Consider the following 115,343-nt stretch of genomic DNA (forward strand, 5'->3'; position numbering starts at 1 on the left):
GTGTAAAGGCAGTAGCGAGGGTAGCATGCCCACAAAGATCAACTTCTATTTCTGGTGTAAACCACCTAAGCTCATAATGGTCTTTGTTTTTAACTGCAAAAGCAGTTTCCGCTAAATTATTTTCAGCGGCTATTTTTTGCATTACTTCAGTTTCTAGCCAATTTTCTAGAATACAAACCGCTGCAGGATTTCCGCTAAATAGCTTTTCTGTAAACGCGTCTATTTGATAAATTTTCTGTTTCATAATCAATTACTCTATTCCTAATTTACGACTTAATTCATCAGCTTTCTGAAGCCATTTTTTAGGTGCATCAAATCTGTAGCCCACGTAAAATTCTAAAAAACTTATAGAGTCGTCTAAAATGAAATTTTCATCGGAGGTATGACTTAATAATTGTGTGTTTATGTTGACTCCACCAAAAAAGTTTTCTGAATTATAACCACCGGTCATTCTAAAAATCAGTTGTGCGAGTCCGTTAAACGAAGTTTTTCCTTCTGTTTTTGATAGATTAAATCCTAATCCGCCTGTTGCACCCGCGGAGACAAGATAGTTTTCGTCAAAAATCCAATTGTAATAATACCCAGGACCAATGGCTAGTTTAAATGATTTCTCCAATTGATTGTCTATAATAGGATCTTCTAACCTAAATTTGGTGTAGTAATAGGATATGCTGGGTATAAAACTGCCAACACTCTGTTTTTGCCACTCGTTCTGAAATCCGATGGCACGAAACGAAAAGTCTTCATTAAATATGTAACTAGATGTTCCGCCAATTTTAAAGGTTCTTAAATCATCTACGGGTAAGGTTAGCTCTGATGTTCTAATGAAGAACCCCTTCTGTTTGTAGATGTCTAAGGTCTGCATATACTGACCAAAAAATGTTCGTATGTTGAAAGTAATTAATTTAGAATCTCCGTTGTCTTTATTTTCCGATAAAAAATTGGGAGCATAGCCAAAATCAACTTCCAGAAACCGAAATAGAACAGATACGCCTAAATAACTTTTATCGTTGGGTATAAATTCCGTCTTGTTGCGTGTTATCTTGTCCCTAACGGTAAAACTATTAGATGTGGTCTGTAATGATAGCCTAACGGTTACCTTATCAGGAAAAGCTTCTTTGTAACGTGAATTTTGAGCAGAACATATACAAATTGAGCAAAGTAAACTCAATGTTAGTAGTGTTCTTAAACCCATGCTTTTGGTTCTTTTAGAACTTGTAACAAACGTTCTTCTTCACTACCATTTTCCGGTTGATGGTCATAGCGCCATTGTACATGTGGTGGTAGGCTCATTAAAATACTCTCTATTCTACCATTGGTCTTTAACCCGAATAAAGTTCCCTTGTCATGAACTAGGTTAAATTCTACGTATCTACCTCTTCTAATTTCTTGCCAATCTCGTTGCTCTTTACTGTATTCAAGGTCTTTTCTTTTTGTAACGATTGGTACATAACAGTCTAAGAAACTGTTGCCCACTTCAGTAACGAAGTTGTACCAGGCTTGCATATCCATTTCTGGTGTTGCTTTGCAATAGTCGAAAAATAGACCGCCAAGACCACGTGCTTCGTTTCTATGCGTGTTCCAGAAATATTCGTCGCAACGTTTTTTATAGGTATCGTAAAAGTTAGGATTGTGTTTGTCGCAAGCATCTTTACATACTTGATGAAAATGAACGGCATCTTCGTCAAATAGGTAATAGGGAGTCAAATCTTGCCCGCCGCCAAACCACTGGTCTACAATTTCACCATCTTTCCCGTACATTTCAAAATAGCGCCAGTTGGCGTGAACCGTTGGCACCATTGGGTTCTTTGGATGTAATACTAAACTTAGTCCGCAGGCGAAAAAATTAGCATCTTCTACTCCAAAATAAGCTTTCATACTATCCGGAAGCTCACCATGTACACCAGATATATTTACGCCACCTTTTTCAAAAACACTACCATTTTCAATTACTCTTGTTCTACCGCCGCCACCTTCTGGACGTACCCAAATGTCTTCTTGAAAAGTAGCAGTACCGTCTACTTCCTCTAACTTAGAAGTAATTGTATCTTGAAGTTTTTCTATGTAAGCGTAAAATTTATCTTTCATTCTCTAAGATATAAAGTTCCATATCTAACGGGTCTTCGTTAGGCGGAGTGTGTTCTTTTAATAGTGTCTCTTTCCAAATATAGCCACAATTTTCTGCTACCTTAATACTGCCGAGATTTGTTTTGTGTACAAGTATTCTAAGTCGTTTTAGCTGTTGTTCGTTCAGTCCCCATTCTGATATGGTTTTAACGGCTTTGGTAGCTAAACCTTTATTTTTATGGGTATATGCCGTGCAATATGCAACTTCAGCTTCTTTTGTAGCTCGTCTCAATTCTTTCAAATAAACCAAGCCTACAATGTTTCTATTTTCAGATTCTTTAAGTGTGAACAAATACTCTTTGCCCGATAGAAAATCCGATACTTTTTCAAGAACAAAAATGTTGGACAATGTCGGATTCAAATTTGCAGCGACTGTCTTAGGAAAGTACCTTTTTATATAATCTGCATTTGCACAAATAAAATCGCATAAACGCCATCCATCTCTTTCTGAAATCGGATTTATTTCGAAATCTTGAAGTTGAAATGAATTCATAGTACAATGATAATATCGGCTGTAATTTGTCTAATTCATTAAACTGCAACTAGTCTTGCTTATATTCTTTAACGGCGTCAATAAAAGCTTTGGCATTTTCTACAGGTACATTTGGTAAAATACCGTGACCTAAGTTGACCACGTAACTATCCTTACCAAATTCATTGATCATTTGGTGTACCATCTTCTTAATTTCAGAAGGCGGGGATAATAAACGTGATGGGTCAAAGTTACCTTGTAAGGTAATTTTGCCGCCACTTAAATAACGTGCGTTTCTAGCGGAGCAAGTCCAGTCCACACCCAATGCGGAAGCACCTGATTTTGCCATATCGCTTAAAGCGAACCAGCATCCTTTTCCAAATACGATAACCGGAGCTTCGTCTTTTAAAGCATCTATTATTTGCTGTATATATTTCCAAGAGAACTCTTGATAATCTGTTGGGGACAACATGCCACCCCAAGAATCGAATACTTGTACTGCATTTACACCTGCAGCAACTTTTGCTTTTAGATATGCAATAGTAGTATCGGTAATTTTTTGAAGCAGTTCATGCGCAACTACAGGCTGCGTAAAGCATAGTTCTTTAGCTTTATCAAATGTTTTACTGCCTTGACCTTGCACACAGTAACATAGAATTGTCCATGGTGAACCGGCAAAACCTATTAACGGAACTTCGTCGTTCAGTTTTTCTTTAGTGGCTTTTATGGCTTCCATCACATAACCTAAGGTTTCGTGAACATCTGGTACAATTACGCTATCCAAATCTTTTTGATTACGAATAGGATTCGGTAAATAAGGACCAAAATTTGGTTTCATTTCCACATGAATGTTCATTGCTTGTGGAATCACCAAAATATCACTGAATAGTATAGCGGCATCCATACCGTATCTACGGATGGGTTGTACCGTAATTTCAGATGCCAACTCAGGAGTCTGACATCTGGTAAAGAAGTCATACTTTTCTTTGATGGCCATAAATTCAGGTAAATATCTACCTGCCTGGCGCATCATCCATACTGGTGGTCTTTCTACAGTTTCACCTTTTAATGCTTTTAGAAATAAGTCGTTTTTTAAGCTCATATTTTGTGATAGCTTTTAGCTGCTAGCTCTTGGCTTTTAGCTATTTTTTATTTTACTAATTAGACTATTGATCATTTTAGATTCTATTGAGATCAAGTTGAAAATTGACTTCAATTCTTCACTATCTAAAAATTTCAATTCTTCTGATATTATCAATTGAGTTTCTACTTCAAAAAGAGAACCTAGTGCAATCTCTAAAAATCGTTTAAATTCAACTTCACTATTTCTGCTGCATCCTTCTGCGATATTTGAAGGAACTGAAACAGCAGCTCTTGAAAGTTGACTTTTAAGTCCGAATTTTTCTTCGTTTGGCAACTTTTGAATTAAACTATAAACATGCTTGACGATGGTGATTCCATTTTTCCATATTTCAAGCTTTTTAAAGTCCCTCATAATTTATTAAAAATAGCCAAAGGCTAGCAGCCAACAGCTAAAGGCGATTTATTAATCTTGATAATCCGCATTCACCAATTCAATAACACTTTCTACAGTAGGTATTTTGGCAACTTTAACTTCTTTGAAATGTTCTCTAGCTGCTTTTGCCGTAGTTTCACCAATACAGTAGGCAATCCTATCAGTTGAATTTTCTTTAAGGTAACTTTCAACGTTAGACGGGCTGAAGAACATAATGCCTTTTGCGCTTGCCGGTATTGCTTTACCAGAAAGTTTAGTTCTATATGCTTCTATAGCGTTGACTTCAATATTGTTTTCTTCTAAAATGTTGGGTAGCTCTTCTAAACTTAGATTACCATGAAAATAGGTAACCTCCGTACCATCAATAAACTCAACTAAATGGTTGGCTAAATCTTTTGCATTGTTTTCATAATGCGTGATTTTACCGAATGCATTTTTTAATAGTCTTCGAGTTTTTCTACCTACACAGTAAATATTTTCAAAATCTAATTCTGCTGCGCTTCTACTGGCTAAAACTGCTTCAACCGCATTTCTACTGGTAAAGACAACATTTTTATGTGTCTTTTTCAATACGATCGGCGAAATACGATTCGGATTAATTTTTATAAAATCGTCTGAATCTGCATTTACAGATATGTTTAATAATAACTGTTGCTGTGGAGTCAGTTTCTTGGTAGAAAATACATTTACCTCTAAACCGGCATTTGCCAATTCCGTCATTAATCTTTTTCCTCCTCTAGCTAAAATACTTTTGGCACAGTCAATACCTAAATTTTGGTGTTTGCCTAGTGGTGCAGTTAATTCAGCTTCCAGCTTTTTACTTCCGTCAACATTTAACAACACCCCTTTGAGCGTAACAATATTTTCTTTGTTGATATATGATAATGCACCGATCGGTGCACTGCAACCACCTTCTAATTCTCTTAGGAACTCTCTTTCTAAGGTAACGCAGGTATCCGTTTCTTTATGGTTCAATGCTGCACAAGCTTCACGAATTTCTTCATCTTCTTCCATGGCAACTACCATGATGGCCCCTTGTGCAGGTGCAGGTAACATCCAAGTTAGTCCTATAGTATTTTCTGGTTCTAAACCAATACGTTCCAGACCAGCTGCAGCGAAAATAGCGCCGTTCCATTCGTTGTTGTACAATTTTTCTAAACGGCTATTCACATTTCCCCTTAAATCAACAATAGTATGTGTGGGGTATCTGTTAAGCCATTGCGCCTGTCTACGTAAACTACCGGTTGCAATAACGGCATCTCTAGAACCTAAAAATTCTTCATTGTCCTTGAACGCCATAATGTCCATGTAATTGCCACGCTTTAAAACAGCAGCTTTTACAATTCCTTGTGGCAAGGCAGTTGGTACATCTTTCATGGAATGTACCGCAATATCAATATCACCATTGATCATGGCAACGTCTAACGTTTTGGTAAAAACGCCGGTAATTCCTAATTCATATAAAGGCTTATCTAGTATAAGGTCTCCTGTGGATTTTACAGGAACCAGTTTTACGGTATGACCTAATTTTTGAAGTTGATCTTTTACGGTATTCGCCTGCCATAGCGCTAATTCGCTATCGCGTGTGCCTAATCGTATTACTTTACTCATTGTTCGTCCAATTCTAATTGAAATACTTTTTGGATAAATTCTAAACTTGAATTGGAATCTACCGTGTCATCCTTTAGATGATTTGCAAATTGTTTGGTTATTTTTTGAATGATGCGGTTGGTCACTACATCTGCTTGGTGCGAATTAAAATCGACCGTTTTTTTAGATTGGTAGTCCAGCTCTTCATCTTTAATCGTCTTCAATTTCTGTTTTAAAGCTTTAATTACCGGGGCAAATTTTCTAGTCTCTAACCATTGGTTGAAATCGTTCTTCACCTCTTCATTAATAGCTTCTGCCTCTGGAATAAATTGCTTTCTACGCTCTAATGTTTCATCTGTCATTTGAGATAAATGATCTAAATGGATTACAGTAACGTTATCCATTTCTGAAACGCTGGCGTCTACATTTTTTGGCACCGATAAATCTAGAATCAATAAAGGTTTATTGGTGTATATCAATTCTTTGGTAATCGTTGGTTTTTGGGCACCCGTGGCAACTACCAAGATATCTGAAGTTCTTATTTCTGAATGTAAATCTCCATAATCCTTTACCTTAAGATTGAACTTACCAGCAATTTGCTCTGCTTTACCTTTTGTTCTATTGATTAAGGTGATATGCGGATTTTTGGTGTGCTTTATTAAATTTTCACACGTATTACGACCAATTTTTCCTGTTCCGAATAAGAGAATGTTCTTTTCCGATACATTTTCTACATTACGCATTATATATTGTACAGATGCAAATGCTACGGATGTTGCGCCAGATGAAATTTCTGTTTCATTCTTAATACGCTTGCTAGCTTGTATAATGCTATTACAAAGACGTTCTATAAATGGATTGGCAATACCCAATTCTTTGGAACGTTTAAAACTTTGCTTTAATTGACTGATGATTTCAAAATCGCCAAGTATTTGGCTATCCAATCCTGTTCCTACGCGAAAAAGGTGGTTGATAGCTTCTTTATTTTTATAAACATATGCCACTTCTTGAAACGCTTCAACGGTTCCGTTAGAGTGGTCACATAATAATTTTATAAGTTGAAAAGGATGTTGCGCAAAACCATGTAACTCCGTACGGTTGCAAGTTGATGTTGCCAATAACCCATCTATGCCCTGATTTTTAGCTTCTTCTAAAAGTGACTTTACAGCCACTTCGTCTAAACTAAATTTACCACGAGCCTCAGCATCAGCCTTTTTGTAGTTAAGACCAATGGTGTAAAAGGAGTTATGTTTAGATATGTGATAGTCCTTCATAAAGCGGATACAAAAATATGAGCATCCATTCAATAAAAACAACGCTAGAGGTACAATTAATGTCGTCTGCCGAATTTTTGATCAAAATATGACATTTATCAGTTTATTAGCCATAATTTTATGGTGGTTTCGATGATTAGGATAATTTTATTTAGATGCTTTCTAAATAGATATAAAATAAATTAAAGAAAATGAATATAAAAAATAACGCTCAAGGGTCATATGATGAAGTATTGATAGAGGACGGGTTTTATGTATTAAAATTTCAGAATGAGGAAGATACGGTAATGCAATACAACCGTGATATCAACAAACGCTTTATTCAATTTCACTTCTGTTTAAAGGGTAGTGGGTCTTATAATTTTAATCAAGGGAATTACAGTTTAGATGTAAAAGAGGAAAACTCTTTGTTATTGTATAACACACAGTTAGACCTACCATTGAATTTAAATCTTAACCCGAAATCATCTTTGGTTTCTGTGGTAATGACCTTGCGAAAATTTCATTCTTTATTTACGGCAGAGGCAGATTATATACCATTTTTAAGTGCTGATAACAAAGAGAAGAAATACTATTCTCAAGAGCCTTTTTCACCTTCTATAGCAGTAATTTTAAGTCAGATCGTGAATTACAATTTACACCCTTCTATAAAATCGCTTTATGTTAAAGGAAAGATATACGAATTAATAGCCTTGTATTTTAATAGAAGCCCCAATGCAGATATTGAGCAATGCCCATATTTAGCAGACGAGGAAAATGTAAAGAAAATAAAAAGGGCTAAAGAGATTATTCTGGCGAATATGGCAGAACCACCAACATTGGCAGAATTATCAAGTGAGGTAGGCTTAAGTTTAAAACGTTTAAAAGAAGGTTTTAAACAAATTTATGGTGATTCGGTTTATAGCTTTTTATTCGATCATAAGATGGATTATGCGAAGCGACTATTAGAAACCGGTCAGTATAATGTTAACGAGATAGGGCTTAAAGTAGGGTATAGTACCTCTAGTCACTTTATAGCTGCTTTCAAGAAAAAGTATAATACCACACCAAAGAAATATTTATTGGCACTTGCAGGAAGCTAGGTTTTTACAGAGGTCTAGCAACCATGATACCTGTGTTGCTTTTTATTCCTTTTAGATAATCGGCTAATGGTAATTTGGATACTTCGACTTCCATTGATCCCGTTGATGCATGTAGTAAGTGAATTCTACCATCCTTTTCGCGGGTAGCGATGCCTGTATGGGTAACATCTAATCCGTTTATAGAAGTAGCAAGGGCAATGATGTCCCCAGATTGAATTAGATGTTCGTTTTTAGCAATTTCATCTTGTGCCAAAACACAAATGGCTTGATTGTTTAAATAGTTTTCAGAAGCTTTAATTTTTGAATAATTGACGTCATCAGCCAAAAACGGATACAGATCTCTATGGGTGCTCATGAAATTAATATCCTTTGTGATTGCTGCACCACCAATTTCACCAGTTATATCTTTTAAAAGTCCTTTTTCGACATTGTTGGCAATCCACTCAGAAAAGTAATGTAGGCGAGAAGCGTAACCGTCTAGTTCGCCGTCTTTATATCTAATCACTTCTAAGTTTTTTACGAATGCATCAAAAGACAGGTCTTTTTGTCTTAATAGCTTAGAAAGGTCCAAAACATTCTCAACAAATGTGGTACAATCTAACCCGTGTAGATTAACGACCAATGTTTCTGTATCACCAATTTCAAGGGTCTTAGCTACATATGGGGTCTTCATAAACGACTTGCCAACGCTCACCATTGTTTCACCGAAATTACCATCGTACATTCCGTCTATTTCTACAAGTTTGTTTTCAACAGCAGCTTTGTCTTTAGGCGAGCAGGTGATTTGTTGGGCTTTAACTGCAAGGCATGTAGTTAGAAAAATAAAAAGAAATTTATACTTCATAAGGCTAAATTATGAATTGTTATTCTCATCCGTTGACTTTTCCAACAAAACCCTATTCCTAGCAATACTTTCTGGGTAGTTTTGTTGCAAGAAAGTGATTAATTTTTCACGGACAAGAACACGTAAATCCCAAGCGGTAGGAGAGTCTTTAGCACTCATTAAAGCTCTAATCTCTACACTATCTTGTTTGCTTTCTGTCACTTGAAGTACATTTACCTCTTTATCCCAAAGGTCTGTACTTTCTAAAATCTTGGTCAATTCTTCACGTAGCGCATCAAATGAGACATTGTAGTCGGTATAAAGAAAAACGGTGCCCAAAATATCAGATGAGGTTTTGGTCCAGTTTTGAAATGGCTTTTCAATAAAATAAGGGGTAGGTACAATCAATCTTCTTTTGTCCCATATTTTTACAACTACATAGGTCAGGGTAATTTCCTCAATTCGACCCCATTCTCCTTCCACTATGACAACATCATCTATTTTAATAGGTTGCGCAATAGCAATTTGAATACCTGCTAAGACAGTACCGATCATCTTTTGTGCAGAGAAACCAATGATAATACCGGCAACACCCGCAGAAGCAAAAATACTTACACCTAATTCACGTATACTTTCAAAGCTCATAAGTGCGGCACCCATGGCCAAAATGACTATGGTGAAAATTAATATACGTTCAAGAATATTGAATTGGGTATATATCTTACGTGCCTTTAAATTATTTTCTACGTGAACGTCATAATTACTAATGACTATTTTTTTAATAATTTTTAAAAGGTTTAATAAAAGCCAGGTAAGGGAAAATATGAATAAAATGGTACTGGTCTTTTTAAAGAAGTATTCATGCTCAGTTAAATTTAATAGGGTTCTTAAAGATCCTGAACGAACCAGTATAGAAATGAAAATGAAAAAAATGGGCCAGCTAAGTTTTCTAAAAGTGCCTTCAGGGAGTAAATACTTTGGGTCTTTTCCAAATTTTCTAAGGAAATAGGAAATTAACCAGTAGGAGAAAAGTATAGCTATAATAGATATTAAAAATAGATATAGCTCATTTTTAGGTACGGTATCAAAAAAAGTATTCATTGAAAAATGTGTTATAGTTTTTGACGAATTACAACTTACTAAAATTAAACAGCACTAAAAATTTATTGGGTAGTTATTAGATTGCTTTATGAGAGTATAGAAAAACTATTGCCGAAAATTAAAATATCATCGATTTGCAAGTGTTATTTTTGCAATCGAAAAACAAACACATACGCTATGAAAGGAGTATTATTGGTTAATTTAGGTTCGCCCGATAGCCCAACACCAAAAGATGTTAAGCCGTATTTAGATGAATTTTTAATGGACGAGCGTGTTATTGACGCGCCTAAATGGTTAAGAACAATTCTTGTAAGAGGAATTATTTTACAGACCAGACCTAAGAAATCTGCAGCGGCATACGCTAAAATATGGTGGGAAGAAGGTTCTCCGCTAGTAGTTATTTCTGAACGTTTCTCAAATAAATTAAAAACACAGACAGAATTGCCTGTTGCCTTGGGTATGCGTTATGGTACCATGAGCATAAAAAATGCCATGCAAGAGTTAAAAGACAAAGGTGTTGATGATGTGCTGTTGGTTCCTTTATATCCGCATTATGCCATGTCTAGTTTTGAGACGGTAGTCGTAAAAGTGTTAGAAGAGCAAGAGGCTTCTTTTCCAAAAATGAAAATTACTACGCTACCTGCTTTTTATAAACATCCAGAGTTTATTAAAGCGCTATCAGAAAGTATTAAAGACGGATTAGAAGGGTTTGATTATGATCATATTTTGTTTTCATATCACGGTATTCCAGAACGTCATATTCGTAAAAGCGATCCTACCAGTTTTCATTGTAAAATAGATGGTACTTGTTGTAACGTAAATTCTGTTGCTCATAATACCTGTTACAGACATCAGGTTTATGATACTACAGAAATGGTAAAGGCGTATTTAGGCTTAAAGGAAGAGCAAGTTAGTTCTTCGTTTCAATCTCGTTTGGCAGGTGATCCATGGTTAAAACCGTATACTGATTATGAGTTTGAAAGATTGGCAAAAGAAGGCAAGAAAAAGTTGGCGGTTATAACTCCCGCTTTCGTTAGTGATTGTTTGGAAACCCTAGAAGAAATTGCAATGGAAGGTAAAGAGCAGTTTATGGAAGCTGGTGGTGAAGATTATAAACATATTCCTTGTATGAACGATAATGATGCTTGGGTAAGTGTAATGGCGAAATGGGTAAACGATTGGCAAGTTACCGATAAATTAGACGTTGTGCCAAGTACATAACACTATTAAAATTCTTAGAAAATCACTGCTATGAGAATCGAAGAAATTGAACATTTATTAGAACCATTAAGAGATGAATTAAGAAACCATCAGCTTTATAATGAGCTGAATTCGGTATCTGATATTCGTATATTTATGGAGAGCCATGTATATGCGGTATGGGATTTTATGTCTTTGCTAAAAGCACTCCAAATTAACCTTACGTGTACAACATTACCATGGAGACCGGTTTCTAACACAAATACTGCTAGGTTTATTAATGAGATTGTTCTTGAGGAAGAAACTGATGTTAATGAGTTGGGAGTTTTAAAAAGTCATTATGAAATGTATTTGGATGCCATGGTCGAGGTTGGTGCAGATACTACTGAAATAACAGATTTTCTAACCAGTATTGAAAACTTGGATAGTGTTCTTGAAACAATTGAAAGTATTGAATTAAACGCTGCAGTAAAATCATTTTTAAATTTCACTTTTGAAACGATCAAAACACAGCAACCTCATAAAATTGCCGCTGCCTTTACATTTGGTAGAGAAGATTTAATACCAGATATGTTCTTGAAAATTGTTGATCAAGCAGGGGAAGATGCATACCCCAAACTGGAATACTATTTAAGAAGGCATATTGAGTTAGATGGAGATGACCACGGTCCGCTTTCGTTAAAAATGATTCAAGAATTATGTGGAGAAGATGAGGCTAAATGGCATGACGTTTTAGAATGTTCTGAAAAAGCGTTACAACAGCGCATTCACTTATGGGACCATATTGCAGAGGCGATTCAAAAAAATAAAGAGATTACGGTTTAGCAATTTATCTAGGCATATAATTAACTAAAAACTAAATTAATGGCAAACGTTTCCGCAGAACAATTAGGTACGGAATCTATATCAAGTTTGCTCATTAAACAGGCGTTACCTGCTAGTATCGGTATTCTTGTAATGTCGCTAAACGTTCTGGTCGATTCCATTTTTGTAGGTAATTGGATTGGCTCTATCGCCATTGCCGCAATCAACGTAGTGCTGCCAATTTCGTTTTTTATAGGGGCTTTGGGTATGGCTATCGGTATTGGTGGTGCCAGTATTATTTCTAGGGCATTAGGTGCTAATAATAAGGAGAAAGCGATACGAACATTTGGTAACCAAATTTCGTTTACCATATTGATTATCACTACAATGGTAGCCGTTGGACTCACCTTTGTAGATACACTAATACCTGCATTTGGCGGCAAAGGCTCTATTTTTGAGTTGGCTAAAATCTACTATGTTATTGTTTTATATGGTGTGCCGTTCTTGGGTCTTAATATGATGGGCAATAACGTTATAAGATCAGAAGGAAAGCCAAAATTTGCCATGATCGCTATGATCATTCCCTCCATTGGCAATCTGGTTTTAGATTATTTGTTAATTAATGTGATGGATTACGGAATGGAGGGCGCCGCTTGGGCTACGACTATCAGTTACTTTCTTTGCTTTCTGTATATTGTTTACTTTTTCTTGTCCGATAAGTCAGAATTAAAATTAAGTCCGAAGTATTTACGTATCAAATTTTCGATAATCAAAGAAATCAGTTCACTTGGGGTAGTAACGCTCTCTCGACAAGCTGTTGTGAGTGTAATTTATCTATTGATGAACAACATTCTTTTTGATTTGGGTGGCGAAGCAATGGTAGCCGTATATGCCATTATCGGTAGAATGTTGATGTTTGCCCTTTTTCCTGTATTTGGAGTCACACAAGGCTTTTTACCAATTGCAGGGTTTAACTATGGTGCCCAAAAATATGATAGGGTGAAAGAAGCTATTTATACCGCCATTAAATATGCAGCGCTATTGGCTACTTTAGTTTTTGCGGGACTCATGATTTTTCCCGCAGAAATAGCCGGACTCTTTTTAAGCCATAAGCCAGACATGAGCGAGCAGGAACTTGCTACCAATGCCTTTGTTTTAGAAAATACACCTTCTGCCATGCGTTGGGTGTTTGCTGCTACGCCTATTATTGCTCTTCAGCTTATTGGTGCGGCATATTTTCAAGCTATAGGAAAACCAGTGCCGGCATTGTTATTGACCTTATGCAGACAAGGTTTTTTCTTTATTCCCTTAATCTTGATACTGCCAAATTATCTAGGAGAACTTGGCGTATGGATTTCTTTCCCCATTGCAGATTTTCTTGCAACTATTGTTACCGGGTATTACTTGCGAAAAGAGATTAATAGAACCCTGGTGGGTTAATTCTTTTTTTGAAACCAAACCTATTCCAGATTACTCCGTAAGTAGCGTTAGAAACGCTAAAGAACATTCTATGAATTTTATTTTATCGCAATTGATTGCCGGTGCAATATTTCTATTGGCATGGAAACTGAAAGAGTTGATTTCAAATCAAAATACATACATAAAGCTGCTAGAGGAGGAAAGGCCTAAAGCAGCTAAATTTAAAAATTAAGTTAGTTAACGGGTTGCGCATGTAACAATTCCATCCCCGTAGAAGATCTAGGTTTAAAGCCTGTCCAATCTTTTTCATTGGAATCTTCTTGAACGTTTAAAAACTTGGCGTTGTCTTGGTTTTTAAGATGCTTACCTATGAACGCAGTTACAAAATGTTGATTGATGTTATTCATTTTGCGTTGGTCCCATGATGGTTCTGCGTATCTATAGTACTCATCTATATGCAGACCAGGCGCTAAAGCTTCCGCTGATGGAGGGTTAGGTGCTACATTATGTCTTGCATTCATATAGGTCAATAAATACCTGTCTGCATTGATTGCACCTTCATAAATAGCCTTAATTCCTTTTTCGTAACCTGATATGTCATCTTGGCTTCCGGCAATAAAGAATGTAGGTGTTTTTAAACCCTGCAATCCTTCTGCATCCCAAACGCCACGCTGCATTCCCCATGGGGCAAATGCTACAATTGCTTTAATTCTAGGGTCGGTCATTTTTTCGTATGCTGCATTGCCTGCCGTATGTACGGATATTGCGTTGCTACCGCCCGTCATTCCAGTAAAGAATTGACCTAAGCCAGCGCTATACCCGGCTCCGCCAACATTTAAAACTCCGTAACCACCCATAGAATATCCTATAATTGCGGTATTGTTAGCATCTACTAGTCCTTCGATTTTATTTTTGGAACCTTTAGCGCCTAATTTTTCCATTTCATTGATTACGAAACGAATGTCCTTAGGTCTATTTAATAAGGTGCTTTGAAAAGCATTGGCATCTTTAAAAGTTGAATCTGTATGGTCAATAGCTGCAACTACGTATCCTTTAGATGCTAGATTTTCTGTTAAGTAAGTCATTAGAAATCTAGAACCTACATAACCGTGTGATACTACTACCAAAGGAAATTTATTTCCTTTTAATGCTTCTGCATCTCTGTAAGCTCTTCCTTTGAAAGTAAATGGTGTTAATGGTCTAAGTGTATCTCCCCTTGTTCCCATTACTTCATCATACACAACTGTCTTGGCATTATCACTTACTTTTGCAGGAAACCAAATTTCAATAGTTATAGGTCTATCATAGGTAGGGTCTTTGCCATCTTTTGAATTTAAAATATCTACTTGATCTGGGTTGGTTAGGTTTACGGTCTGTACGCCAACTTTAAATTCTCCTCTTGCACTAAGTTCTGGTGCATCGGGCAATTGGTCTCCGTATAAAAAATCATTGGTTTGGGCATTTACGGTATTAATTGTCAATCCGTTAAATAGGAGGGCAATTAACAATGCCGAAAATAAAAGTGTTCTAAATTTCATAATTGTTAGTTTGTTGGCTTAAATATAAGAATACTTTAAATAATTAGTGCTTTCTGTTTAAGATGTTAAATGTGTGTCATTTTAAAAATTCATGATATCGGTCTGTTTTGGTATAGCTATAAATACCCTCGCTAAATGAGAAAAGAATATTGAAATACTGCAAGTATTTTCAATTCAATAATAATGTAGGTTTAGAAATGCTAATAAAATCTTAAAATGAACATTTGCATAACAAAATGTTTAATTTTAGTGAAGACTAATATCAAACTATCAAAATGAAAAAGCACCTTACCAATGCTGGCATACTCATGCTGGCATGTTTTCTATTACCATTATCGTTATTATCTCAAAGAAGAAATAAATCGCAAAGTACTGCACCAACGTATCCAGAAGAGTTATATTCTAGTTTGGATTATAGATTAGTTGGTCCGTTTCGTGGTGGTCGTTCCGCTGCAGTTACCGGTGTACCGGGCGAGCCTAATCTCTTTTACTTTGGCGCTGCAGGTGGCGGAGTTTGGAAAACCTTGGATGGCGGTCGTACCTGGGATAATATTTCAGATGGATATTTTGGTGGAAGTATCGGTGCCGTTGAGGTAGCTAAAAGTGATCCAAACGTTATATATGTAGGTGGTGGTGAAAAGACACTTAGAGGTAACGTTTCTTCAGGATATGGAGTTTGGAAAACAGAAGATGGTGGAAAAACATGGGCTACTGCAGGATTAGAAAAAAGTAGGCACGTACCAAGACTTCGTGTGCATCCTACAGATTATAATACAGTATATGCAGCGGTTCTTGGCGATATCTATAAGCCGACTAAAGACCGTGGAATTTATAAAAGTACAGATGGTGGTAAAAATTGGAAACAGGTGCTGTTTGTTAACGAACAAGCTGGTGCGGTAGATTTGACCTTTGACCCTAACAATCCTAGAATATTATATGCCTCTACGTGGCATGCACAACGAACGCCTTATAGTTTAATTAGTGGTGGAGATGGTTCTGCGCTTTGGAAAAGTATGGACAGTGGTGAAACCTGGACAGAGATTTCTAAAAATGAAGGATTCCCAACAGATACTTTAGGTATTATTGGTGTAGCTGTTTCGCCTAAAAATTCAGAAAAGGTTTGGGCAATTGTAGAAAATAAGGACAAAGGTGGTTTATACCGTTCAGAAGATGGCGGTAAAACATGGTCTGTTGTAAATGAGGAACGTAAAATACGTCAACGTGCATGGTATTACACAAGAGTGTATGCAGATACACAAGATGAAGATGTGGTTTATGTACTAAATGTAAATTACCATAAATCTACCGATGGTGGAAAATCGTTTAATACATTCAATGCTCCCCATGGTGATCATCATGACTTATGGATATCACCTGAAGACTCTCAACGTATGATCATTGGTGATGATGGTGGTGCACAAATTTCTTATGATGGTGGTGAAACGTGGAGTACCTATTACAATCAGCCTACGGCACAGTTTTATCGTGTAACCACAGATAACTCCTTTCCGTATAGAATTTATGTAGCACAACAAGATAATTCAACATTACGTATTGATTATAGAAGTGACGGGCGTACTATTGATGATAGCAATTGGGAGACCACGGCAGGCGGGGAATCTGCTTGGATAGCAGTTGACCCTAAAAATAACGATATAGTTTACGGTGGTAGTTATGACGGATTCCTTACTCGTAAGAATCATGAAACAGGATCTGTTAGAGGTATAAACGTTTGGCCAGACAACCCAATGGGTGCTGGTGCAGAAGCAATGAAATATCGTTTTCAATGGAATTTCCCTATTCTATTCAGTAGACATAACCCAAAGAAGTTATACACCTTTTCTAATTACGTACACGTAACAGAAAATGAAGGTCAGAGCTGGAAGGTTTTAAGTGGCGACCTAACTAGAAACGACCCAACGAAATTAGGTTCTAGTGGAGGACCGATAACACAAGATAATACGAGTGTAGAATACTACTGTACCATTTTCACGGCAAACGAGAGTCCGTTGAAAGAAGGCATTCTTTGGGTAGGTAGTGATGACGGATTAATTCATGTTTCTAAAGATTCTGGTGCTACTTGGGACAATGTTACGCCTTCGAACATGCCAGAGTGGAATATGATAAACAGCATAGAACCATCAAATTTTGATGAGGGTACGTGTTATGTTGCCGCTACAAGATATAAGCTGGGCGACTTTCAACCCTACTTATATAAAACGACCGATTACGGTAAAACGTGGACAAAAATAACGAACGGTATTCCTTCTGAACATTTTACAAGAGTGGTTCGTGAAGACCCTAAAAAGAAAGGATTGTTATATGCAGGTACAGAAACTGGAATGTATATTTCATTTAATGACGGTGCTAGTTGGTCTCCTTTTCAAATGAACTTACCAATTGTTCCTATTACAGATCTAACCATAAAAGATGATAATTTAATTGTAGCGACCCAAGGTCGTAGTCTTTGGATAATAGATGACTTAACGGTTTTACATCAGTTAGATGAAAACAAGAAAAATACGAATACCATTTTATTTAAACCAAAAGATTCATACCGTACAAAAGGCGGGGTGTCTAAAAAACCTTCTAAAACATCTGGGGAGAATTTAGAGAATGGTGTAATCACGCATTTTTTACTAAAGAACTATTCAGAAAAAGATACTGTTCAGTTGACGTATACAAGTATGACTGGTGATACCTTGGCATTGTATAAAAATCATTTGAAGAAAGGCGGGTTGCTGAGCGGAGTTGTAGCGAAGAAGTTAACAGTAAAAAAAGGTGGTAATACTTTTGTTTGGGATACGCGTGGTAAAGGGGCTACGAAATTGAAAGGAATGATTTTCTGGTGGGCTAATTTTGATGGTGCGAAAGCTGTACCTGGAGATTATAAGGTACACTTAAATGTGAACGGAACTAATAGCAGTGAAACGTTTACCATTTTACCAGATCCAAGAGCAGAAAGCTCAGTAGCAGAAATGCAAAAGCAATTCGATTTTATTACCGATATCAATACGACAATCGAGAATGCACATCAATCTATAAAGAAAATTAGAAATGTTACCAAGCAACTGAATTCGTTTACAGAGCAATATAAAGATGATGATCGCACTAAAGATTTGGTAGAGAAAGCCAAGGCAATGAAAGATAAGTTAAGCGAGGTTGAAAAAGCGTTATACCAAACTCAAAATAGAAGTAATCAAGATCCTTTAAATTTCCCTATTAAGTTGACCAATAAATTGGGTCATTTAAATAGCTTGGTCTCTATTGGTGATTTCCCGCCAACGGAGCAAGATATTGCTGTAAAAAATGAACTTACAGCTAAAATTAATAAAGAGCTTCAGATATTTGATAGTGTAATATCATCTGAACTTAAAGAATTCAACAAAGGTTTCAATGAGCTGAATTTGAATTACTTGTTCATTGATGAAAGTAAGTAACACTAAATTTTGTCATTTCGAGTGAATTTTTGAAGTATGAAAAAATTAGTATCGAGAAACTTTTTGTATTCCAAATAGTTCTCGATACAATTTTTCTTTACGTTTTACTCCAAGAAAAACCACTCGAACTGACATTATAAACACTTAAACAACAGCCAAACAACTCAATAATGAAAAAACAATTACTCTTTTTTATGGTGGTATTAGCAACCACCATAACTTTTGCCCAGAATGCCAATGATTATTTTCAACCTTTAAAATTTAGAAATATCGGTCCGTTTAGAGGTGGGCGTTCGGTAACTGCTACGGGGGTTGTCGGTGATCCTATGACCTATTATATGGGTACTACCGGTGGTGGTGTTTGGAAAACGGAATCTGCAGGGCAGCGTTGGGAAAATATTTCTGATGGGTATTTTGAATTAGGGTCTGTTGGTGCGGTTTCCGTATCGGCATCTAACCCTAATATTGTATATGTGGGTATGGGAGAACATGCACCACGTGGTGTAATGACATCTTACGGTGACGGTGTGTATAAATCTACAGATGCCGGTAAAACTTGGAAGAAAATGGGTCTTGAAAAAACCCAACATATTTCACGCATTATCATTCACCCTACAAATCCTGATATAGTTTATGTTGCAGCGCAAGGAGCCCTTTTTGAGGGTAATGTTGAACGTGGTATTTATAAATCTATTGACGGTGGTAAGACGTGGAAGAATACCTTATTTGTAAACAATTTAACGGGAGCTTCTGAACTTTCTATGGATGCTAGCTATCCTGAGATTATGTATGCCGCTATGTGGGAACATCAACGTAAACCCAATATAGTAATTAGTGGTGGTGAGGGTAGTGGATTGTACAAGTCTACCGATGCCGGAGAAACTTGGAAAAAAATACATAAAGGTCTTCCTGAGGAAAAAGGAAAAATGGCAATAGCTGTGAGTCCGTCAAATTCAAAGAAAGTATATGCTTTAATAGAAAGTGATTCAGATGCAGATAAAGGTGGTTTGTTCGTTTCTAATAATGCGGGCGAATCCTGGACTATGGTCAGTGGTGATAACAGGTTGGTACAGCGTGCTTGGTATTATATTGAGGTTTTTGTAGATCCCAATGATGAAGACACGGTGTATGTGTTAAGTGCCCCGGCACTACGTTCTGAAGATGGAGGAAAAACATGGGAAACACTTTCAGGAACTCATGGAGATTATCATAACCTATGGATAAATCCAGATAATTCTAAGAATATGGTAATTGCGAATGATGGTGGGGCTGCCGTTTCTTTTGATTATGCAAAAACTTGGTCTACTCAAGATAATATGCCTACAGCTCAATTTTATCGTATAAGTGTAGATAATTTGTTTCCTTATAATATTTATGGTGGTCAGCAAGATAATAGGTCTGTTAAAATAGCTAGTTTGTCTACTGGTAACAGTGGTATTACTACAAGAGATTGGACTGATTCTGCGGGTGGTGAGAGTGCCTTTTTAGCCTTTGATCCAGACAACCCAAGGTATGTTATGGGTGGTCAATATTTGGGTACTGTCGAGGTAATGGACATGGAGTCTAAAGCGGCAACACAAATTATGCAAGCGCCAATTCAATATTTAGGTCGTGAGGCTAGAGATATGAGGTATTTGTTTAATTGGAACGCACCAATAATAGCTTCTACCCATGAATTAGGTACTTTTTATCATGGGGCGCAATATGTCTTTAGAACGCGCGATATGGGTCTTACTTGGGATAAAATTTCTGATGATCTTACACGTGATATCGATGCTAAACAAGGTAACGGTGGTGGTCCGTATACCAATGAAGCCGTTGGTGCAGAAAACTATGGTACGCTGGCGTATATACTAGAATCTCCACATGAAAAAGGATATATCTGGACAGGTAGTGACGACGGACTGGTACATTTAACCAAAAATGGAGGAGAAACATGGGAAAATGTAACCCCTAAAGGGTTAAAGGAATGTTTAATCAATGCCATAGAGGTTTCTCCGCATGACCCGGCAACAGCTTACATTGCTACAACAAGATATAAATTCAATGATTATACGCCAGGTTTTTATAAGACAACAGATTATGGAAAAACTTGGACTGCTATAAACTCTGGTATTCCATATGGTGCTTTTACGCGTGTACTTCGTGAAGATGGGTTTAAAAAAGATTTGCTTTACGCAGGTACGGAAAAAGGAATCTATGCATCATGGAACGGTGGTAAATCTTGGGAGCCTTTTCAATTGAATTTACCAAATACACCTATTACAGATTTAAAAATGCACAAAGGTGATATGGTAGTGGCTACTTCTGGTCGCTCTTTCTGGATTTTGGATGATGTTGTTGCTCTTGGGCAATATCAGCCTTCTAAAAAAGGACTTCAGATTTTAAAACCTAAAGATGCCTATAATGGTTCTTGGAGAAGTCCGTTAAGTGGTAATTTAGATTCATTTACAGGTAGTGATGTATTTAATGGTGTTAATCCGGCTAATGGGGTGGTATTATATTATGAACTCCCAAAATTGGCAGATAGTACAGCTATTACATTAGAAATTTCAGATGCCAATGGTAAAGTGGTCAGAACAATAAGTTCAGAAAAAGATCCTACATACATACCACATAATGGAGGTGGTGCGCCACCAGCACCTGTTTTAAGTAAAAAAGAAGGCTTGAACCGTTTTGTTTGGGATATGAAACACCCCATTATGCCAGGTATACCAGGGGTGTATATAGAAGCAGGATTTAGTGGTCATAAAGCTTCTCCTGGCACGTATACTTTTAAATTAAAGGTCGATGGGCAAACAGTTTCTACTACAGGTGCTATCAATGAAGTGCCTACCTACGAAACAAAACCTGGTCAGTACAAAGAGTTTGATGATTTTATGACGACTGCAGAAGCAGAGTTGACAGAAATGCATACTATGATCAACGAGTTGTATGCCGCACAAAAAGATTTAAAAGAGATTTTGAAAAAGGTGGAAGACCCTACGGTTAAAACGGCTGGCGAAAAATTATTGGCAGATATGAAAGCATGGGACGCTGACATGGTACAGCGTAAATCTCAAGCATATGATGATGTTGAGAATTTTCCAAATAAATTTTCTGCAGAATATATATTTATGATCAATCAGACGAATAGTAGTATTCCAAGATTGAACAAAGCAAGTAAAGATCGTAAGGCCGAGTTAGATGTACAATGGACCGGTTTAAAAGCTAGAGGTAATCAATTAAAAAACACGGCAATTCCCGCCTATAATAAAACCTTGTGGGAAGCTGGAGTTGGTGCCATAAGATTATAAATTAAGTTCTATCTGCTTTTGCTAACTTTGAACTTGTTTAAAACTAGAGTTGAGGAAAAAGAGAACTGAGAAATAAGTGCTGCACTTGAACTAGTCTCTTTCTCCTAAACTTGAGTTTGAGTTTTGAATTTGCACTTGAACTTGTATTTTGAACTTGTTTTTATAAGCTTTATGACAGAATATTACAACTATATAAAATCCCTGCATCTCATTTTCGTAATTACGTGGTTTGCAGGGCTTTTTTATATTCCTAGGTTATTTATCTATCACATTGAAGCAAATTTAAAACCATCACCGGACAAAGAAATTCTCTCTAAGCAATTAAAGTTGATGACCAAACGCTTGTGGTATATTATTACTTGGCCATCGGCTGTATTGGCTGTGCTTTTTGCTGTCTGGTTACTTATTATTTACCCTGGTTGGTTATCGCAACCTTGGATGCACATAAAACTAGGTTTCGTATTGTTACTGATATTGTATCATCTTAAAAACCATCAAATATTTAAGAAGTTTCAAAAAGATGATATTCAATACACCTCTAAATTTATGCGTATTTGGAATGAAGGTGCAACCTTAATTCTATTTGCTGTAGTGTTTTTGGTGATTTTAAAGAGTGCCTTTAATTGGATATTCGGGGTAGTGGGTATTATTGTTTTAGGAATACTGTTAATGTTGGGAATAAGACTATACAAAAGAATCAGAAATAAGAATCCTGAGGCATAGTTTTTTTATCAGGTTATTAAATTATGGGGTCATAGAAACCTTTACTTTTTTTGCAGCAATTTTAGCCTTTGGTAGCACCAGTTTAAAAGTAGCTCCTTTGCCTTTACCTTCAGATTCTGCTATGATGGTACCACCATGTGATATTGCTATTTTTTTAACCATATATAAGCCTAAACCTGTTCCTTTTGTATTATTGTGAAATCTTTCAAAAGGTGTAAATAGCTTATTTAACGCTCGCTCATCCATACCCAAGCCATTATCTTTTACTAAAAAGATATTCTGATTGCCATCTTCTTCAAAATCAACAACAATTTTAGGGTTAGGTTGATCTCCCATATATTTAATTGCATTATCTAAGAAATTACCAAAAACCTGTATTATTCTATTGCGATCTCCAAATATGTTTGGAAGGTTTTCAGCTATAGAAAGCTCTATGTTTTTATTTTTTAGCTGACCTTTAATAAGGTTTCTAGATAGTTCTAGTATTTCATTTGTACGTAATAGCTCATTCTTATTTTCTATTTTGCCTAACCTAGCAATTTCGGTAATATCAGATATTAATTCGTTCATGTTGTTGCATGAAACGTTAATAAGGTTCAAATACTCGGCTATATCTGGGTGTTCTTTTAAATCCATTTCTAATGGTATTAGACTGGCCAACCCTTTAATGTTGCCTAACGGACTTTTTAAATCATGAGATACTGCAAACGTAAAACGTTGTATTTCTTCATTTTTAGATTGTAAATTATCTGCAGCTTCAATAAGCTTAGTTTTTTGTAATTGTAGTTCTTTTGTACGTTCTGCTACATTTAACTCTAAACTTTTTTGATTCTTTTTTATATTTCTAAGTTTAATGTGATGTGCCAAGTAAAATAAAAGCAGCACTAATAAAATCATTAAACTTTTAAACCACCAAGTTTGCCAATAAGGTGGTGTAACCGTTATATGAAGATCTATTTCATTATCTACCCAAACTCCATCTGAATTGGTAGATTTCATTTTTAATACGTATTCGCCGGGGTTAAGATTGGTATAGGTTGCACTGGGGTTATTACCTACATAGTTCCAATCTTTTTCAAATCCTTCTAAATAGAAAGCATAATTTACACTCTCTTGATGTCTAAATGTAAGTGCTTTAAAATCTATATTAATTACAGATTGATCGTAGTTGAAAGTTAATGATTCTACTTGGCTAATGTCTTTTTTCAGCACTCCAAAATCATCATTAGGTAATACGGGATGATTGAAAATTTTAAGGTCAGATACAAATAATGTTAATTTGTCCGTTCTTTTTTTAACATCGTTAGCAGTAAATATATTAAAACCATTGATGCCTCCAAAAACGTATTCTCCTTTTGAGGTGGTCAAAGATGAACTAGCTATAAACTCTTTGGATTGTAGACCATCGCCAACATCATAATTAATGGTGTTGCCTGTAGTGGTATGGTATCGTATAATACCATTTTCGGTACTAAGCCATAAGTGTTTATTATTATCGCTGATAATGCCTTTAATAGCATCGTTCTTTAGCCCGTCCTCTTTTGTAATAGATAGAAAAGAATCTGTTTCTGGTAGGTATTTATGAAGACCTCCTTGGGTTCCTACCCAAATAGTATTCTCGTTATCTTGTATTATGGAATTAACAAACCTATTGCTTAAGGAGTTTTTTGTATGATAATGTACACTTTCCCAAGAATTGTCTTTTTCCGTAAGTTTAAATAAACCTGAATTTAATGTACCCACCCAAATTTGACCATCTTTATCTTCAAAAATTTGGTACAGTAAATTTATGTTGGTTCCGTCTAAATCTGACGTAAGCGTTATGTCTTGGTGTGTATTTGTAGCTGGGTCATACACTTGTACTCCTGAAAAATAATTGACAACCCATATTCTACCGTTCTGATCTTTTAGTAAGTCAATTACTATATTAGATTTTAAAAATGAGTTTTCAGATGTCAATACCTTGAAGTTTTTGGTATTGGTATTAAAAACAGCTATGCCGTGGGTCCATGTTCCTGCCCAAATTTCATCTTCCTTAGTCTGTAAAATAGTAAGGATTACGTTACTGTTGAAAGTTTTGTCTTTTAAAGAGTAATTTTCAAATACGTCTAATGATCGATCCCAGTAATCTATACCGCCACCGTCTGTACCTATCCATAAGTTTCCTTTTTGGTCTTCAACAAAACAGTTTACTAGTTTGTTACTTAATGATTTAGAATTGAAAGGATTAGAGTTAATATGATTAAACTTATAATACTGCTTGTCATATATATTAAGACCACTTTTATATGGTGCGATCCACATAGTCCCATCACGTGTACATAATATTGCCCAAATTGAATCTCCTGAGAGAGAATTAGGTCTTGTAACACTATATTCTATATGCCTTATAAATTCTAGATCTTTAGAATAGATATGAAGACCATTGTTTTCTGTTCCTATCCATAACTCGCCATCTAAATTTTTCTCTAATGAGCGTATGCCAAAACCAGGACTAACCTCTGTTACTTTTTTCAACGAAGTTGATGTGCCGTCTATTGATAATTTAAAAAGAGCACCTCTACCTGAGCCCAAAATAAAAGAATCTTCTTCAAAATTGATACCTGAAATCATTTCTTCGGTTTCACGAACCGGACTTAAAATTTGAAGATCATGATTTAAAATAAGTGTGTTATATGTAAATACTACTAAAATACGCTCGTCATCTAAAAGTTCAATTTTTAAAACTTTATTTAGACGTGGGTTTTCTAAAGTTACAAGCTCTTTTGGAGGTAAGAAATGTTGAACCTTACCTGTTTTTATATCGTATTTGTAGAAGCCACTAGACTCTGCTCCTAACCAAAGAATGCCATCTTTTTTTACTACTATTTCAAAGACTACATTTTTAATGGCGATACCTTCATTTTTAAAAGGGTATGGGGTAATAACATTTAGACTACGATCATACAGATTTAAGCCTTCATTTGTGCCTATTATTATGTTATCTCCATCTTCATAAAGGGATACAATGTATTCATGGTTTAGCCCTGTTTTGCCATCTGTACTTTTATTATAAATTTCAAAATCTTTGCCATCGTATCTGTTTAAGCCATTACGGGTACCTATCCACAAGAAACCGAAACGATCCTCTAGTAGTTCTGTAGCCGTACTTTGAGACATGCCGTCTTGAATATGTTGAAAAGTCAGTGTTTCGGCGTTTTGCGACTGAACTTCACATAAAGAAAATATTACAACAATTAAAGTAATAAACTTGTAAAAATGTTTAGATGTCATGCAAGACCTTTGAAATTGTACTTAATTTTAACGCTTATAAATGTAAGAAATTACTTTCATTTATCATTTTTTTTGATAATAGTACTTTAATATATGTTGAAGTTCTCAACTATAATATTTTTTGTATCCTCTAAATAGAAAGAAAGTTACTTTAAAATCTTGTTCAAGATATTCCGGAGTCTATTTCAATTTCATTTTTTTTGTTTGATTAGGGTATTTCATATTTTTTGGTTCAATATTTGCTAACTTTAAACGAAATACCAGAAGCTTGTTAACTAGAGTATCCTTACGGTCACGTATTTTCTTATCAATGATATTTTTGGTGCTCATTGCATCGGTATTGATAGCCGGTGTTACGGTATACCAATATCGTGAACAGTCTAAAGATTACCATGAGAACAGAATGGAACGCAAAGAGGAGCAAATACGCCAAAGTATTGACCTTGCCATACAGAAAACAACCTATCCTGTTACTACAGAAAACCTTGATTTAATATTTAAAAATGAAATTTATGAAATTGCCGTGGTGCAAAACATGAATTTCAATATCTACAGTTTAGATGGAGAACTTATTAAAAGTTCACGTCCAAAATTTGCTAACGACTCTATTTCTATGTGTTTAGATCCAGAGGTGTTGAATAAATTGGAAATCAGTCCAGATAAAAGATATATCCGTGAGAATGCCTTAGCAGGAGATAAATATCAAGCTTCATTTACTTACATAGCAGATCAAAAGTTTAAACCTATAGGTATACTTAATTTACCTTACTTTGAAGACAACTCTTTTAATGACTATGAATTGAAAGAGTTTTTATTTCGTTTGTCAGGTGTGTACCTGCTTATGCTGCTTATGGCAATCGCCTTTGCTTTTTTTATCTCCAAATACATTACCCGATCGTTGGAAACCATTTCTACTATGATGGGTAAAACCAATTTAAGCAAACAGAACAAGAAGATTTATATTGACAACCCCGGTGAGGAAATAGAAAAGTTAATTGCCGCTTATAACGGTATGATAGATGAACTAGGACAGAGTGCGGTGAAATTGGCTCGTAGTGAACGTGAACAGGCTTGGAGAGAGATGGCAAAACAGGTGGCGCATGAGATTAAAAACCCACTGACACCAATGCGATTAACGGTACAGAGCTTTGAACGTAAGTTTGATCCCGAAGATCCGCAAATTCATGAAAAACTAAGAGAATACTCAGATACGTTAATTCAGCAAATAGATACCATGAGCAGCATTGCATCTGCTTTTTCTAATTTTGCCGAGATGCCGGCACAACAAAACGAAACACTCAATGTTGTTAAAATTGTTAAACTCGCCTTAGATATTTTTAATGAGGATTATATTCATTTCATTGCAGAAGAAGAGGAAATTATTGCGAAATTAGATCGTACCCAGTTAATACGTGTGGTTACTAATTTGGTTAAAAATGCTATACAAGCAGTGCCAGATGTTGAATCTCCTAGAGTATTGGTAAGTGTTGCGACTGAGGATAATATGGTTAAAATATCTGTGGCAGATAACGGTCATGGTATTGAAAAGGATAATGAAGAAAAAATATTTGAACCTAAATTCACCACCAAAACAAGTGGCATGGGCTTAGGCTTGGGTATGGTTAAAAATATTGTGGAAACCTACAAGGGCACTATTAAGTTCACTTCTCATCTTGGCAAGGGTACGGTATTCTGTGTTAAGTTTCCTAAAGAAAATGTATAATTCAACAAATCAACAACAATGTCATACGAAACTTTACTAATTGAGAAAGAAGATACTACTGCAATTGTAACTATTAATCGACCTAATAAATTAAATGCCTTAAACAAGCAAACTATTGGCGAATTACATGATGCTTTTAAAGATTTAAAAAAAGATAAAGGTGTAAAGGCCATTATCTTAACAGGTAGTGGTGAAAAGGCATTTGTTGCCGGTGCGGATATTTCAGAATTTTCAGATTTTAGCGAGAAAGAAGGAAAAAAATTAGCGGCAAAGGGTCAGAAACAGTTGTTTGATTTTGTTGAAGATTTATCTAAACCTGTAATTGCAGCGGTCAACGGGTTTGCCTTAGGTGGCGGATTGGAATTGGCAATGGCATGTCATTTTAGAGTAGCAAGTGACAATGCTAAAATGGGCTTGCCCGAAGTATCTTTAGGTGTTATACCTGGTTACGGTGGTACACAACGTTTGCCACAGTTAGTAGGTAAAGGCAGAGCTATGGAAATGATCATGACGGCAGGTATGATTACTGCAGAGCAAGCCAACGCTTATGGCTTGGTAAACCATGTTACTACACAAGAAGAACTATTGCCACTGTGCCATAAAATTATTTCTAGAATAACCAATAATTCATCTGTAGCCATTTCACATGCAATAAAAGCAGTAAATGCTGGTTTTAAGAATACTGTAAATGGTTATGAGCAGGAAATTGAAGCTTTTGGTGCCTGTTTTGGAACAGACGATTTTACCGAAGGTACCACTGCATTTTTAGAGAAAAGAAAAGCAGAGTTTCCAGGTTCATGACATAAACCAAACTGGTTATGTTAAAACGTAGCGCTTTCTTATTCTTATTAGTTATCAATGTTCTAAGCACTTTTGCTCAAGAAGAACTGGTTTCTTATACCATTGGTGAAAAATTTCACGATAAATATAGATATTCTAATATGCTTGCCATTGCAGATGATGGTAATGAAGGTACTGTTGTAGTACGTGCCTATTATACAGGAATTGTTTTAAGACCTAAAGGCTATTTTATTGAACATTACAATAAAGATTTAGAGCTTGTTTCAGAATATAATTATAAACTTAAAAATGCCAATTTTATAGATGCTTATGTACGTAACGGGCAAGTTTATTTGTTGTTTTTAGAGTATAACTATAATTCTAGAAGTTATCAGTATGAAGTGCATAGAAGTCCATTTTCTCAATTTCAGTTTACAAAAGAAACACTACTATCTATAGCGTCTGACCCTGTAGAACAGCCTTTAGATAGAAATTTTTACAACAGAAACTTCTCTTCTGGTTTTACTACCTCTATTTTATTTAATGATGATAAGTCGGCATTTGCCATTACTACGCATTATAAGAAGAGAAAAGTAGATCAACATCATATTCATGTGTTCGATGCCGGACTTAATAAACTAATGGAGCATGATTTTTCTGATGAAGTAGAAGAAAAGAATTATGCCTTTGAAAATATCGTTTTTTCTAAAGATTTACAGAATGTTTATTTAGTAGGTAAAGCATATTTTAAAAAGAAACGTTTTAATGCTACAGAGCGAAAGTTTCAGTATGAAATGGTTAGAATTTCTAAAAGTGGTAGAAACGTACAATCATTCTATACGCCTGGTAAATTTCCAGAATCCCTGAAACCTATTTTTAAAGGAAATGAACTTTTATGTATTGGTTTTTACGCAGATCGAAAGGATAATCGATATAACGGTATTTCTTATTTTAATTTAGATTCAAAATCTTTAGAATTGAAAGCGGAAAAATTTAATCCATTCTCTGAGCAGTTTATGATGGATAAGTTTGGACGAGAAGAGGATAAATCTATTAAAAATTTGGTTTTCAAAGGCATGGATATTACCAAAGAGGGAAATATTCTATTTAATGCTGAAGAATATTTTACCAGTAAAAGTGTACAGTCTAATTCTAGTGGTGGTCGTGTAATGGTAACAAGATATCATCATAATGATATTATTAGTGCCAAGTTGAGCGCTACGGGAGATTTAGTTTGGGCACGAAATATCAATAAAACAGAGGTTACACAAGGCGATGGGGCATATGCGTCATACAGTGCTTATACTAAAAACAATACTACATACTTTTTTATTAGTACATCTTCAGAAAATCCGCAACAGTTAAGTGAGGACCGTATTATGTTTAAACAAGGATTAAGCAGAAATAGAAATGTCTTTTTAATTCGTTTGGATGAAAACGGACATATGAAATACAACAAGGTTATTGACGATACCGAAGCGCGACTACCTTTAATGGTATCTGCACCTTACATAGATAGACTGAATGATGAATTAATGTTCTATGCAAAAAGGGGAACAAAAAAGCAATTGGTTCAAGTAGGTGTTAAATAAAATTATTGTTAGGATATATTCCATAATTTTGGATTAAATCCTAATAATGAAATCTAACACTTCTTTAAAAGGTAGAGGTGCCCAACAAAATACCAGCAATAAATTTTCCGCCTATAGCTACGAAACACGAGACGATTTTCTTGAGTTTTGCCGTTTAGAAGGGGAAGTCGCCGATAAGAATAAAACGCAATACCTACCTATTTTTCCGAAAACGATAGTTAATAAAGTAACTAGTCCAGATGTTGGTATGAGTTACTCTATGAACATGTACCAAGGTTGTGAACACGGCTGCATTTATTGCTATGCCAGAAATGCTCATGAATTTTGGGGCTATAGTGCAGGGTTGGACTTTGAACGGAAAATTCTGATAAAACAAGACGCTCCAAAACTACTGGAAGCAAAATTAAAAAGTAAAAGTTGGAAAGCTTGTACCATAGTCATGTCTGGCAATACAGATTGTTATCAGCCTGCAGAAAAAGAATATGAACTAACTAGAAGATGTCTAGAGGTATTCTTAAAATATAAACATCCGGTAGGTATTATAACCAAGAATGCCCTAATATTACGTGATTTAGATATTTTGAAGGAACTCAATGATTATGGATTGATAGGCATTAATATTTCGGTTACTTCCTTATCTGAAGAAACAAGAAGAATATTAGAGCCAAGAACTACTACTATTAAAAAACGACTGCAAGCTATACGTGTTCTGTCTGAAAATGGTATTCCAGTAAATGCTATGTTGGCACCCATTATTCCAGGAATAAACAGTCATGAGATTTTGAATTTAGCTAAAGCGGTTTCAGAAAATGGTGCTGTTTCAATGGCATTTACTGTGGTTCGATTAAATGGAGCAATCGGTGAAATATTTACAGATTGGATTCGTAAAACCTTACCCAACAAAGCAGAAAAAGTATTAAATCAAATACAAGAATGTCACGGTGGCAGCTTAAATGACAGTAGATTTGGGGTACGTAGTAGAGGAGATGGTAAAATAGCAACTCAAATTCATGATATGGTTCGGTTAGCTAAGCGAACCTATTTTAAAGATAAATCTTTTCCAAAGCTAAATACTAGTTTACACGAATCTCATAAGAACGGACAGTTGAAACTATTCTAGGTTCAGTCTATTTTACGTGGGTGTATAGATTGCCCCACTAACTTCCAATCACCATCTATTTTTTCTAGAATACGTATTTCATAAGTGTAATTGGTAATGCCGTCAGCAGTGGTAGATTCTTCATCGTGACTTACCCAAGCATGGTTTTCGGCAATATTCATTTTGTAATTAGAATTTTTAGAAGTTCCGCCCTGACCAATTATATTTTCTGGAGGATTGATCATCATTATTGGTGGTACATCAATACTATTTCCATCTGCAGTAGAAACAAATATTCTACTATATGGCCGTATAGACCAACAAGATGCATGAGCCTCTATATCACCTGCTCGCCAGGTTGCAGATTCTTTCTCTAAAAGAGAAATAATGGCTTCTTCATCGGTTTGTGAGTAACCAATTGTTATGGTTGTAAGCAGTAGTAAGAAAAGTGTTTTCATGAGATATTTGTATTGGTTATTAAAAATAGGATAATTATACGTGTTTGTTAAATCATATACCTAACTGCATGAAAAAGAGGTGAATATTTTAAATAAGTCAAAAATATATGGTTTTAAATTAGCAGATGAAATTTAAAAAGCGTGCAATAGTCATGCGTAAAATTTTTCTTTGAAAAGTTTTGTTAAAATAAAATCCAAATGGTAATTCTAAGCGTAGATAGGGGGAAATAAATATTAGAACTATTTATGAAAACCAAGAACACTACCAAAGAGAATATGAAAACTTTAAAAAATACTACCAAAAAATCAGAGAAAAAGCCTTTTTTCTCAAGAATGAAACATTTAATTGAAAATGCCAATGCATGGGGCGTTTTTGTAATGGGTAGCACTTTTGTGCTAATGTTTGGTTCAGCTTACTTAGCATACATTTTACAAAATGATTTTACTCAATTACATCTAGAGAGAAGAAGCACCATGATTGGGTTTATATTCATGATTGTAGCGGCTGCTTTTTTTGTGTTTAAATTGAGTTTCTTTATTTACACTTTTATAAGATTTTTAAAATATAAAGCAATACCATCTGTTTCTGATGAAGAATTGCCAACCGTTACGGTAATTGTACCTGCATACAATGAAGGCAAACAAGTATGGGCAACTTTAAAGAGTTTGGCTGAAAGTGATTATCCAGAAGATAAAATTCAATTGTTAGCTATAGATGATGGTAGTAAAGATGATACTTGGACCTGGATGCAAGAGGCCAAAAAAGAATTAGGAGATAGAGTTTCTATTTGTCAACAACCTAAGAATATGGGTAAACGTCATGCTTTATATAGAGGTTTCAACGAAGGTACTGGTGAAATTTTTGTTACCGTAGATAGTGATTCTATTGTAGACAAGGATACGCTAAGAAATTTAGTTAGTCCGTTTATCGTTGATGAAAACTGTGGAGCTGTAGCTGGTAATATTCGTGTTCTTAATAATGAGAAAGAGATTTTACCTAAAATGCTTGACGTAAGTTTTGCGCTTAGTTTTGAGTTTGTACGTTCTTCTGAAAGTACATTGAATTCAGTATTGTGTACACCAGGTGCTTTAGCAGCTTATAGAGCAACTGCTGTATTTGGTTGTTTAGATGAGTGGATCAATCAAACGTTCATGGGGCAGGCTTCAGATATAGGTGAGGACAGAGCTATGACGAATATGATTTTAAAGCAAGGTTTCCACGTATTGTTTCAGAGAAATGCATTTGCTTATACTAATGTTCCTGAAAAGTATAAAGGACTTTATAAAATGTTCATTAGATGGGGTAGAAGTAATGTACGTGAGAACATTCAAATGTCTAAATACGTTTTTACAAACTTTAGAAAAGGACCAAAAACCGGTACTAGACTATTGTTCTTTAGCCAATTCTCAAGAATTGTTTTATGCTACCCATTTGTATTGTTCATGTTGGTATTTGTACTTACACACCCGCTACTATTCTTAAGTTCTACTTTTGTAAGTATATTGGTGTTATCTACTTTTCCAGTATTGTTCTATGCTAAAAGATACTCTTTGTCAGAGTCTGTTTGGGCATACTCTTACAGTGTACTTTTTACGTTCGGTCTTTTCTGGATTACACCTTATGCCATAGCTACGGCAAGTAGAAGTGGTTGGTTGACAAGAGAGTTGCCACAGAAATAATATAACTTATTTTATTATATACAAAAAGGGTCTTAACGTAAGTTAAGACCCTTTTTTAAATGGTTTGATGTTGTTGAATTATACCGTAAACTTAACTTAAATTTTTTAAAGGATTCCATTCTTGGTAAAATTGCTCTAAAAAATCAATCATATACTGGTGCCTTTCTTCAGCTAATCGCTTACCAGTTTCGGTGTTCATTTTGTCCTTTAAGAGCAATAATTTCTCGTAAAAATGATTTATAGTTGGTGCTTTTGACTTTTTGTATTCTTCTTTCGTCATTTCTAGATTTGGCGGTATACTAGGGTCATAGAGGGCTCTGTTTTTAAAACCTCCATAATTAAATGCACGGGCTATGCCAATAGCGCCAATAGCATCTAAACGATCGGCATCTTGTACTACCTTAAGTTCTTTAGATGTAAATAGTTTCTTTTTCATCTTGCCATCTGTTAGGCTGGCTTTAAATGAACTGTATTTGATAATATTGGTCACATGGTTGATGGTTCTTTTAGGTACACCAAGACTCAATAAAAAATCTTCTGCCATTTTAGGTCCCAAGGCTTCATCACCATCATTAAATTTGGCATCTGCAATATCATGAAGAAGTGCTCCTAGGCTAACCACTAGAATATTTATATCATCTTCTTCTTTTGCAATTAACATGCTGTTGTTGAATACACGTTGTATATGAAACCAATCATGCCCTCCTTCTGCATTTTTCAATGTTTCTTTGACAAATGTTATAGTTTCTTCTACAATTTCTGAATTGGTCATTTAAAGGAATTTATCCCGCTAACTACGGATGCTTCAATTTGTTGAATAAGGTCATCTAAATTGCCTTTGTTCTCTAAAGGTTGTTGTACTTCTAAACGAACCTTGGCTCCCAATCCCATCGGAAATTGCCCAAAACGAACAAGTTTCCATGAATTATTAATGCTTATGGGAACAATCAGGGCAGAGGGGGCTTTTTTAAGAAGCATTTTAAGTCCCATAGGTTTAAATGGTTTTGGGTGTCCATCTCTACTTCTGGTACCTTCAGGAAAAATTACTGCACTTCTATTATGCTTTTCAATATAAGCACCTAGTTTACCTATTTCCATGATGGCAGATTTACCATCTTTTCTGTCAATAAGAACAGAGCCGCCATGAACAAGATTAAATGATACGCTAGGTATACCTTTACCCAGTTCTTTTTTACTTACAAACTTAGGATGGTATTTGCGCATATACCATATTAGGGGCGGTATATCATACATGCTTTGATGATTGGTAACAATAATCAAAGGTCTATCTGTTGGTAAATCGAAATTATTGGTAAAGTTATAGGTAGTCCCTAAAATATTAGTGCTACGCATTAAACAAAAATTCAATTTGCTAACCGTTGGCTTTAAACCATTATAGCCAAATATTTTAAAACCTAGCCATTGAATAGGGTGAAAGATAAGCAGGCATAGCCCAAATGCCACGAAAAAAAAGGGGGTTATGATATAAGAAAGCAACTTCTGCATCTTACAAAAATAAAAAACCGCTCAATTAGAGCGGTTTTTTAATCCTATTATTTTGTAGGAAAATATTTTATGCTGTAAAATTTAGCAAAACTCGTCATAAGCCTGTGCTAAATTCTGAGCGATCATTTCAGCTGGTCTACCTTCAATGTGGTGACGCTCTATCATATGAACTAGCTCTCCATCTTTGAACAATGCCATAGATGGCGAAGAAGGAGGGAAAGGAACCATAAGGTTTCTTGCCGCATCAACAGCTTCTTTATCTACACCAGCAAATACCGTTACTGCATGGTCAGGTTTTTTATCGTTCTGCAAGCTCATTTTGGCAGCAGGTCTTGCATTTGCCGCTGCGCAACCACAAACAGAATTTACAACTACTAAAGTTGTTCCTTCTTTATTGATGGCATTTGCTACTGCATCTGCTGTATATAATTCTTCAAATCCGGCAGAAGCCAGATCATCTCTCATTGGTTTTACTAATTCCGCAGGGTACATATTCTTAATGTTTTAATTAAACTATTACAAAGATAATCAATTAGTCGCAGCACTGCTTCAGACCTTAACTTTTCATTGGCCTAACTTTCTATTCGTAATATTTTATCTTTGGCAAAATTGAGATTACGAAATGATTAAATGGTTGGGAGCTATAATAGGCTTTTCTTTTAGAGGATTATCTGGAGCGGTGTTAGGTTTCTTTGCAGGTAGTATTATAGATAGCTTTTTTGGGTCTAATAAAGGTAGCGCACGTAGTGTGTTCGAAGATTATACAAGACCAAATGTTACTGCGGCAGATTTTGAATTGAATTTGTTATCACTATGTTCTATTGTGATTAAAGCGGACGGGCAAGCAAGCCAATCTGAAATGGATTATGTTCGCCAGTATTTTGTTAGCACCTATGGTAAAGATAAAGCCAACGCTATATTTAGAAGTTTTAATGAAATTAATAAGAAGGGACAGATATCTGCACAAAAGGTATGTACTTTTTTAGCTCAGCGTACACGGTATGAGGTACGTTTGCAATTGCTTCATTTTTTATTCGGTATTGCTCAAGCAGATGGTAATATCAGTAATCCTGAGGTACAGAAAATTCGTGAAATTGCCGGCTACCTTAGAGTGTCATTGAATGAGTTTGATAGTATAAAGGCTATGTTCGTAAAATCTGCGAATAACTCTTATAAAATTTTGAACATTCAAAAATCGGCTACAGATGCCGAAGTTAAAAAGGCATATAGAGAGATGGCTAAAAAATACCATCCGGATAGAGTGAATACGAAAGATGAAGCCATTAAAAAAGGTGCTGAAGAGAAATTTAAGCAGGTACAGGCGGCTTACGAAACCATACAAAAAGAACGGGGTTTAAATTAGAAGACTAATTAATTACATTTATATAATGCAAGAGTTTTGGTTTTACATAGAACTAGGTTTACAACATGTGCTAGATATTAATGCATATGATCATATATTATTTTTAACTGCTTTGACACTTCCGTTTACGTTCAAGAGTTGGAAGAACGTATTGCTATTAGCTACTGTTTTTACATTTACCCATTGCCTGGCATTGGTCTTTTCGGTTTATGAAATAATGGTCATAGATGCCAGCTGGATCGAGTTTTTGATACCGGTCACCATAGTTGCAACAGCTATTTTTAATTTAGTGGATTATAAGGTTAAAAACGAAAGTAGAACTATTGGTGTACATATATTAGCTACAGGTTTCTTTGGGTTAATACACGGTTTTGGGTTTTCCAATTATTTTAAAATGATGATAATGGGAGAGGAAGATAAGCTGGCACCACTTTTAGGTTTTGCCGGCGGTATTGAGTTGTCTCAAGTGGTTATTGTTTTACTGGTGTTGATTTTAGCCTATATGGTCCAAAGCATATTCAAGGTAAAACAAAGCTTATTTGTGATGGTAGGTAGTATTTTGATCATATTAATAACACTACCGTTGCTTTATGAAACATTTCCTTTTTAGATTGTTAAAGTTTAGCCTAAGATATTGATGGTACTGATCAAAGCAACTACCTTAGGGTTAAGTGCTTGAATAAAGCCTACTGTAAATGAAAAAAGAGAAACAATTAAAATATGACAGAGCCTATTTAAGAATGGCTAAAGAATGGGGAAAATTGTCTTCCTGTAAAAGAAAACAAGTAGGTGCAATCATTGTAAAAGACAGAATGATTATCTCTGACGGATATAATGGTACCCCAACAGGTTTTGAGAATTATTGTGAGGATGAAGAAGGGTATACCAAATGGTATGTTTTACATGCAGAGGCCAATGCGATTCTTAAAGTAGCTAGTTCAACACAGTCTTGTCAAGGGGCAACATTATATATTACTTTATCACCTTGTAGAGAATGCAGTAAGCTTATACACCAGTCTGGCATTAAACGTGTAGTGTACCAAGTGGGCTATAAAGACGACTCTGGTTTAAAATTTTTAGAGAAAGCCGGAGTAGAAATAGAACATATGCCAGAAATAAATGTGACGATATAACGTTAACACTAATGATGAATAAAAAATACAGTGCTCTTTTTCCTTTAATTATCGCTTCTGCGCTTGCATTAGGGTTTTTTATAGGCGGAAAACTGAATTTTAATGACTCTCCAGAACGTCTCTTTTCTACCAATTCAAAAAAAGATAAACTCAACAGACTTATAGATTATATTGACTATGAGTATGTGGACGATGTAAATACCGATAGTATCGTAGATGTTACGGTAAATAGTATTCTTGAAAAATTAGATCCACATTCGGTTTACATTTCAGAAAAGGAAATGTCTGGTGTAACTGAAAATATGAAGGGTGATTTTGTTGGAATCGGTATTAACTTTTATTCCTATAAAGATTCTATTGCCGTTATAAAAACAGTTAAAGACGGTCCAAGTTATTCTAAAGGAATTTTACCAGGAGACCGTATTCTTATGGCAGATAATGACACGTTATATGGAAAAGATTTTCCGAGTGAAATTATTGTGGAGAAACTTAAAGGGAAAGAAGGTACCTCTATAGATCTTACCGTATTTAGAAAATCTGAAAATAGAACGTTTAATGTAAAAGTAAAACGTGGCATTGTTCCGTTAAAAAGTGTTGATGCCTTTTATATGCTTACCAAAGATATTGGGTATATAAAGGTGAACAGATTTGCAGAATCTACGTACAAGGAGTTTAAAGATGCTTTGGTGAAATTACAAAAGCGTGGTGCCGGAAAATTGGTGTTAGACTTACGTGATAATCCTGGCGGTTATTTAGGTATGGCAGAAGAAATGGCAGATGAGTTTCTTGAAGATGGTAAGCTGATTTTATTTACCAAGAACAAGAAAGGAAAGATCAATAAAAGTTTTGCCACCGATCATGGTAGTTTTGAAGATAAACCCATTTATGTATTGATCAATGAGCGTTCTGCCTCTGCTAGTGAAATTGTAGCAGGTGCCTTACAAGATAATGATATAGGTACTATTGTTGGTCGCCGTTCTTTTGGTAAGGGTTTAGTACAGCGAGAAATGGCTTTAGGCGATGGTTCTGCCGTTAGACTTACCGTTTCTAGATATTACACCCCTACAGGAAGAAGTATTCAAAAAACGTACGCTAATGGTACCAAAGATTATTATCAACGTTTTACAGATAGATTCCATAGCGGTGAAATGATTTCTGTAGATAGCATTAAGGTGGCAGATTCTCTAAAGTTCACCACACCTAAAGGAAAAGTAGTTTATGGTGGCGGTGGTATTATACCCGATGTATTCGTACCCATAGGCAGTAATGAGGAAGAAGCCGTTGAGAGTATGGATAATTTAGGTTTCTTGTCCTTTTTTGTATTTGAACATTTAGATGAAGATCGAGAAAGGTATGCTCAATATACTCAAGAAGAATTTGTGAACGATTTTAGGGTTGACGATATACTTTTTGAGAAATTTGTAGCATATTCAGTAGATAGAAACTTGAGAATGAATTTCTATGACTATGAGCAGAGTATTAAACGATTTTTAAAGGCCAATATAGCAGAGCAGTTATTCAACACCAATATACATGCTAAAATTAAGGCAGATGAAGATCTTATGCTACAAAAGATACTGGAATTAGATGGCGGTGTAATTCAGCAAGAAGAGTCTGCGGAAATTAATGCCAGCAACTAATCTTTATTAATTTTATCTTGTATTTTTCTACTGGTAACGAATACCAAAAGCAGCACAATGGCGCATAATGATGCCATTATACCAATTAGTGCTATAGTACTGTTTTTCTCAAATGGATCGGCAAAATTCACTAGAGTAACATTATAGGCAATAAGTGCCACTGCAATTACTATGAAAATTATGGATAACGTCTTGCTCATAAACTTGTTTTTATAAAAATACAATCTTCTAACGGTCTAGAAAAGTTCATTAATATTTGCTGCGAATAATTTAACAGCTATTGCCATAAGAATTACCCCAAATACTTTTCTAATAACATTTACTCCATTTTTGCCCAACATCTTTTCAATATTCACGGAAGATTTTAAGACGACAAATACGAAAATGATATTGATGATAATGGCTATTATAATATTTTCAACATAATATTCTGCACGTAAAGAAAGTAATGAAGTCAAGGTACCTGCCCCAGCAATTAAAGGGAAGGCTATAGGAACTACAGAGGCACTTTCTGGTTCGTCATCTTTGTAAAGGGTAACACCTAAAATCATTTCAATGGCCAAAAAGAAGATAATGAAGGCTCCTGCTACGGCAAATGAATTTACATCAATACCAATTAAGCCTAATATTTCATCTCCAAGGAACAAAAAAGCCACCATAATTACGGCAGCGACAATGGATGCCTTTTCAGACTGAATATGACCTACTTTTTTTCTAAGACCAATAATTATGGGAATACTGCCCAAAATATCAATTACGGCGAATAGCACCATACTAGCGGTGGCAATCTCTCTTAAATCAAAATGAAAATCCATGCTTCATATTTTTTGCAAATTTACGTTTATAACTATCCACTTGGATGTTTATTGTTGAAATTTTCTAAGACCTATACTTTTTAAAAAATGTATCTTGCGCCCTTTAAATTAGGTTATGTTTCAATTAGGGAAAACCATAGTATCTGAAGAGATAATAGAAAACGATTTTGTGTGCAATCTTAGCGCATGTAAAGGCGGTTGTTGCGTAGATGGCGAAGCAGGTGCACCTGTGGAAGATTCTGAAACTGAGATAATGGTTGATATCTATGCTAAAGTAAAACCATTTTTAAGACCAGAAGGCGTTACCGTTATTGAAGAGCAAGGTGCTTTTGTGAAGGGTGAAGATGGTGAGTGGGAAACCCCTTTGGTAAATGGTAGCGAATGTGCCTATGTCATTTTCGATGAAAAGAAAGTAGCTAAATGTGGTATAGAAGAAGCTTATAACCAAGGCGAAATCAACTGGAAAAAACCGGTATCATGCCATTTGTATCCAATTAGAGTGCGTGAATATACAGAGTTGACCGCGGTCAACTACCATAAATGGCAAATTTGTGACCCCGCCTGTGCTTTGGGCGATGAATTGAAAGTGCCTATATATAAATTCGTCAAAGAAGCTTTAATTAGAAAGTTTGGTGAAGATTGGTACAAAGAGTTAGAGGAGGTCGCTAAAGACCATCTTAAATAGTAGGTATATATATAACAATCTGAGTGCCTATTGGGTTGGTGTCATCATCGAACTTATCAATAATATCTACATGGAAAAAATTTTCATAGTCACGCGAGAAGTTTGCTAGTCTTTCTTTGGTGATATCTATACCAACAGACTTTCTTTTTAGCAATTTACTTTCTTTTATCTTCTCTGCTGCCTCTCTACCTACGCCATTGTCGGTAATGACAATTTCAATAAATCCGTTTTTACCTTTTTTGACCTCTAAATCTATATTTTTTATACCATCTTTTGACGATAGACCATGCCATAATGCGTTCTCTAAAAATGGCTGTAATATTAGTGAAGGTATCTTAATAAGATGTGGGTCTATATCGTCTTTAATATCGATTTTAAAGTTTATTTCATTTGAAAATCTAATATTTTCAATATTCATATATAACTCAACCGTTTCAAGTTCTTCGGCCAATGATATTTCTCTTTGTGAAGATGCTTCCAAAATTTTTCGTACTAATTTTGAGAATTTATTTAAATAATGAACAGCATTCTTTTTTTCATTATTTATGATATACAGTTTTATTGAATTCAGTGAGTTGAATAAAAAATGAGGATTCATTTGACTACGCAGCATACTCTGTTCTAATGTCAATAGTTTTTTTTCGGCATTCAATTGACTTTGGCGGTACAATATGTATAAGATTCCAATCAATAAAATCAAAGAAATACCTATGATGATAAGCATGGTCTTGTTCTTCTTAAGTTTTAAACGAACAGACTCGTTTTCTTGGGCAAGGCGTTCTAATTGGTTGGCTCTTATTTGAGATTCATACCTTAAGATCATGTCGTTAACGTATCTAAGGTTGAGTGTATTTGTTATGCGTTCTTCATACTTTTTAGATTCTTTAAAGTACTTCATGCCTTTTTGATAATCATCTAACTTGATCCATAGTTCTGACAAGAATTTATTGGCATCTGCTATTTCAACATTAAATCCGTTTTTCTCTGCAAGTGCCAGACCAGATTCTAAATTGGTTTCCGCAGCATCATAATCTTCTGCTCTAATCAATGCCCAACCTAGATTAATGTAAATAGTGGTAATAATTTTTTGATCGTTAAGTGAAATAGCTTTTAGCAAACTAGATTGTAAAATATTTATAGCTTGTTGTATTTTACCTTCATGTACGTAAATATGGGCTATGTTATAATTACATTTGATTTTGCCGGTACTTGAGTCTATAATTTCATAGTATACAAGAGCTTTTCTGAAATTTTTTAAACCTTGTACTAAGTCTCCTTGAGATTCATGGCATTCTCCTAGGTTGAGGTGGTTAATGGCCAGCCCTAATTTATCGTCTAGTTCCTTTTCTAGTACCATGGCCTTTTCGTATTTCTCAATAGCCAGTTTGTACTGCTCAAGCATTTGGTAAATACCTCCAATACTATTTAAAGACACTATAATGCTCTTTTTTAGACCTGAACTTGGGTTTGCAACAGTCTCGGCTAGTTCTAATGCATCTTGACTGTAATCTAAAGCAGATTTGAAGGCGTCTGTCCGTCTATAGACCGTGCTGATCATATTTAGGCTGTATACTCTAAATTCAAGATTATCGGCTTCTACAGCTACCTTAAGGGCTTCTTGATAAAGTTCAAGAGATTTGGTATATAAAGATAGGTCTCGGTAAATGCTACCAAGATTGTTTAAAGCATATGCTTGTCCAGAATAGTATTTTTTTTGAAAGGATTTTTGTTCAATATAACGTAGGGCGGTACTGTCGTTGGTGAAACTGCCTAGTAACTTATCTATCTCTTGACATGTCTGGGGCGTTGATACCAGTAAACTGTCTAAATTATTTTGTAGATCATTAGAAAAGTCTTGGGAGTAACTATTGTGCGAGACCACAAAAGTATATAGAAGAAAGACTAGAATTTTGTACTTGAATTTATGCACTATATGTTTATGGAAAAGCTTGAGTAATATGTAAAAACCAAATTAATGATTTATAACATGTCTAAAAAATCCGATTTCTTTTGTCTTGATACCGGTATTTTATGATTTGATTTTAAGACGACATAACCATCAGTCTTTAAGAACTCTTTAATTTTGTTTAAGTTGATAATGTATGAATTATGAATCCTAAAAAAAGAATCTGATGGCAATAATTCATTTACTTCTTTTAGTTTTTTTGTCAGTACTATTTTTTGACCATCGGTTAAAAATATAGTGCTGTAGTTTCCGTCAGACTCTGCATATAATATTTCATCGCTTTCTAAAAATAACAATTTCCCATCTGTATTAAGGGTAATACGTTTATGTACGGCTCTGGAATTATAATTGATTAGTGCCATTTCTAAATTTTCTACAGAGAAATTTTTACTATTGAAATTTTTAATTTTAACAATGGTTTCTTCTAAATCATCAGTGTCAATAGGTTTTAAGAGATAGTCTAAAGCTTGACTTTTTATCGCTTTCAAAGCGTATTGGTTATAAGCTGTGGTAATTACTACGGGAAAATTTTTATTGGTAAGCTTTCTAATAAATTGAAAACCATCCATTGTGGGCATTTCTATATCTAAAAATAGACAATCTGGCGTGTGTTTTTCTAAATAGTTCAGGGCTTCGTTAGGGTTGGTGAACGAAGCTATTACATTTATTTCATCACTAAAGTTTGTAAGCTCCCAAGTTAAACTTTGAAGCGCTTTAATTTCATCATCAACGATTACTGCTTGTAACATAAAGATCGGGTATCAAGTAAGGAAGTTATGAAAAATTAAGCGCATGTAAAGGTTTTAGGTGCTATTTTGTATCAATGGAAGAGATAGAAGTGTAATCGGTATACTTTATATTAAAGGTGCTATAGCTTGAAGAAATACTTACAAAAAGAAAGAAAAAAGCTACTTATATATGTATCTTGGACTTTTTGAATTTTTTAATTTCCGATTATACATAAAAAGAGACAGGTTATACAAAATAAGCCTACCAGTTTTAAGCATAAAATTACCTTTAACAAAGAACTTCAGTATGTTATAAGTGAAATTTGCATGAGAAAATGTGGCATAATGTTGACTTTATTTATAGTGGTCTTAGTGATTGCTTCTCAAATTATGTCAGAAGAAGAGGGTTCAAATGAGAATTTAGCTGTTGTAACCGAAGTTCAAAAACAAGATATAACAAAGCCATAATTACGGATCATGCAAAATTTTATAAAATTTGTAAGTAAGGCATTTAAAATATTTTGTTTTGGTTTTGTACCATTAATGTTGCTAGCCGGAGGGTCAAAAAGAAATTTTGAAAATTCAAGGTTAGATAAAGGAACATGTAGTTTTGATATTGAAGGGCAATCTAGTTTTCATTTAGATGGATCGGCAACCTTTCAAAGTAAAAGCGAAGTAGATAGGTTTGGTAATAAGACAGATAAATTGGTCTTAAGTTTTATTACATGTGGAGAAAGACAAAATCAAAATTTAGAATTTGTCATTGCTTCTAAAACTTATCGAAATAGCGGTGTACAACCAGGAAGATATGAAATTAAAAGTATTAACCGACTGATGAATAATTTCAGCGGTGTTTACGGTTTTGCAGATATGGGTAATATAAGTGAATTACCTTTTTTTATAAAATCTGGTAGTTTAATAATTACCGAAAATGTTTCTAACAAAGTCGATGGCAAGTTAGAATTAAGGTTAGTAAATACAGAAGGAGAGTTTTTGAAAATAAAGGGCTCTTTTAATGCAGATATAAAAGCTTAAAGTTAAAATTTAGTACGGTTCTTTATAAGATAGTGTATGTTATCTTATATCTAATGTTTGAGCGCCAAAATAAGTATAACTACGATTAGTCGTATGATTACGTTCTAAGAAAAGGTTTCGGGGGAACTACCTTTATTAGACTTGGTGGGCATTTTTCATAATAGAAGCATTAGTGGGGCCGTACATTTTTTATGCCTAATAATTAGCATAAGTCCAATCTATTCTTTTTAAATTCTAATATAATAAGCGGTGTGCTTACAAAATAGATTGAACAGTGGAATATCATGTAAAATGAAAACTACAGCATGGTTGAATTCTTAAGTAAATTCAAAATAGGAGAATAAAAAAGACCCCGCATTATGGGGTCTTTTTTATATACGGCTAAGCCGAGGTTAAGTAAGGGGATTCTTATTTATCGTTTTTGATATAAGGCTTTAATACTGTTGAAAACAGTAATGCAGCTGCATATATCATTAATATTGTGATGTAATTTTCCATAACTTAAGTGATAGAGTATAAGTTATATACGTAGCAAATTCCATTTTGGATTACGGAAATTTGATGGTATCATTAAATAAACCATGATATGTTAATCTTATGGCACTTTTAATGTTAAACCATTTATAACTTAGTCTCATTTGAAACAAATCAAAAGAGTTGGACTGTACCTTTTTATAAATATAAAAAGATAGTTTTGAGACCAGAAGTAAACTGGCATAGACGAGTATTGCTTGTAGGTATTGGGACATATACAAAAGAACGTATAAGTAGGTAAAATCTTACATATTGAATATGTATTTCATCGAAAAGAAAGCACTTTTTCGATGAAATACAATTATAGCTCTTTTGCGAAGTATTTAACTAATTAGAAATTATAAAAAACTATCCACCTTTTTGTAAGCTTCAATAACGGCTAATTCGCCTTCTTTGCCATCTCTAGAATTGCCATGTTCCATACCAAGTATACCTTTAAAGCCTTGTGCATGAATCCATTTAAATACATTATGGTAATTAATTTCACCTGTAGTAGGTTCGTTTCTACCAGGATTATCTCCTATTTGAACATAGGCTATCTCTGACCAAGAGGCTTCCATATTAGGGATAAGGTTTCCTTCTTGAATTTGTTGATGATAGATATCAAATAAAATTTTACATGAAGGAGAATCTACTGCTTTGCAAATTTCAAATGCTTGCGGAGCGTCTGTTAAAAACAATCCGGGATGGTTTCTAAAATTTAAAGGTTCCAGTACCATGGTAATATTGTGTGGTTCTAGAAGGGCAGATGCTTGCTTAAGACTTTCTATGACATTCGCCGTCTGGTAGCCTATTTTCAACTTAAGGTCTACATGCCCGGGTACTACTGTCATCCATTTGGCATTTACACGTTTAGCGACTTCAATGGAGTTTTTTATATCATTTAAAAACTCTTCTCGTTTAGTCTGATCACCCGATGCTAGGTTAGCGGTTTTCCAGTGTATATCATGAGCAACGAACACGCCCATTTCAATGCCACGTTTTTTCATGGTAGCCGCCATTTTTTCTTGTTGCTCTATTGGACGTTTGCGCATTTCATTATCCTCAAAAGCAGTATATCCTTGGTCAGCCATAAAATTTAGTTGATCAATAGGATCATTGCCAGCAAGGTGTTTAAACATGCCTATATGTGGTGCATATTTTAAGTTGTATTTATGAGCTCGTTTGGATTTGTTTAAAGTATTGGCGAATGATAAGGTACTTGCCACAGAAAGTGCGCCCGTAGTCATTGCAGATTTTTGAATGAAGCTTCTTCTTTTCATGAATAGTGTATTTAAATGAAAATAGCCAAGAGCAATAAAAAAAACATGCTCTTGGCTATTGTATACTAAAATATTAATGGGTTATAAAGACCATGCCTTACCTTCCGTAAGCTCTTGTAAGTCTCCACAAGGCACATATTCACCTGGTACAGGTAAGTATGCTAAAACATTTTCACCTACATATTCAGAAGCTTTGTAGCCCCAAATAGTCATACCTCTTAAGTTGTTGGCAAAAGCAAATCTTGAAACTTCGTCATCTAACTCTGCAGTACCACCATCGGCAATAGCTTTTGTATAGCTATTGATCGTCTTGAACATTTCTGCTTGCTGATCTTTATTATATTTTAAAGATGTGGCTAAAACAGGTTCTAAGTCTTCAGCGGTTAAATCTTCAGCTTTTTCTTTACCAGAATCTGCTAAGGCTTTATTTGTGAATTTTGTCATAGACATTTTAAGGAAATCTTGTTGTTCTTTTTCCATAACATCTTTTGCAAACCTGTCAATAAAGATATCAACTTGCACTTCTGAAGCTGAAGGAGTATCTGTTTTTGGTAAAATAATATCTACCAATTTAGAAAGTACTGCGCCTTCATTTTGAGCTAAGAATTCTGGAGTCCAAGTTAGTGCCGGTTCACTTTTACAGCTTTGAACAATTGATAACAAAGTTGGGGTGGCCACCATATATCCAAGTGACATTCCCATATTTTTTAATACGCGTCTTCTATCCATTATATGTTTCCTTTTTTAAGTTCTTTAACTGCATGAGCTGCAGCCCTAGCCGTAAAGGCCATGTATGTTAATGATGGGTTTACACAACTGGCAGAAGTCATAAATGATCCATCAGTTACATATACATTTGGTACATCATGTAATTGGTTGTTTCCGTTTAATACAGATGTTTTTCTGTCTCTTCCCATACGGGCAGTTCCCATCTCATGAATACCTAAACCTAAGGCACTTTCATTATCGTACCCTTTTACATCTCTAAGTCCGGCTTTTTCTAACATATCAACAGCCGACTCTAAAATGTCTTTACGCATTTTAAGTTCGTTTTCTTGAAGCTCTGCATCAAAAGTTACCGTTGGTAGACCCCAATCATCTAATTTGTCGTAGTCTAAAGTAAATCTGTTGTTTTCATAAGGTAGAACTTCACCAAAGCCCATCATACCAAACGTCCATCCGCCTGGTTTTAAAACAGCATCTTTTAAGTCTTTACCGTGAGATAATTCTGCAATAGTCTCTTCCCAGTTTCCTCTAGATGCACCACCTTGATAACCAAATCCTCTTAAATAATCTCTGTCAGAATCTCCACCTAAGTTTCTAAATCTTGGAATATAGATTCCACTAGGTTTTCTTCCTTTATAGTATTTATCTTCAAATCCGTCAAATTTTCCAGAAGCCCCAACTTGAAGTTGGTGATCCATAATGTTACGGCCCAGTTGGTCAGATTCATTACCCATACCATTAGGGAAAGTCTCAGATTTAGATTGCATTAATATTGAAGTAGATGCAATTGCTGATGCACATAAGAAGATAACTTTAGCTTTAAATTCAAATGTTTCTTTTGTGTTTGCATCAATAACCTTTACCCCTGTAGCTTTCTTGGTAGTAGGGTCATAAATTACTTCATGCACAATTGAATCTGGTCTCAATGTCATATTTCCTGTAGCCTCAGCTGCAGGTAATGTTGAAGAAAGACTACTGAAGTAAGCTCCAAAAGGACACCCTCTAATACATCTATTTCTAAATTGACATTTGCTTCTTCCATCAAATTGCTTGGTTCCCGTAATGTGTGCTGTTCTACCGGCAGTAACTACACGACCATTAAAATTCTCTGCTACTTTTTCTCTGAACTCTTGCTCTACGCAATTTAAGTCCATCATTGGTAAAAATTGACCATCAGGTAATTGCTTTAAACCTAGGTTTTCACCACTTACGCCAATAAAGGTTTCTACCTTATCATACCAAGGAGCAATATCTTTATAACGAACAGGCCAATCTACGGCTATACCTTCTTTTTTATTAGCTTCAAAATCAATATCACTTAAACGGTAACTTTGACGTCCCCATTGAAGAGAACGACCACCTAGGTGATACCCTCTCATCCAATCAAATCGCTTTGTTTCGTTGTATGGGTGTTTAAGGTCATTTACAAACCACATATTACTTGCTTGGTTTGTTGTATAACCGGTTCTGTTTTGCTTTGGTTGTTGCTCTATTATTTCCTTGGTCGGTTGCCCTGCATTTGGAAAATCCCATGGATCCATATTCGCAGTTTCATAGTCTTCAATATGTTTAACCATTCTACCACGTTCTAAAACTAGCGTTTTAAGACCTGCCTCACATAATTCTTTCGCGGCCCAACCGCCACTGATTCCGGTTCCTACGACTATAGCGTCGTAGGACTCCTGCTCTTCGTTATAATAAAATTTGCTCATAAAAGTTGTTTAATCTATAAATTTATTAAATATTAAATTAATTCTATACATTTATTGTCCTTACTTATTGCGAAATTCGCTAAAATTAACCTTGAGTTAGGTGAATGAGCTTATTCATGATTTTAACGTCAATGCTTAATATTATATTTCAAACAACAACAAACTACCAAAACATGAAAAGAAAAAGTTTTATCAGATTCGCATCTATGGCGGGTATCGGTATCTCGTTACTAGGAACTTACGCTTGTAAGGAAACTAAAAAAGAAAAAGTGGAAAATGCAGAAATCGTAGTAGAAGACAGTAGTGTAGACCCATTTTTTAATTTGTCGCTGGCACAATGGTCCATGCACAAAATGATTAGAGAAGATGGCGTGGATCCGTATTCTTTTGCTAAAAAAGCTAAAGATTGGGGATTTACCGGACTGGAGTATGTAAGTCAATTGTATAATCCTGAATTAGAAGATGCTGGTTACTCTGAAGAGGCAATGGCAAATTTTGTAGCAAAGTCAAATGCGGAGGCAGAAAAATACGGAATGAAAAACGTTTTGATCATGATCGACGGTCAGGGCAATTTAGCCGTGGATGATGAAGCTGAAAGAAACGAAACGGTAGAGAAACACAAGAAATGGGTAGATGCAGCGGCCGCAATGGGTTGCCATGCCATAAGGGTAAACCTTAACGGTAGTAATGTGCCAGAAGAGTGGATCAAGAATTCTGTAGACGGACTTACAAAATTAGCTACCTATGCAAAAACCAAGGGTATCAATGTATTGGTTGAAAACCACGGTGGTTTGTCATCTAACGGAGAACTACATGCCCAAGTAATGAAAACCGTAAATATGGATAACTGTGGAAGTTTACCTGATTTTGGAAACTTCTGTATTGAGCGCAAACCAGATAGTTGGGACTGCCTTAAGGAATATGACAAATACAAAGGTGTTAAAGAATTAATGCCTTATGCTAAAGCGGTAAGTGCTAAGTCAAATAATTTTGACGCAGATGGTTATGATACAGGTATTGATTATGTAGAAATGCTGAAAATTGTCAACAATGCAGGCTATACGGGCTTTATTGGCGTAGAATATGAAGGTTCTGAAATAAGCGAAGCAGATGGTATCATTGCTACTAGAGATCTTTTGCTAAAAGCGGCAAAAGAAATAGAATAATCAAGAGGGTGATCTATGGAGACTTTTTTTAATGAGATATTCGATTATAATTTTCACTGTAACAAGAAAATTATAGAGCATTGTTTGGCGCTCAATACTGTACCGCCAGAAACTATGCGTTTATTTAGTCATATCTTAAATGCACACCATATTTGGAATGCAAGATTACTGAACAAGCCAAGTGAATATGAGGTTTGGCAAGAGCATGATGTGAAAAAATGGGCAGATATTCATTATGAAAATCAACGTAGTTCTTTCGAGATAGTTACCAATGCGGATAATTTTGATAGGCGTATAGATTATGAGAATTCTGAAGGGCGATTGTTTACCAATACCCTACAAGACATTCTTTTTCATATCATCAACCATTCTACAAGTCATAGGGGGCAAATTGCCATAGATTTTAGAAGTAACGGCGAAACTCCCGTAGGATTAGATTATGTGTATTATAAGAGATAAGTAGTATAACATTTTTTACAGTTTTTATTTTCAATTGTTCTTTACGGATTTCATAATTTTATTCCTTGTGAAATCTAGTGAACGATTTTATTTAAAAATTCAATTTAAACAACAACAAAATGCCAAAGAAAATACGATTAGGAATATTAGGTGGAGGAGGAGATTCGCTAATAGGAGTGTTACATAGAGTTGCATCTTTCATTAACGACAACTATGAAATTACAGGAGCTGTTTTCAATCCTGATTATGATGCTAGTATAGCTTTCGCCAAAGAAATAGATGTACCTTTAAATAGAATTTATAAGGATTTTGATACCTTGATCGAAGAGGAATTAAAGTTGCCGGAAGAAGAGCGTATTCAAGTTTGCTCTATTCTTACACCTAACTTCTTACATTACCCAATGGCTAAGAAGTTATTGGATAACGGTTTTCATGTTATCTGTGAAAAGCCGATGACCACTACTTTAGAAGAAGCTAAAGATTTGCAAAAATCTCATAAAAAAGCTGGTACTGTCTTCGCTTTAACGCACACATATACAGGTTACCCAATGGTACGCCAAATGCGTGAAATGATCAAGGCCGGTGCCTTAGGTAAAATTCATAAAGTTGATGCAGTGTATTACCAAGGTTGGATCAACACTATTATTCATGACAAAGAGAAAAGGTCTTCTGTTTGGCGATTGGATCCTAAAAAAGCCGGAATTAGTTCTTGTATGGGAGATATAGGTGTTCATGCTTTTAACATGGTTGAATATACAACAGGTCTAAAAGTGAACGAACTACTTTGTGATTTCAATTACTTGTATGAAGATAACCAAATGGACGTTGATGGTACTGTACTTATTCGTATGAGCGATCATGTGAAAGGTGTTATTAGAGGTAGTCAAGTAGCTACAGGTGAAGAAAACGGACTAGCCATATCAATTTATGGTGAGAAAGGTGCTTTTAGATGGGAGCAAGAAAAACCTAACTTTTTATATAAGTTAAGTGATACTGAGCCTACACAAATTTACAAACCCGGTCATGCATATAACTCTGAACTGTCTTTAGACGGAACTAAATTACCTGCAGGTCACCCAGAAGGAATTTTTGATTCTATGGCTAATATCTATAAAGGTGTTGCAAGGGCTATTAGAAGTGAAGAATATAATGATGGTGAATTCCCTACTATGACAGATGGTGTTCGTGGTATGAACTTTATTGAAGCAACCGTAGATTCACATAAAAGTGGAAATACTTGGGTAGCTTTAGAAAACTAAGTAAAACTGTAAAGTATAAAAAAGAGCCGCAAGTTGCGGCTCTTTTTGTTTTTTGATTTTTAATAGAATGATAACTAATTTACCTTTTTAAAGGTTTGGCAAACAACGATCATGCTTTCTCTAGGCTCCCTTTTAAATTCTTGTAATTCTTTAGTGAAGAAGTCCCAATGATATTTTTTCCAGTTTTCTAACGATTTATCCCCATTTGCTTCTAATTGGGCATAAGTAGCGTCAATACTAAAATATGGTTTAAGTGTAACTGAAGTGGTTGCAACAATGCATTGTGCCTCACCGTTCCAATCTGTTACCACAATATAGTCTCCTATTTTAGGTAATGGTTCGTTTCGGCTTTGTAAGCTTAACAATGAATGTGAGATTGCTTTTTTATCGCCACTTTGTATTAATCTAACGCTTTCGTTTGCATCGTGTTCATTATTGCCAAAACACATTGTTTTTGGTGTCTCATGAAAGACATCTTCGAGGTGATTTTTCAAATAATTACCCCACATATTTCTGGCTGAAGCATTTTCCATAAGCTGATATTTTCTTTAATCTATAGGATTTAATAAACGTAATACTTTGTAATTAATTTTAATATCAAGAAAATTTACCTGCTTTTAATTGTTCAGCTGCATGATTTGCTGCTCTTGCGGTAAATGCCATATAGGTCAAAGATGGGTTTACACAACTAGAGGAAGACATAAAGGCACCGTCCGTTACATACACATTTGGTACTAAATGTACTTGATTATTTTTATTTATAATTGAAGTCTTTGCACTGTGCCCCATTCTGGCGCCACCCATTTCATGAATACCCAGACCAGGTCCATTAGGTTCTTCATAAGATTCTACATCTTTAAAGCCTGCAGCTTCAAACATGTTCACAATTTCTTTCTTGATATCTTCACGCATCTTATATTCATTTTCCTTAAACTCAACGTCAAAAGCTAGTTGAGGCAATCCCCATTTATCTTTTTCGGTAGGGCTAAGTGTTACTCTGTTGTCGTCATAGGGTAGAAATTCTCCAAATCCTGTTACACCAATAGTCCATCTGCCTGGTTTTAATACAGATTCTTTTAAATCTTTTCCATATCCTAATTCACCAATTTCTGCAGACCAATCTCCTCTACTTGCTGTACCTTGATAACCAAAACCGCGTAAATATCCTTCACGTTTAGTTTCTGCATTCAGGTTCACAAAACGAGGTATGTAAAATCCGTTCGCACGTCTTCCTTTATAGTATTTATCTAAATATCCATCTACTTTTGCGGTTGCACCTAATTTATAATGGTGGTCCATAATACCTCTTCCTAATGCATCAGAATCATTACCTAATCCATTAGGAAAACGTTCAGATTTTGATTGTAACAAAATACCTACCGATGCCATTGCAGATGCACATAGAAAAATAACCTTTGCTTTAAACTCTAGTTTTTCATTTGTCTCTGCATCAATTACTCGAACACCTGTTGCTTTTTTAGTAGTATCGTCATATATAATTTCATGTACTATAGAATTGGGTCTTAAGGTCATGTTTCCAGTACGCTCGGCAGCAGGTAATGTGGAAGAGTTACTACTGAAATATCCGCCAAATGGGCATCCGCGCCAGCAACGATCTCTATTTTGGCATGTTCCACGACCTTCAAAAGTAGCATTGGGGTCTGTAATGTGTGCTGTTCTACCTATGGTTATTAAACGACCATCATCAAATTTTTCTGCCGTAGTTTTCTTAAAATCTTCTTCAACACAATTCAATTTCATGGCAGGCTGAAATTTACCATCAGGTAATACCTCTAGCCCTAAGGCTTCACCACTTACCCCAATATATTCTTCGACCTTGTCATACCATGGCGCAATATCTTTATATCTTACGGGCCAATCTACACCAGCGCCATCCTTTTTATTCGCTTCAAAATCTATATCGCTCCATCGGTAGCTCTGTCTTCCCCAGGTCAATGATCTACCGCCTACTTGATAACCGCGTATCCAATCAAAACGTTTTGTTTCTACATAAGGGTGATCTAAATCGTTTACGAAAAAGTGTTTAGAATCCTCGGTTGGTGCCCATATCACTCTTTTTTGTATATGGTATTTTTCTTGGTCTTCTTTTGATAATTTGCCTTTTAAAGGATAATCCCATGGGTCATCGTTCATTGTAGGATAATCTTCTATATGCTTTACCATAGGGCCACGTTCCAAAACAAGTGTTTTTAAGCCATTCTCTGTTAATTCCTTAGCAGCCCAGCCACCACTTATTCCTGTTCCAACAACAATTGCGTCGAATATTTCATTTTGATTCATGCTTGAAATTTTATCTTTTTCTGACGGTATTCCCTATATTTATAGCAAATCTCCAAAGTATCGAGAAGAACTTGATACAATTCTTAAATATAAGATTTTTTGAGAGATTTCATATCTCAAAGTCAACAACAAATTCAAACAACAACAGATAGCATTTTTTATGAAAACAATCAAAGGACCAGCCGTATTCTTGGCACAGTTTGTAGACAGTAAAGCTCCATTTAATTCCTTGGACGGAATGTGTAAGTGGGCAGCTGATCTAGGATATAAAGGAATTCAAATTCCAACATGGGAGAGTTTTTTAATCGATTTGGACAAAGCAGCTGAAAGTCAGACGTATTGCGATGAGCTAAAAGGCAAAGTAAACTCTTACGGATTAGAGATTACAGAACTTTCTACACACTTACAAGGGCAATTGGTTGCTGTTAACCCAGCATATGATTTAATGTTCGATTCTTTTGCTCCAAGTAATGTTCATGGCAATCCTAAAGCTAGAACAGAGTGGGCAATTGAAACCGTAAAAAAAGCTGCAACTGCTAGTAGAAGACTAGGATTAAAGGCTCATGCTACTTTTTCTGGGTCTTTATTATGGCATACTATGCACCCTTGGCCACAAAGACCAGCTGGTTTAGTAGAAATGGGTTTTGAAGAATTAGCAAAGAGATGGACACCGATCTTAAATCATTTCGATAAAGAAGGTGTAGATGTTTGTTATGAAATTCACCCAGGTGAAGATTTACATGATGGTGATACTTTTGAACGTTTTCTAGAAGCTACGGGCAATCATAAAAGAGTAAATATTCTTTATGATCCAAGTCACTTTGTATTGCAACAGTTAGATTACATTACATATATTGATCACTATCATGAGTTTATAAAGTCTTTCCACGTAAAGGATTCTGAATTTAACCCTACTGGTAAAAAAGGTGCTTTTGGTGGTTATAATGATTGGGGAGATAGAGCTGGTAGATACCGTTCATTGGGTGACGGTCAAATAGATTTTAAAACTATATTCTCTAAATTAACCCAATACGGTTGCGATGTTTGGGCGGTAATGGAATGGGAATGTTGTATTAAGAGTCCAGAGCAAGGTGCTCGCGAAGGTGCTAAATTTATTTCTGATCATATTATTGAGGCTACAGAGAAAACCTTTGATGATTTTGCCGGTGCAGAAATAGATAAAGAAATGTTGAAAAAAATGTTGGGACTTTAAAAGTAGACGATGAAGAAATATATAGTAGGTGCAGCATGTCTTTTAGCATTTGTTGCATGTAAGCAAGAGAAAAAGGAGACAACCGAAACAGCTGTGGTCGAAGAAATTGAGGTTGTTGATAATGAATGGGAGGTATTGTTTGACGGTACTTCTTTAGATAAATGGAAAGAGTTCAAAACCGACGAAATAAGTGATGCTTGGAAAATAGAAGGTGATGCTTTGGTATACACTCCACCTGAAGATGAAGAATATAAAAATCATGATCTGGTTACAAAGCAAGAATTTACCGATTTCGTATTAACATTAGATTGGAAAATTTCTGAAGCAGGTAATAGTGGTGTTTTTTGGGGTGTTAGTGAAGATGAAAAATTTGGGACAGGATATCAAACTGGTCCTGAAATTCAAATTTTGGATAACGATAAACATCCAGATGCTAAGGCGGGCACAACCCACCAAGCTGGTGCTTTATATGATATGGTTTCACCGGCAGAAGATGTTACAAAACCAATAGGTGAATGGAATACTATGGTGATTACTGTAAATCATAAAGAGCATAAAGGTAGTGTTACATTAAATGGTACAGAAATGGTAAGTTTTCCGGTAGCAAACGAAGAATGGGACGCTATGGTCGCAAAATCTAAATTTGCAGGTTGGGACGGATTCGGAAAATACACAACCGGTAAAATTGGTTTACAAGATCACCAAAATGTTGTAGCGTTCAGAAATATAAAAATCAAACAACTTTAATAGCATTTACATATGAAAAATAGATACTCATGGTTACTGTTAGTTGCTTCTTTAGGAATACTTTCTTGTCAAGAAAAAGTAACGGTAGCTACTGACGGAGGATTAGAAGCTGTTAAGGACAGTGTAATCGTTTATGAAGAATACATGGGCGAAGAACCAACTACACCAGAAGAAACTGAATTTTACGAGCCTAAGGTAGCTGTTGTTAAACCGGCAACCGCAAGTTCTGCACCTAGTGATGCTATTGTACTTTTTAATGGTGCCAATTTAGACAATTGGATCAGTACTAACGATAGTACTGCCGCTAAATGGCACGTGAACAAAGACGGTAGTATGACGGTAAATGATAAAACCGGAAACATACAGACCAAGCAGAATTTTGGTGATGTACAATTGCATATAGAGTGGAAGTCTCCTTTGCCAATACAGAGAGAAGGGCAAAACAGAGCCAATAGCGGTGTATTTCTTAACGGAATATATGAAGTGCAGGTATTAGATCAAAATGACAATCCTACCTATGTAAATGGGCAAGTGGGATCTATTTACAAGCAACATGTGCCATTAGCTATGGCTTCTGTGCCAACAGGTGAATGGAATACCTATGATATTATTTATCATGCACCAGAATTTAATGTGGATGGTGGCAAGATAAAATCAGGAGATATCACCGTAATACACAACGGAATTTTGGTTCAAGATCATGTAGAGCTTAAAGGAACAACACCTTATATTGGTTGGCCTAAAAACCCAGCACATGGTAAAGGACCTTTAATGTTGCAAGACCACGGTGACGATAGTCGTGTTAGTTTTAGAAATATTTGGGTTAGAGAACTTTAATATTTTATTAGTTATAATTTAAGGAGCAAACAAGCGTATTTCTTGTTTGCTCCTTAACTGTTTAAGTAGGGCTATAAGATTTACAATAAATTTCTCATTTACCTTACCTTTGTCTTAATCTTAAAATGTATTTATGATTCAATCGATGACCGGCTTCGGAAAGCATGTAGTTCAGCTACCTAACAAAAAAATTACGGTAGAAATAAAATCGCTTAATAGTAAGAGTATTGATTTAAATGCACGTATGCCTTCAAGTTATCGTGAAAAGGAATTAGAACTGCGAAAGTTGGTCGCTAATTCTTTGTTACGAGGTAAGGTAGATTTTAATCTTTATGTTGAGCTTACCGGAAACGAAACCTCTACTCAAGTTAATGAAGTTGCGGTTAAACAATATATGGGTCAGTTGAAAAACATTGCCGATGGTGATAACCTAAGATTATTGGAAATGGCATTGCGTTTTCCTGATGCTATGAAGACCGATAAGGAAGATATCGATGAATCTGAATATGAGGCTATAAAAGAGGCATTGAAAGGTGCCTTGGTAGAAATCAATGAGTTTAGGTCAGAAGAAGGCAGTGTTTTGGAGAAAGATTTTCTTGAAAGAATATCTTCATTGAAAAAGCTTTTAGAAGAGGTTGTAAGTATAGATCCAGATAGGCAAGCTACTATTCGTGAGCGTTTAGAAAAAGCCGTTCAAGATATAAAGGCCGATGTAGATGCAAATAGGTTTGAGCAAGAGCTTATATACTATTTAGAGAAGTATGATATTACTGAAGAAAAAGTTCGCTTGGCAAATCATTTAGATTACTTCAGCAAAACTTTACAGTCAGACGATAGTAACGGTAAAAAGTTAGGATTCATTTCTCAAGAGATTGGTCGTGAAATTAATACGATCGGTTCTAAGGCAAACTTTGCACCTATGCAGCAAATAGTGGTGCAAATGAAAGATGAACTAGAGAAGATTAAAGAACAAATGTTAAACGTACTATAGATGAAAGGTGGAAAACTAATCATTTTTTCTGCGCCATCAGGTAGTGGGAAAACAACCATTGTACGCCACTTATTGGCACAGCCAGAATTGAATTTGGCTTTTTCGGTATCTGCAACTTCGCGCCCTAGAAGGGGCAAAGAAAAGCATAACGAGCACTATTATTTTATGTCGGTTTCCGAATTTAAAAATCATATCAAGAATGATGATTTTTTAGAGTGGGAAGAAGTGTATAGAGATAATTTTTACGGTACGTTAAAAAGTGAAGTAGAACGACTGTGGGCAGAGGGAAAGAACGTAATTTTCGATATTGATGTTGTTGGAGGTTTAAGAATCAAGAAAAAATTTCCTGAACAAACCTTGGCTGTATTTGTAAAACCACCAAGTGTTGATGAGCTTAAGATCAGACTTAAGAAGAGAAGTACCGAAAGCGAAGACAAAATAAATATGCGTATTGCAAAAGCATCTGTAGAATTGGCAACGGCACCTCAGTTTGATAAGATTATTAAGAATTATGATCTTGATGTAGCTTTAAAAGAGGCTGTAGATTTAGTAGCATCTTTCGTTTCTGACGATAAAGAATAAATGCACATGAAAAAGGTAGGATTATACTTTGGTACCTTTAACCCTATTCATATTGGTCATTTGGTTATAGCAAACCATATGGTAGAATTTTCAGACTTAGATGAGGTTTGGTTTGTAGTAACGCCTCAAAGTCCGTTTAAGACCAAGAAAACGCTTTTAGATAATCATCAAAGATTTGAAATGGTGTATGAAGCTACCAAAGATTATGACAAGCTGAAGCCTAGTAATATTGAATTCAATTTACCGCAACCCAATTACACCATAAATACCTTAGTACATTTAGAGGAAAAATATCCTGAAGGATATGATTTTTCATTGATTATGGGCGAAGACAATCTAAAAGGTCTTCACAAGTGGAAGAACTACGAAGCTATCTTAGATTTGCATCATTTGTATGTGTACCCAAGAATATCGGAAGGGGCTATTGAGCATCAATTTAAGGAGCATAAAAAGATTCATCGTGTAAATGCACCTATTATGGAAATCTCTTCTACATTTATTCGTAAAGAGCATAAAAATGGTAAAAACATTAAGCCATTATTACCGCCAGAAGTTTGGAAGTATATGGATGAAATGAATTTTTATCGTTAATCTATACTATTTGCTTTACGCAAGTTATCAGTAGCTAAAAATACATCTCCTTTATTATAATACCACTTACGTACTTTAGGTATTTTAATTCCGTTTACGGTAATCATATCTGAAAGTAGAATATATTCTCCGTCGTTTTTGCTTTCATCATGGAAGAATTGATACACTTCCATAGCATAGGTCTTTGGGTCAAAGTAGAAATACCAAGTATCGTTACCTACTTCTTTTTCATACGTAGCTTTTAAAACTAAATATGATTTACCCTTAAAATTTTTCTTAATGACCTTATCATCTATTATAGTACCTGGGTTTTTTAATTTCATTGGTAACCCATATAGGTATGTATAGTAGTTTTTCATCATTTTAGCACGGTCACAGCTAATGTTTAAACTATCTTTTATCTTAGGGAATATAGAAGTGCTGCCATTTAATTTTAAAGTACAGTCGTTATTATCCAATTCAGACTCAATAACGTAATTATTTTTGGTTACGGTTGTTTTAAAATAGTTGCTAGGCAACTTCATTTCTACGACAGTACTACGTGGACTACTTTTTGGATTCTCCATCTCAATCAGCATTTTACCTTTAAAGGTAGACCAGTTATTTTCCGGATCATGAAATGCTATTGCACGTTCTAATAATTCGTTGCCGGTTATTTCTTGGGCATTACTTAAAACACTTGAAAGCATAAAAAGATATAGTACAAAAAACTTCATAAATATGTGTTTTTAAAAATGAAACTAGCTTAATCTAAAGTGGCTGGCGTAACATCTGCATCATGCTCTTTGTAATACAGCTCTAGAAGATTCATGGTCGCAGTCATTAAATCTTTTGTCTCAAGCAAAATAGTGAAATACAACGTCGTGTTTTTAGGACTAGATTCTTCTGACCTTGTGCGCTCTACTTGTGCACTTATTTTTTGAGAAACCAAGTCATATAACTCTTGCTTGTTGTTAAGTATAGTACCAATTTTTTCAAAAGACCTTTCTTCAAATGCGTGATAGGTATTATCTAAAATCTCTGCTAGTTTTATATCAATCTGCTTAAGCTCTTTTATTTGATTGTATTTTAATTTCTTGTGGTTATTGTTGACATGTTTATGGCTTACTTTACCAATATATTCTAACGACTGAGAAATATCGGTTAAATGCCCCATGGCATTAATGTAGAAATTACTGGCGCCAATATGGGCTTCTTCTAGATTTTTGATGAAGTAGAAGGTGTGGTTTCTTAAATCTTCAATCTCATTGGCTAATTTAGCACCTTGTTTTTTGTTTTTATGAAGCGAGTTAAGGTCCTGTTTTGCTAACCCGTTAATAGAATTAGAGTATATTTTATTTGCTCTTTTTACAACATTGGCAATGTTCTTTGCGCTTTCTTCAATAACACCTTGGATAGAGCTACTTTCTGCGCGTTCTAAAATCTCCTCTTCTTTGGTTTCTTTTAATTTTTTGGTATGTGAAAGGTAGTTCTTGCCTATTAATACGAATGCGAATATTAATAATGCACTAATTGCATATATACCCCCTAAGTGAATAATGTAAGCGATTATTGCTGCAGCAACGAATGCTACAATTGCGGTAAAGAACCATCCGCCAATAACATTAAGTACACCTGCAACTCTATATACGGCACTTTCAGAACCCCAAGCTCTATCTGCCAGAGATGTACCCATTGCCACCATAAAAGTAACATATGTAGTAGATAATGGAAGTTTCAATGAAGTTGCAAGAGATATCAATACACTTGCTACCATTAAGTTTACCGAGGCTCTAATAAGGTCAAAAGCAGGTTGGTCTTTTGCCTTTGCTTTTTGAGCGTACGTTGTTGGTTTTATGAACTGATTGTCAATTCTCTTTTGTAATGAAGCCGGTATTATACTGTTTAAATTTTCAGATGCTTTTATTGAAAATTTTACGATTTGTCTGGATAAATAATTAGGCTCAAAGCGTTCATCTCCTTCATCTTGTCTAGAAAGATCTACACTTGTTTTTACTACATTCTTTGCTTTAGAAGAAAACCATAAGGTAACTACCATAATTACTCCAGAAGCCAATAACAGATATGTTGGTGTTTGTACGGCAACGGACAAACCTTTCATATTATATTCCGTAGCTAATTGACCAGAATTTGACCAACTTATAAAAGATTCAAAAGCGGCCAATGGCACACCAATAAAGTTTACTAAATCATTGCCGGCAAAAGCCATTGCTAAGGCAAATGTACCTAGTATAATGATGATAGTATAAATATTCCATTTCATGAAGGTGGTTGCCATCCAAGAAATTGCAAACCACAATACTAAATTGCCCAGCAAAAATAGTTCTGGGTTTTCACCAATGAACATAGATGCTTCCGGACTTATTATAGAGGTTCCTTTAAGACCTTTAATAAGTATAAAATATATAATTGCCGTAATGGCCATGCCACCAAAAATAGCACCTACCCATTTTGGCTTTTCGTTGAATTTAAAAGAGATTAATACCCTTGTAAAAAATTGAACTATGGCGCCAATGGTAAACGCAACGACGACAGATAATAAAATTCCTAATATAATTTCGGTCGCTTTATCTGTGTTTATGTAGTTTGAAAGATGGGTAAAATCCCCGTCTCCTGAATATATTTTTACCAATGAAATGGCTACTGCAGCACCTAACAACTCAAAAACAATAGATACTGTTGTAGATGTAGGCATACCCAACGTGTTGAAAAAATCAAGTAAAAGAATATCGGTGATCATAACGGCCATAAAGACAATCATGATTTCAGCAAAGACAAACTCTGAAGGATTAAAGATTCCTTTTCTAGCTACCTCCATCATTCCACTAGATGATACTGCCCCAAAGGCAATACCTACACTGGCAACAAGCATAATGGTTTTAAAGGAAATTGCTTTTGACCCTATTGCTGAGTTTAGAAAATTGACGGCATCATTACTGACACCAACAATTAAATCTGTTATGGCTAAAACGGCCAACGCAATAATCATGAATAAATATATGTTCTCGCCCATCAAAAATCTAAATAAGGAACAAAAATGATATTATAAATTATCATTAAGGTTAACATAAGGTTATGAAGTTAATATCGTATACTTTGCAATGATGGTTAATACATGCAAAAAAACCAAGTTTAGTGGATGAAAATACTAATTTCTTTTTGAAAATGATTTTTTGTTTTCATATCAAAATCACTTTTTAAACAAAAGGTCAGGTAACATGCGGATGAATATGCTGAAAGATTATTTTGTTTTGTTCGCAGCTAATGCTGTAGAGCTGATTGCATCATCTGTTGTAGCGCTTATTTTAGCAGTAGAAGGCAATGCTATTTGTTTAGCATATAAAGTCTCTAAAACTTCAGTTTGTTCTCCTTCTTTAACCGTAATTTCAAGATTTATCGGTTCGTACCCTACAAATTGAACCAAAATGTTATGTGTGCCTGCAGTAATATCGTTAAATTCAAAATTACCTCTAAAATTTGTATGTGTAGAAAGGGTTGCGTTGTCTATACTTACCGTAGCCATTAACAATGGTTCATTAAAAAACTCGCCGTCTAAAATTTTACCTTTAATAGAACTGTTCTCTTGTGCAAAAGACAAAGAGCAAATCATTAATGCGAATAAAATATATACTTTCTTCATGTGTGAATTAACTGGTACAAAGAAAGTTTGCCAAGGTTAAGATAAGGTTACCTAAGGATTATTAATATATTTTTTAAAGGTTAAGGTTGTGGTACATCATATTATACTGTAGTAGATGCTTTAGGTGTCAAAATGTGCAAATGACGTATCTTGCAGGCTTTAAAATAATGTACATGAATTGGGAGCAATTACTTTCTTTAAGAAGACAAGGCGATAAAAATAAGAGGTTACGCAATGAGCAAGATGAAACTCGTCTTGGGTTCGATGTTGATTATGACCGTATTATATTTTCTTCCGCTTTTAGAAGTCTTCAGGATAAGACCCAAGTAATTCCGCTTTCAAAAACCGATTTCGTTCATACTAGATTAACCCATAGCCTTGAGGTTTCCGTAGTTGGTAGAAGTCTAGGTAGATTGGCAGGAAAAAAAATAATTGAAAAACACCCTTATCTAAAAGAAGTTCATGGGTATCAATTCAACGATTTTGGTGGTATTGTTGCCGCTGCAGCTTTAGCTCATGATATAGGAAATCCTCCTTTTGGTCATAGCGGTGAAAAAGCTATTGGAGAATATTTTAAGACCGGAAACGGACTAAAATTTAAAGACTTACTTTCTGAAGTTGAATACCAAGATATTATCGATTTTGAGGGTAATGCCAACGGATTTCGATTGTTGACCCAAGACAGGGCGGGAGTTTCTGGTGGACTGCGTTTAAGCTATGCCACATTAGGTGCTTTTATGAAATATCCTAAGGAGTCGCTACCAAAGAGACCAACAAATCATATTTGTGACAAAAAATTCGGATTCTTTCAAAGTGAGAAACATATTTTTGAAAGTGTTGCAGAAGATTTAGGTTTACCAAGTAGAAGTACCGATGGAACCATTTCTTATGGTAGACATCCTTTGACTTTTTTAGTAGAAGCTGCCGATGATATCTGCTATACCATTATTGACTTTGAAGATGGTATAAATTTAGGACTCATTTCTGAGGATTATGCTTTAGAATACCTTATAAAACTGGTTAAGGATACTATAAATACCAAGAAGTATAATTCTTTGGAGTATATGGAAGATAGGCTCAGTTATTTACGTGCTTTAGCCATAAACACCTTAATACAAGATGCTGTTTCTATATTTATTGAAAATGAGGAAAGTATTTTAAACGGTACTTTTGAAGTCTCTTTGCTGGATAAAAGTAAATTTAAAGCGCAAATTGAAGATATTATTAGTTTAAGCGTTCAAAAAATTTACCAATCGCAAGAAGTAGTTGAAAAGGAGATAGCAGGTTATACTATTATATCTGATATTTTAGATGTCTATATTAATGCTTTGATCGGTAAGAAAAATAATAACGCATCTAACTACCATAAACTTATTTTAAGAACCTTACCTGGGTTTTATCAAGATACGAATGTTTCTCTTTATCAAATTGTATTGAATACTTGTTGTTACGTTGCAAGCCTATCTGATAGTGCTGCAGTACATATGCACAATAAAATTAAAGGAAAAACTCTTTAGAAGGCGTATAGAATACCTACGCCCAGTACTTGTTTGAACTGAATTTTTGGTACACCAGGGTTTACTATAGTGCCATTATCGTTTTTGACTACGTCAAAAAGAATATCGTCATCATAGATCATTTGTGTTCCCAAACTGGTGCTAATAAATTTATTCACCTTCATATTAAGGGTAAGCTCCCAATCTACATCAACGTTTCCAAAGCTTTTAATATAATCTGTATAAAGATTTAGTCTACTTTTCATTTCAATATTATCTGCAATGGTGAAATTGAAATTGTTGGTAATTAAAATACCAATCTCTAGTAAATGATTTTCACCAGGTGTGATAACATTACCATCAGCATCTAAAATAGCTTCTTGTACACCAAAAGCACCACTATCTGCCAAATCTTGATCAAGTACAAATGTAGATTTTTGAGTTAACGGTGATAGGTAAAGGTTGAATTTTTCATCTTTTGTTATGTAAGATGTACCAGCACCAAACAGTAAATAGCCTGGTGCCATGAATCGAGAAATTGGCGTGTCTCTGTCTGGATATTTATAACCGTTAGAAAACTGGGTGTTAAAATTTAACTGAACGGAATAGAACCACCTGCTGGAATTGTCTTTTTTAAAGCCTAAATTAGAACTCAAACGAATAACATCTTCAGTTTTTCTAAGTTTCTGTCCTTCTTGGGCATTTAAGCCGTACCGTAATTCTAAGTTGTTATCCCATTGAAAGTTGTTGAACTTATATTTTCTGGCAAATTTTAAAAATCCTAGACCACTAATGGCATTATCTCCACCGGCGTTCCAGTTTACGAAGGCTACCTCACTAATATTAATACCAAAACTATTTTCCGTTTCCCAGAAAGAGGGTACTCTAAAACGTTTAAAACCTTTTTGTAAGGTCTTGGTTTTTTTAAAATCTATATTCGGTATTTGCAGGTTTACGTCTTTTTTTGGAGTATAAATTTTATCGACCGTTCTTCTAATGACAATGGTGTCTACTGCTATACTGTCTACGGTAACACTATCTACAAGAATTGGCGCTGGTATGGTATCTTGGCCAAAAGAAAATGTGGCTACCAACAATACTAACGGAATTAAGATTTTAAGTGATTTTGAAACCATGGTAATTATAGAAATTCTTGCACATATTTTTTTACGGACATCTTATCTATCCCTGATTTTTTATACAGTTTTTCTGTTGCACCGTGCGTAATAAAGGCATCAGGAATGCCAAATATCTTAATTATTTTGTTGATTCCAATATTATTTGCAAAATCTAACACAGCACTACCAAATCCGCCAATAGCTGAACCATCTTCAATAGTAATAATATGCTCGAATTTTTGTAAGATTTCTTGTAATAAAACTGAATCTAAGGGTTTTATGAATGGGAAATTGTAATGTGCAATTGCATTATTTTGGTTTAATTCGGCTATTAATTCAGAAGCCATGTTGCCAATTGGTCCGGTAGTTAATATGGCTATCTTATTTCCTTCTTTTAAAACTTGTCCTTTTCCTATGGTTAGCTTCTCCATTGATGCTTGCCAATTTATTAAGTTACCTCTACCACGAGGATATCTAATGGCAATAGGATGTTCTAAACCTAATTGGGCAGTGTACATGATATTTCGAAGCTCAATTTCGTTTAAAGGGGAGAAAATTAAAAGATTTGGAATACATCTTAAATAAGAAATATCAAAAACACCGTGATGTGTTGGTCCGTCCTCACCTACTAAACCTGCACGATCAAGGCAGAAGATGACTGGTAAATTCTGTATTGCTACATCATGAATTACTTGATCATAGGCGCGTTGTAAAAAAGTGGAATAAATATTACAGAATACAACTAAACCATCTGTTGCCATACCTGCTGCTAAAGTTACCGCGTGCTGTTCTGCGATACCAACGTCAAAAGCTCTTTCTGGAATAGCTTCCATCATAAATTTTAAAGAGCTACCGGTTGGCATGGCGGGAGTAATGCCAACGATTTTCTCGTTTTTCAACGCGAGCTCAACTAAGGTCTTTCCAAATACATCTTGAAACTTAGGTGGTTGGGCAAGGTTAGTTTTCTTTTGTAGTTCGCCTGTCTGTTTGTCAAATTTACCTGGGGCGTGGTAGGTTACTTGATTTTCTTCTGCTTTTTGCAAGCCTTTACCTTTGGTGGTAATGACATGTAACAATTTGGGTCCTTCAATTTTTTGTAGTCTTTCTAACTGCTGCACTAAGTTGGGTAGGTCATGACCATCATCGGGACCTGTATAATGAAAATTAAGGCACTCAAAAATATTCTCTTCTTTTGCGGTTCCTGTTTTTACATTGGTCAAGTATTTTTTTAATGCACCTACACTTGGGTCTATACCCATAGCATTGTCATTAAGCACCACTAGTATATTGGCGTTGGTAACGCCGGCATGGTTTAAGCCCTCAAAAGCCATACCGCTGGCTATAGACGCATCGCCTATTACCGCAATATGTTGTCTTTGAAATTTTCCTTGTAATTGGGCAGCTAAAGCCATACCCAATAGCGCAGAAATAGAAGTGGAGCTATGCCCTGTACCAAAAGCGTCATATTCGCTTTCTTGCATTTTAGGAAAACCGCTTATACCACCAAATTGTCTATTGGTATCAAAAACGTCTTTTCTACCGGTCAGTATTTTATGACCGTAAGCTTGGTGACCAACATCCCAAATGAGTTTGTCAATTGGCGTATTGAAAACATAGTGTAGCGCAATGGTTAATTCTACCACACCTAAACTAGCACCTAAATGACCTTCTTTGACCGAAACAATATCAATTATGAACTCTCGTAATTCTACAGCCAACTGCTCTAAATCTTTTACTTTTAAAGATTTAAGGTCGTTAGGCAAATTGATATGTTCTAGTATCGATTTCAAACTGTGGGTATAATGCAGACAAAAATACTTTTTTAAAAATGAAACTATCGTATTTTTGAGCCTATGGTTTTACCTTACGATGATACTTATTTTATGAAAAAGGCACTGCAAGAGGCAGAGTATGCCCTTGAAGCTGGTGAAGTACCTGTAGGTGCCATAATTGTGGTACAAGATAGAATTATTGCAAGAGCGCATAATCTTACTGAAAAATTAAATGATGTTACGGCGCATGCAGAAATGCAGGCAATTACTTCTGCTGCTAACTTTTTAGGTGGAAAGTATTTAAAAGATTGTACGTTATATGTTACCCTAGAGCCATGTCAAATGTGTGCTGGAGCGCTTTATTGGAGTCAAATAGGTAAAATAGTATATGGGGCAACAGACTTGCAACGTGGGTGCGGAGTAATGGGAACCACATTACACCCAAAAACCAAAATATTAGGTGGTGTTCTTGAAGATCAGGCGGCAAGTTTATTACAGCAATTTTTTGCCAAAAAAAGGAAGTAGGGGTTTATCTAAAAACGAACAACCACGCAAAGGCGTGGTCATTTAATACTTTTGAAAGAACTTTTTAGAGTACCTGCACCTGCCCAGCAACTGTACCTTTTCTTCCTTCTTCCTCTTCGTAGCTCACTTTATCACCTTCTCTAATTTCTGTGCCGTGTAAAGCGGTGGCATGAACAAAAATATCTTTTCCTGTTTCTTCGTTGGTTATAAATCCATAACCTTTAGATTCATTGTAAAATTTAACGGTACCAATCATTGTGTTGAAATTTTAATATTAACATTCTAATTTAATATTTTTTCCAATTGATTGGTAGTAAAATAGACTATTAATTTTATGGATTGTCTTGATTATCAGTGTTTCTAGGCTTTTTTCCTTGCATTTTTCTCACATTTTCATCTGTAAGCATGTAATCGTTGAATTTTTTACCCTTGCTTTCTTTTATCAAGAAAAGAGGCATTGCCAGTAAAAATAGACCTAAAGTGCCTGAACCAATATATCTATGCGATAATGCTTCTTGGTCAGTATCTAAGCTAAATCCGTAAATAATTAGTCCTAAGGAGATTAAAACGATAATGGTGATAATGTATTTCATGTTGTTTCTTTTTCTGAAAGCGTTGAGAAATTTTTTTTATTTGGTAAAACGTATCAACTCTCTTCTGTAAGCGGTCAATAATTTTGATTTAGATACAAAGCCCATATATTTTCCATCTTTTACAACGGGTAAATTCCAAGCGCCACTATCTTGAAATTTTTGCATTACGATCTGCATACTATCCAATCCGTAGTAAATATGATCAGGGGATTTGTGCGTAAAGGTCTCCACCTTTGTAGTATTGTATAATTTGGTGTCGAACATAAATTCTCTAATATCGTCTAAAAGAATAATGCCCAAAAATCGCTGATTTTCATCAACTACGGGAAAAATGTTTCGGGTAGATTTTGCAACGGAGTCATGAAGCATTTCACCTAAAGTCATTTCTGGATGTACAATTTTAAAATTCGTTTCAATGACAGATTCCAAGTCCATTAAAGTAAGAACGGCTTGGTCTTTATCATGGGTCAGCAAGTCGCCACTTTCAGCTAGCTCTCTGGTGTAAATAGTATAATCTACCGTGTTTTTAGTAATAAGGTAAGATATAGATGCCGTAATCATCAAAGGAACAAATAATGCATAACCACCAGTAATTTCCGCAATTAAGAAAATAGCAGTTAATGGTGCGTGTTGTACACCGGCTATAAGACCGGCCATACCAATTAACGTAAAGTTACTTTCAGATACAGAAAACCCTAGTCCAGAATTATTAATAATCTTGGCAACTACATTACCTAAGGCACTACCCATAACCATGGTTGGTATAAAAATACCACCTGCACCACCTGCAGCCAACGTAGTGGTCATGGCAACAGCCTTAAAAATGGTAATACCTATTAATAGCGCAATTACAATCCAGATGTTATTGGTGTAGGTGTCAAAAGGAGTTTTGCCCAAGGCGGTAATATGGTCACCTATGAGCAAGTAGTTTATAAATGAAAACCCTTCACCATATAAAGGCGGAATCATATATAACATAATGCCAATAGCTAAACCACCAACTAAAAGACGGTATTTCGGACTTTTTAACGGTTTAAAAAGGTTGACGATTCTAAAGTACATTTTTGTAAAATAGATGGAGGCTACCGCAGTGCCCACTCCTAAAAGAATATAAAATAAGGTGTCCTTGATCTCAAAGGGTTCCGTATTGGAAAAATTCAATAAGACTTCATTTCCCATAAAAAAATAGGAAGTAAGTACACCGCTTATGGAAGCCAGCAATAAGGGTAACATGGATATCATGGTAAGATCCATACTAAATACTTCTACGGCAAAAATAATAGCTGCAATGGGCGATTGAAATATAGAAGAAATAGCACCTGCCGAGGCGCATGCGATTAATAGGGAACGTGTTTTTGAATTGATATGGAATAGCCTCCCTAAATTTGAACTTATTGCTGCCCCCGTTGCCACTGCTGGACCTAACAACCCTACAGACCCACCAAAACCAACAGTTAATGGTGCAATGATAAGTTGCGTGTATACTTGCTTTACGTCTATGCGACCTTTGTTTTTAGATAAAGAGAACAGAATAGAAGAAACGGCATGATTAAGCTTTTCTTTGTGAACGTATTTTACATACAAATAAACGAAGGTTAGCCCAAGAATAGGAAGAATAAAATAGAGTTGATTACTTGAGAAAATAATTCCTTTTTCAAGGGATGCTTCAATAAAGTATGTAATGTTTTTTAGGGTTACCGATGCTAAACCGGCTAAAAGCCCTACAACTACACTTAAAATGTAAATAAAGGTCTTTTGCGAGATGTTTTTATATCTCCACTTATAAATACGTTTTAAAAGGTTGTTCGTTAAAATGGGCATGGTTGAGCCATAACATTATTAGGAGTCAAAGGTATTTAATTACTAGTTATGATTTTAGTTTTAAACTCTTCTAAATCTTAAAGATATAATTGATGTCGTATTTCAATTTGTAGAAAACAAAAAATCCTGCACAGTGGCAGGATTTTTAAATTATGTTAAGGTTTACTATTCTTGAATATCTAACTTCAAGTTCAATTCTTTCAATTGTTCGTTATCAATTGGGGCAGGGGCATCAATCATTACATCTCTACCACTGTTGTTTTTAGGGAAAGCAATAAAGTCTCTAATAGTTTCTTGTCCGCCTAAAATAGAAACAAGTCTATCTAAACCAAATGCTAGTCCGCCATGTGGTGGTGCACCGTATTGGAATGCATCCATTAAGAATCCGAATTGTGCTTTTGCTTCTTCAGGTGTGAAACCTAAGTGCTTGAACATGGTTGCTTGCATATCCTTATCATGTATACGAATAGAACCACCGCCTATTTCGTTTCCGTTCAATACCAAATCGTAAGCATTTGCACGTACTGCACCTGGATCAGTATCCAATAATTCTAACTGACCTGGTTTTGGAGAAGTAAACGGGTGGTGCATAGCATGGTAATGTCCAGTTTCTTCATCAAGTTCCAATAATGGGAAATCAACGACCCATAATGGTGCGAATTCGTTAGGTTTTCTTAAACCTAGTCTCGTTGCCATTTCCATTCTCAAGGCACTTAATTGCGTTCTTGTTTTATTGGCATCACCAGAAAGTACGCAAATTAAGTCACCAGATTTAGCTCCTGTTGCTTCTGCCCACTTGATTAAATCTTCTTGATTGTAGAATTTATCAACGGTAGATTTAAAGCTTCCGTCTTCATTACATTTTACGTAAACCATTCCGTTAGCACCAACTTGTGGGCGCTTTACCCAATTTACAAGAGCATCTAATTCTTTTCTAGTGTAAGATGCTGCACCCGGTACGGCAATAGCTACTACCAACTCTGCGGAATTAAACACTCCGAATTCTTTGTGTTGGGCAACGCTATTTAATTCAGCGAATTCCATCCCAAAACGAATGTCTGGCTTATCATTACCATATTTAGACATGGCTTCATCATACGTCATTCTTGGGAATGAATCTATTTCAACACCATTAACTTCTTTTAAAAGGTACTTGGTTAAGTTTTCGAATACGTTAAGGATATCTTCTTGCTCAACGAAAGCCATTTCACAATCTATTTGTGTAAACTCCGGTTGTCTATCGGCACGTAAATCTTCATCTCTAAAACACTTTACTATCTGGAAGTATTTATCCATACCGCCAACCATTAGCAATTGCTTAAAGGTTTGTGGCGATTGTGGCAAAGCATAAAATTGCCCTTCGTTCATACGGCTAGGTACAACGAAATCTCTAGCACCTTCTGGAGTAGATTTTATTAAGTACGGAGTCTCCACTTCTATAAAGCCTTCGCCAGATAAAAATTTACGAACTTCCATAGTTACCTTACTTCTAAAAATAAGATTGTTCTTAACAGGGTTTCTACGGATATCTAAATACCTGTATTTCATACGAAGGTCTTCACCACCGTCGGTTTCATTTTCGATAGTGAACGGCGGAGTCTTAGATTCGTTTAAAATGGATAATTCAGAAACCAAAACCTCAATATTACCTGTTGGAATATTAGCATTTTTAGAAGCTCTTTCAATGACCTCACCTTTAATTTGGATAACAAACTCTCTACCTAAGTTTCTTGCTTGCTCCAATAATTCTTTTGAAGTACGGTCTTCATCAAGTACTAATTGTGTAATACCATAGCGATCACGTATATCTACCCAAACAACAAAACCTTTGTCCCTTGTTTTGGAAACCCACCCAGATAGGGTAACTGTTGTACCAATATGTGATTCTCTTAATTCCCCGCAGGAATGGCTTCTATACATAACTTGTGCTTTAATGAAAGGGCAAATTTAAGAAGTCTATTTCATTATAGGTCTATATTAAACGCACGTTTTATAGGATGACCAGTTTGGTGGATATTAAATTGTATTTTGCTTAACTATCTTAAAAACAGGTATATATGTTTTCAATGTAAATTTAATGTTATGTAAAAGTTACCTAAACATTGATTAATTGCAAAATAATTGTATCTTTACCTCGTTAGAGAATTGTAAAATAATAATCCCCAAAAAAAATATATCATGAAAAAAATACTAATTATAGCTGTAATGGCATTGTCTTTAGGAGCATATGCTCAAGTTGATCCTACTTTTGAAAAAGAAGGAGATAAAGTAAAAGCTACTTACTTTCACGCAAATGGAGAAAAGTCTCAAGAAGGATACTTCTTAAATGAGAAGTTAGAAGGTGAATGGAAGATGTTCAATGAAAAAGGAGACAAAATTGCTATGGGTAATTATGAGAACGGTGTTAGAACCGGTACATGGTTATTCTGGGAAGGTGATGTAAAAAGCGAAGTAAGTTTTGACAACAATAGAATAGCAAGTGTTTCTAAAGCAAATGCAAAAGATCCTGTTGTTAGTAATAAGTAAAAACTAACTAACTCAAACAAAAAGCCCGTATCTATTTGATACGGGCTTTTTTTTATGGAATTAACTTAGGTGTATTACGCTACACTTTCAAGTTGTTCGTTAGCATCATTGCCTTTGTTTCCAAAACTGCTGAACTTGACTTTAATACGATATACTATGTTGAATAGTACAGGTACAATTATTAACGTTAAGAAGGTTGCAACCAGTAAACCAAAGATTACTGTCCATGCCAATGGTCCCCAGAATATTACGTTGTCACCACCTATATAAATATGTGGGTTAAACTCAGAGAACAGGGCAAAGAAATCTATGTTAAGACCAATTGCAAGTGGAATTAATCCTAAGACCGTGGTAATTGCAGTAAGTATTACCGGTCGTAACCTTGCCTTACCACCAACAATCATAGAATCTGTTGCATCTTCCATGGTTAAAAGATCACTGTCTTCAATACCAAGGCGTACCTTTTTACGATCTATTAGAATTTGGGTGTAATCGAGCAGTACCACTCCGTTATTTACTACAATACCGGCTAATGATATAATACCCATCATGGTCATCATGATAACGAAAGACCATCCGGTAATCATCAACCCTCCAAATACACCGATAAAACTTAAGAAAATAGCGATCATGATGATTAATGGTTTAGATATGCCACCAAATTGGAAAATTAAAATAAGCATAATCAATCCTAATCCTGAGAAAAAAGCACCTACTAAGAAAGCTTGTTGTTTTGCTTGCTCTTCCAGTTGACCGGTATAGTCAATTTTAACGGTAGCAGGAGTTCCATCAAAACTGCCCATTTCATTTTGTATCTCTGCGACAATAGCACCTGCATCTGTAAATCCAGGTTTTAATCCGGAGTAAATAGTTACTACTCGTTTGCCATCACGGTGTTTAATAGCACTATAACCAGATGTATTCTTCTCTTTTGCTACAGCAGAAATCGGAATTTCCTTAATCTGCCCATTAGAAGGGTCTCTAAAAATGATGTTCTGATTGAATAGCGCGCTTTTGTTATACCTTAAATCTTCATTGAATCTGATGTTAATATCATAATCTTCACCATCTTCTTTATAAACACCGGCTTTTTCACCAAAAATAGAACGTCTTAATTGGTTACCTACTTGACCAACGGCAACACCTAATTCACCGGCTTTTTCGCGATCTACAATAACTTGCATAGCTGGTTTGCCTTTGTTTACATCAATCTTTAACTCTTCAATACCTGCAATATTTTTGGTGTTGATGAAGTTTTTAATGTCTTCGGCAGTATTGATCAGCTCGTCATAATCATTGCCTTCAAGCTCAATGTTAATAGGAAAACCAGCTGGCGGTCCATTGGCATCTTTCTCTACAGATATAGCAACACCAGGATAAATTCCTTGTAATGCGGCTTGCACACGACCACGGATATCTTCGGTATTTAAACCATTACGGTATTTGTATTCACTGAAGTTTACGGTAACTTTTCCTTTATGTGGCATTTCTGCAGAAGAACCACCATCTGTAAGTGGATTACCGGCACCTTCACCTACTACTGATACGGCTGAGGCCATCATAAAATTCTCACCATCTTTTTGGTACATATCATCATTCATGATAGCGTACACCTGATTTTCTACCTCTTTGGTAATCTCATTGGTTTTCTCAATTGATGTACCTTCAGGATACTCCACATACACGTAGATTTCATTTGGTTTGTTATCAGGGAAGAATTCAATTTTTGTACGACCGCTACCAACAGACATACCAAATAGCATGAATACACCAATCAACATTAAAAATGTAATACCAAAATACCAATATACATTGCTACCTCTTAAGGCATGCTTTAAACGACGCTCATACCAATTTTCAAAGCGAGCCATAGTTTTCTTTTGAAACCTAATGGCAGAACCTTTAATAATGTATTTATAAGCCCAGAACATGATTGCGGTTAATATCAATACCGATCCCAAACCGCGCATAGCACCGCCAAAAATCAATATTAAAGCTCCTAATCCGCCCATAATTACGCTCATTCTGATCAGTTGCTTTAAGGTAAGCTCCTTTTCGTCTGTACTCATGAATTTAGATACCAACATAGAGTTCATGAAAATTGCCACGAATAATGAAGATCCCAATACAACCGATAGCGTAATAGGGAAGTAAATCATAAACTGCCCAAAAATTCCAGGCCATAGACCTAATGGAACAAACGCTGCCACTGTTGTAGCTGTAGATATAATAATAGGGTAGGCAATTTCACCGATACCTTTTTTAGCAGCTTCAATTCTAGACATGCCCTCGTCCATTAATCGGTATACGTTTTCAACCACTACAATACCATTATCTACCAACATACCAAGCCCCATAATCATCCCAAAGAGAATCATGGTATTCAACGTATAACCTAACCATGAAAGAATTACAAATGACATGAACATGGACATAGGTATTGCGAAACCAACGAACAGTGCATTTCTAAAACCTAAGAAAAACATTAAAACGGTTACTACCAGAATAATACCGAAGATGATATTGTTTACTAAATCATCAACCTGGTTTAATGTACGGGTAGAAGAATCATTGGCAATAGAGATATTTAAATCTGGCGGAAAGTAATCTGCTTTTTCCTTCTTTACCAATGCTTTTATCTTATCTGCTGCCGAGATTGAATTTCTACCTGCTCTCTTTTTAACATCGAGCATAACTACGTTTTCTCCAAATTCACGTGCATAGGTAGTTTTGTCTTTTGACTGAAAGTTTACAGTCGCTATATCTTTTAAGTATACGGCACCGTTTTCAGATTTGACCACAAAATTGTTCAATTCTTTAGGATCTTCAACTTCACCTAAAATACGGATGGTACGTCTTTGACCAACAGTTTTTAAGTTACCGGCAGACATGGTCATGTTACCATTGCTTATGGCGCTAATAACATCTTGAAAGCTGATTTTAGCAGCCATCATTTTGTAAATGTCAACACCAACTTCTACTTCTAAATCTTGTGCACCACGTATGTCTGCTTGCTTAATTTCAGGCAAGTCTTCTACTTCATCCTGTAAATATTCAGCAAACTCCTTTAATTTCTCTACAGGATAATCACCTGTAAAGTTGATATTCATAATTGGTACTTCTTCAGAAAAGTTAAGGTCAAACACATTTGGTTCTACTTTGGCACCATTGAAAGTAGGCCAGTCTTCACTAGCTTTTTCACTATCTACCTCATCTTTTACCTTTTGTTTTGCCTGTTCAACGGTAATATCCTCATCAAACTCTATAGTTAAAATGGCATAATCTTCTTGTGATGTTGAGGTGATTTCAACAACATTACTAATGTTCTTAAGCCTATCTTCTAAAGGGTCTGTAATCAGTTTTTCAATATCTTCAGCAGTGTTACCTGGGTAAGGTGTACTTATGTAGATTTTGGTTTCTATAATCTCTGGAAAATCTTCTCTCGGCATTGCCATATAGGCACTAAAACCTAACCATAGAAATATGGCTATCATGACATAAATAACCGAAGGGTTATCAATGGCCCAAGACGATATACCGAATTCCTTATCGGCGTTCTTTTGTACTTTGCTCATCGATATTTATTTTTTGATTTTTACTTTTTGACCATCCTTAACACTTCTGGCACCTTCTTTTATAATTTGGTTGCCATCTGCTAAACCAGATAATACTTCAATATTTGCACCTTGTGTTTTACCGGTTGTAATAACACTTCTTTTTACTAAAGCTTCACCATCTGCATTTGGCTCTTCTGCTACAAACACATACTGCTCGCCATCTGCATTTTCAGATATTATACTAGTTGGTATTAAAATGGCATCATCACTTGTATAATCGTTTATAGCCACCTTTGCCGTTAAATTTGGTTTTATTTTACCTTCTTTGTTCGGTACAGGGATTTCAACTTCAAAAGAACGGTTAGAAGGATTGATGAAATTGCCTGTCTCTCTAATTTTAGTAACAATACTATCCCCTAAAACAGGAAAATATACCAATGCTTCTTTTCCTTTGGAAACACTTCCTAGATAAGATTCTGGTACTTCTACTTCAATGTACATGTCAGATAGATTTACAATACGAAAAACCTCAGAGCCTGGACCCGGCGCAACTACTGTACCTTGATTTTTTATTACATTGTCAATGATACCTGAAAAAGGAGCATTAATAGTAGATTTTCCTAATTGACTCTGTGCCTGTGATACCATGTTTTCGGCAGCTTCATAATTAGTTTTTGCTTGTAAGAACTGTATTTCCGAACCAATATTCTGATTCCATAAACGCTCTTGACGTTCAAAAGTAGTTTTAGCTAATTCAGCTTGCGTTTTCAATTGACTTAATTGGCTTGACATACCACCATCATCAATAGTTGCCAATACCTGACCTTTAGAAACTTTGGCACCTTCTTTAACATAAACCCTTTGTAGCGTACCCGCCATTTCTGGGTAAATAAGAACATTTTGTTTTGTTGAAACATCGCCCTGTAATTCTAAAAAGTGATTGAATACTTCTTTCTTAGCCGTTAAGGTATTTACCAAAGGTAGTTTCTCTTCGTTGCCTAAAATACCTATTGCAGAATCTAAAGATTTTAATTGGGCATCGATAACTTTTTGCTGAGCTGTAATTTCATTCTTTTTTGCTCGTATAGCTTCCAGATTTTGTTGGGCTATAATATCTGCTACCGATTGCTCGCCGTCTCCACACGAGTAAATGCCTATGGTTGCAGTCAATAAAATTAATATTTTCTTCATGATTGTATTTTTAATGATTGATTATTTAGTCTTTGGTATTTATGATGATCTCTAGCTCGGTCTTTTTATTAATAACCTCAACCATAGATTGTAAGAATTCTTGTTGGGTAGTGTACAATTGGGTCTGGGCCTGTCTTAACTCAAAACTAGTGGCTAAACCTTCTTTATATTTTATTTGGTTTTTATTTTCAATACGTTCCGATAGCATTAGGTTTTGCTTTGCAGTATCATAATTGTCAATAGCTAATGTGTAGTTATTCTTTGCATTCTCTAATTGTAACCTAATCTGTTGCTCTGCTTCTGTTAACTGTGTTTTTGCTTTTTCTAAAGCAATTTTGGCACGTTGTGTACTTGCGCTTCTTTTTAAAGAACTGAATATTGGGATATTTAGATCTAAGCCCAGTATAGAAGAATCGAACCACTGTTGGTCTCCGCTAAAAAAATCAAAGCTCTCTGAATAAGCAGAACTACCATAGTTGATGTATGCATTTAATGTTGGTAATGCACGGCTTCTTGCCAATTTCCATTCAAAAAAGCGTTGTTCGTTTAAATTTTCCGCTAATTTGTAATCTACGTTGTCTTTGATATTAAAATCAGTACTTAGAATGCCTAAATCCATTTTAGACATGGTCAAATCTTCTAGTTTTTCTTGTAGTTGTGTTGGTGCGTTAAGTTCTAGCCCCATACTTACATTCAACATTTGTAAAGTAATTTCCTTTAGTCTAAGTGCATTTTGCAACTGATTTTCAACTGATGATAGGGTTATTTGAAGTTGATCAACACTTTCTTCATCTCCTAATCCGTTTTCAAACAATTTTGAAGTTTCGTAAAGTGTTTTTTCAAGCGTTTCTTTATTTTTCTTAAATATTTTTACACTCTCTTCTGCCAGTAGAACATTACCGTATGCTTCTACTACTTGTTTTCTAACATCTAGGTCTGTTTTCTCCTTGTTGTAGTCGCTATAACTTAAGAAAGCCTTGGTAGCCTGTACACCAACAATGTACGATCCATCAAAAATCTGTTGAGTCAACGTAGCGGTTGCGCTCATTGACTGCGGTTGAGAGAATACTACTGGTATAAATTCTCCTGCTGCACCACCAACCAACTCAGCTGGTAATAATGTTACAGGCTGTTTTAATTGATTTGAGTACCCTACAGATCCATTAATTTGGGGTAACCCTCCTGCAATTGTTTCCCATTTCTGTTTTTGGGCATCTATAATATCTCTATTTGCATTTATGGCTGAATAGTTATTTTCTAAGGCAAAATCTATTGCCTCATCTAACGTAAAGGAGTAGGTTTGCTCTTGTGAATATCCTAAGCTTATACTTAGAATTGTAATTAAGATTACTAGTTGATTTCGCATTATTCTTGATTTGAATTGATGATGTTGTTTAGTATTGCTTTACCCTTAGGAGTGACAATTCCTCTTAGGTGATATTCTAAAAATGAGTCCATAAGTTTACCTATTGGAAATTGGTCTAGAGGAAAAATGTTCTGATCCTTTATACTGTTCATGCCGGTGAAATATATTCTGGCAACAAACTCAGGGTCAATATTGTCTCTAAACAACCCTTGTTCTAAACCCCTTTCTACATTCAATAATACGCAGCTATGCATTTTATCAAATTGCATCAGTTTAAGGTTTTTATGAATTTTAGGGTAGTACTTCATTAATTGGTACTGCGGAGAACTTTTCTCATCATTTAAATGAGCCATTACATACTTTTTAATTTCATATAATTCTTCTATGGCGTTTTTCTCCATTGCTATAATTAAGTCTATACCATCACTTAAGTGGCAAAACTTATTCATTACACAATCTTCAACCAATGAAGTTTTATTACTGTATTCGCTGTAAATGGTTTTTTTAGACATGCCTATTTCATTGGCAATATCGTCCATGGTAATACTCTTAAAACCACGTTCTAAGAAAAGCTGTGATGCCGTATCCCTTATTTTTTCCTTCATAACGGTGGCAAATATACACCAGGAAACTTTAAAAACTACAAAAGTTTCCAAAGTTTTACAATTTATTAATGCAGTACGGTTTTAATTAACTTATGGCTACAGTTACTTATTATGGATATAACCATGCATTAGCATATGTCATTTTAGCAAAAAAAGTAGAGGTGTTAATTTCTGTAGTAAGTTATTGGTTTTCAATATCAATTAAAATTGATAAGAGAAATTTCAAAGCCAATTTCGCTATTGAGGTAAAAGATGATAAAGTCAGTAGCTATTTTTTTCTTTTAATTAAAAAATATAGGGCAGTAAATAGAAGTAAGGCACCAAGAAGGTACAAGAGATCAGAAGTTTCTTTTTTCGGTTGATTAATCTCTATGATATCTAATTGCTGATTAACATCAACATTGGTTAAAATTTGAGTATTACCACCTGTCCAATTCACAATAACAGAATCTATTTTCTTATTTGCTCCCAAACCAAAATGTGCAATGACCGAATTTTGAGATAAATGACTAGATCCACCGCCATCTATTTCTCTAATTGTTCTTTTTCCATTGGCAACAAGTGTAACACGAGAGCCAATACCATTAGCTTCAGAAGTAACACCTTTTAATGCTACTTTTAGCCAATTACCAGTTGCAATGTCATTTCTAAAAAGACGGGTAGTAGATGCTATAGGGTAATTGAGAATTGGTTGTTGATTTACCACCAACAAATCCATATCGCCATCATTATCCATATCAAATATGACTGAACCTCTACCAATTCCGTAATCATTAATAGCTAGTTCTCTTCCTTTTTCAGTGTACGTGTTTTCATTGTTCTCAAAAAAGAAATTGCCCATTGGTGTACAATTGGGGTTTAAATCACCATTAGAAACAAACAGGTCTAAATCTTCATCGTGATCAAAATCGGCAAAATTGGCGCCCCAACTAATTGCTAAATTGTAGGTGCCCAGTTCTTTTGCTTTATCTACAAATGGGTTGCCATTACCTTGGTTTTCCATAAGCATATTGAACTTGATGTTGGTAATGTAATAATCCATCCACCCATCGCCATTATAATCACCTACGGCAGCTCCCATGGCGTTAATTTTCAAGTCCATTTCGGTTTCTTCACTTACATCGTCAAATTGGTCATCGGGATATTCATTTTGGTATAAAAAATTAGGTACTGCTTTATAGCCAAAATCTTGATTCACCAATAGGTCTTGATCTTGGTCATTATCATAATCAGTGAAAACGCCACCAAAGCCAAAACCTTTATGACCTAGACCATATTTATCATATATATTCTCAAAGCTTTTACCGCCTTCATTTTTTAGTAAATAGCTCCTAGCCGTTTGATTGGCACTAACTATGGTGGCATCTTTTATAATACCTAGTTTACCCGTAAATTCTTGAAAATAATTACCCACAAATAAATCTGGATATCCATCTGCATCTATATCACCAAAACTTGGCCCTGTACTAAAGGAATTTAAGTCTTCTAAACCATATTCACGAGTTACATCTTTAAATGTAGCGTCTCCATTATTCAAGAATAATAGGTTTTTGGCTCTTGGTATTATACTCTTTCCGTCTGTAGTGGTAATTGTGGTAATGAACAGGTCCCTATAACCATCTTTATTGATGTCTGCGCTTACCACACCTTGTGTAACATAATCATTTGTAATCTCTAGACCTGATCCTTCAAAAACATCTTTAAAAGTACCATTGCCATTGTTATAGTAAAATCGATCAGATTTTATACCACTCGTTATATAAAGGTCTTCAAATCCGTCGTTATTATAATCAAAAACGGTTACTCCGCCACCAAAAGTTCCTTCGTATACCTCATACTGGTGTTTTATGCCAGCATCTTCGGTTACATCAATAAATGTTTGTTGTGCATTGGCAACCCATCCACAGAAGAATAGTTGTAGACCTAAGATTTTTATAAATGATACTATATTATTTTTCATTTGTATTTTTCCATTCTAAGGCGTAAACATTTTTAGCTATCTCTACACCTTTCTCTAAACCTACTTCGTTGTCTAATTCTGTATGGATTCCACCATAAAACCTTGAATCTGCAGTTTCTAGTGCGGCATCCCAAAAGGTGTTGAATGACCGTATTACAAAATCAGTTTCTTTGAGTTCATCGCGCTCCCTGCCTTCATGAGCTTTATCTGTAAATGTGAATTCTTTTCCGAAATTGTGTTCTAAAACCGTTGCAGCGGCAGCTGCTTGTATGGCATGTCCTGACGGAAAAGATGGAAAAGGTGGATCAGGCCAAAAAGACTCCCATTCTTCATTAATATATTTTGGTATAAAGGTATTTGGGCGTTCTGTAAAAAACTGATATTTCCATTTCCAACAATTCACGAAAGCATCTGATACTGCCATGCCTACTTGAGCATAGGTTTTGGCACTTTCAATAAGTGATATGTCGTGACCTTCTATTGCCAAGGTGGCAAAATAATAAGAGTGCCCGGGCGGAGTAAAACTCACGTCTGGATCATCTCCCCACCAAATAGCAGCTTCTTTTTCTAGCTGTGTCAGTTCTAAATCTTTGAGATAAACATTTTCAAATTGCTTATAATATGGGGAACCGGGGGTAGTGTCATACGGGATCATTTTAGGGTCTTCAAGCTCTTTGTTCGTAGAAGCAAAAGTTCTATTCTCTCCCCAATGTGGATGCAATGGGTGATGGCTAAAAGACTGAGCAAATAATGGTGGCTTCCAAGAACCAGGTCTGTCTGGGTGCACCATGGTTTTATCAAAATTTTTCAAATATCCTCTATGACCGCCATCTGTTTTAGACCATTCAAAAATAGTACGTGCAACAGATTTGCCAAATTCTACGGAACGTGAAACTGTTTCTTCATCTAAGCCATCTTGAAATTGAGTAAAAATCACTTGCTCAAGAGAATCTATTTTTTGAATATTTTCTGTGGATGTTTGAACGTAAATGTTTTTTAGTATTTCTGATTGCCCAGCATTTAATGCCAATACCCAATTATATTCTTTAGAATCATCAGCCAAAGGAAGCGTGTTTAACCCTACCAATTGTCCGTTCATTGATTTGTATTCTGGGAAGCCCTGCACCATACTTTCATACATAGTAAGCCCTGTATAACCAAAAGCTCTAGATGCAAAAGTTGGCGAATTTGATGGTGTATATCTTGTAATGAACAAGGTCATATTTGCCCATTCTATAGCAACTTCTTTATCGCTCAGTTTTGGTTGTTCCTTGGTGGAACATGCTGTAAATAGCAATAAGAAAAGTGATAGAGTTATGGTTATATATAATGGTTTTTTAAAAATAATCATGATCTAATTAAATGCTATTTTAAAAGTTTATAGGTTTCGGTTGATGTTCCGTAACTGGTTAATATAAGTTCATTATTTATCAATACTGCATGGGTATTACTTCCTTTGACCGATAGACCAGCGTTAGGTTGCGGTAAATATTTAAAATTACCGTCACCAACTCCAAGCAATATTGCTCCATAATTCGCATCAAACTTTCCAATTCTTAATTTGTAGTAGTCGTTGTTACCTAATAGTAATATGTCTTCATTACCATCTTTATTAAAATCTGATGTTATAATTTCAGAGACTGGTGCATATTGAGCTTGTATGGGGAGTTTGGCGGTTTTATACTTTTTACTTGTGGTACTTAACAGTATAGTGGTTTCTTGGTATTTGGCAGTTAATTTTTGTGCCTTTTTTAATTCAGTTTCACTGAATATATCTGTTATCTGAGCTTCGGCATATTTTTCATAACTGTTAAAAAGCTGACGTTTTCCGGCAAGTTGGCCTAATAGTTCATCTCTAGTAACATAGGGGTAGCTAGCGCCATCTGTATTGAAATTTATAATAGGATCTACTGAACCGTTGTGATCAAAGTCTGAATAATACAATTCTGCGGGTGTATCTTTAGTCAATTTGAACTGAGTATTTGTGCCAATATTACCTACTATGAGATCTGGCTTGCTGTCTTTATTTAAATCGGTTATATGAAGACTTGCCCATAAACCAGATAATGATTCATCAAAAAACTGAGCTGTTTCATCACTTAATTTTCCATTCTTATTGAGGTAGATATTAATTGGCATCCATTCGCCAACTACAACTAAATCTTCTTGTTGATCACCATCCATATCTGACCATACTGCATCTGTAACCATTCCAGGTTTTCTAAGCGATGTTTGTATGTTTTCTGTTTGGTCTGTGAATTTACCATTGCCATCATTTATAAGAATGTAACTTCTAGGGATTTCTGGATAGCGCCCAGGGTTTGTATATCCGCCTACAAAAACATCTATAAATGAATCGTTATTTATATCTGAATATGCAACAGAACCTGTGCTCATCAACATTTTTGGTAGGGCGGTCTCAGATTTTTTGAAATTTCCTGTTCCATCACCTAAATACAATCTGTCTTGTAATAAAATGTCATTAGAAGCAAGATTATGATAACCGCCACTGGCAATGTATATATCTAAATTACCGTCATTGTTGATGTCAAATAATGCAATATCAGAATCGAAATGCTGTTGGTCCAACTCAAAGTCCGTATTGGTCTTATTTTGAAATTTACGAGTTGAATTCTGAATAAAGGTCGATGTAGCTTGACCAACACCTCCACCAATGATAACATCTTCTAGTCCGTCATTGTTAATATCACCCTTAGCCATGGGCGGACCATCATGTGATAATTGTTTTAATAAAAGCGATTGCCTTTTAAAGTCATTGACCGAATATGATTGGTGTTTGTAATTTAAGGGACTAGGTACTTTGGAAAATAAGGTTTCTGATTTGTCTTTTAAGATAGCTGATCCACTGGCATTGCTTTCTTCTAATACTAGTAATTGATTAGTGGCAACTTCTCTTAAAGTTTCAGATTTACCTGAATTCCAGTGAATTGTTAAGGAGTCTATAGTGCTAGCATCATTAAAGCCAAAATGTAAGATAGATGAAACGGTTGATAGGTAACCCTGTGTAGGCATTTGCTCTATTACTTGCAATTTTCCATTGCTGTATGCGGTTACTTTTGATCCTATACCTTGGGTGTTTTTGTTAGCACCTTTTAATTGTATATTTATTTGGTTGCTAGTTTCTTTTTTAGTGTCATTTCGGTAAATAAATGCGGGTTTATTTATGTTATTGACCACTAAATCTAAATCGCCATCGTTATCTAAATCAACGTAAATTGAACCATTACTATTTGCTGGTTGATCAATACCTGCCTGTGTGGTATTATCTATGAAATTTAGCCCGTCTTTATTGCTGTAATAGAAGTTGGTTAGGTTAGATGCGGGCATTTCTTTTATCAATTCTAAAACATCTTGTCGTTGTAACCTGCCTTTAGATTGTACATAACTATCCATATAGTTGATGAAATCTAAATTGGTATAGTCCCTGAAATATCCGTTAGAAATAAATAGGTCTTTAAATCCATCATTATCAAAATCTGCAAATAGGGGAGCCCAGCTCCAATCCGTATTAGATATGCCAGATAATTGTCCAATCTCACTGAAGCTATCATCACCATTATTTAATTGTAACATGTTACGCATGTACTGATGGTGAAAACCACTTCTAATATTCAAATCAAATTTTTCATAATTATCAGGAGATAATAATAGTTTTTGGCGTTTGTTATCTTTTGGCAACATATCCAAAGTAAAAATGTCTTGTAGACCATCATTATTAATATCGGCTACATTGTTACCCATAGAGAAGTGACTTGTATGTCCCATTTGGGTGCCTAATTGGTCAGTGAAAGTGCCATTTTTATTGTTGATATATAAATAATCTGGAACAGTGTAATCATTAGAAAGGTAGAAATCTTGCCATCCGTCATTATTAATATCACTAATGCCAATACCTAAACCGTATGTAAGTGAAGAACCACTGATTCCTGCTTTTTCGGTTACGTCAATAAATTTATTGTTCTTTTGTTCAAAGAGACGTGTACCCTGAAAGGGGTCATCTTTCTTTAAAAATTCTTTTGTACTTACTTCATTTAAAACGGGCAATGATTTTGGATTATGATTTAATAAAAGCATATCTAAATCGCCATCTTTATCATAATCAAAAAAATACCCTTGGTTGCTAAATGCGGCCTTTGCTAGACCATATTCTTCAGCTTGTTCTTTAAAAATGGGTACGTTATTATCGTCATTACCTTGGTTTATGAATAGTTGATTTTTACGCTTGGCATCAGGTAATGCACCAGAATAACACAAGTATAGATCTAACTTTCCGTCACCATTAACATCTGCAGAAGTAATACCTGTTTTCCAAGGTCCAGGTCTACCGGCAACTTTAGAAATTGTTGTGACATCTTTAAAGGTAAAATTACCTTCATTTAAATAGAATTTATTTTCACCCATGTTTGAGGTAAAGTATAAATCTTGTAAACCATCATTATTGAAATCTCCTGTAGCAATACCGCCACCGTTGTAAAGGTATTCGTATACTAATACATTGGCATTTAACCCTTCTTTTAAGGTGTTTTGAAAAGTAACCTTTGTTTCACTTTCAGATAAAAGAGTAAAAAGAGAAGGTTTTTCAATGGATTCTGTAGACGAAGAGGCTTCATCTTTTTTAGGGTTCTCAGTACAGCTTTGTTGTAGTAGGAATGTAAAGAGAATTAAGAAGATTTGATTTTTTGTCATTTGTTTAAAAGTAAAAGATCTATTCCAAAAAGGAATAGATCTTTAATTTAACTCAATTTAAACTAAACTAATAACCTGGATTCTGAATCAGTAGGCTATTTCTATTGATTTCATCTCTACTAATAGGCATGAAATACATTTTGTCATCCCAAGTTCTGGTTTCATTATCGTTATTATCAACAACTGTATATGTGTAGTCATACACTGTTGGGTCATATTGATATGGAGATCTTGGAGTAGCACCCGCTTTTAACGTTGCACTAACTTTCATTACTTTAATACCTCTACCTAGTGTTTGGTCTGCTATCATCCATCTTCTGGCATCATGGTATCTATGTTCTTCATAAGCTAATTCAACTCTTCTTTCGTTGATGTAATCTTCTAAAAGTTCGGTTCCAGAAGAATCAAGTGCAGGCATACCCGCTCTAAAACGAATTTTGTTCAACCAGTTTCTAGCTTCGCCTTCATCACCTAATGCGATAGAAGCTTCTACATAATTCAGTACAATTTCTGTATACCTAATAAATGGCCAAGGCACTACCTGAGCACTAGATTGATTGTCCACCAAAGATGGGTCAGAATCAATGAATTTACGTACGTAATATCCTGTTCTACTACCGTTCCAGTTTTCAATTGGCGAATCTCTCATGTCTACACCTGCAATAATACCACCACTACCATCTGCATACGTTCCTGTTTGAATTTCATCATAAGGATCAATAGCGGCTACGTCATCTGGTCTTGGTTTCCAGGCAGCACCGTCGTAAAGAATAGTCGCAGCCAACCTAGGGTCTCTGTTTTCATAAGGTGCAGCTGCATGTTCAGGATTGCTCCAATCAAAATCAGAACCGTCCATCATTTGATAATCATCTACCAATTGTTGAATAGGTGTATTACCTGCCCAGTTATGGTAGCCGTTTGGACCATTATTGATTCCTTGGTGAATACCACCTAAAGGCCAGTTGCTCTCCTGAGTGAATAGAGGTGAGTGTGTTCTTTCAAATATAAGTTCTGATCTAGCAGCGGCATCGCCAACAGCACTTCCACCTCCCATAGCAATGGAGATATAGTTTTGTTTAGCATCTTCTGCAGAAGCAGGCTCTGTTAAATCTAACTTGTAACCAGATGTTGCATCTAATACAGCTTTTGCAGCGGTCCTGGCAGCGCTCCATCTTGCATCTCTGTCCCCAGAGGTATATGCAACTAGTTCTAAATTAGAATATCCACTTAATACAGATGAATTTGCGCTGGCAGTAGGTCCATCGCGTAAATCACTTGCGGCATATGTTAAAACTCTAGATTTTAATCCCATTGCACTTAGCATAGATGCTCTACCTGGAGTAACTTCCTTACTGTCTAGCAATGAAATAGCTTTATCCAGATCGTCAGTAACAAAAGTTACGTTTTCGGCGTACGTACCTCTTGCTATACTGTAATCGTCATCTAAACCATATGGTGCATCAATTAATGGAGCGCCACCATAGTAACGCATTAATTGATGATAGAAATATGCTCTTAAGAAAAGAGCCTCACCTAGTAACCTATCTTTTAAAGTTTGGTCATCAAATGTTGAGTTAGGTAATTCTTGTATAGCAATATTCGCCTTACGTATTGCTGAATATAACTCGTTCCATTGTGGAATGATATTCACATTTCCCGTACCTGACGGTGAAAGTGAACCTTCTGTAATCACATTTACTCCTCTACCGGAGTGTGTAAACATTGCTTCGTCAGTTAATGAAGCTAAGCCTTCCTCTTCAAACCCTCCATAGCCGAGGGATCCATATACGTTAAATACAAAAGCTTGTGCTAATGCACCATCTGCCCATGTAGCATCTGCTGAAATGGAATCTAATGGTTGCGTTTCTAAGAAGTCTTCATTACACGAAATAGGTACTAGCGCCAGCGCCAGCATACCTAAGAGTACTAATTTTCCTTTTTTCATGATTTTTTTTTAAAATGTTAAACTAAAGCCTGTGTTAATAATGGACTGTTGTGGATAGAACTGTCCGTCATTACTAGTCGATTCAGGATCATATATATCTTGAGCCGCCCATGTAGCCAAGTTTAGACCACTCATATATACTTTAAATTTAGATAAGCCAAATTGCTCAATCATTTCTGAAGGGAAGTTATATGCCAATTGAACATTTTTAAGCCTTAGGTAATCTTTGCTAAAAAGATTGTAAGTATTGTTTCCATAATCACCACCAGTATAATAGGTGTCTCCACGACTTGCAAGTCTTGGGTGAACGCTACTTGGGTTATCTGGACTCCATCTATTATCGTAACTGTATTTTAAGAAGTTACCAATATCCCCAGATTCTGTCTGTATAAATAGTTTAGCACCAGTTGCACCTTGTAGTAATACAGAAAGATCAAAGTTTTTGTAAGATGCATTGAAAATGACACCAAAGTTAAAATTAGGATTGATACTATTTTTTAATCTTACTTGGTCCAAATCATTAATGATGCCATCACCATTGATATCTTTGAATTTCATATCACCAGGTTCTAAAGTTGGCTTTACTGCACTATAATCTAAAGGATTAGAGTCTATGGCAGCTTGGTCAATAAAAACTCCGTCAGACTCATAAACTAAATATGATCCAATTGGTTTCCCTTCTTGTAATTGGTAGTCTGGAGCTCCCGGAATTTCATCTAAAAATTCTACGCTGTTTTGTGCATAACCACCGTTTACACCAACATCCCATTTAAAGCCGTCAACATTACCGCCAAAATAGTTTAGTGCAAATTCAAACCCTTCATTATTTACCTTACCGGCATTTACAGGAGGTAATAGTGTAGAAATACCTGATGAGCCTGGTGTTGAACCTGTTTTTTGTATAAGAATTTGATCACGTTTGTTCAAGAAGTATTCTAAAGTAAAACTTAGTTTACCATCAAGCACAATACCATCTAAACCAATGTTATAGTTCTTAGCACGTTCCCAAGTAAAACTAGGGTTAGCCAATAGGTTTTCGAATAAAGTAGTCTGTACTTGACCGTTTATAGGATATTGACCAAATTCATAAATTGATTGGTATGCATACTCTTGTAATTCATCATCAGTAATTTCACCATCACCATTGGTGTCAAAAGAAACTTGGTCATTACCCATTTCACCATAAGAACCTCTAAGCTTTAAATAGCTTATAGAATCAACATTGAACCAATCTTCATTATTAATGTTCCAACCTAGTAATAAACCAGGGAAGAATCCGAAACGATCGTTACCTGGGAAAATATAAGAACCGTCATACCTCCAGATAAACTCAGCTAAATATTTCTCTTTGTAGTTATATTGAGCACGGCCATAATAACCTAAACGTGTTCTATTGTAGCCATAACCATCGGTTTCTTGCGCTATCTCACCACCAACACCTAGTTGATCAACTGCTGTAGACAGATAGTTTCTTCTAAAGGCAGAGAAAAATTCTCCTTGAAAATTTTCACGTGTTACACCTGCCAATAAGTTTATAGTATGATCATCACCAATTGTCTTGTCATAGCTCAATAAACCGGTAAGGTTGGTATTGATTACGTTGTTAGATGATTGTAATAACCTGGCATCCGTAAAGTTTGAACGAATAGAACCACTTAATTCTGGTACACCTGTAGCTATATAGTTAGCACGGTCAAGCGAATAAAGTGTCCAAGGTGTTTGCCATAGTTTTCTACGTAATTGGCTTTGGTCTACACCGGCTAATAAGGTCATTTTTAAACCTTCTACCCAAGGGTTTGTAATGTCTACAGACCCTGTAAATTGTAAGTAGTCTGTTGGTTGTTTGTCATAACCTGTTGCATTGGTGGTAACAACCACAGGCTGTTGACCGTTTTCAATATCAGGACCTGGTAAACCGTTAGGCCATATCGCAGGTTCGTTAGGTCTACCTCTCATTAACATTCTAAAAATAGCACCTGCACCTTCAGTAGGGAAAGTTCTATCTTCTTTTCTGTATCCCATGCTTAGCTTAGTAGACAGATAATCGTTAATTCTAGCATCGGTATTGATTCTGAAATTATACTGTTGGTACCTGTTAGCTGAATTTTTGTAAATAGCACCTTGATCTGCGTAACCAATAGATGCATAATATTTTAAATCTTCACTACCGCCACTAATGGATAGATTGTGTCTTTGTTGTTCTGCCCAATCTTGAAAAGTTGCATCGAACCAATCTGTGTTAGGATATAACCATGGATCTGCATTAGTTCTATGGTTGTTGATGGTCTCTGGGCTAAATGCAGCATTTACCGTTTCTGCAGGGCTACTGCCAGGAATTGTATAACTACCTGATGTCTGAAAAGCTGTATTTGCAGCTCCCCATTGAGCAGATGGTATATTACTATTGTAAATAGCTAATTCGTTCATTATTGTTTGGTATTCTACAGCACTAGCCATTTCTGGTGTTCTTGTAGGTCTCGTAATACCAAAATCTGCCTTATAATTTATTTGCATTTTACCGGCCTTACCACTTTTTGTAGTAACGATAATTGCACCGTTTGCAGCTCTAGCTCCATAAATTGCTGCAGAGGCATCTTTTAGTACAGAGATATTGGCGATATCATCTGCATTAATACGACCTATACCACCATCTCTATCTGGTATACCGTCAATAACAATCAAAGGTTGATTGTTACCCAAAGTGTTTGTACCACGTATACTGATATTGGATTCGTCATTACCCGGTTCACCACTGGTCTGTACAATTACAACCCCAGGTAGTCTACCAGCAAGGGAGTTAGATACACTGATAGCAGGTGAACTCTCAAGCACAGGACCTTGTACTGCGGTAACCGCACCGGTTACGGTTGCTTTTTTCTGAGTTCCGTAACCAACGACTACAACTTCGTCAAGATTGGCAACGTCTTCTTCTAAAGAAATATTAATAGTACTTTGATTGTTTACAGGCACTACGGCGGCTTTAAAACCAATGTAGCTAAATCGTAAACTGGTACTACCATCATCTACGGTAATGGTAAAATTACCGTCAAAATCTGCTTGTACCCCTGTTGTTGGGTTATTTGCATCAATGACCGATACACCCGGTAGCGGCATGTTATCTGAAGCTGATATAACAGTTCCAGAAACGGTTGTCTGTGCGTGGAGACTCAGAAAGAGAAATCCACTGAAAAATAAAATCATCGTTAAGCTCGCATGATTTCGAATCATGGAAAACTTAGGAAAGTTTTTTTGATAATTCATAAAGTTAGTTCTTACAGTTGTTAGTTATTTAAGTTGACATACATATTACAATCTCTTTGAGAAGCTTTTGAGATAAAGAGACTATGATACACTATGCTACTGCAAACAAATATATAAATAAATGTTAATTTAATAAATTTTGATATGATATTTTTTCAAATTGTTATTTAGAACATTAATAATTGTCAATTTACTATCTATTGTTGATTTTGGTGCTAATTGCTTAATTGCTGAAAAAGCCTGTTTTTGTTATGCATCCTAGAGATTCTCAAAATTTTAGGGTTTACGTTTTTGTTTAATTTTCAGGTTTGTATTTGTCAAATAATATTTTTCTGTTCGTGTCCATTCTTAGGTGTCTTCTTTTGCATTATTGTTATGTTGTAGCGTCTTAAATTTTTAGTCAAAAGTTTGATGTCTTTTATTAAATTGTATATTGACAGCTGCAATTTTGATTATAATTTATGCCGGTTATCAGTAAAATTTTAAACCTAACACACCACAATAATCTTACAAAACATGAGCAATTGGTTCAAGGTGTCATTGAATCTATCGAAGAAGGTGAATTAGTCGTTGGGGATCAGCTACCGTCAATAAACATTATGGTAGAGGAGATTGGGTATGCTAGAAAAACAATTTTCAAAGCGTATGAAGAATTAAAGAATAGGGGCTTAATTGAGTCAAGGCAATTAAAGGGGTATTTTGTAATAAGTCAGGCTACGAATATCACTAAAAGAATGGCGTTGCTATTGTTTGCTTTTCAGAGTTACCAAGAGGAATTTTATAAAACATTCAGAAAAGAAATGGGTAAGCGATTTCAAATCGATGTTTTTTTTCACCATAATAATCTTACCGTTTTTGAAACTATTCTTACCAATATAAATGGAAAGTATGGTATGTATGTAATTGCACCTATTCAACATAAGAAAGTAGTGCAGTTGCTGCAAAATATTGAGCCTAAAAAACTATTGATAGTCGATCGATACTTGAATTTAGGAAAGTCATTTTCTTTTATTTCCCAGGAATTCGAAAATGTCATCTATTCCTCATTGGTTCAGCTCCTTCCTGAAATTAGAAAATATGCTAAAATTATACTGTATTTTAATGAGGAGAGTGATTTTTCGCCTATCAGTATTAAAAATACTTTTGAAAGATTCTTGAAAGAGCATTCCGTTAACGGGATAGTAAAGAATAGCTATGAGATAGGTTCTGCTGTTAAGGGCAATCTTTATTTTGCGCTAGGCGATACAATTTTATGGCATATTTTAAGAGATGCGGTACATAAAGAATTGGAAATTGGAGAAGATATTGGTATTCTTTCTCAAAATGACAATGTTTCAAAAGAAATTGTTTTTGGGGGTATTACTACCATTTCTACAGATTTTAATGAAATGGCAAAGCTAGCGGCAAGGCATATTAAAAATGAAAGTACTACTCAGGTCATCGTACCATCTAGGTTAATTAAAAGGTCTTCTTTGTAATATCATTCTATTCATTTTTAGGTTTAGATGCTTATACTGTTTTTTCCTGCTAAACTATTGATTTAGAGTTTTACTTCTTCTAAGGATAAAAGCACCTTGTTTCAGCCATATTTATTCTATTTTTGAAAAAAAATGCTAGTAATGCACACTATTGAAGAATATAGAGATGAGTTTATTGCGTATTTAGACTCTAAGAAAATTACAAAGGAACCTAGAAACCTTTATGAGCCCATTACCTATATTCTTGGTTTAGGTGGAAAGCGCTTAAGACCTGTTTTGGTTTTAATGACTGCAGAGATATTTAAATCAGATTTTAAAAATGCATTAGATGCCGCCTTGGCAATAGAAGTTTTTCATAATTTTTCTCTGGTGCATGATGATATTATGGATGATGCTCCCGTACGTAGAGGGCAAACTACCGTTCATGAAAAATGGGATGTAAATACCGGTATTCTTTCTGGTGATGCTATGCTGATCATGGCTTATCAGCTGTTTGAAAACTATGAGCCTAATGTATTTCGTGATTTGGCAAAGCTTTTTAGTAAAACGGCCTTAGAGGTTTGTGAAGGTCAACAATATGATGTTGATTTTGAAACCCGTGATGATGTTATGTTGCCGGAGTATCTTAAAATGATTGAATACAAAACTGCCGTTCTTGTGGCTGCCGCTTTAAAAATGGGAGCTATTGTTGCCGGTGCACCTGAAGCTGCACAAGAACAAATGTATAATTTTGGACTAAATTTAGGAATAGCCTTTCAATTGCAAGATGATTATTTAGATGTGTTCGGTGATCCAGAAACTTTTGGTAAGCAAGTTGGTGGCGATATTATTGAGAACAAGAAAACATATCTATATCTAAAAGCACTTAATTCAGGTTCTGAAGTGATGACGAAAGAACTAGAGCATTTATATTCTATTCAGCCTAAAGAGGCAGACGCAAAGGTAAAAGCCGTTCGTTCAATTTTTGAAAAAACTGAAGCGGATAAAGCTACTAAAATTGCTATTTCTGATTATACGGCAAAAGCTTTTGAAGTGCTAGATGAAATGGATGTTGAAGAGGAAAATAAAACGTTACTTAGAGAGTTTGGTGAAAATCTAATGAATAGAACTGTTTAAAATAACCTTCTAAACAATGCTTTTATAAATGGTATTTTTGGACAAGAATTGATGTAAATAATATCTTCTTTTAAGCTTGTGTTCTCATCTAAGAATTTAAATACCATTTGTGGTTTTAATGATTTAAAGATAGATTCAAATATACTGTGTCCATTCTCATTGTCATGATGTAGAACATCTAAAAAAAGCATATCATAAAACCAAAATTTGCCTTTTAGTTTTAACTTTTTAAGCGGTTTTCCTTGTTTTATAAGCTCAAGCAATTGAGGTATTTTTTTAGCAGTACTCATTAAGGTATAGCCTGTGCTAGGTTTTGCCCATCCGCCTGCAGTACCAATATATCTAATTCTATTGGTGTGGTGCTCCCTAAAGTCATAAGCTGTCATTGGTATGCTACCAGCTTCTTTTTCAATTATTTCATAGGTATCGCAATTAAATCGCTTTGCTATATAATTCTTTATGGCCTCGTCATATTCTGCTCTTTTTAATAATTTTTCAGAAAACAAGGTATATTCTATCAATGCTGTGTCATTAGAATAGGGTAATACGTACATAAAACGTGTACTCCCTTCTTGGGGAATTGAAAAGTCCATGTATGTGACTTCATTACTATTAAAAATAGGTTTGTCGGTTTTAATTACCCAACCCACAAAATGCTGTTGCAACACCGGATATTTATTTTGCCCAGTTGCCATTTTATAGTCAAAAAGGCTGTTGAATACGTACTTGCCAGAATAAGTATTGTTGGTGGTCTGTACCGTAACTACAGTTTCAGATTCTTTTAAATCTATTAAAGTGTCTTGAACAAAAGTGATGTTAGCCGATGCTTTAACCCTACCTAAATAATGATTGTAGAAATCAATACTTCTGATCATTTTATATGAATACGGACTTATATCTGTTCTTTTCAGCACATCCTCACCTTGAAAGTGAATAGAATTCCATTTTTTATGGATGATAGTTTCGAACTGACCATTGCCTTCTTCCCAAAAACACCATGTTCTATCATTGGTGTCTTTTGCATTTTTGTCAAGCAACAGTATTTTTTTTTGATCAAAAAACGAATCGTTCAACATGGCATCTGCAAGTAATAAACCAGATGCACCTGCGCCAATAATGATATAATCGTATTCGTTCATAGTATTTAAATATCACTCAGAATCTAATACTACTGAGATGCTCAAAAATACGAAATAGCAATTGTCTTTTGTGTTTAATTCAACGTGTAACGTACTCCAAAAAATGATCGTATACCTTGGTTAGGACCATAAACGTAAGATGGATCAAACGTCAACGCATTTGGGTTGTTTGGTGTAGCAACGGCATTACCATTGGCATCAAAGGTAACTTCTTTATCAAAAGGATCGTTTGCTCGGGCAATAATAAAGGGGTTACCGTTATTTGGGGTCCAATCCAATAGATTTTTTACACCACCGTAGAATTCAATATTTTCTATTCCATCATAAGATAATTGTATATTTTGAATACTCCACGCGGGCGAAAAATCGCTTCTTGGATCACTTTCGCCTAAGGTAGGTAGTCGCATAGGTCCATATAAGTTTCCGGTATAATCAATAGTTAGGTCCCAGGTACGGATATCGTAGCTAACGCTCCAGTTTGCTGAATAACTTTCTGTAAGTATCTGTCTTTCTTTTACGCCGTCTTTTGTATTGCTGACATCTTGTAGGGTACCGCCTATCATCAGTTTTAAACCATTGTAGAAAGCTATATCTAGGTTCGCGCTTATTCCTTTTGAAATCGAAGTTCCATTTAAATTATCATATATAATCTGATTAGGATTGGTGTCATAATCAGGAATAATTACATTTTGGAAATTGGTGTAAAAAATAGAGGCATCCAAACCAACGAAAGTACCATTGTCACCGTAAATTTTCTTCAAATAATTTAGGTTGACATTAAACGAACGTTCTGGTTTCAGTTCTTCTGCAATAATAACATCTCTTGATCCGGTTAATGCGGCGTGATCTTCTGTAAATAGATTTACTACCCTAAAACCTGTACCGGCATTTAGGCGAATAATATCATTATCGGTAAACTTGAACCTGTATGCCGCTCTGGGTGTAAATATGTTTCCATGGCGGCTGTCATAGTCATATCTACCCCCTAGAAGTAATGAATGTTTTTTATTGAAAGCTATTTCATCTTGAACAAATAAACTAGGTATTAAAACTTCATCTGGTTCATTTCCCTCTGTACTTAATGTAGCGGGAGTGCTGTCATCATAATAATTGTAGCGTAAGGCAGAACCTGCTAAAAGGCTATGTTTTCCAACAGTTTTGTCCCATGTTAATTGAGTGAAACCTATGCGCTGATCTGCTAGGTAAGGTACATCGCCATAAACCGAATTTTGTTTGTGGTCATTATATGAAAAAGACAGCATCATCTGTTCTTTTACCGGTAATTGGTACTTTCCTAACACTTCCCATCTGCGGGTGTATATACTTTCGCCATATATTTCATCTCCACCTCTAAATTCTGGTGTCCATTGCATTTCTCCTCCCCATCTGTCTTCGTAGAAAAAGCGCCCTGCCAAAGAAAAGATGCGTGAGTTTTTTCTTGTGAAGTTCCATTTTTGAAAAACCGAAATCCGGTCTTGTAGCGTTAGGTCTGTAAAATTATCTCCATTATTATCAATAGGGTTGTCGTACTTGAAATAATTGGCTCCTAAAAGCACATTGGCTTTTTTTCCTACATTGAATTTTGTTCCTACATCCAGATTAAATTCTCCCCAATCTGTTACAAAACTATCTGCAAAAAACTTAGGTGCTGTTAAATTGTTTTTGGTGATGATATTTATGAGTCCGCCAACAGCTTCACTGCCATATAGGGTAGAAGCAGGACCCTTAACTACTTCAATTTGTTCAATAAGAGAGTTGGGTATTCCAGATAGGCCGTACACGGTTCCCAAACCGCTTACAATGGGCATACCATCAATCAATACCAATGTATACGGACCTTCTAATCCATTAATATGAATATCACCCGTATTACAAACGTTACAGTTGATTTGGGGTCTTACTCCGTTTACGTTTTGTAAAGCCTCAAAAATACTTGCCGTTGGGTTTTTTTTGAAGAAAGTGGGTTTGTAAACTTCTACCGGCACCGGACTCTCTAACCTACTTACCGGTTTTAAAGTTCCGGTAACGACCATTTCATCTAAAGATTCTGTAGAGGGTGATAGGCTAATGTTCAAATTTTTATCCTCACCTGCAGATATCGTAAATGTTTTGTAAAATTTCTCAAAACCTATGTTAGAGGCAATAAGGGTGTGTCTTCCCGATGGGACATTCTTTAAAGAATAATTTCCGTTCTCATCTGAGGCAGTACCAATTTGGGTGCCCTTCAAATAAATATTTACATAAACTTCTGGAACCCCATTTGAAGATATTGTTCCAGATATGGTAGAATTCTGCGCGCTTATTATCCCGAAAGAAAAAATAGAACAAGCAAAAAATAATATTCTAATCATCTAAAATTAATTTTAGACAAAACTAAAAAATTGTTTTTACGTATAAAAATGTATTTTTGTGTTATTATTGTTTTGAAATGACATTATCAGAGGAAGATTACATAAAAACTATTTATCACTTGAGCGACTTCAACAGTAAATCTGTTGCTACAAATGCTATTGCTGAGCAGATGAATACGAAACCATCATCAGTTACTGATATGGTTAAGAAATTATCTGAAAAATCTTTAGTGAACTATAAAAAGTACCAAGGCGTTTTACTTTCAGAGAAAGGAAGGCTGGTAGCACTTTCTATTATTAGAAAACACCGTTTATGGGAAGTGTTTTTAGTGGATAAGCTAAATTTTTCTTGGGATGAGGTGCACGTAGTGGCAGAACAATTAGAGCATATAAAGAGCGATGCTTTAATAGATAAGCTAGATGCCCATTTAGGTTACCCAAAAGTTGATCCTCATGGTGATCCAATACCGAATAAAGACGGAGTGTTCACCAAATCTGTCAAAAAATTAATAAGCGAATTACCAGTTGGTAGTCAAGGGGTGTGTGTAGGTGTGAACGATTCTTCGGCAGCGTTTTTAAAATTTTTAGACAAGAATAAAATCGCACTGGGCGATACTTTTAAGGTTTTGGAAATTGAAGAGTTTGACGGCTCTGTAACTATTTCAACAAGGTCAGGCTCCATTCGCATTTCTAAACAAATAGCAACAAATTTATTTTTAGAGATTGTAGATGAAGAATAGGTTTTAAACCATTGAATTAATAAGATTATGAATGAAATTATAGTGTATTTTGAATCGATAGACCCGGTATTAGCTGCATTTTATGCAACATTGTTTACATGGGGACTAACAGCTGCGGGTGCTGCTTTGGTATTTCTGTTTAAAACGATGAACCGTGCCGTTTTAGATGGTATGTTAGGTTTTACTGGTGGTGTAATGGTTGCGGCAAGTTTTTGGAGCTTACTGGCACCTGGTATTGAAATGAGTCCCGGTGAAGGTTTTGTAAAGGTTATACCGGCAGCAATTGGCTTTTTTCTAGGTGCTATGTTCATATTTGGGTTAGATAAGGTATTACCACACCTGCATATTAATTTTAAGGAAAGCGAAGCGGAAGGTGTAAAAACTCCTTGGCGTAGAACTACCTTGTTGACCTTGGCAATTACCCTACATAACATACCTGAAGGTTTAGCGGTAGGTGTTCTCTTTGGTGGTGTAGCGGCTGGTTTTGACGGGGCTTCAATTGGCGGTGCCGTTGCATTGGCTTTGGGTATAGGTTTACAGAATTTTCCTGAAGGTTTTGCCGTTGCTATGCCTTTGCGTAGACATGGTTTAAGCAGAACAAAGAGTTTTATGTTCGGTCAGGCATCTGCGCTTGTAGAACCTGTAGCCGCTGTATTAGGAGCTTGGGCTGTAATGACTTTTCAGCCTATTTTACCTTATGCACTTTCATTTGCAGCGGGCGCAATGATTTTTGTTGTGGTTGAAGAGGTAATACCAGAAACGCAGCAAGATAAATACACTGATATTGCTACAATGGGCTTCATTGGCGGCTTTATTATCATGATGACATTAGATGTTGGTCTAGGTTAAGACTAAAGTGTTTCAATACTAAAATAATTTAATACCGGTTTTAGCGTTTAAGGCAATAGTATTGTTAACTTGATACTTTAATTTTTTATGCAATCTTCTAAGAAAAATTGGATTTGGACAATTACTTTGATCGTGACGGTTATTTGTTGTGCGGCCGTTTTAATACTTCATGTTAAGAACTGGGTATCTAATGATGATAATAGTCTTGGTCTACGCTCCGGGTTTTACAATGTTGAAATTCCTTTAAGTGAATTGGACAGTGTTGCGTTTGTGGAGAGAATACCACCAATGCAGCGTTTGCATGGTTTTTCTGCCTTAGAGAAGGAAAAAGGTGTATTTAGAGAGTTTAAAGATTCTTTGACCGATAAAAAAGTATATGTATTTGTCGATAATATCAATCAGAATAAACTAAAGTTGGTCTATAAAGATTCTAGCTATGTATACTTTAACTTAAAAGATAGCGTTGAAACTGTTCAATTGTTTCAGAAACTTAGCTCAAGAACAGGAGCTTTAAGCGAGCCTAATTAAGATCGATTTATAATGATTTAAAAAAAGCTTAAAGATTACATTAGTTTTGGCATAACAATTGAAACTATTTTTGACTCGATAATCTAGATTATAAATATTTAGACGCTTGCGTCTAAATCTAAATAAAGTTTTTAATTTAATGCTTCTGTGGCTTGCCAAGAAGTTGTGTAAATTTAGATAGCACCCATGATTAAAAAGAATCTTTTAGCACTATTAGTAATAGGTTTATTATCTACAGGTCTTTTTGCACAACATAATGTGAGTATAAATATTGACGGCGTCACTTCTGAAAAGGGAAATATCTGTTTTGCCGTTTATAATAATGAAGGTTCTTTTTTAAAGTTTGATGAGGTCTATAAATCAGGTTTTGAAAAGGCTGTAAAAGGCAAGACGGCTTTTGATATTAAAGACCTTCCTGAAGGGGAGTATGCTATTGCTATTTTTCATGATGCCAACGGCAATAAAAACTTAGATACCAATATGCTTGGCATCCCAAAAGAACAAATTGCTTTTTCTAAAGGAAAAATGAAAATGTTTGGTCCGCCAAAATATAAGGAATGTGCATTTACCGTAAATTCACATATGGAGATGAATATTAGGTTGAACTAATGTTTAATAACTAGTTATCTTAATAACACCATTAGAGCCTTGTGTGCCATAACCTGCAGCATCTGCACCAGATAGAATTATAATTTTCTTTACGTTATAACTGTCTATAAGCTCGTTAACTGAAAGAAACGAATTTCCTATAACCTGATTGTTTAAAACGTATAAAGGCTCCTGATTTCCGCTTGAATCAAACGAGTTTGCGGTCTTGTTTAAAATAGGAACGTTGTTTTGAAGCACTACGCCAGGCTTCTGTCGAATACGTTGTAATAGAGAAACATTCGCTCTATTCTTTTCCCTTAACTCGTTATCTAAAGAAGATGTATTACCGCTCGTATTTTTTACAGGTCCACAACTGCTCATTAAAATGAATATTATACTATAGATTAAGAGATGCGATTTCATAGTTTATAAGATTATACTTTCTGTAATTTATGAAATAATAGGAGATGACAGTATCTTTGAAATAAAAAGATATGGTTTTAGTAGCGCAATTGACAGGTGCTTTATTAGGTTTGCTAGCAGTTGTATTTGGTGCTTTTGGAGCACATTTGCTTAAGAAAACATTTACTGCAGATCAATTAAATAGTTTTGAAACTGGAGTAAAATACCAAATGTATCATGCGCTATTGATACTGATGTTAAGCTTTAATTTAAACTTAGAAACGGGACTAGAAAAAGCAATTATCTACTGCTTAATTATAGGGACAATTCTTTTTTCTTTTAGTATCTACGGTTTGTGTATTTCTGCATCCAAAGGAAACAAAATAAAATTATTAGGTCCAATAACCCCACTTGGCGGACTCTTTTTAGTATTAGGTTGGGGGTTATTGTTCTATAATTTTATTAAAAATCTAGTTTAATCTATAATAGACGCAGCCCTAAATTCTTTAATAGCAGTATTAGGTTCTATTATGGCATAACCCTCCCAGAAAGTTGGGTCGTATTTAGGCATATAAGTTGGTGATACAGTATTATTTTCTGTAAAGCCATCATAGCTAGATTGATCAATGTTGTTAGAGTCAAATACTATAAGTTCATTTTTTTCTGTTCCTATTATCACAAAGTCCATATCGCCAGAGAGCTCGTTCTGCTTATTTTTTCCTTTTACAATTTTATTCTTTTCAATTATTTTGAGCGGCCTTTTAACGCCAACTCTCATACCGCTTTCAGACTCTAAATAACGTAAGCTATAATGGTTGTCTTTATTTTTGTTATATATTATTTTTCCTTTAGATAAATAATAGTTTGTAGAAATGCCCAGTAAATTAAATTTTTTAGTTGGTTTAACATTAGTGTAATCTATTTGAACTACCGCAAAATCTTCAGCGTTTACATAAAGTGTTCCTTCATAATCTGAAGATCCACTTGGTTGAAATGAGATTACGTAAACCGCATCATCACCTAAATATGTAAATTCTTGAAGTGTATAATCGTATTTTCTGGTTTTAAGGATGAAATTTAGTTTGCTATCTTCTTCTGTAGGTAGACTAAGGAAAATATCATTGAGCTGATTCTTTTTCCATTTAGCATAATTTTTCTGCCGTTCTTCTTTGTCTTTTTTTCTCTTTTCTAATTCTTCGTTTGCAGCTGCCACCTCAGAAGAATCAACTTCAGTCTCTAAAAGTTCGCTTACTTCGTCAGCATCTATTTTAGTGCCAAATAAACCAGATTTAATCTTGAAATAGGAACCCGGTTTAACATTGTTTCTCAATATTTCATTAAATTTTTCTTCTAATTTTTCGGCATCTAGTTCGTTGCTTTTGTCAAATAACTTGGAAGCTTTAAGAAGGTCTAATTTTAATAATTCTTTACTTGGGTCGCCATATAGATCTCCTACTATTTCAGAATAATAGGTGTCGCTTTTTGGAACGGTATTTATAACACTATCAATGAATTGTTGGTTCAATACATCTATGGAAGATTTTTTGACCTTAAAGTCACTTTTGGTCCACCTATCCGTGTTAGTTGTTCTATGAAAAAGCCTTTTTTTGGATAAATTATTAGCGTAATTTTTTTCTAGATTTTCTTCCACAAAATCCATTATCTCGTCAGCTGTGTAATTCTTGTTTGAGACGATAACTTCTCTCAATTCTATTGCTTTTGGGACTAGGGAAATTTTAGTGGATGTAAATTCAGCTATTGGTCTGGTCAATGTTTCATACCCCATTGAGGATACGGTGAGGGAGTCAGATTCAGTAATAGCTTCGTCGAATATTAAGTTGAAATTACCTTCTTCGTTGGTTATTGCCCAGTTCTCTTTTAATTGAACAGAGGCAAAAGGTATGGGTTGTTGACTTACACTATCTATTACCGTAGCACTTAAGCTTTGTGCGTTGGTGTGAAATAGGTTGAATAATAAAAAAGTAAAAATGGGTAATAAAATTGGTCTAGTGTTCATAGTGTTAGATTATTCCTACGCAATCTAGACGAACAAGAGTAAGTATCGTTACAATTTTAGAAATTGTTATGAACGTTTTAGAAAAAAATTAACAGAACTAAGATTTAGTGACAGCCACAATCTCCTTGGCCACAGCCTTTTGAATTACTCTTTTTGCCAGCCCAGATAGATTTAGGAAGTAAAAATTTATTCACCAAATATAATGCAGAAATAGCAACGGTAATATAAACTAATATGTGTTGTAGAATGTCCATATTTATTTTAATAATTGATAAGCTATTAAAGCTACAATATACGCAAAAAGGCTCATAAATACTAGTTGACCAGCTGGCCATTTCCAAGAATTGGTTTCCTTTTTTACTACGGCCAATGTGCTCATACATTGCATAGCAAATGCATAGAATAAAAGTAATGAAACACCAGATGCCAAATTGAAAAGTGGTTTGTTCGTTCTTGTATTTACTTCAGCCGCCATTCTATTCTTAATAGTCTCTTCCTCATCATTACCTACGCTATAAATAGTAGCCAGTGTACCTACAAAAACTTCTCTTGCGGCAAATGATGTAAGTACGGCAATACCAATTTTCCAGTCATAGCCTAAAGGCCTTACAATGGGTTCAATAGCTTTGCCCATATAGCCCATGTAGGAGTGTTCTAGTTTGTAACCGGCTATCTCTTGTGCCAAGGCACGATCTTCTAGTTCTTTGCGCGCTAATGCGCCAGACCCTTCGTCAGCAGTTGTGCCATTTTGATGCGTCTCAAAATATATTTCGCTACTTGCACTAAAACCATTTTCCTGTACTCTATTTGTTACAATGGTTTCTGCATTTTTAAATTCGTCAGAGAATCCGTTAGAACCTAAAAACCATAGTATAATTGATATGGCCAAAATTATTTTACCAGCTCCAAATACAAAGCTCTTTGTTTTTTCTAGTACAGTGTACCCTACATTTTTTAGTAATGGTAATTTGTAATTAGGCATTTCTACCACAAAGAAAGATTTGCTCTTGATTTTTAAAATCTTGTTTAAAATAACTGCAGATAAAATAGCAGCACCAAACCCCATTAAGTATAATGACATTAAAGTCAGGGCTTTATAACTAAGCCCCAGGAAACTACCTTCCGGTATTACTAATGCTATAATTATCAAATACACAGGTAGCCTTGCAGAACAAGTAGTAAAAGGCGTTACCAAAATGGTAATTAATCTTTCTTTCCAGTTTTCAATAGTTCTGGTTGCCATAACGGCTGGTATTGCACAAGCGGTACCTGAAATTAACGGAACCACACTTTTACCGCTCAACCCAAACGGACGCATAATTCTGTCCATTAAAAAGACTACCCTGCTCATATAGCCTGTTTCTTCAAGTAAGGCTATAAACAAGAACAAAAATGCTATTTGAGGTATGAATATGACGATACCACCAATACCGGCTAAAATACCCTCTGCTATTAAGTTGGTGAAAACGCCTGGCGGTAAGGTGTCTTTTACCCATTCTGTAGCCGATGCAAAGAAACCGTCAATTAAATCCATTGGGTACTCGCTCCACCCATATATTGCTTGAAAAATGGTAAGCAGTATTAAAAAGAAGATTACGTAACCAAAAACTTTATGTGTCAGAACCTTATCTAAAGTGGCTCTAAAACCTTTTGCGGCATTGGCATCTACTTTATAGGTTTCTTTTAAAATGCCGTTGATAAACTGATAGCGTAAAATGGTCTCTTTTTGTTGAAGACGTTTAAGCTCAGATTTAGATTTTGTGGTAAAAGAAGAAGTGTCTTTTATAAGCGTCTTCTCTAAAGGCATGAAATTTACATCTTGGGTAATCACCAGCCAAAGCTTATAAACATCTTCTTTTGGAAAAGCTTCTTTTAAACTTGCAAAGTATTCTGGTGCAATAACAGATGTATCTACATTTTGCGTTTTAGAAAGGTTTTTATAGTCGGCAATTAATTCGCGTAATCGCTCAATACCTGTTTCTTTACGAGTGCTGACTAATGCAATTTTTGAGTTTAATTTCTTTTCTAATAATTCAATATCAATCGTAATACCTTTACGAGACATACGATCCGCCATATTGATCACCAATATGGTAGGGATTTTTAAATCTTTTATTTGGGTAAAGAGTAAAAGGTTTCTCTTTAGGTTCTCAACATCAGAAACAACAATGGCAACATCTGGGTGGTCTTTATCATTTTTGTTTAAAAGAAGTTCTACAGCTACACTTTCATCTAATGAGGTAGTGTTTAAACTGTAGGTTCCTGGTAGGTCTAAAATATGAGCTTTTACACCTCTGGGTAGTTTACAGATTCCTTCTTTTTTCTCGACCGTAATACCTGGGTAGTTACCTACTTTTTGATTTAACCCGGTTAGTTGATTAAAAACCGAAGTTTTACCGGTATTGGGATTGCCTATTAGGGCTACATTAATTTGTTTACTCATACTACAGCATTATCTTCTATAATATCAAGTGCTATATGTAAGGCCATCTCTCTTCTAATGGCAATATGAGATCCGTTGACATTAATGTAAATTGGATCCTTTAAAGGTGCTACTTGTACCAATTCTACCTCATTTCCGGGTAGACACCCAAGTTCTAAAAGCTTGATTGGCAGTAGGTCTTCAGTGAATTCTTTGATAATTCCCTTTTGACCTCTCTTTAAATCTGCAACAGTAGTTTCCAATTTTTATTTAGATTCATTATAAGTAAGGCAAAAGTAATGGAAATATACTTATTCCCTATACTTTTTAGAATAATTAACTACTAGTTTATTGGGTGAATAGCTATTAAGGTTATCCATGTTTTACAAATTTAAATTCATGAAATATTATTTTAACATATTCGTTGAATAGTTGTCTCTTGTTAATATATAAGATTTATACCACTAGGTTCATGTGGTTTTAAATTATGCTTAGGTGGTTTCAACGACTAAATAACAACAACAACAATAACTTTTGGTCCACAAAAAGCATTACAAATATTACGGAAGGCAAGACAAGAATAATCAACTTAATTAAATTTATAAACAACCAATCATGAAAAAACCATTACTAGTATTGTTCCTTTTTGGAACACTCTCAATTTTTGGACAGTCTACCAAAGGAAAGAACATTACAGTCGCAATTCCTAGTTATGCGAAAAAACCTGTTCCCAAAAATGTAAATACATATATGGGTGCCTTTGCAAACTCTAAGGATGCCGCTTTACCGTTTACTGAAGAAGCGTTTAATAATGCTTTGAAATTTCAAGATTTTACGAAATTAACAGATGAAAACGGAACGCCAGATTTTCTTTTTGCTTTAAAAGGATTGACTATCAAAGATCTTGATATGAAATTTACTCGAAATAGGAGTGAAGAAAAATACAGCGTATCAATTGTGCCTAATTCAGATGCTGCCATATCGGTTTTGACTATGCTGAACGGAGAAAGCGTACATTATAATCGTATTCCCGTGCTTGCAAAGGCAGACCCACAGGGTAAAATTATTCCTGAGGTTATTACATTTGATTTTGAAGAAGAAGAAAAATTCTTGATTATTATAGGCGATGATAATGTTAAGGGAACTCCATATTTAGTTGAAGAATATTTAAGAAGAAGTCTTGGAGAAAACTTTTTAGCCAAGAAATTGACTCCATTACTTTATGCGGATTATGATAATAGATCTAATAGCGAAGCAGAAAAGTTTTATTTTATAAAAGATAAGAAAACAGAAGGTCTAGAAGATGAAACAAAAGCTAAGGTTATGGCTTTTGAAGAAATGTCTGCCGCTTTTACCAATATAGAAGAATTAAGAGCAGGTAAAGAACAATTACAATCTTTTAGAACGTATTGGGAAGAAAAATTGGCTACGTATGACCTATCAAGTAAAGCTGGTAAAAAAGCAGGATGGGGACTAATTATGAACCTATATAACGTTGCGTTGATGCAAGAAGATTTTAAGGCTGCATCTAAGTATATGGATATGGCTTTGGAGACTGAAGAAAAGAAATGGATAACAAAAGCCAAAAGAAACGCTTTCAATAAGCATTATGAAAGGTATACTTTTAATTATGATACGGCTACAGGTAAGCGTATCTATTCTGAAGGGTATACTGTTGATCCAGTTTTAGCTGAAATTGCAAGAAAAGAAACCATTGAAGGTAATAATATCGATAATGAGGTAGGTTATGTAATTAAAGATGATGGTGAAAAGATGGAAGGTAAAATTTCCATGCGTTTTTCACCTCCGGGAAAAGAAGCTGAAGGTGGTACTATGTTGGATGTTAGTGGCGATACTACAGCGAAAAGAGTTACCGTAACTTACGTTAATGCAAAAGGTAAGACTAAAAACTCGTCTTTAAAATGTAAAGAGGTCTCTGAAATAGTAATTGAAGATAAAGTGTTTGAGCCCGTTAATCCTAAAAAAGGCTTTATCAAATCTACAGAGGCTGGTCTGTCTGGGTTTAATTTAAATAGTACGATTTTTATGCAACGTGTATTCACTGGTACTGGTATAAAACTATTTAAAGATTTAACGGATGTTGATACATATTACTTTAGTATAGATGGCGTTAAAAAGGCTGAAACAGCTAGTGCAGAATTTTTTGCTAGTTGTCCAGTACTTGCAGATCGTATTGATAGTGGTGAGTTTTCAAAATCTGAAGAAGATCAGATAAAGATTGCAAAAGCATTTTCAGAAGCTTGTAAATAAATTCTAAATATTTAAAATTATAAAAGTCCCCTTTGCAATCTGTACTGGGGGCTTTTATTTTTTATGAGATTCCTGAAGTAGTTCAATATCTTTTAATAGTTTCTCAATATCCTCCTTTTTTGTTCCGTCGTAAAAACCCCTAATTCTCTTTTTCTCATCTACTAGAATGAAGTTTTCAGTATGGATCATATCAAATGGTCCACCGTCGCCATCGGTCTTTACGGCTAAATAAGATTTACGGGCTAGCTCATAAATCTGTTTCTTATCGCCTGTAACCAGATTCCAGTTGCTATCATCGACCCCTTTTTCCAAGGCATATTTTTTTAATTGAGCCACCGAGTCAATTTCCGGCGTAACCGAATGAGATAAAAGCATCACTTCAGAATCTTTGCCTAGTGCTTTTTGGAGATCTACCATGTTTTTGGTCATAATAGGACAAATAGTAGGGCAGGTGGTAAAAAAGAAATCGGCAATGTAAATTTTACCCTTGTAATTATCTTGGGTAATGGTCTCTCCATTTTGGTTGGTCAAAGAGAAATCGGCTATAGTATGGTATTTTCTAACATGCTGTATCTCTTCAGCCACTAATTCGGCATTTACCATGGCAGGTGAATAGACCGGTAATAATTTAACGGGTTGTAAAGCATTGTAAAAAAGATACATGATAACTGCAGAAATGGGTAACAGTACCAGGCCGAATAACTTGAATTTAGCGAAAAAGGACCGCATAAGAATTTTTTACAAAGGTACGCTAGCGGTATATCTTTTTCAAGTGAATAAGCCGTATACGCTGATAAATTATTCATAAAATACCACTACCTCAATGCGTTTCTTTTTTTTAGCGGTTGTAAAAATGTACTTTTGTGCGATTTTAATTTTCAGGAAAAAAGAATGAGCCCTATTATAATAAAGACAATACAATTTTTTTTAAGCCTTTCTATACTTATCGTTCTGCACGAGTTAGGGCATTTTATACCAGCTAAATATTTTAAAACTAGAGTTGAGAAGTTTTACTTGTTCTTTGATGTAAAGTTCTCGCTTTTCAAAAAGAAAATAGGAGAGACGGAATACGGAATTGGTTGGTTGCCATTAGGCGGATATGTGAAAATATCTGGAATGATAGATGAGAGCATGGACAAAGAAGCCATGGCGGAAGAGCCAAAGGAGTGGGAGTTTAGAAGTAAACCGGCTTGGCAGCGTTTAATTATAATGTTGGGTGGTGTTACGGTTAATTTCATTTTAGCTGTAGTTATTTTCATTGGTCTGGCATATGCTTATGGTGAAAAATATGTTGCAAATGATAGTTTGAAAGATGGAGTTTGGATTACTGATACTACTTTGGGTGATGCACTAGGTATACAAACGGGAGATAAGGTTCTTGCGGTAGATGGTAAAAAAATTATTAAGTTAAATAGTATAGTGCCAGAAGTGGTATATGGAGAGAATTTTACTATTGAACGTAATGGTCAAGAAATTGAGAAAGAAATTCCTGTAAATTTTATAGAAACAATTTCTGAAAATAAGGAGCAAGTTCGATTTATTCATTACAGAATACCATTTGTAATAAGAGAAGTTCCTGAAGATTCTCAAAATAAGGATAGTGGATTTAAAGCTGGTGACGCAGTTGTTGATATTGCAGGGAATGCCGTTGAATTTCAAGATCAAGTTATTCCTGTTCTTGCTGCCAATAAAGGAAAAAGTGTTCCTGTTACAGTAATTCGTGATGGGAATAAAATTACTTTGAACGCAAAAGTTTCTGACGAAGGTAAATTTGGGGTTTATGCCGGATTAAATTCTATGGAGGAATATCAAGAGAAAGGTTATTTCAGAGTGGAGACTTTAAAATATACCTTCATAGAATCTATCCCAGCTGGATGGAACAAAGGTGTTAAGACCCTTACAGATTACATTAAGGGGATGAAGAAAATCTTTAATCCTGATACTGGTGCTTATAAAGAAGTAGGTGGTTTTGCCGCTATTGGCGGTATGTTCCCAGATACTTGGAACTGGCCAGCGTTTTGGGGTACAACTGCGTTTATATCCATTATTCTTGCTTTTATGAACATTCTGCCAATACCAGCTTTAGATGGCGGACACGTTATGTTTTTACTTTATGAAATGATCACAGGTAGAAAGCCAAGTGATAAATTTTTAGAGTATGCACAGATCACCGGATTCTTTATTTTAATAGCACTTTTACTGTTCGCAAACGGTAATGATGTTTATAAAGCGATATTTAAATAAAAAAATAATTTATTTGTTTGGAGACTTTCAAAAAACTACTATATTTGCACCCGCTTTAGGAAACTAAAACGGGTTATTTTCCTCCTTAGCTCAGTTGGTTAGAGCATCTGACTGTTAATCAGAGGGTCCTTGGTTCGAGCCCAAGAGGGGGAGCAAAAAGCGAAATCCAATCTATTTATTTAGGTTGGATTTTTTGTTTTTGGTCATTATTGACGGCGGTTTGCACTGTTCTACTCTTTATTCCTATTTTTTTCTGTAAAATCAATTCTTCACCCAATCACTTAAAATTAGGTGTTCTTTTCGGTATGCTATTTAAAGTTGTAGCTATCCCTATTATTTGAATTAATACTAGAACAAGTCATTTCAATCCAGGTTAATCTATCGCCAATCTTTTTCAATATCTTTACTTCAGTATAAAAGTTGTTTTTACAAAATCATATATGTCAAACTATTTAATTACCGTTAACGAAGAAGAAATAGAATGCAAAATTAGCGATGCCAATGCTCTAGATAGCATTGCCGTTAATGCACATACTCTTCATGTTTTGCAAGAGAATACCGCTTTTGAGGTAGAAATACGCGAATCCGACTTTTTGAACAAGACCATCTCACTTTCTATTAATGGAAATATATATGAGGTTAAGCTTGAAGATGAATACGATCAACAGGTGAAAAAAATGGGATTATTGGCGGTAACTACCCAAAAACTGAATGAAGTAAAAGCACCAATGCCTGGGCTAATTGTTGATGTTATGGTTGAGGTAGGGCAGGAGATTGTTGAAGGCACCCCCTTATTGGTTTTATCTGCCATGAAAATGGAAAATATTATCCTTGCTCAAGGAGAAGGAACTATAAAGTCTATTGAGGTGAAGAAAGATGATACGGTAGAAAAAGGACAGTTAATTATTGAAATGGAATAATACACCAACGTCATATGTATAAAAGATTTCTTGTAATTTCTAGGATACATACTGAGAAATTAGATTTCGACAATCGATTAAATTAAGTTTTAATGAAAAAAATACTGATTGCCAATAGAGGTGAAATAGCTTTAAGAATAATGAAGACCGCCCAAAAGATGGGTATTAAAACGGTTGCCGTTTATTCAGAAGTTGATCGTCATTCTCCACATGTAAAGTTTGCTGACGAAGCAGTTCTTTTAGGTTCTGCACCATCATCAGAATCTTATTTGGTAATGGAAAAAGTTATAGATGCGGCAAAAGCAACTGGAGCAGCAGGTATTCACCCAGGCTACGGATTCTTAAGTGAAAATGCAGTGTTCGCCCAAATGGTAGAAGATAACGGCATCACGTTTATAGGACCCAAGCCACATGCTATTAAAGTTATGGGGAATAAGCTTGCGGCTAAAGAAGCGGTTCGTGATTATGATATACCTATGGTGCCCGGTATTGAAGAAGCAATAACAGATGTTGCCTTGGCTGAAAAGGTAGCTAAGCAAATAGGTTTTCCTATTTTAATAAAAGCTTCTGCTGGCGGTGGCGGTAAGGGAATGAGAGTTGTCGAAAACTTAAAAGATTTACCGGAACAAATGCAGCGGGCTATCAGTGAGGCGCAAGCTGCTTTTGGCGATGGTTCCGTATTTATAGAAAAATATGTAGGCTCACCCAGACATATAGAAATTCAAGTTTTAGCCGATACGCATGGTAATACGGTTCATTTATTTGAACGGGAATGTAGTGTACAAAGAAGGCACCAAAAGGTAGTTGAAGAAGCTCCGTCTGCAGTATTAACTCCTGAAATTAGGGAAGCCATGGGTGAAGCTGCTATCAAAGTAGCCAAAGCCTGTGATTATATAGGTGCTGGCACGGTAGAATTCTTACTGGACGAAAACAAGAATTTTTACTTCCTGGAAATGAATACAAGGTTACAAGTGGAGCATCCGGTTTCTGAATTAATATCTGGTATTGATTTGGTTGAGCAGCAAATAAAAGTAGCTCGTGGTGAAAAGTTGGCTTTCACGCAGAGCGATTTAAAAATTAAAGGTCATGCACTAGAAGTACGTGTATATGCTGAAGATCCATTAGCGAATTTTATGCCGAGTATTGGTACGTTATCAACCTATAAGACGCCCATTGGTGAAGGTATTCGTGTAGATGATGGCTTTGAGGAAGGTATGGAAGTGCCTATTTACTATGACCCTATGATATCTAAGTTGATCACCTATGGTAAAAATAGGGAAGAAGCTATACAATTAATGATAAAGGCAATTGATGATTACAAGGTAGAAGGTGTTGCTACTACCTTATCTTTTGGCAAATTTGTTTGTGAGCACGATGCTTTTACTTCTGGAAATTTCGATACTCACTTTGTTAAAAACTACTATTCTCCAGAGCTTTTAGAAAAACAGTATGCCGAAGAAAGAAGAATAGCTGCGTTGGTTGCTTTGAAGTTGTATCTGGAAAATGATAAGACATTAAAAGTGCCCACTAATGTTGTCTCTAATTGGCATAAAAGTAGAGTGTAAAATTGCAATAAGGATTTGAACGGTTACAATGAAAAATAATAAAGAGATATTAGCGGAGAAACTAGCATTGGGTAAAATGGGTGGTGGTCAAGAACGTATAGACAAGCAGCATGCCAAAGGAAAGTTAACTGCATATGAACGTATTCATTTTTTGTTAGATGAAGGGTCATTTGAAGAAATGGGGGCTTTGGTTACCCACCGTACTAAAGATTTTGGTATGGAAAAACAAGTCTTTTATGGTGACGGCGTTGTAACAGGTTATGGTACTATCAATGGAAGACAAGTTTGTGTTTTTGCACAGGATTTTACGGTTTTTGGTGGTGCTTTATCTGAAACACATGCCGAGAAAATCTGTAAAATCATGGATATGGCTATGAAAATAGGTGTACCAATGATTGGTCTTAATGATAGTGGTGGTGCTCGTATTCAAGAAGGGGTTCGTTCTTTAGGTGGTTATGCCGATATTTTTCATAAAAACGTAATGGCATCAGGGGTGATTCCTCAAATTTCTGCCATAATGGGTCCATGCGCTGGTGGTGCGGTATATTCGCCAGCAATGACTGATTTTACCTTAATGGTAGAGAATTCCAGTTATATGTTCGTAACCGGACCAAATGTGGTAAAAACTGTAACGAATGAAGAGGTAACATCAGAAGAACTTGGCGGTGCATTAACGCATGCCACCAAATCTGGAGTAACACACTTAACTGCTGCTAATGATATACAATGTATCAATCAAATAAAGCAGATAATTAGTTATATGCCTCAGAACTGTGAAGATAAACCCGCTGATATTCCATTTGAACTTGGTAATGAAGTTCGTGATGTATTAGAAGATATTGTTCCGGAGAATGCAAATCAACCTTATGATATGCGTAACGTCATCAATGGTATTATTGATCAAGATTCGTTTTTTGAAATACATGAAGCCTATGCCGATAATATTGTGGTTGGTTTTGCAAGATTAGGAGGTAAAAGTATTGGTATTGTCGCCAATCAACCAATAAGTTTAGCGGGTGTGTTAGATGTTGATAGTTCTAAAAAAGCGGCTCGCTTTACGCGTTTTTGTGATTGTTTCAATATTCCACTGTTAGTATTGGTAGATGTTCCAGGGTTTTTACCGGGTACAGATCAAGAATGGAACGGTATTATAACCAACGGTGCTAAATTATTGTATGCCCTAAGTGAAGCAACGGTACCTAAAGTAACCGTTATTACAAGAAAAGCATATGGTGGTGCTTATGATGTTATGAATTCCAAACACATTGGGGCCGATTTAAATTATGCGTGGCCAGGTGCTGAAATTGCGGTAATGGGAGCTAAAGGGGCGAGTGAGATTATTTTTAGAAAAGAAATAAGCGCCGCAGATGATCCTGAAGCGAAATTGGCAGAAAAAGAGGCAGAGTATGCTAAACTATTTGCAAATCCTTATAGCGCCGCTCAAAGAGGTTTTATAGATGAGGTTATTTTGCCAAAAGATACCAGGCGAAAATTAATAAAGGCGTATACTATGCTTGAAAATAAAGTAGCGGTTTTACCAAAGAAAAAACACGGTAATATTCCACTATAATATAAGCTACCGTATAGTGGCTTTTAGACCATAAGGGATGAGTCTCTTACAATTAGGCTCGTTTTAATCTCTACTGTTTTGGTCATTACATCTGTAGAGGGACTTTCAATTTCTTCAATCAAAAACCGTACTGCCGTACGACCGATCCTGTCACCAGGTTGGTCTACCGTAGTCAATGCAGGGCTAACGATTGTAGAGTTTACGGAGTTACTGAAACCTACTACGGCAATTTCTTCTGGTATTTTGACCTTGAACTTGTGTAGTGCTTTTATAGCGCCAATAGCCGCATTATCTGTAATGGCGAAAATAGCATCCGGGCGTTTCTTCATACTTAATAAGATATTGGTAAGTCGTCTACCGTTACCAATAGAAATATCTTCAGTGCTTAGAATAATTTTATTTTTAACGGGTAAGCCGTATTTTTTTAAAGCCCTTAAATAACCGGCATATCTTTTTTCTGAATTATAGGAGTTTTCGGTTTCTTTAATAATGGCAATACGCTTTTTCCCTAATTCTATTAAATGCTCTACGGCATCAAATGCAGCTTCTTCTTCATTAATAACAATTTGGGTACATGGTATTTTACTGGAAACTTTATCGAATAGTACTATAGGTATTCTTTTTAAGACTTTTAATACTTCGTCAACATTCTTTGTTTTTCTTGACAAGGACATTAATATACCATCTACGCCAAACTGTGTCATGGTGTTTAACATGTCTACCTGTTTGCGTTCATCATTATTAGATTCTGATATAATAACGCGGTATCCTCTTAATTCTGCCTCTTCAATAATTCCTTTTAAAATAGTTGAAGTGAACAAGTGGGCAATGTTTGGTACAATAACCCCTAGTATATGAGTTTCTCGAGATCTAAATCCTCTAGCAAATAAATTTGGTGCGTAATTCAGTTGCTTAGCAAGTATTTTGACTTTTTCTTTAGTGGCTTGGCTAATATCAGGGTGATTGTTCAGTGCTCTAGAAACTGTGGAGATTGATAGGTCTAGTTCTTTTGAAAGTTCTTTTAAAGTTGTGTTTCTCTTTTTGCTCATGGTTGAAAATGAGTAAATTATGCTGTAATTGAGTATGTAACAATATTACAAAATAAATTGCAAACGTTTGCGGTAACGTTTGCATAAGTATTTCGTTAATTTTTAGTTAGCACAGTATCATATTCGCATAATTTAGTCTCATAATCAACGATTTGATAATTTGAATCGACTCAACTTAAAAAAACTCAAACATTATGAAGAAAATTATTTTTGCGGTAATCGGACTTCTAATCAGTGTAAGCTCCTTTGCACAGACCGATATTTCAGGTACCGTATCAGACAGTTCAGGAGAACCTATTCCCGGTGCTAACATTTTAATAGCGGGCAGTACATCGGGTACAACATCAGATTTTGATGGTAATTTTGCTTTTTCTACAGATCTTACAGGTGCTCAAGTGTTACGCATATCCTATATAGGTTTTACATCTGTAGATAGACCGTTAACCTTAGATGGTTCTATGCAAACTGTAAATGTTGTCCTTCAAGAAGGGGGGCAATTATTAGATGAGGTGGTTTTAACCGCATCTAGTACGTTTCGTTCTCAAAAGCAGGCGCCATTATCTATTAGCTCTGTAAAAATGAAAGAGATAACAAAGCTATCAGCTAACAGTCAAGCAGATATTCTTCGTAGTGTGCCGGGTATTACCGCTGAAGGTGGAGGTGGTGAAACGGCAAGTAACATATTCGTTAGAGGTTTGCCTTCTGGTGGTCAGTATGTTTTTAATCCTTTACAGTATGATGGTATGCCGTTGATCAGTTCTTTCGGTTTAAATTCTTCTGCACATGATGTATACGCAAGACCAGATATTGGTTTTAAAGGTGTGGAGTTTGTTCGTGGTGGTGCAGCTGTTTTATATGGCGCTGGTTCTGTTGCAGGTATCATTAACTATACGAGCAAAACAGGGGACACAAACCCAGGTAATATTATCAACATTGAAGTTGCCAACCAAGGTAGAATTAAAACAGATTTCTATTCTGGTGGTCAATTAGGTGGTGAAGATTCTAATACATACTATGCTTTTACTGGTTTTGTACGTCATGATAGAGGTCCTATAGATGTTGGTCTTCCAACAAAAGGTGTTCAGTTTAGAGGTAACATCAAAAAGAAATTTGATAATGGTTCGTTTACATTAAGCGGACAGTTTATAGACGATAAAGCTCAGTTTTATCTTCCTATTCCATTAAGTGGTGGTGGTAGAGAGCGTATAAACGGTAATGATGGCAACCCTGTAGAACAATTGCTGTCTGGAGATTTGGCGAACACTTCTTTTAATACTCCTGGTGGAACATACAATAGCCCTATCGCTGATGGTGTTGCAACTACTGGTGGTTACATAATGGGTGATTTCAATTATAGATTTGAAGATGACCTTAAGTTGACTTCTAAAATTAAATATGCCAACTATAAGCACAACTTTGCACTGTATGTTGGTGGTAACGGTTTTAATGGTAACCCTATTACATTAGATAATTATGTAGAAAGTATTGCTCCGGGTAATTTAGGGTATACGGCAGCTTACCAAAGTGGATCTGGTGCTCAGATTAACGGTAATGATTTGGTTATTGATAACCTACATGTAGATCGTTTACGCCCAATGACAGATTACTCTGGTGAAATTAATCTTACAAAATCTATTGAAACGGCAAATGGTGGTAACCATAATATTACTGTTGGTTCCTATATAGCTCGTACAGAGGCTGAAGATGTTAATTATCAATATAGAGTATTGACAGAATTTAATAATAACCC

94 protein-coding genes and 1 tRNA gene (2 of these 95 cut by a window edge) are annotated in these 115,343 nt (G+C 35.4%); 44 read left to right on the forward strand and 51 right to left on the reverse strand.

Features of this window, described 5'->3' with window-relative positions:
• The 8 genes in view from PXD56_RS01520 to hemA are tightly spaced (at most 51 nt apart) and all read right to left on the reverse strand, a layout consistent with a single transcriptional unit that may run on beyond the window.
• A protein-coding gene (locus tag PXD56_RS01520) for a PhzF family phenazine biosynthesis protein (protein ID WP_276491593.1) crosses the window boundary here: on the reverse strand, positions 1 to 244 show its 5' portion. Its footprint begins 545 nt before the window's first position; only the first 244 of its 789 coding nucleotides appear in the window; the start codon lies at positions 242 to 244; its stop codon lies off the left edge, out of view.
• Positions 245 to 250: 6 nt separating this feature from the next.
• Complete coding sequence (locus tag PXD56_RS01525; RefSeq protein WP_276491594.1) at positions 251 to 1,195, reverse strand: DUF4421 family protein; 945 nt, start codon at positions 1,193 to 1,195, stop codon at positions 251 to 253.
• The gene (gene hemF / locus PXD56_RS01530; RefSeq protein WP_276491595.1) at positions 1,186 to 2,088 is read right to left on the reverse strand and encodes an oxygen-dependent coproporphyrinogen oxidase; all 903 of its coding nucleotides are present in this window, start codon (positions 2,086 to 2,088) and stop codon (positions 1,186 to 1,188) included. Before hemF ends, PXD56_RS01525 begins: the two co-directional genes overlap by 10 nt.
• On the reverse strand, positions 2,078 to 2,620 hold the full coding sequence (locus PXD56_RS01535; RefSeq protein ID WP_276491596.1) for a GNAT family N-acetyltransferase: 543 nt from the start codon (positions 2,618 to 2,620) through the stop codon (positions 2,078 to 2,080). The genes hemF and PXD56_RS01535 overlap by 11 nt, the downstream gene beginning before the upstream one ends.
• 49 nt (positions 2,621 to 2,669) lie before the next feature.
• Complete coding sequence (hemE, locus tag PXD56_RS01540; protein ID WP_276491597.1) at positions 2,670 to 3,701, reverse strand: uroporphyrinogen decarboxylase; 1,032 nt, start codon at positions 3,699 to 3,701, stop codon at positions 2,670 to 2,672.
• Positions 3,702 to 3,737: 36 nt separating this feature from the next.
• Positions 3,738 to 4,094, reverse strand: a complete 357-nt coding sequence (locus PXD56_RS01545; RefSeq protein ID WP_276491598.1) for a four helix bundle protein — start codon at positions 4,092 to 4,094, stop codon at positions 3,738 to 3,740.
• A 51-nt stretch (positions 4,095 to 4,145) separates the two neighbouring features.
• Positions 4,146 to 5,726, reverse strand: coding sequence for a hydroxymethylbilane synthase (gene hemC / locus PXD56_RS01550; protein WP_276491599.1), 1,581 nt, complete (start codon positions 5,724 to 5,726; stop codon positions 4,146 to 4,148).
• Complete coding sequence (gene hemA / locus PXD56_RS01555) at positions 5,723 to 6,979, reverse strand: glutamyl-tRNA reductase (protein WP_276491600.1); 1,257 nt, start codon at positions 6,977 to 6,979, stop codon at positions 5,723 to 5,725. Before hemA ends, hemC begins: the two co-directional genes overlap by 4 nt.
• A gap of 191 nt (positions 6,980 to 7,170) precedes the next feature.
• On the opposite strand from hemA, the gene PXD56_RS01560 reads away from it, so the two are divergent.
• Complete coding sequence (locus tag PXD56_RS01560) at positions 7,171 to 8,061, forward strand: AraC family transcriptional regulator (RefSeq protein ID WP_276491601.1); 891 nt, start codon at positions 7,171 to 7,173, stop codon at positions 8,059 to 8,061.
• Between the two features lie 4 nt (positions 8,062 to 8,065).
• On the opposite strand, the gene PXD56_RS01565 is transcribed toward PXD56_RS01560, so the two are convergent.
• Positions 8,066 to 8,905, reverse strand: a complete 840-nt coding sequence (locus PXD56_RS01565; protein ID WP_276491602.1) for an N-acetylmuramoyl-L-alanine amidase-like domain-containing protein — start codon at positions 8,903 to 8,905, stop codon at positions 8,066 to 8,068.
• A gap of 9 nt (positions 8,906 to 8,914) precedes the next feature.
• Positions 8,915 to 9,985: a mechanosensitive ion channel family protein gene (locus PXD56_RS01570; protein ID WP_276491603.1), complete on the reverse strand. Its 1,071-nt coding sequence runs from the start codon at positions 9,983 to 9,985 to the stop codon at positions 8,915 to 8,917.
• A 177-nt stretch (positions 9,986 to 10,162) separates the two neighbouring features.
• Here PXD56_RS01570 and hemH point away from each other — a divergent pair, with 177 nt between their 5' ends.
• Genes hemH through PXD56_RS01585 form a run of 3 tightly spaced genes read left to right on the forward strand, consistent with a single transcriptional unit; the run spans position 10,163 to position 13,429 of the window.
• Positions 10,163 to 11,206 carry a ferrochelatase gene (hemH, locus tag PXD56_RS01575; RefSeq protein WP_276491604.1) on the forward strand — a complete coding sequence of 348 codons (1,044 nt, stop codon included), beginning with the start codon at positions 10,163 to 10,165 and terminating at the stop codon, positions 11,204 to 11,206.
• Between the two features lie 30 nt (positions 11,207 to 11,236).
• Positions 11,237 to 12,010, forward strand: coding sequence for a DUF3050 domain-containing protein (locus PXD56_RS01580; protein ID WP_276491605.1), 774 nt, complete (start codon positions 11,237 to 11,239; stop codon positions 12,008 to 12,010).
• Positions 12,011 to 12,049: 39 nt separating this feature from the next.
• Positions 12,050 to 13,429: an MATE family efflux transporter gene (locus PXD56_RS01585; RefSeq protein ID WP_276491606.1), complete on the forward strand. Its 1,380-nt coding sequence runs from the start codon at positions 12,050 to 12,052 to the stop codon at positions 13,427 to 13,429.
• A gap of 212 nt (positions 13,430 to 13,641) precedes the next feature.
• Here the strand turns inward: PXD56_RS01585 and PXD56_RS01590 are convergent, their stop codons facing one another.
• Positions 13,642 to 14,946 carry an alpha/beta hydrolase family protein gene (locus tag PXD56_RS01590; RefSeq protein ID WP_276491607.1) on the reverse strand — a complete coding sequence of 435 codons (1,305 nt, stop codon included), beginning with the start codon at positions 14,944 to 14,946 and terminating at the stop codon, positions 13,642 to 13,644.
• Between the two features lie 308 nt (positions 14,947 to 15,254).
• On the opposite strand from PXD56_RS01590, the gene PXD56_RS01595 reads away from it, so the two are divergent.
• From PXD56_RS01595 to PXD56_RS01605, 3 genes are all read left to right on the forward strand, one after another.
• The gene (locus PXD56_RS01595; protein WP_420828440.1) at positions 15,255 to 18,386 is read left to right on the forward strand and encodes a WD40/YVTN/BNR-like repeat-containing protein; all 3,132 of its coding nucleotides are present in this window, start codon (positions 15,255 to 15,257) and stop codon (positions 18,384 to 18,386) included.
• A gap of 170 nt (positions 18,387 to 18,556) precedes the next feature.
• Positions 18,557 to 21,682 (forward strand): VPS10 domain-containing protein, encoded by a 3,126-nt coding sequence (locus PXD56_RS01600; RefSeq protein ID WP_276491609.1) that lies wholly within the window; start codon positions 18,557 to 18,559, stop codon positions 21,680 to 21,682.
• Positions 21,683 to 21,853: 171 nt separating this feature from the next.
• Positions 21,854 to 22,405 (forward strand): CopD family protein, encoded by a 552-nt coding sequence (locus PXD56_RS01605; RefSeq protein WP_276491610.1) that lies wholly within the window; start codon positions 21,854 to 21,856, stop codon positions 22,403 to 22,405.
• 21 nt (positions 22,406 to 22,426) lie between these two features.
• On the opposite strand, the gene PXD56_RS01610 is transcribed toward PXD56_RS01605, so the two are convergent.
• Complete coding sequence (locus PXD56_RS01610; protein ID WP_276491611.1) at positions 22,427 to 25,678, reverse strand: sensor histidine kinase; 3,252 nt, start codon at positions 25,676 to 25,678, stop codon at positions 22,427 to 22,429.
• 310 nt (positions 25,679 to 25,988) lie between these two features.
• Between PXD56_RS01610 and PXD56_RS01615 the strand changes: the two genes are divergently transcribed.
• The 4 genes from PXD56_RS01615 to PXD56_RS01630 are packed head-to-tail and all read left to right on the forward strand — an operon-like array spanning position 25,989 to position 30,893.
• Positions 25,989 to 27,401: an ATP-binding protein gene (locus PXD56_RS01615; protein ID WP_276492503.1), complete on the forward strand. Its 1,413-nt coding sequence runs from the start codon at positions 25,989 to 25,991 to the stop codon at positions 27,399 to 27,401.
• 18 nt (positions 27,402 to 27,419) lie between these two features.
• Complete coding sequence (locus tag PXD56_RS01620) at positions 27,420 to 28,202, forward strand: enoyl-CoA hydratase/isomerase family protein (protein ID WP_276491612.1); 783 nt, start codon at positions 27,420 to 27,422, stop codon at positions 28,200 to 28,202.
• 17 nt (positions 28,203 to 28,219) lie between these two features.
• The gene (locus PXD56_RS01625; protein ID WP_276491613.1) at positions 28,220 to 29,773 is read left to right on the forward strand and encodes a hypothetical protein; all 1,554 of its coding nucleotides are present in this window, start codon (positions 28,220 to 28,222) and stop codon (positions 29,771 to 29,773) included.
• A 46-nt stretch (positions 29,774 to 29,819) separates the two neighbouring features.
• On the forward strand, positions 29,820 to 30,893 hold the full coding sequence (locus tag PXD56_RS01630) for a PA0069 family radical SAM protein (RefSeq protein ID WP_276491614.1): 1,074 nt from the start codon (positions 29,820 to 29,822) through the stop codon (positions 30,891 to 30,893).
• A gap of 2 nt (positions 30,894 to 30,895) precedes the next feature.
• Here PXD56_RS01630 and PXD56_RS01635 read toward each other — a convergent pair whose 3' ends face one another.
• The gene (locus PXD56_RS01635; protein ID WP_276491615.1) at positions 30,896 to 31,330 is read right to left on the reverse strand and encodes an endo-arabinase; all 435 of its coding nucleotides are present in this window, start codon (positions 31,328 to 31,330) and stop codon (positions 30,896 to 30,898) included.
• 246 nt (positions 31,331 to 31,576) lie between these two features.
• Here PXD56_RS01635 and PXD56_RS01640 point away from each other — a divergent pair, with 246 nt between their 5' ends.
• Positions 31,577 to 33,010, forward strand: coding sequence for a glycosyltransferase family 2 protein (locus PXD56_RS01640; protein ID WP_276491616.1), 1,434 nt, complete (start codon positions 31,577 to 31,579; stop codon positions 33,008 to 33,010).
• Between the two features lie 91 nt (positions 33,011 to 33,101).
• On the opposite strand, the gene PXD56_RS01645 is transcribed toward PXD56_RS01640, so the two are convergent.
• The 3 genes from PXD56_RS01645 to PXD56_RS01655 form a co-directional block, all read right to left on the reverse strand.
• Positions 33,102 to 33,782: an HD domain-containing protein gene (locus PXD56_RS01645; RefSeq protein WP_276491617.1), complete on the reverse strand. Its 681-nt coding sequence runs from the start codon at positions 33,780 to 33,782 to the stop codon at positions 33,102 to 33,104.
• Positions 33,779 to 34,363 carry a lysophospholipid acyltransferase family protein gene (locus tag PXD56_RS01650; RefSeq protein ID WP_338088431.1) on the reverse strand — a complete coding sequence of 195 codons (585 nt, stop codon included), beginning with the start codon at positions 34,361 to 34,363 and terminating at the stop codon, positions 33,779 to 33,781. The genes PXD56_RS01645 and PXD56_RS01650 overlap by 4 nt, the downstream gene beginning before the upstream one ends.
• Positions 34,364 to 34,597: 234 nt before the next feature.
• Positions 34,598 to 35,008, reverse strand: a complete 411-nt coding sequence (locus PXD56_RS01655; protein WP_036151229.1) for a BrxA/BrxB family bacilliredoxin — start codon at positions 35,006 to 35,008, stop codon at positions 34,598 to 34,600.
• Between the two features lie 130 nt (positions 35,009 to 35,138).
• Between PXD56_RS01655 and PXD56_RS01660 the strand changes: the two genes are divergently transcribed.
• The 4 genes from PXD56_RS01660 to PXD56_RS01675 all read left to right on the forward strand — a co-directional run bounded on the left by PXD56_RS01660 (position 35,139) and on the right by PXD56_RS01675 (position 38,652).
• Entirely contained in the window at positions 35,139 to 35,879 is a 741-nt protein-coding gene (locus PXD56_RS01660; RefSeq protein WP_276491619.1) for a TerB family tellurite resistance protein, read from the forward strand.
• A gap of 25 nt (positions 35,880 to 35,904) precedes the next feature.
• Complete coding sequence (locus PXD56_RS01665; RefSeq protein ID WP_276491620.1) at positions 35,905 to 36,489, forward strand: HupE/UreJ family protein; 585 nt, start codon at positions 35,905 to 35,907, stop codon at positions 36,487 to 36,489.
• An 85-nt stretch (positions 36,490 to 36,574) separates the two neighbouring features.
• On the forward strand, positions 36,575 to 37,012 hold the full coding sequence (locus PXD56_RS01670; RefSeq protein ID WP_276491621.1) for a deoxycytidylate deaminase: 438 nt from the start codon (positions 36,575 to 36,577) through the stop codon (positions 37,010 to 37,012).
• A gap of 14 nt (positions 37,013 to 37,026) precedes the next feature.
• Complete coding sequence (locus PXD56_RS01675) at positions 37,027 to 38,652, forward strand: S41 family peptidase (RefSeq protein ID WP_276492504.1); 1,626 nt, start codon at positions 37,027 to 37,029, stop codon at positions 38,650 to 38,652.
• On the opposite strand, the gene PXD56_RS01680 is transcribed toward PXD56_RS01675, so the two are convergent.
• Positions 38,649 to 38,852: a hypothetical protein gene (locus tag PXD56_RS01680; protein WP_276491622.1), complete on the reverse strand. Its 204-nt coding sequence runs from the start codon at positions 38,850 to 38,852 to the stop codon at positions 38,649 to 38,651. The two genes, PXD56_RS01675 and PXD56_RS01680, sit on opposite strands and share 4 nt — an antisense overlap.
• A 36-nt stretch (positions 38,853 to 38,888) precedes the next feature.
• Positions 38,889 to 39,467 (reverse strand): MarC family protein, encoded by a 579-nt coding sequence (locus tag PXD56_RS01685; RefSeq protein ID WP_276491623.1) that lies wholly within the window; start codon positions 39,465 to 39,467, stop codon positions 38,889 to 38,891.
• Positions 39,468 to 39,582: 115 nt separating this feature from the next.
• Between PXD56_RS01685 and PXD56_RS01690 the strand changes: the two genes are divergently transcribed.
• Positions 39,583 to 40,152 (forward strand): DUF3109 family protein, encoded by a 570-nt coding sequence (locus tag PXD56_RS01690; RefSeq protein ID WP_276491624.1) that lies wholly within the window; start codon positions 39,583 to 39,585, stop codon positions 40,150 to 40,152.
• On the opposite strand, the gene PXD56_RS01695 is transcribed toward PXD56_RS01690, so the two are convergent.
• Together PXD56_RS01695 and PXD56_RS01700 are read right to left on the reverse strand one after the other, a co-directional pair.
• Positions 40,145 to 42,034, reverse strand: a complete 1,890-nt coding sequence (locus PXD56_RS01695) for a tetratricopeptide repeat-containing sensor histidine kinase (protein ID WP_276491625.1) — start codon at positions 42,032 to 42,034, stop codon at positions 40,145 to 40,147. The genes PXD56_RS01690 and PXD56_RS01695 overlap by 8 nt on opposite strands.
• 98 nt (positions 42,035 to 42,132) lie before the next feature.
• Positions 42,133 to 42,867 carry a LytR/AlgR family response regulator transcription factor gene (locus PXD56_RS01700; RefSeq protein ID WP_276491626.1) on the reverse strand — a complete coding sequence of 245 codons (735 nt, stop codon included), beginning with the start codon at positions 42,865 to 42,867 and terminating at the stop codon, positions 42,133 to 42,135.
• 456 nt (positions 42,868 to 43,323) lie between these two features.
• Between PXD56_RS01700 and PXD56_RS01705 the strand changes: the two genes are divergently transcribed.
• Positions 43,324 to 43,881, forward strand: a complete 558-nt coding sequence (locus tag PXD56_RS01705; protein WP_276491627.1) for a hypothetical protein — start codon at positions 43,324 to 43,326, stop codon at positions 43,879 to 43,881.
• Between the two features lie 872 nt (positions 43,882 to 44,753).
• Here PXD56_RS01705 and PXD56_RS01710 read toward each other — a convergent pair.
• The 3 genes from PXD56_RS01710 to PXD56_RS01720 form a co-directional block, all read right to left on the reverse strand.
• A complete protein-coding gene (locus PXD56_RS01710; RefSeq protein ID WP_276491628.1) occupies positions 44,754 to 45,677 on the reverse strand; it encodes a hydroxypyruvate isomerase family protein in 924 nt (307 codons plus the stop codon).
• 81 nt (positions 45,678 to 45,758) lie between these two features.
• Positions 45,759 to 46,406, reverse strand: coding sequence for a gluconate 2-dehydrogenase subunit 3 family protein (locus tag PXD56_RS01715; protein WP_276491629.1), 648 nt, complete (start codon positions 46,404 to 46,406; stop codon positions 45,759 to 45,761).
• The gene (locus PXD56_RS01720; protein ID WP_276491630.1) at positions 46,406 to 48,115 is read right to left on the reverse strand and encodes a GMC oxidoreductase; all 1,710 of its coding nucleotides are present in this window, start codon (positions 48,113 to 48,115) and stop codon (positions 46,406 to 46,408) included. The genes PXD56_RS01715 and PXD56_RS01720 overlap by 1 nt, the downstream gene beginning before the upstream one ends.
• 173 nt (positions 48,116 to 48,288) lie before the next feature.
• Between PXD56_RS01720 and PXD56_RS01725 the strand changes: the two genes are divergently transcribed.
• The 3 genes from PXD56_RS01725 to PXD56_RS01735 all read left to right on the forward strand — a co-directional run bounded on the left by PXD56_RS01725 (position 48,289) and on the right by PXD56_RS01735 (position 50,999).
• Positions 48,289 to 49,281 (forward strand): sugar phosphate isomerase/epimerase family protein, encoded by a 993-nt coding sequence (locus PXD56_RS01725; RefSeq protein ID WP_276491631.1) that lies wholly within the window; start codon positions 48,289 to 48,291, stop codon positions 49,279 to 49,281.
• A 15-nt stretch (positions 49,282 to 49,296) separates the two neighbouring features.
• Positions 49,297 to 49,740, forward strand: a complete 444-nt coding sequence (locus PXD56_RS01730; RefSeq protein ID WP_276491632.1) for a DinB family protein — start codon at positions 49,297 to 49,299, stop codon at positions 49,738 to 49,740.
• Positions 49,741 to 49,859: 119 nt separating this feature from the next.
• Positions 49,860 to 50,999, forward strand: a complete 1,140-nt coding sequence (locus PXD56_RS01735; protein WP_276491633.1) for a Gfo/Idh/MocA family protein — start codon at positions 49,860 to 49,862, stop codon at positions 50,997 to 50,999.
• 74 nt (positions 51,000 to 51,073) lie between these two features.
• Here the strand turns inward: PXD56_RS01735 and PXD56_RS01740 are convergent, their stop codons facing one another.
• Positions 51,074 to 51,532 carry an ASCH domain-containing protein gene (locus PXD56_RS01740; RefSeq protein ID WP_276491634.1) on the reverse strand — a complete coding sequence of 153 codons (459 nt, stop codon included), beginning with the start codon at positions 51,530 to 51,532 and terminating at the stop codon, positions 51,074 to 51,076.
• A 64-nt stretch (positions 51,533 to 51,596) separates the two neighbouring features.
• Complete coding sequence (locus PXD56_RS01745; RefSeq protein WP_276491635.1) at positions 51,597 to 53,300, reverse strand: GMC oxidoreductase; 1,704 nt, start codon at positions 53,298 to 53,300, stop codon at positions 51,597 to 51,599.
• A 160-nt stretch (positions 53,301 to 53,460) separates the two neighbouring features.
• On the opposite strand from PXD56_RS01745, the gene PXD56_RS01750 reads away from it, so the two are divergent.
• The 6 genes from PXD56_RS01750 (at position 53,461) to nadD (ending at position 58,261) form a co-directional block, all read left to right on the forward strand.
• Positions 53,461 to 54,513 (forward strand): sugar phosphate isomerase/epimerase family protein, encoded by a 1,053-nt coding sequence (locus PXD56_RS01750; RefSeq protein ID WP_276491636.1) that lies wholly within the window; start codon positions 53,461 to 53,463, stop codon positions 54,511 to 54,513.
• Between the two features lie 9 nt (positions 54,514 to 54,522).
• Complete coding sequence (locus PXD56_RS01755) at positions 54,523 to 55,260, forward strand: 3-keto-disaccharide hydrolase (protein WP_276491637.1); 738 nt, start codon at positions 54,523 to 54,525, stop codon at positions 55,258 to 55,260.
• Positions 55,261 to 55,272: 12 nt separating this feature from the next.
• A complete protein-coding gene (locus PXD56_RS01760; RefSeq protein WP_276491638.1) occupies positions 55,273 to 56,097 on the forward strand; it encodes a 3-keto-disaccharide hydrolase in 825 nt (274 codons plus the stop codon).
• A gap of 133 nt (positions 56,098 to 56,230) precedes the next feature.
• A complete protein-coding gene (locus PXD56_RS01765; RefSeq protein WP_276491639.1) occupies positions 56,231 to 57,088 on the forward strand; it encodes a YicC/YloC family endoribonuclease in 858 nt (285 codons plus the stop codon).
• Positions 57,089 to 57,670, forward strand: a complete 582-nt coding sequence (gene gmk, locus PXD56_RS01770; protein WP_276491640.1) for a guanylate kinase — start codon at positions 57,089 to 57,091, stop codon at positions 57,668 to 57,670. It abuts the gene before it with no gap.
• A 6-nt stretch (positions 57,671 to 57,676) separates the two neighbouring features.
• Positions 57,677 to 58,261, forward strand: a complete 585-nt coding sequence (nadD, locus tag PXD56_RS01775) for a nicotinate (nicotinamide) nucleotide adenylyltransferase (RefSeq protein WP_276491641.1) — start codon at positions 57,677 to 57,679, stop codon at positions 58,259 to 58,261.
• Here the strand turns inward: nadD and PXD56_RS01780 are convergent.
• The 3 genes from PXD56_RS01780 to PXD56_RS01790 all read right to left on the reverse strand — a co-directional run bounded on the left by PXD56_RS01780 (position 58,258) and on the right by PXD56_RS01790 (position 61,901).
• Positions 58,258 to 58,977, reverse strand: coding sequence for a DUF6503 family protein (locus tag PXD56_RS01780; RefSeq protein WP_276491642.1), 720 nt, complete (start codon positions 58,975 to 58,977; stop codon positions 58,258 to 58,260). The genes nadD and PXD56_RS01780 overlap by 4 nt on opposite strands.
• Before the next feature lie 29 nt (positions 58,978 to 59,006).
• Positions 59,007 to 61,274, reverse strand: coding sequence for an inorganic phosphate transporter (locus tag PXD56_RS01785; protein WP_276491643.1), 2,268 nt, complete (start codon positions 61,272 to 61,274; stop codon positions 59,007 to 59,009).
• Positions 61,275 to 61,502: 228 nt separating this feature from the next.
• Positions 61,503 to 61,901, reverse strand: a complete 399-nt coding sequence (locus PXD56_RS01790; RefSeq protein ID WP_276491644.1) for a carboxypeptidase-like regulatory domain-containing protein — start codon at positions 61,899 to 61,901, stop codon at positions 61,503 to 61,505.
• 173 nt (positions 61,902 to 62,074) lie between these two features.
• On the opposite strand from PXD56_RS01790, the gene PXD56_RS01795 reads away from it, so the two are divergent.
• Positions 62,075 to 63,418 (forward strand): deoxyguanosinetriphosphate triphosphohydrolase, encoded by a 1,344-nt coding sequence (locus tag PXD56_RS01795; protein ID WP_276492505.1) that lies wholly within the window; start codon positions 62,075 to 62,077, stop codon positions 63,416 to 63,418.
• Here PXD56_RS01795 and PXD56_RS01800 read toward each other — a convergent pair.
• Positions 63,415 to 64,533: a DUF3078 domain-containing protein gene (locus PXD56_RS01800; RefSeq protein WP_276491645.1), complete on the reverse strand. Its 1,119-nt coding sequence runs from the start codon at positions 64,531 to 64,533 to the stop codon at positions 63,415 to 63,417. The two genes, PXD56_RS01795 and PXD56_RS01800, sit on opposite strands and share 4 nt — an antisense overlap.
• Before the next feature lie 5 nt (positions 64,534 to 64,538).
• On the reverse strand, positions 64,539 to 66,305 hold the full coding sequence (locus PXD56_RS01805; RefSeq protein ID WP_276491646.1) for a 1-deoxy-D-xylulose-5-phosphate synthase: 1,767 nt from the start codon (positions 66,303 to 66,305) through the stop codon (positions 64,539 to 64,541).
• Between the two features lie 63 nt (positions 66,306 to 66,368).
• Here PXD56_RS01805 and PXD56_RS01810 point away from each other — a divergent pair, with 63 nt between their 5' ends.
• Positions 66,369 to 66,812 (forward strand): nucleoside deaminase, encoded by a 444-nt coding sequence (locus PXD56_RS01810; RefSeq protein ID WP_276491647.1) that lies wholly within the window; start codon positions 66,369 to 66,371, stop codon positions 66,810 to 66,812.
• A gap of 64 nt (positions 66,813 to 66,876) precedes the next feature.
• On the opposite strand, the gene PXD56_RS01815 is transcribed toward PXD56_RS01810, so the two are convergent.
• From PXD56_RS01815 to aspS, 4 genes are all read right to left on the reverse strand, one after another.
• Complete coding sequence (locus PXD56_RS01815) at positions 66,877 to 67,068, reverse strand: cold-shock protein (protein WP_027065298.1); 192 nt, start codon at positions 67,066 to 67,068, stop codon at positions 66,877 to 66,879.
• Positions 67,069 to 67,144: 76 nt separating this feature from the next.
• Entirely contained in the window at positions 67,145 to 67,405 is a 261-nt protein-coding gene (locus tag PXD56_RS01820; protein ID WP_276491648.1) for a hypothetical protein, read from the reverse strand.
• A gap of 36 nt (positions 67,406 to 67,441) precedes the next feature.
• Entirely contained in the window at positions 67,442 to 69,226 is a 1,785-nt protein-coding gene (locus PXD56_RS01825) for a chloride channel protein (protein ID WP_276491649.1), read from the reverse strand.
• A 165-nt stretch (positions 69,227 to 69,391) separates the two neighbouring features.
• Positions 69,392 to 71,146: an aspartate--tRNA ligase gene (aspS, locus tag PXD56_RS01830; RefSeq protein ID WP_276491650.1), complete on the reverse strand. Its 1,755-nt coding sequence runs from the start codon at positions 71,144 to 71,146 to the stop codon at positions 69,392 to 69,394.
• Between the two features lie 258 nt (positions 71,147 to 71,404).
• On the opposite strand from aspS, the gene PXD56_RS01835 reads away from it, so the two are divergent.
• Positions 71,405 to 71,752: a toxin-antitoxin system YwqK family antitoxin gene (locus PXD56_RS01835; RefSeq protein WP_276491651.1), complete on the forward strand. Its 348-nt coding sequence runs from the start codon at positions 71,405 to 71,407 to the stop codon at positions 71,750 to 71,752.
• Between the two features lie 74 nt (positions 71,753 to 71,826).
• Here the strand turns inward: PXD56_RS01835 and PXD56_RS01840 are convergent, their stop codons facing one another.
• From PXD56_RS01840 to PXD56_RS01880, 9 genes are all read right to left on the reverse strand, one after another.
• The gene (locus PXD56_RS01840; protein ID WP_276491652.1) at positions 71,827 to 75,327 is read right to left on the reverse strand and encodes an efflux RND transporter permease subunit; all 3,501 of its coding nucleotides are present in this window, start codon (positions 75,325 to 75,327) and stop codon (positions 71,827 to 71,829) included.
• Between the two features lie 6 nt (positions 75,328 to 75,333).
• Positions 75,334 to 76,500, reverse strand: a complete 1,167-nt coding sequence (locus PXD56_RS01845) for an efflux RND transporter periplasmic adaptor subunit (RefSeq protein WP_276491653.1) — start codon at positions 76,498 to 76,500, stop codon at positions 75,334 to 75,336.
• A gap of 25 nt (positions 76,501 to 76,525) precedes the next feature.
• Positions 76,526 to 77,866 (reverse strand): TolC family protein, encoded by a 1,341-nt coding sequence (locus tag PXD56_RS01850; RefSeq protein ID WP_276491654.1) that lies wholly within the window; start codon positions 77,864 to 77,866, stop codon positions 76,526 to 76,528.
• On the reverse strand, positions 77,866 to 78,471 hold the full coding sequence (locus PXD56_RS01855; protein WP_276491655.1) for a TetR/AcrR family transcriptional regulator: 606 nt from the start codon (positions 78,469 to 78,471) through the stop codon (positions 77,866 to 77,868). Before PXD56_RS01855 ends, PXD56_RS01850 begins: the two co-directional genes overlap by 1 nt.
• Before the next feature lie 268 nt (positions 78,472 to 78,739).
• A complete protein-coding gene (locus PXD56_RS01860; protein WP_276491656.1) occupies positions 78,740 to 80,431 on the reverse strand; it encodes a CRTAC1 family protein in 1,692 nt (563 codons plus the stop codon).
• Entirely contained in the window at positions 80,421 to 81,782 is a 1,362-nt protein-coding gene (locus PXD56_RS01865) for a phosphatase PAP2 family protein (protein ID WP_276491657.1), read from the reverse strand. The genes PXD56_RS01860 and PXD56_RS01865 overlap by 11 nt, the downstream gene beginning before the upstream one ends.
• 14 nt (positions 81,783 to 81,796) lie before the next feature.
• On the reverse strand, positions 81,797 to 85,138 hold the full coding sequence (locus PXD56_RS01870; protein ID WP_276491658.1) for a VCBS repeat-containing protein: 3,342 nt from the start codon (positions 85,136 to 85,138) through the stop codon (positions 81,797 to 81,799).
• A 67-nt stretch (positions 85,139 to 85,205) separates the two neighbouring features.
• On the reverse strand, positions 85,206 to 87,083 hold the full coding sequence (locus PXD56_RS01875; protein WP_276491659.1) for a RagB/SusD family nutrient uptake outer membrane protein: 1,878 nt from the start codon (positions 87,081 to 87,083) through the stop codon (positions 85,206 to 85,208).
• A 9-nt stretch (positions 87,084 to 87,092) separates the two neighbouring features.
• Positions 87,093 to 90,284 (reverse strand): SusC/RagA family TonB-linked outer membrane protein, encoded by a 3,192-nt coding sequence (locus PXD56_RS01880; protein ID WP_276491660.1) that lies wholly within the window; start codon positions 90,282 to 90,284, stop codon positions 87,093 to 87,095.
• Positions 90,285 to 90,805: 521 nt separating this feature from the next.
• Between PXD56_RS01880 and PXD56_RS01885 the strand changes: the two genes are divergently transcribed.
• Positions 90,806 to 91,822 carry a GntR family transcriptional regulator gene (locus PXD56_RS01885; protein WP_276491661.1) on the forward strand — a complete coding sequence of 339 codons (1,017 nt, stop codon included), beginning with the start codon at positions 90,806 to 90,808 and terminating at the stop codon, positions 91,820 to 91,822.
• 141 nt (positions 91,823 to 91,963) lie between these two features.
• On the forward strand, positions 91,964 to 92,938 hold the full coding sequence (locus tag PXD56_RS01890; protein ID WP_276491662.1) for a polyprenyl synthetase family protein: 975 nt from the start codon (positions 91,964 to 91,966) through the stop codon (positions 92,936 to 92,938).
• Here the strand turns inward: PXD56_RS01890 and PXD56_RS01895 are convergent.
• Both PXD56_RS01895 and PXD56_RS01900 read right to left on the reverse strand, forming a co-directional pair.
• Positions 92,935 to 94,077, reverse strand: coding sequence for a lycopene cyclase family protein (locus tag PXD56_RS01895; protein ID WP_276491663.1), 1,143 nt, complete (start codon positions 94,075 to 94,077; stop codon positions 92,935 to 92,937). The genes PXD56_RS01890 and PXD56_RS01895 overlap by 4 nt on opposite strands.
• Before the next feature lie 74 nt (positions 94,078 to 94,151).
• The gene (locus PXD56_RS01900; protein ID WP_276491664.1) at positions 94,152 to 96,428 is read right to left on the reverse strand and encodes a TonB-dependent receptor; all 2,277 of its coding nucleotides are present in this window, start codon (positions 96,426 to 96,428) and stop codon (positions 94,152 to 94,154) included.
• Positions 96,429 to 96,505: 77 nt separating this feature from the next.
• Here PXD56_RS01900 and PXD56_RS01905 point away from each other — a divergent pair, with 77 nt between their 5' ends.
• The 4 genes from PXD56_RS01905 (at position 96,506) to PXD56_RS01920 (ending at position 99,154) form a co-directional block, all read left to right on the forward strand.
• On the forward strand, positions 96,506 to 97,168 hold the full coding sequence (locus PXD56_RS01905; protein ID WP_276491665.1) for a metal-dependent transcriptional regulator: 663 nt from the start codon (positions 96,506 to 96,508) through the stop codon (positions 97,166 to 97,168).
• A 27-nt stretch (positions 97,169 to 97,195) separates the two neighbouring features.
• Positions 97,196 to 98,017, forward strand: coding sequence for a ZIP family metal transporter (locus tag PXD56_RS01910; RefSeq protein ID WP_276491666.1), 822 nt, complete (start codon positions 97,196 to 97,198; stop codon positions 98,015 to 98,017).
• An 87-nt stretch (positions 98,018 to 98,104) separates the two neighbouring features.
• Positions 98,105 to 98,545 carry a PH domain-containing protein gene (locus PXD56_RS01915; protein WP_276491667.1) on the forward strand — a complete coding sequence of 147 codons (441 nt, stop codon included), beginning with the start codon at positions 98,105 to 98,107 and terminating at the stop codon, positions 98,543 to 98,545.
• Between the two features lie 186 nt (positions 98,546 to 98,731).
• The gene (locus PXD56_RS01920; RefSeq protein ID WP_276491668.1) at positions 98,732 to 99,154 is read left to right on the forward strand and encodes a DUF2141 domain-containing protein; all 423 of its coding nucleotides are present in this window, start codon (positions 98,732 to 98,734) and stop codon (positions 99,152 to 99,154) included.
• Positions 99,155 to 99,157: 3 nt separating this feature from the next.
• Here PXD56_RS01920 and PXD56_RS01925 read toward each other — a convergent pair whose 3' ends face one another.
• Positions 99,158 to 99,556 carry a TonB-dependent receptor plug domain-containing protein gene (locus PXD56_RS01925; RefSeq protein ID WP_276491669.1) on the reverse strand — a complete coding sequence of 133 codons (399 nt, stop codon included), beginning with the start codon at positions 99,554 to 99,556 and terminating at the stop codon, positions 99,158 to 99,160.
• A gap of 71 nt (positions 99,557 to 99,627) precedes the next feature.
• Here PXD56_RS01925 and PXD56_RS01930 point away from each other — a divergent pair, with 71 nt between their 5' ends.
• A complete protein-coding gene (locus tag PXD56_RS01930) occupies positions 99,628 to 100,014 on the forward strand; it encodes a DUF423 domain-containing protein (RefSeq protein ID WP_276491670.1) in 387 nt (128 codons plus the stop codon).
• Here PXD56_RS01930 and PXD56_RS01935 read toward each other — a convergent pair.
• The 3 genes from PXD56_RS01935 to PXD56_RS01945 all read right to left on the reverse strand — a co-directional run bounded on the left by PXD56_RS01935 (position 100,011) and on the right by PXD56_RS01945 (position 104,237).
• Positions 100,011 to 101,552: a carboxypeptidase-like regulatory domain-containing protein gene (locus PXD56_RS01935; RefSeq protein WP_276491671.1), complete on the reverse strand. Its 1,542-nt coding sequence runs from the start codon at positions 101,550 to 101,552 to the stop codon at positions 100,011 to 100,013. The two genes, PXD56_RS01930 and PXD56_RS01935, sit on opposite strands and share 4 nt — an antisense overlap.
• Positions 101,553 to 101,808: 256 nt before the next feature.
• Entirely contained in the window at positions 101,809 to 103,995 is a 2,187-nt protein-coding gene (gene feoB, locus PXD56_RS01940; protein WP_276491672.1) for a ferrous iron transport protein B, read from the reverse strand.
• Positions 103,992 to 104,237 carry a FeoA family protein gene (locus PXD56_RS01945; protein WP_276491673.1) on the reverse strand — a complete coding sequence of 82 codons (246 nt, stop codon included), beginning with the start codon at positions 104,235 to 104,237 and terminating at the stop codon, positions 103,992 to 103,994. The genes feoB and PXD56_RS01945 overlap by 4 nt, the downstream gene beginning before the upstream one ends.
• Before the next feature lie 352 nt (positions 104,238 to 104,589).
• Between PXD56_RS01945 and PXD56_RS01950 the strand changes: the two genes are divergently transcribed.
• Positions 104,590 to 106,245, forward strand: a complete 1,656-nt coding sequence (locus PXD56_RS01950; protein ID WP_276491675.1) for a hypothetical protein — start codon at positions 104,590 to 104,592, stop codon at positions 106,243 to 106,245.
• 54 nt (positions 106,246 to 106,299) lie between these two features.
• Here the strand turns inward: PXD56_RS01950 and PXD56_RS01955 are convergent, their stop codons facing one another.
• Entirely contained in the window at positions 106,300 to 106,974 is a 675-nt protein-coding gene (locus PXD56_RS01955) for an SCO family protein (protein WP_276491676.1), read from the reverse strand.
• A 162-nt stretch (positions 106,975 to 107,136) separates the two neighbouring features.
• Here PXD56_RS01955 and rseP point away from each other — a divergent pair, with 162 nt between their 5' ends.
• From rseP to PXD56_RS01980, 5 genes are all read left to right on the forward strand, one after another.
• Positions 107,137 to 108,489, forward strand: a complete 1,353-nt coding sequence (gene rseP / locus PXD56_RS01960; RefSeq protein WP_276491677.1) for an RIP metalloprotease RseP — start codon at positions 107,137 to 107,139, stop codon at positions 108,487 to 108,489.
• 79 nt (positions 108,490 to 108,568) lie between these two features.
• Positions 108,569 to 108,642 (forward strand) — tRNA-Asn (locus PXD56_RS01965).
• Positions 108,643 to 108,929: 287 nt separating this feature from the next.
• Complete coding sequence (locus PXD56_RS01970) at positions 108,930 to 109,409, forward strand: biotin/lipoyl-containing protein (protein WP_276491678.1); 480 nt, start codon at positions 108,930 to 108,932, stop codon at positions 109,407 to 109,409.
• A 92-nt stretch (positions 109,410 to 109,501) separates the two neighbouring features.
• A complete protein-coding gene (accC, locus tag PXD56_RS01975) occupies positions 109,502 to 110,974 on the forward strand; it encodes an acetyl-CoA carboxylase biotin carboxylase subunit (RefSeq protein WP_276491679.1) in 1,473 nt (490 codons plus the stop codon).
• Between the two features lie 28 nt (positions 110,975 to 111,002).
• Entirely contained in the window at positions 111,003 to 112,544 is a 1,542-nt protein-coding gene (locus PXD56_RS01980; RefSeq protein ID WP_276491680.1) for an acyl-CoA carboxylase subunit beta, read from the forward strand.
• A 23-nt stretch (positions 112,545 to 112,567) separates the two neighbouring features.
• Here PXD56_RS01980 and PXD56_RS01985 read toward each other — a convergent pair whose 3' ends face one another.
• Positions 112,568 to 113,593, reverse strand: coding sequence for a LacI family DNA-binding transcriptional regulator (locus tag PXD56_RS01985; RefSeq protein WP_276491681.1), 1,026 nt, complete (start codon positions 113,591 to 113,593; stop codon positions 112,568 to 112,570).
• Between the two features lie 194 nt (positions 113,594 to 113,787).
• Here PXD56_RS01985 and PXD56_RS01990 point away from each other — a divergent pair, with 194 nt between their 5' ends.
• Positions 113,788 to 115,343: the 5' portion of a TonB-dependent receptor gene (locus tag PXD56_RS01990; protein WP_276491682.1), read on the forward strand. It continues 1,120 nt past the right edge of the window; 1,556 of the gene's 2,676 nt are visible here — the first part of the coding sequence; the start codon lies at positions 113,788 to 113,790; its stop codon lies beyond the right edge, outside the window.

The sequence above is a fragment of the Maribacter zhoushanensis genome, assembly GCF_029350975.1.
Taxonomy (GTDB): Bacteria; Bacteroidota; Bacteroidia; order Flavobacteriales; family Flavobacteriaceae; genus Maribacter; species Maribacter zhoushanensis.

Coding starts and splice junctions, on each gene's coding strand:
- PXD56_RS01650 (WP_338088431.1), bottom strand. CDS start 34,363: ATGCGTAGCACTAATATTTTAGGGACTACCTATAACTTTACCAATAAT.
- PXD56_RS01670 (WP_276491621.1), top strand. CDS start 36,575: ATGAAAAAAGAGAAACAATTAAAATATGACAGAGCCTATTTAAGAATG.
- hemF (WP_276491595.1), bottom strand. CDS start 2,088: ATGAAAGATAAATTTTACGCTTACATAGAAAAACTTCAAGATACAATT.
- hemC (WP_276491599.1), bottom strand. CDS start 5,726: ATGAGTAAAGTAATACGATTAGGCACACGCGATAGCGAATTAGCGCTA.
- PXD56_RS01595 (WP_420828440.1), top strand. CDS start 15,255: ATGCTGGCATGTTTTCTATTACCATTATCGTTATTATCTCAAAGAAGA.
- PXD56_RS01800 (WP_276491645.1), bottom strand. CDS start 64,533: ATGGTTTCAAAATCACTTAAAATCTTAATTCCGTTAGTATTGTTGGTA.
- PXD56_RS01820 (WP_276491648.1), bottom strand. CDS start 67,405: ATGAAATACATTATCACCATTATCGTTTTAATCTCCTTAGGACTAATT.
- hemH (WP_276491604.1), top strand. CDS start 10,163: ATGAAAGGAGTATTATTGGTTAATTTAGGTTCGCCCGATAGCCCAACA.
- PXD56_RS01925 (WP_276491669.1), bottom strand. CDS start 99,556: ATGAAATCGCATCTCTTAATCTATAGTATAATATTCATTTTAATGAGC.
- PXD56_RS01870 (WP_276491658.1), bottom strand. CDS start 85,138: ATGACAAAAAATCAAATCTTCTTAATTCTCTTTACATTCCTACTACAA.
- PXD56_RS01615 (WP_276492503.1), top strand. CDS start 25,989: ATGATATTTTTGGTGCTCATTGCATCGGTATTGATAGCCGGTGTTACG.
- PXD56_RS01910 (WP_276491666.1), top strand. CDS start 97,196: ATGAATGAAATTATAGTGTATTTTGAATCGATAGACCCGGTATTAGCT.
- PXD56_RS01605 (WP_276491610.1), top strand. CDS start 21,854: ATGACAGAATATTACAACTATATAAAATCCCTGCATCTCATTTTCGTA.
- PXD56_RS01865 (WP_276491657.1), bottom strand. CDS start 81,782: ATGATTATTTTTAAAAAACCATTATATATAACCATAACTCTATCACTT.
- PXD56_RS01725 (WP_276491631.1), top strand. CDS start 48,289: ATGAAAAGAAAAAGTTTTATCAGATTCGCATCTATGGCGGGTATCGGT.
- PXD56_RS01620 (WP_276491612.1), top strand. CDS start 27,420: ATGTCATACGAAACTTTACTAATTGAGAAAGAAGATACTACTGCAATT.
- PXD56_RS01600 (WP_276491609.1), top strand. CDS start 18,557: ATGAAAAAACAATTACTCTTTTTTATGGTGGTATTAGCAACCACCATA.
- PXD56_RS01560 (WP_276491601.1), top strand. CDS start 7,171: ATGAATATAAAAAATAACGCTCAAGGGTCATATGATGAAGTATTGATA.
- PXD56_RS01630 (WP_276491614.1), top strand. CDS start 29,820: ATGAAATCTAACACTTCTTTAAAAGGTAGAGGTGCCCAACAAAATACC.
- PXD56_RS01690 (WP_276491624.1), top strand. CDS start 39,583: ATGTTTCAATTAGGGAAAACCATAGTATCTGAAGAGATAATAGAAAAC.
- PXD56_RS01665 (WP_276491620.1), top strand. CDS start 35,905: ATGCAAGAGTTTTGGTTTTACATAGAACTAGGTTTACAACATGTGCTA.
- PXD56_RS01700 (WP_276491626.1), bottom strand. CDS start 42,867: ATGTTACAAGCAGTAATCGTTGATGATGAAATTAAAGCGCTTCAAAGT.
- PXD56_RS01785 (WP_276491643.1), bottom strand. CDS start 61,274: ATGGGCGAGAACATATATTTATTCATGATTATTGCGTTGGCCGTTTTA.
- PXD56_RS01895 (WP_276491663.1), bottom strand. CDS start 94,077: ATGAACGAATACGATTATATCATTATTGGCGCAGGTGCATCTGGTTTA.
- PXD56_RS01795 (WP_276492505.1), top strand. CDS start 62,075: ATGAATTGGGAGCAATTACTTTCTTTAAGAAGACAAGGCGATAAAAAT.
- PXD56_RS01680 (WP_276491622.1), bottom strand. CDS start 38,852: ATGAGCAAGACGTTATCCATAATTTTCATAGTAATTGCAGTGGCACTT.
- PXD56_RS01625 (WP_276491613.1), top strand. CDS start 28,220: ATGTTAAAACGTAGCGCTTTCTTATTCTTATTAGTTATCAATGTTCTA.
- PXD56_RS01825 (WP_276491649.1), bottom strand. CDS start 69,226: ATGCCCATTTTAACGAACAACCTTTTAAAACGTATTTATAAGTGGAGA.
- gmk (WP_276491640.1), top strand. CDS start 57,089: ATGAAAGGTGGAAAACTAATCATTTTTTCTGCGCCATCAGGTAGTGGG.
- PXD56_RS01525 (WP_276491594.1), bottom strand. CDS start 1,195: ATGGGTTTAAGAACACTACTAACATTGAGTTTACTTTGCTCAATTTGT.
- PXD56_RS01860 (WP_276491656.1), bottom strand. CDS start 80,431: ATGAAAAATAATATAGTATCATTTATAAAAATCTTAGGTCTACAACTA.
- PXD56_RS01645 (WP_276491617.1), bottom strand. CDS start 33,782: ATGACCAATTCAGAAATTGTAGAAGAAACTATAACATTTGTCAAAGAA.
- rseP (WP_276491677.1), top strand. CDS start 107,137: ATGAGCCCTATTATAATAAAGACAATACAATTTTTTTTAAGCCTTTCT.
- hemA (WP_276491600.1), bottom strand. CDS start 6,979: ATGAAGGACTATCACATATCTAAACATAACTCCTTTTACACCATTGGT.
- PXD56_RS01790 (WP_276491644.1), bottom strand. CDS start 61,901: ATGAAGAAAGTATATATTTTATTCGCATTAATGATTTGCTCTTTGTCT.
- PXD56_RS01710 (WP_276491628.1), bottom strand. CDS start 45,677: ATGAAAAGAAGAAGCTTCATTCAAAAATCTGCAATGACTACGGGCGCA.
- hemE (WP_276491597.1), bottom strand. CDS start 3,701: ATGAGCTTAAAAAACGACTTATTTCTAAAAGCATTAAAAGGTGAAACT.
- PXD56_RS01885 (WP_276491661.1), top strand. CDS start 90,806: ATGCCGGTTATCAGTAAAATTTTAAACCTAACACACCACAATAATCTT.
- PXD56_RS01780 (WP_276491642.1), bottom strand. CDS start 58,977: ATGAAGTTTTTTGTACTATATCTTTTTATGCTTTCAAGTGTTTTAAGT.
- PXD56_RS01915 (WP_276491667.1), top strand. CDS start 98,105: ATGCAATCTTCTAAGAAAAATTGGATTTGGACAATTACTTTGATCGTG.
- PXD56_RS01840 (WP_276491652.1), bottom strand. CDS start 75,327: ATGAGCAAAGTACAAAAGAACGCCGATAAGGAATTCGGTATATCGTCT.
- PXD56_RS01715 (WP_276491629.1), bottom strand. CDS start 46,406: ATGGATAGAAGACGCGTATTAAAAAATATGGGAATGTCACTTGGATAT.
- PXD56_RS01590 (WP_276491607.1), bottom strand. CDS start 14,946: ATGAAATTTAGAACACTTTTATTTTCGGCATTGTTAATTGCCCTCCTA.
- PXD56_RS01935 (WP_276491671.1), bottom strand. CDS start 101,552: ATGAACACTAGACCAATTTTATTACCCATTTTTACTTTTTTATTATTC.
- PXD56_RS01705 (WP_276491627.1), top strand. CDS start 43,324: ATGCAAAATTTTATAAAATTTGTAAGTAAGGCATTTAAAATATTTTGT.
- PXD56_RS01570 (WP_276491603.1), bottom strand. CDS start 9,985: ATGAATACTTTTTTTGATACCGTACCTAAAAATGAGCTATATCTATTT.
- PXD56_RS01535 (WP_276491596.1), bottom strand. CDS start 2,620: ATGAATTCATTTCAACTTCAAGATTTCGAAATAAATCCGATTTCAGAA.
- PXD56_RS01845 (WP_276491653.1), bottom strand. CDS start 76,500: ATGAAGAAAATATTAATTTTATTGACTGCAACCATAGGCATTTACTCG.
- PXD56_RS01675 (WP_276492504.1), top strand. CDS start 37,027: ATGAATAAAAAATACAGTGCTCTTTTTCCTTTAATTATCGCTTCTGCG.
- PXD56_RS01905 (WP_276491665.1), top strand. CDS start 96,506: ATGACATTATCAGAGGAAGATTACATAAAAACTATTTATCACTTGAGC.
- PXD56_RS01720 (WP_276491630.1), bottom strand. CDS start 48,115: ATGAGCAAATTTTATTATAACGAAGAGCAGGAGTCCTACGACGCTATA.
- PXD56_RS01890 (WP_276491662.1), top strand. CDS start 91,964: ATGCACACTATTGAAGAATATAGAGATGAGTTTATTGCGTATTTAGAC.
- PXD56_RS01750 (WP_276491636.1), top strand. CDS start 53,461: ATGAAAACAATCAAAGGACCAGCCGTATTCTTGGCACAGTTTGTAGAC.
- PXD56_RS01920 (WP_276491668.1), top strand. CDS start 98,732: ATGATTAAAAAGAATCTTTTAGCACTATTAGTAATAGGTTTATTATCT.
- PXD56_RS01640 (WP_276491616.1), top strand. CDS start 31,577: ATGAAAACCAAGAACACTACCAAAGAGAATATGAAAACTTTAAAAAAT.
- PXD56_RS01610 (WP_276491611.1), bottom strand. CDS start 25,678: ATGACATCTAAACATTTTTACAAGTTTATTACTTTAATTGTTGTAATA.
- PXD56_RS01855 (WP_276491655.1), bottom strand. CDS start 78,471: ATGAAGGAAAAAATAAGGGATACGGCATCACAGCTTTTCTTAGAACGT.
- PXD56_RS01585 (WP_276491606.1), top strand. CDS start 12,050: ATGGCAAACGTTTCCGCAGAACAATTAGGTACGGAATCTATATCAAGT.
- PXD56_RS01875 (WP_276491659.1), bottom strand. CDS start 87,083: ATGAAAAAAGGAAAATTAGTACTCTTAGGTATGCTGGCGCTGGCGCTA.
- PXD56_RS01880 (WP_276491660.1), bottom strand. CDS start 90,284: ATGATTTTATTTTTCAGTGGATTTCTCTTTCTGAGTCTCCACGCACAG.
- PXD56_RS01580 (WP_276491605.1), top strand. CDS start 11,237: ATGAGAATCGAAGAAATTGAACATTTATTAGAACCATTAAGAGATGAA.
- aspS (WP_276491650.1), bottom strand. CDS start 71,146: ATGTATAGAAGCCATTCCTGCGGGGAATTAAGAGAATCACATATTGGT.
- PXD56_RS01985 (WP_276491681.1), bottom strand. CDS start 113,593: ATGAGCAAAAAGAGAAACACAACTTTAAAAGAACTTTCAAAAGAACTA.
- PXD56_RS01930 (WP_276491670.1), top strand. CDS start 99,628: ATGGTTTTAGTAGCGCAATTGACAGGTGCTTTATTAGGTTTGCTAGCA.
- PXD56_RS01850 (WP_276491654.1), bottom strand. CDS start 77,866: ATGCGAAATCAACTAGTAATCTTAATTACAATTCTAAGTATAAGCTTA.
- PXD56_RS01835 (WP_276491651.1), top strand. CDS start 71,405: ATGAAAAAAATACTAATTATAGCTGTAATGGCATTGTCTTTAGGAGCA.
- PXD56_RS01735 (WP_276491633.1), top strand. CDS start 49,860: ATGCCAAAGAAAATACGATTAGGAATATTAGGTGGAGGAGGAGATTCG.
- nadD (WP_276491641.1), top strand. CDS start 57,677: ATGAAAAAGGTAGGATTATACTTTGGTACCTTTAACCCTATTCATATT.
- PXD56_RS01755 (WP_276491637.1), top strand. CDS start 54,523: ATGAAGAAATATATAGTAGGTGCAGCATGTCTTTTAGCATTTGTTGCA.
- PXD56_RS01545 (WP_276491598.1), bottom strand. CDS start 4,094: ATGAGGGACTTTAAAAAGCTTGAAATATGGAAAAATGGAATCACCATC.
- PXD56_RS01980 (WP_276491680.1), top strand. CDS start 111,003: ATGAAAAATAATAAAGAGATATTAGCGGAGAAACTAGCATTGGGTAAA.
- PXD56_RS01815 (WP_027065298.1), bottom strand. CDS start 67,068: ATGATTGGTACCGTTAAATTTTACAATGAATCTAAAGGTTATGGATTT.
- PXD56_RS01740 (WP_276491634.1), bottom strand. CDS start 51,532: ATGGAAAATGCTTCAGCCAGAAATATGTGGGGTAATTATTTGAAAAAT.
- PXD56_RS01760 (WP_276491638.1), top strand. CDS start 55,273: ATGAAAAATAGATACTCATGGTTACTGTTAGTTGCTTCTTTAGGAATA.
- PXD56_RS01950 (WP_276491675.1), top strand. CDS start 104,590: ATGAAAAAACCATTACTAGTATTGTTCCTTTTTGGAACACTCTCAATT.
- PXD56_RS01655 (WP_036151229.1), bottom strand. CDS start 35,008: ATGTACCCTGCGGAATTAGTAAAACCAATGAGAGATGATCTGGCTTCT.
- PXD56_RS01955 (WP_276491676.1), bottom strand. CDS start 106,974: ATGCGGTCCTTTTTCGCTAAATTCAAGTTATTCGGCCTGGTACTGTTA.
- PXD56_RS01660 (WP_276491619.1), top strand. CDS start 35,139: ATGATTAAATGGTTGGGAGCTATAATAGGCTTTTCTTTTAGAGGATTA.
- PXD56_RS01635 (WP_276491615.1), bottom strand. CDS start 31,330: ATGAAAACACTTTTCTTACTACTGCTTACAACCATAACAATTGGTTAC.
- PXD56_RS01765 (WP_276491639.1), top strand. CDS start 56,231: ATGATTCAATCGATGACCGGCTTCGGAAAGCATGTAGTTCAGCTACCT.
- PXD56_RS01970 (WP_276491678.1), top strand. CDS start 108,930: ATGTCAAACTATTTAATTACCGTTAACGAAGAAGAAATAGAATGCAAA.
- accC (WP_276491679.1), top strand. CDS start 109,502: ATGAAAAAAATACTGATTGCCAATAGAGGTGAAATAGCTTTAAGAATA.
- feoB (WP_276491672.1), bottom strand. CDS start 103,995: ATGAGTAAACAAATTAATGTAGCCCTAATAGGCAATCCCAATACCGGT.
- PXD56_RS01810 (WP_276491647.1), top strand. CDS start 66,369: ATGGTTTTACCTTACGATGATACTTATTTTATGAAAAAGGCACTGCAA.
- PXD56_RS01900 (WP_276491664.1), bottom strand. CDS start 96,428: ATGATTAGAATATTATTTTTTGCTTGTTCTATTTTTTCTTTCGGGATA.
- PXD56_RS01565 (WP_276491602.1), bottom strand. CDS start 8,905: ATGAAGTATAAATTTCTTTTTATTTTTCTAACTACATGCCTTGCAGTT.
- PXD56_RS01730 (WP_276491632.1), top strand. CDS start 49,297: ATGGAGACTTTTTTTAATGAGATATTCGATTATAATTTTCACTGTAAC.
- PXD56_RS01685 (WP_276491623.1), bottom strand. CDS start 39,467: ATGGATTTTCATTTTGATTTAAGAGAGATTGCCACCGCTAGTATGGTG.
- PXD56_RS01745 (WP_276491635.1), bottom strand. CDS start 53,300: ATGAATCAAAATGAAATATTCGACGCAATTGTTGTTGGAACAGGAATA.